This is a genomic window from Ramlibacter henchirensis (genome assembly GCF_004682015.1).
Taxonomy (GTDB): domain Bacteria; phylum Pseudomonadota; class Gammaproteobacteria; order Burkholderiales; family Burkholderiaceae_C; genus Ramlibacter; species Ramlibacter henchirensis.
In genome coordinates this window covers 112,672-222,159 of record NZ_SMLM01000002.1, presented here as the reverse complement: position 1 = coordinate 222,159, position 109,488 = coordinate 112,672, and the positions used below count along the sequence as shown (strand labels likewise).

General features: G+C 69.5%; 109 protein-coding genes and 2 pseudogenes (2 of these 111 cut by a window edge). 40 read left to right on the top strand and 71 right to left on the bottom strand.

Going from position 1 to position 109,488, the window contains the following annotated elements:
* Positions 1 to 178, top strand: partial view of a TOBE domain-containing protein gene (locus tag EZ313_RS13760; protein ID WP_135263860.1) — the 3' portion only. 578 nt of this gene lie to the left of the window's left edge; only the last 178 of its 756 coding nucleotides appear in the window; its start codon lies off the left edge, out of view; the stop codon is at positions 176 to 178.
* A 100-nt stretch (positions 179 to 278) separates the two neighbouring features.
* Here EZ313_RS13760 and EZ313_RS13755 read toward each other — a convergent pair whose 3' ends face one another.
* Complete coding sequence (locus EZ313_RS13755) at positions 279 to 1,379, bottom strand: helix-turn-helix domain-containing protein (RefSeq protein ID WP_135263859.1); 1,101 nt, start codon at positions 1,377 to 1,379, stop codon at positions 279 to 281.
* 169 nt (positions 1,380 to 1,548) lie between these two features.
* Here EZ313_RS13755 and EZ313_RS13750 point away from each other — a divergent pair, with 169 nt between their 5' ends.
* From EZ313_RS13750 to EZ313_RS13710, 9 genes are all read left to right on the top strand, one after another.
* Positions 1,549 to 2,052: a (2Fe-2S)-binding protein gene (locus EZ313_RS13750; RefSeq protein WP_135263858.1), complete on the top strand. Its 504-nt coding sequence runs from the start codon at positions 1,549 to 1,551 to the stop codon at positions 2,050 to 2,052.
* A gap of 18 nt (positions 2,053 to 2,070) precedes the next feature.
* Entirely contained in the window at positions 2,071 to 4,443 is a 2,373-nt protein-coding gene (locus tag EZ313_RS13745) for a xanthine dehydrogenase family protein molybdopterin-binding subunit (RefSeq protein ID WP_135263857.1), read from the top strand.
* Positions 4,444 to 4,459: 16 nt separating this feature from the next.
* A complete protein-coding gene (locus EZ313_RS13740) occupies positions 4,460 to 5,251 on the top strand; it encodes an FAD binding domain-containing protein (RefSeq protein ID WP_135263856.1) in 792 nt (263 codons plus the stop codon).
* Positions 5,252 to 5,294: 43 nt separating this feature from the next.
* Positions 5,295 to 6,185, top strand: coding sequence for an AAA family ATPase (locus EZ313_RS13735; RefSeq protein WP_135263855.1), 891 nt, complete (start codon positions 5,295 to 5,297; stop codon positions 6,183 to 6,185).
* Positions 6,185 to 7,378, top strand: coding sequence for a vWA domain-containing protein (locus EZ313_RS13730; RefSeq protein WP_135263854.1), 1,194 nt, complete (start codon positions 6,185 to 6,187; stop codon positions 7,376 to 7,378). Before EZ313_RS13735 ends, EZ313_RS13730 begins: the two co-directional genes overlap by 1 nt.
* Before the next feature lie 25 nt (positions 7,379 to 7,403).
* Positions 7,404 to 8,012: an SRPBCC family protein gene (locus EZ313_RS13725; protein WP_135263853.1), complete on the top strand. Its 609-nt coding sequence runs from the start codon at positions 7,404 to 7,406 to the stop codon at positions 8,010 to 8,012.
* A 1-nt stretch (position 8,013) separates the two neighbouring features.
* Positions 8,014 to 10,140, top strand: coding sequence for a TonB-dependent receptor family protein (locus EZ313_RS13720; RefSeq protein WP_135263852.1), 2,127 nt, complete (start codon positions 8,014 to 8,016; stop codon positions 10,138 to 10,140).
* Positions 10,141 to 10,158: 18 nt separating this feature from the next.
* Positions 10,159 to 11,223 (top strand): XdhC family protein, encoded by a 1,065-nt coding sequence (locus EZ313_RS13715; protein WP_135263851.1) that lies wholly within the window; start codon positions 10,159 to 10,161, stop codon positions 11,221 to 11,223.
* Positions 11,224 to 11,374: 151 nt separating this feature from the next.
* Entirely contained in the window at positions 11,375 to 11,614 is a 240-nt protein-coding gene (locus EZ313_RS13710; protein WP_135263850.1) for a hypothetical protein, read from the top strand.
* A gap of 82 nt (positions 11,615 to 11,696) precedes the next feature.
* Here EZ313_RS13710 and EZ313_RS23615 read toward each other — a convergent pair whose 3' ends face one another.
* A complete protein-coding gene (locus tag EZ313_RS23615; RefSeq protein WP_240788702.1) occupies positions 11,697 to 11,882 on the bottom strand; it encodes a cupin domain-containing protein in 186 nt (61 codons plus the stop codon).
* Between the two features lie 14 nt (positions 11,883 to 11,896).
* Positions 11,897 to 12,073: pseudogene (locus tag EZ313_RS23610) on the bottom strand (cupin domain-containing protein); the annotation flags it as partial.
* A gap of 131 nt (positions 12,074 to 12,204) precedes the next feature.
* Between EZ313_RS23610 and EZ313_RS13700 the strand changes: the two are divergent.
* On the top strand, positions 12,205 to 13,092 hold the full coding sequence (locus EZ313_RS13700) for a LysR family transcriptional regulator (protein WP_135263849.1): 888 nt from the start codon (positions 12,205 to 12,207) through the stop codon (positions 13,090 to 13,092).
* 80 nt (positions 13,093 to 13,172) lie between these two features.
* A complete protein-coding gene (locus EZ313_RS13695; protein ID WP_135263848.1) occupies positions 13,173 to 13,649 on the top strand; it encodes a DM13 domain-containing protein in 477 nt (158 codons plus the stop codon).
* On the opposite strand, the gene EZ313_RS13690 is transcribed toward EZ313_RS13695, so the two are convergent.
* Genes EZ313_RS13690 through EZ313_RS13670 form a run of 5 tightly spaced genes read right to left on the bottom strand, consistent with a single transcriptional unit; the run spans position 13,627 to position 19,322 of the window.
* A complete protein-coding gene (locus tag EZ313_RS13690; protein WP_135263847.1) occupies positions 13,627 to 14,265 on the bottom strand; it encodes an HD domain-containing protein in 639 nt (212 codons plus the stop codon). The genes EZ313_RS13695 and EZ313_RS13690 overlap by 23 nt on opposite strands.
* Positions 14,262 to 15,347, bottom strand: a complete 1,086-nt coding sequence (mltB, locus tag EZ313_RS13685; RefSeq protein WP_135263846.1) for a lytic murein transglycosylase B — start codon at positions 15,345 to 15,347, stop codon at positions 14,262 to 14,264. The genes EZ313_RS13690 and mltB overlap by 4 nt, the downstream gene beginning before the upstream one ends.
* The gene (locus EZ313_RS13680) at positions 15,344 to 17,356 is read right to left on the bottom strand and encodes a transglutaminase TgpA family protein (protein WP_240788648.1); all 2,013 of its coding nucleotides are present in this window, start codon (positions 17,354 to 17,356) and stop codon (positions 15,344 to 15,346) included. Before EZ313_RS13680 ends, mltB begins: the two co-directional genes overlap by 4 nt.
* Complete coding sequence (locus tag EZ313_RS13675; protein WP_135263845.1) at positions 17,350 to 18,402, bottom strand: DUF58 domain-containing protein; 1,053 nt, start codon at positions 18,400 to 18,402, stop codon at positions 17,350 to 17,352. The genes EZ313_RS13680 and EZ313_RS13675 overlap by 7 nt, the downstream gene beginning before the upstream one ends.
* Positions 18,402 to 19,322 carry an AAA family ATPase gene (locus tag EZ313_RS13670; protein ID WP_135263844.1) on the bottom strand — a complete coding sequence of 307 codons (921 nt, stop codon included), beginning with the start codon at positions 19,320 to 19,322 and terminating at the stop codon, positions 18,402 to 18,404. The genes EZ313_RS13675 and EZ313_RS13670 overlap by 1 nt, the downstream gene beginning before the upstream one ends.
* 38 nt (positions 19,323 to 19,360) lie before the next feature.
* Here EZ313_RS13670 and EZ313_RS13665 point away from each other — a divergent pair, with 38 nt between their 5' ends.
* Genes EZ313_RS13665 through EZ313_RS13655 form a run of 3 tightly spaced genes read left to right on the top strand, consistent with a single transcriptional unit; the run spans position 19,361 to position 22,432 of the window.
* Positions 19,361 to 20,320 carry a histone deacetylase family protein gene (locus tag EZ313_RS13665; protein ID WP_135263843.1) on the top strand — a complete coding sequence of 320 codons (960 nt, stop codon included), beginning with the start codon at positions 19,361 to 19,363 and terminating at the stop codon, positions 20,318 to 20,320.
* A gap of 23 nt (positions 20,321 to 20,343) precedes the next feature.
* Positions 20,344 to 21,126, top strand: coding sequence for an enoyl-CoA hydratase (locus EZ313_RS13660; RefSeq protein ID WP_135263842.1), 783 nt, complete (start codon positions 20,344 to 20,346; stop codon positions 21,124 to 21,126).
* Between the two features lie 40 nt (positions 21,127 to 21,166).
* The gene (locus EZ313_RS13655; protein ID WP_135263841.1) at positions 21,167 to 22,432 is read left to right on the top strand and encodes a mechanosensitive ion channel family protein; all 1,266 of its coding nucleotides are present in this window, start codon (positions 21,167 to 21,169) and stop codon (positions 22,430 to 22,432) included.
* On the opposite strand, the gene EZ313_RS13650 is transcribed toward EZ313_RS13655, so the two are convergent.
* The 3 genes from EZ313_RS13650 to EZ313_RS13640 form a co-directional block, all read right to left on the bottom strand.
* Positions 22,401 to 23,693, bottom strand: a complete 1,293-nt coding sequence (locus EZ313_RS13650; RefSeq protein ID WP_135263840.1) for a TRAP transporter large permease — start codon at positions 23,691 to 23,693, stop codon at positions 22,401 to 22,403. The two genes, EZ313_RS13655 and EZ313_RS13650, sit on opposite strands and share 32 nt — an antisense overlap.
* Positions 23,690 to 24,175 carry a TRAP transporter small permease gene (locus tag EZ313_RS13645; protein WP_135263839.1) on the bottom strand — a complete coding sequence of 162 codons (486 nt, stop codon included), beginning with the start codon at positions 24,173 to 24,175 and terminating at the stop codon, positions 23,690 to 23,692. The genes EZ313_RS13650 and EZ313_RS13645 overlap by 4 nt, the downstream gene beginning before the upstream one ends.
* A 94-nt stretch (positions 24,176 to 24,269) precedes the next feature.
* On the bottom strand, positions 24,270 to 25,286 hold the full coding sequence (locus EZ313_RS13640) for a TRAP transporter substrate-binding protein (RefSeq protein ID WP_135263838.1): 1,017 nt from the start codon (positions 25,284 to 25,286) through the stop codon (positions 24,270 to 24,272).
* Between the two features lie 262 nt (positions 25,287 to 25,548).
* On the opposite strand from EZ313_RS13640, the gene EZ313_RS13635 reads away from it, so the two are divergent.
* The 4 genes from EZ313_RS13635 (at position 25,549) to EZ313_RS13620 (ending at position 30,070) form a co-directional block, all read left to right on the top strand.
* Positions 25,549 to 26,298: an electron transfer flavoprotein subunit beta/FixA family protein gene (locus EZ313_RS13635; protein WP_135263837.1), complete on the top strand. Its 750-nt coding sequence runs from the start codon at positions 25,549 to 25,551 to the stop codon at positions 26,296 to 26,298.
* Between the two features lies 1 nt (position 26,299).
* A complete protein-coding gene (locus EZ313_RS13630; RefSeq protein WP_135263836.1) occupies positions 26,300 to 27,232 on the top strand; it encodes an electron transfer flavoprotein subunit alpha/FixB family protein in 933 nt (310 codons plus the stop codon).
* A 66-nt stretch (positions 27,233 to 27,298) separates the two neighbouring features.
* Positions 27,299 to 29,089, top strand: a complete 1,791-nt coding sequence (locus EZ313_RS13625) for an acyl-CoA dehydrogenase (RefSeq protein ID WP_135263835.1) — start codon at positions 27,299 to 27,301, stop codon at positions 29,087 to 29,089.
* A 21-nt stretch (positions 29,090 to 29,110) separates the two neighbouring features.
* Positions 29,111 to 30,070 carry an NAD(P)H-dependent flavin oxidoreductase gene (locus tag EZ313_RS13620; protein ID WP_135263834.1) on the top strand — a complete coding sequence of 320 codons (960 nt, stop codon included), beginning with the start codon at positions 29,111 to 29,113 and terminating at the stop codon, positions 30,068 to 30,070.
* A gap of 4 nt (positions 30,071 to 30,074) precedes the next feature.
* Here the strand turns inward: EZ313_RS13620 and EZ313_RS13615 are convergent, their stop codons facing one another.
* The 3 genes from EZ313_RS13615 to EZ313_RS13605 are packed head-to-tail and all read right to left on the bottom strand — an operon-like array spanning position 30,075 to position 33,065.
* Positions 30,075 to 31,088: a cytochrome d ubiquinol oxidase subunit II gene (locus EZ313_RS13615; protein WP_135263833.1), complete on the bottom strand. Its 1,014-nt coding sequence runs from the start codon at positions 31,086 to 31,088 to the stop codon at positions 30,075 to 30,077.
* A 13-nt stretch (positions 31,089 to 31,101) separates the two neighbouring features.
* Positions 31,102 to 32,484, bottom strand: coding sequence for a cytochrome ubiquinol oxidase subunit I (locus tag EZ313_RS13610; RefSeq protein ID WP_135263832.1), 1,383 nt, complete (start codon positions 32,482 to 32,484; stop codon positions 31,102 to 31,104).
* Positions 32,485 to 32,489: 5 nt separating this feature from the next.
* Positions 32,490 to 33,065: a GbsR/MarR family transcriptional regulator gene (locus tag EZ313_RS13605; protein WP_135263831.1), complete on the bottom strand. Its 576-nt coding sequence runs from the start codon at positions 33,063 to 33,065 to the stop codon at positions 32,490 to 32,492.
* 101 nt (positions 33,066 to 33,166) lie between these two features.
* Between EZ313_RS13605 and EZ313_RS13600 the strand changes: the two genes are divergently transcribed.
* Positions 33,167 to 34,246 carry a PA0069 family radical SAM protein gene (locus EZ313_RS13600; protein ID WP_135263830.1) on the top strand — a complete coding sequence of 360 codons (1,080 nt, stop codon included), beginning with the start codon at positions 33,167 to 33,169 and terminating at the stop codon, positions 34,244 to 34,246.
* Here the strand turns inward: EZ313_RS13600 and EZ313_RS13595 are convergent, their stop codons facing one another.
* The 4 genes from EZ313_RS13595 to grpE all read right to left on the bottom strand — a co-directional run bounded on the left by EZ313_RS13595 (position 34,247) and on the right by grpE (position 38,790).
* Positions 34,247 to 34,816 carry a hypothetical protein gene (locus EZ313_RS13595; RefSeq protein ID WP_135263829.1) on the bottom strand — a complete coding sequence of 190 codons (570 nt, stop codon included), beginning with the start codon at positions 34,814 to 34,816 and terminating at the stop codon, positions 34,247 to 34,249.
* Between the two features lie 130 nt (positions 34,817 to 34,946).
* On the bottom strand, positions 34,947 to 36,098 hold the full coding sequence (gene dnaJ, locus EZ313_RS13590) for a molecular chaperone DnaJ (protein ID WP_135263828.1): 1,152 nt from the start codon (positions 36,096 to 36,098) through the stop codon (positions 34,947 to 34,949).
* An 82-nt stretch (positions 36,099 to 36,180) separates the two neighbouring features.
* Positions 36,181 to 38,133, bottom strand: a complete 1,953-nt coding sequence (gene dnaK / locus EZ313_RS13585; protein ID WP_135263827.1) for a molecular chaperone DnaK — start codon at positions 38,131 to 38,133, stop codon at positions 36,181 to 36,183.
* 84 nt (positions 38,134 to 38,217) lie between these two features.
* Positions 38,218 to 38,790 carry a nucleotide exchange factor GrpE gene (gene grpE, locus EZ313_RS13580; RefSeq protein ID WP_135263826.1) on the bottom strand — a complete coding sequence of 191 codons (573 nt, stop codon included), beginning with the start codon at positions 38,788 to 38,790 and terminating at the stop codon, positions 38,218 to 38,220.
* Positions 38,791 to 38,985: 195 nt separating this feature from the next.
* Between grpE and EZ313_RS13575 the strand changes: the two genes are divergently transcribed.
* Positions 38,986 to 39,372: a RidA family protein gene (locus tag EZ313_RS13575; RefSeq protein WP_135263825.1), complete on the top strand. Its 387-nt coding sequence runs from the start codon at positions 38,986 to 38,988 to the stop codon at positions 39,370 to 39,372.
* A gap of 4 nt (positions 39,373 to 39,376) precedes the next feature.
* On the opposite strand, the gene EZ313_RS13570 is transcribed toward EZ313_RS13575, so the two are convergent.
* Together EZ313_RS13570 and EZ313_RS13565 are read right to left on the bottom strand one after the other, a co-directional pair.
* Entirely contained in the window at positions 39,377 to 39,727 is a 351-nt protein-coding gene (locus EZ313_RS13570) for an FKBP-type peptidyl-prolyl cis-trans isomerase (RefSeq protein WP_135263824.1), read from the bottom strand.
* Positions 39,728 to 39,840: 113 nt separating this feature from the next.
* Complete coding sequence (locus tag EZ313_RS13565; protein ID WP_135263823.1) at positions 39,841 to 40,167, bottom strand: winged helix-turn-helix transcriptional regulator; 327 nt, start codon at positions 40,165 to 40,167, stop codon at positions 39,841 to 39,843.
* A 120-nt stretch (positions 40,168 to 40,287) separates the two neighbouring features.
* On the opposite strand from EZ313_RS13565, the gene EZ313_RS13560 reads away from it, so the two are divergent.
* Positions 40,288 to 40,995, top strand: a complete 708-nt coding sequence (locus EZ313_RS13560) for an SOS response-associated peptidase (protein ID WP_135263822.1) — start codon at positions 40,288 to 40,290, stop codon at positions 40,993 to 40,995.
* 10 nt (positions 40,996 to 41,005) lie between these two features.
* Here EZ313_RS13560 and EZ313_RS13555 read toward each other — a convergent pair whose 3' ends face one another.
* The 3 genes from EZ313_RS13555 to EZ313_RS13545 form a co-directional block, all read right to left on the bottom strand.
* Positions 41,006 to 42,361 carry an MATE family efflux transporter gene (locus EZ313_RS13555; protein WP_135263821.1) on the bottom strand — a complete coding sequence of 452 codons (1,356 nt, stop codon included), beginning with the start codon at positions 42,359 to 42,361 and terminating at the stop codon, positions 41,006 to 41,008.
* A 67-nt stretch (positions 42,362 to 42,428) separates the two neighbouring features.
* On the bottom strand, positions 42,429 to 43,148 hold the full coding sequence (locus tag EZ313_RS13550) for a hypothetical protein (protein ID WP_135263820.1): 720 nt from the start codon (positions 43,146 to 43,148) through the stop codon (positions 42,429 to 42,431).
* Positions 43,149 to 43,270: 122 nt separating this feature from the next.
* Complete coding sequence (locus EZ313_RS13545) at positions 43,271 to 44,008, bottom strand: B3/B4 domain-containing protein (protein WP_135263819.1); 738 nt, start codon at positions 44,006 to 44,008, stop codon at positions 43,271 to 43,273.
* Between the two features lie 100 nt (positions 44,009 to 44,108).
* Between EZ313_RS13545 and EZ313_RS13540 the strand changes: the two genes are divergently transcribed.
* On the top strand, positions 44,109 to 47,003 hold the full coding sequence (locus EZ313_RS13540) for a PAS domain-containing protein (RefSeq protein WP_135263818.1): 2,895 nt from the start codon (positions 44,109 to 44,111) through the stop codon (positions 47,001 to 47,003).
* Positions 47,004 to 47,036: 33 nt separating this feature from the next.
* Here the strand turns inward: EZ313_RS13540 and EZ313_RS13535 are convergent, their stop codons facing one another.
* The gene (locus tag EZ313_RS13535; RefSeq protein WP_205960393.1) at positions 47,037 to 47,942 is read right to left on the bottom strand and encodes a restriction endonuclease; all 906 of its coding nucleotides are present in this window, start codon (positions 47,940 to 47,942) and stop codon (positions 47,037 to 47,039) included.
* 7 nt (positions 47,943 to 47,949) lie between these two features.
* On the bottom strand, positions 47,950 to 48,348 hold the full coding sequence (locus EZ313_RS13530; RefSeq protein WP_135263817.1) for a response regulator: 399 nt from the start codon (positions 48,346 to 48,348) through the stop codon (positions 47,950 to 47,952).
* Positions 48,349 to 48,623: 275 nt separating this feature from the next.
* On the opposite strand from EZ313_RS13530, the gene EZ313_RS13525 reads away from it, so the two are divergent.
* Positions 48,624 to 48,992 (top strand): hypothetical protein, encoded by a 369-nt coding sequence (locus tag EZ313_RS13525; RefSeq protein WP_135263816.1) that lies wholly within the window; start codon positions 48,624 to 48,626, stop codon positions 48,990 to 48,992.
* Positions 48,993 to 49,004: 12 nt separating this feature from the next.
* Here the strand turns inward: EZ313_RS13525 and EZ313_RS13520 are convergent, their stop codons facing one another.
* Complete coding sequence (locus tag EZ313_RS13520; RefSeq protein WP_135263815.1) at positions 49,005 to 49,373, bottom strand: DsrE family protein; 369 nt, start codon at positions 49,371 to 49,373, stop codon at positions 49,005 to 49,007.
* Positions 49,374 to 49,547: 174 nt separating this feature from the next.
* Between EZ313_RS13520 and EZ313_RS13515 the strand changes: the two genes are divergently transcribed.
* The 3 genes from EZ313_RS13515 (at position 49,548) to EZ313_RS13505 (ending at position 53,654) form a co-directional block, all read left to right on the top strand.
* Positions 49,548 to 49,967 (top strand): VOC family protein, encoded by a 420-nt coding sequence (locus EZ313_RS13515; protein ID WP_135263814.1) that lies wholly within the window; start codon positions 49,548 to 49,550, stop codon positions 49,965 to 49,967.
* Between the two features lie 105 nt (positions 49,968 to 50,072).
* On the top strand, positions 50,073 to 52,331 hold the full coding sequence (locus EZ313_RS13510) for a hybrid sensor histidine kinase/response regulator (RefSeq protein ID WP_135263813.1): 2,259 nt from the start codon (positions 50,073 to 50,075) through the stop codon (positions 52,329 to 52,331).
* 159 nt (positions 52,332 to 52,490) lie between these two features.
* Positions 52,491 to 53,654: a hypothetical protein gene (locus EZ313_RS13505; RefSeq protein WP_135263812.1), complete on the top strand. Its 1,164-nt coding sequence runs from the start codon at positions 52,491 to 52,493 to the stop codon at positions 53,652 to 53,654.
* 16 nt (positions 53,655 to 53,670) lie between these two features.
* Here EZ313_RS13505 and EZ313_RS13500 read toward each other — a convergent pair whose 3' ends face one another.
* On the bottom strand, positions 53,671 to 54,291 hold the full coding sequence (locus EZ313_RS13500; RefSeq protein WP_240788647.1) for a DUF1294 domain-containing protein: 621 nt from the start codon (positions 54,289 to 54,291) through the stop codon (positions 53,671 to 53,673).
* Positions 54,292 to 54,425: 134 nt separating this feature from the next.
* Between EZ313_RS13500 and EZ313_RS13495 the strand changes: the two genes are divergently transcribed.
* Positions 54,426 to 55,268, top strand: a complete 843-nt coding sequence (locus EZ313_RS13495; protein WP_135263811.1) for a restriction endonuclease — start codon at positions 54,426 to 54,428, stop codon at positions 55,266 to 55,268.
* Between the two features lie 134 nt (positions 55,269 to 55,402).
* Here the strand turns inward: EZ313_RS13495 and EZ313_RS13490 are convergent, their stop codons facing one another.
* The 6 genes from EZ313_RS13490 to EZ313_RS13465 are packed head-to-tail and all read right to left on the bottom strand — an operon-like array spanning position 55,403 to position 61,364.
* Positions 55,403 to 56,398: a tripartite tricarboxylate transporter substrate binding protein gene (locus EZ313_RS13490; protein WP_135263810.1), complete on the bottom strand. Its 996-nt coding sequence runs from the start codon at positions 56,396 to 56,398 to the stop codon at positions 55,403 to 55,405.
* A gap of 60 nt (positions 56,399 to 56,458) precedes the next feature.
* Complete coding sequence (locus EZ313_RS13485; protein ID WP_135263809.1) at positions 56,459 to 57,499, bottom strand: hydroxyacid dehydrogenase; 1,041 nt, start codon at positions 57,497 to 57,499, stop codon at positions 56,459 to 56,461.
* 2 nt (positions 57,500 to 57,501) lie between these two features.
* Positions 57,502 to 58,179: an RraA family protein gene (locus EZ313_RS13480; RefSeq protein WP_135263808.1), complete on the bottom strand. Its 678-nt coding sequence runs from the start codon at positions 58,177 to 58,179 to the stop codon at positions 57,502 to 57,504.
* 28 nt (positions 58,180 to 58,207) lie between these two features.
* Positions 58,208 to 59,458, bottom strand: a complete 1,251-nt coding sequence (locus tag EZ313_RS13475; protein ID WP_135263807.1) for an alpha-hydroxy acid oxidase — start codon at positions 59,456 to 59,458, stop codon at positions 58,208 to 58,210.
* A gap of 14 nt (positions 59,459 to 59,472) precedes the next feature.
* Positions 59,473 to 60,399 carry an NAD(P)-dependent oxidoreductase gene (locus tag EZ313_RS13470; RefSeq protein ID WP_135263806.1) on the bottom strand — a complete coding sequence of 309 codons (927 nt, stop codon included), beginning with the start codon at positions 60,397 to 60,399 and terminating at the stop codon, positions 59,473 to 59,475.
* On the bottom strand, positions 60,396 to 61,364 hold the full coding sequence (locus EZ313_RS13465) for a Bug family tripartite tricarboxylate transporter substrate binding protein (RefSeq protein WP_135263805.1): 969 nt from the start codon (positions 61,362 to 61,364) through the stop codon (positions 60,396 to 60,398). Before EZ313_RS13465 ends, EZ313_RS13470 begins: the two co-directional genes overlap by 4 nt.
* 86 nt (positions 61,365 to 61,450) lie before the next feature.
* Here EZ313_RS13465 and EZ313_RS13460 point away from each other — a divergent pair, with 86 nt between their 5' ends.
* Together EZ313_RS13460 and EZ313_RS13455 are read left to right on the top strand one after the other, a co-directional pair.
* Positions 61,451 to 62,350, top strand: a complete 900-nt coding sequence (locus tag EZ313_RS13460; protein WP_135263804.1) for a LysR family transcriptional regulator — start codon at positions 61,451 to 61,453, stop codon at positions 62,348 to 62,350.
* A 100-nt stretch (positions 62,351 to 62,450) separates the two neighbouring features.
* The gene (locus EZ313_RS13455) at positions 62,451 to 62,636 is read left to right on the top strand and encodes a hypothetical protein (protein ID WP_135263803.1); all 186 of its coding nucleotides are present in this window, start codon (positions 62,451 to 62,453) and stop codon (positions 62,634 to 62,636) included.
* Positions 62,637 to 62,639: 3 nt separating this feature from the next.
* Here the strand turns inward: EZ313_RS13455 and EZ313_RS13450 are convergent, their stop codons facing one another.
* From EZ313_RS13450 to EZ313_RS13435, 4 genes are read right to left on the bottom strand one after another with little or no spacing between them, the layout of a single operon-like run.
* Complete coding sequence (locus tag EZ313_RS13450; protein ID WP_167772580.1) at positions 62,640 to 63,044, bottom strand: DUF2894 domain-containing protein; 405 nt, start codon at positions 63,042 to 63,044, stop codon at positions 62,640 to 62,642.
* A 20-nt stretch (positions 63,045 to 63,064) separates the two neighbouring features.
* Positions 63,065 to 63,733, bottom strand: coding sequence for an OmpA family protein (locus tag EZ313_RS13445; protein WP_135263801.1), 669 nt, complete (start codon positions 63,731 to 63,733; stop codon positions 63,065 to 63,067).
* Positions 63,730 to 65,637 carry a coiled-coil domain-containing protein gene (locus tag EZ313_RS13440; RefSeq protein ID WP_135263800.1) on the bottom strand — a complete coding sequence of 636 codons (1,908 nt, stop codon included), beginning with the start codon at positions 65,635 to 65,637 and terminating at the stop codon, positions 63,730 to 63,732. Before EZ313_RS13440 ends, EZ313_RS13445 begins: the two co-directional genes overlap by 4 nt.
* Entirely contained in the window at positions 65,634 to 66,377 is a 744-nt protein-coding gene (locus tag EZ313_RS13435; RefSeq protein WP_167772579.1) for a DUF3348 family protein, read from the bottom strand. The genes EZ313_RS13440 and EZ313_RS13435 overlap by 4 nt, the downstream gene beginning before the upstream one ends.
* Before the next feature lie 317 nt (positions 66,378 to 66,694).
* Here EZ313_RS13435 and EZ313_RS13430 point away from each other — a divergent pair, with 317 nt between their 5' ends.
* On the top strand, positions 66,695 to 67,498 hold the full coding sequence (locus tag EZ313_RS13430) for an alpha/beta fold hydrolase (RefSeq protein WP_135263798.1): 804 nt from the start codon (positions 66,695 to 66,697) through the stop codon (positions 67,496 to 67,498).
* 17 nt (positions 67,499 to 67,515) lie between these two features.
* Here EZ313_RS13430 and EZ313_RS13425 read toward each other — a convergent pair whose 3' ends face one another.
* The 7 genes from EZ313_RS13425 to EZ313_RS13395 form a co-directional block, all read right to left on the bottom strand.
* On the bottom strand, positions 67,516 to 68,607 hold the full coding sequence (locus tag EZ313_RS13425; protein WP_135263797.1) for an alpha/beta fold hydrolase: 1,092 nt from the start codon (positions 68,605 to 68,607) through the stop codon (positions 67,516 to 67,518).
* Positions 68,608 to 68,701: 94 nt separating this feature from the next.
* Positions 68,702 to 69,394, bottom strand: a complete 693-nt coding sequence (locus tag EZ313_RS13420; RefSeq protein ID WP_135263796.1) for an alpha/beta hydrolase — start codon at positions 69,392 to 69,394, stop codon at positions 68,702 to 68,704.
* Between the two features lie 19 nt (positions 69,395 to 69,413).
* Positions 69,414 to 70,109, bottom strand: a complete 696-nt coding sequence (locus EZ313_RS13415; protein ID WP_135263795.1) for a pseudouridine synthase — start codon at positions 70,107 to 70,109, stop codon at positions 69,414 to 69,416.
* 32 nt (positions 70,110 to 70,141) lie between these two features.
* Entirely contained in the window at positions 70,142 to 70,870 is a 729-nt protein-coding gene (locus tag EZ313_RS13410) for a glutathione S-transferase (protein WP_135263794.1), read from the bottom strand.
* Between the two features lie 32 nt (positions 70,871 to 70,902).
* Entirely contained in the window at positions 70,903 to 71,742 is an 840-nt protein-coding gene (locus EZ313_RS13405) for a class I SAM-dependent methyltransferase (protein WP_135263793.1), read from the bottom strand.
* Positions 71,743 to 71,873: 131 nt separating this feature from the next.
* Positions 71,874 to 72,719, bottom strand: coding sequence for a class I SAM-dependent methyltransferase (locus EZ313_RS13400; RefSeq protein WP_135263792.1), 846 nt, complete (start codon positions 72,717 to 72,719; stop codon positions 71,874 to 71,876).
* 166 nt (positions 72,720 to 72,885) lie between these two features.
* Complete coding sequence (locus tag EZ313_RS13395) at positions 72,886 to 74,688, bottom strand: glutamine--tRNA ligase/YqeY domain fusion protein (RefSeq protein ID WP_420849314.1); 1,803 nt, start codon at positions 74,686 to 74,688, stop codon at positions 72,886 to 72,888.
* A gap of 154 nt (positions 74,689 to 74,842) precedes the next feature.
* Here EZ313_RS13395 and EZ313_RS13390 point away from each other — a divergent pair, with 154 nt between their 5' ends.
* Positions 74,843 to 75,259 carry a hypothetical protein gene (locus tag EZ313_RS13390; RefSeq protein WP_135263790.1) on the top strand — a complete coding sequence of 139 codons (417 nt, stop codon included), beginning with the start codon at positions 74,843 to 74,845 and terminating at the stop codon, positions 75,257 to 75,259.
* 90 nt (positions 75,260 to 75,349) lie between these two features.
* On the opposite strand, the gene EZ313_RS13385 is transcribed toward EZ313_RS13390, so the two are convergent.
* Positions 75,350 to 75,637 (bottom strand): hypothetical protein, encoded by a 288-nt coding sequence (locus EZ313_RS13385; RefSeq protein ID WP_135263789.1) that lies wholly within the window; start codon positions 75,635 to 75,637, stop codon positions 75,350 to 75,352.
* Positions 75,638 to 76,156: 519 nt separating this feature from the next.
* On the opposite strand from EZ313_RS13385, the gene EZ313_RS13380 reads away from it, so the two are divergent.
* A complete protein-coding gene (locus EZ313_RS13380) occupies positions 76,157 to 77,941 on the top strand; it encodes a thiamine pyrophosphate-requiring protein (protein ID WP_135263788.1) in 1,785 nt (594 codons plus the stop codon).
* Positions 77,942 to 77,970: 29 nt separating this feature from the next.
* On the opposite strand, the gene EZ313_RS13375 is transcribed toward EZ313_RS13380, so the two are convergent.
* Genes EZ313_RS13375 through EZ313_RS13360 form a run of 4 tightly spaced genes read right to left on the bottom strand, consistent with a single transcriptional unit; the run spans position 77,971 to position 80,647 of the window.
* Positions 77,971 to 78,762, bottom strand: coding sequence for a LytR/AlgR family response regulator transcription factor (locus tag EZ313_RS13375; RefSeq protein WP_135263787.1), 792 nt, complete (start codon positions 78,760 to 78,762; stop codon positions 77,971 to 77,973).
* On the bottom strand, positions 78,759 to 79,880 hold the full coding sequence (locus EZ313_RS13370) for a sensor histidine kinase (RefSeq protein ID WP_135263786.1): 1,122 nt from the start codon (positions 79,878 to 79,880) through the stop codon (positions 78,759 to 78,761). The genes EZ313_RS13375 and EZ313_RS13370 overlap by 4 nt, the downstream gene beginning before the upstream one ends.
* Positions 79,881 to 79,911: 31 nt before the next feature.
* Entirely contained in the window at positions 79,912 to 80,202 is a 291-nt protein-coding gene (locus EZ313_RS13365; RefSeq protein WP_135263785.1) for a 2TM domain-containing protein, read from the bottom strand.
* A 34-nt stretch (positions 80,203 to 80,236) separates the two neighbouring features.
* Positions 80,237 to 80,647, bottom strand: coding sequence for a DUF2306 domain-containing protein (locus EZ313_RS13360; protein WP_135263784.1), 411 nt, complete (start codon positions 80,645 to 80,647; stop codon positions 80,237 to 80,239).
* Between the two features lie 181 nt (positions 80,648 to 80,828).
* Here EZ313_RS13360 and EZ313_RS13355 point away from each other — a divergent pair, with 181 nt between their 5' ends.
* The gene (locus tag EZ313_RS13355; protein ID WP_135263783.1) at positions 80,829 to 81,773 is read left to right on the top strand and encodes an alpha/beta hydrolase; all 945 of its coding nucleotides are present in this window, start codon (positions 80,829 to 80,831) and stop codon (positions 81,771 to 81,773) included.
* 48 nt (positions 81,774 to 81,821) lie between these two features.
* On the opposite strand, the gene EZ313_RS13350 is transcribed toward EZ313_RS13355, so the two are convergent.
* Positions 81,822 to 82,367, bottom strand: coding sequence for a hypothetical protein (locus EZ313_RS13350; protein ID WP_135263782.1), 546 nt, complete (start codon positions 82,365 to 82,367; stop codon positions 81,822 to 81,824).
* Between the two features lie 188 nt (positions 82,368 to 82,555).
* Here EZ313_RS13350 and EZ313_RS13345 point away from each other — a divergent pair, with 188 nt between their 5' ends.
* Complete coding sequence (locus EZ313_RS13345; protein ID WP_135263781.1) at positions 82,556 to 83,380, top strand: undecaprenyl-diphosphate phosphatase; 825 nt, start codon at positions 82,556 to 82,558, stop codon at positions 83,378 to 83,380.
* Positions 83,381 to 83,712: 332 nt separating this feature from the next.
* On the opposite strand, the gene EZ313_RS13340 is transcribed toward EZ313_RS13345, so the two are convergent.
* From EZ313_RS13340 to mutS, 4 genes are all read right to left on the bottom strand, one after another.
* Positions 83,713 to 84,465, bottom strand: a complete 753-nt coding sequence (locus tag EZ313_RS13340) for a lipase family alpha/beta hydrolase (protein ID WP_135263780.1) — start codon at positions 84,463 to 84,465, stop codon at positions 83,713 to 83,715.
* 93 nt (positions 84,466 to 84,558) lie between these two features.
* The gene (locus EZ313_RS13335) at positions 84,559 to 85,368 is read right to left on the bottom strand and encodes an alpha/beta fold hydrolase (RefSeq protein ID WP_135263779.1); all 810 of its coding nucleotides are present in this window, start codon (positions 85,366 to 85,368) and stop codon (positions 84,559 to 84,561) included.
* A gap of 3 nt (positions 85,369 to 85,371) precedes the next feature.
* On the bottom strand, positions 85,372 to 86,199 hold the full coding sequence (locus tag EZ313_RS13330) for a proteasome-type protease (RefSeq protein ID WP_135263778.1): 828 nt from the start codon (positions 86,197 to 86,199) through the stop codon (positions 85,372 to 85,374).
* A complete protein-coding gene (gene mutS, locus EZ313_RS13325; protein ID WP_135264649.1) occupies positions 86,196 to 88,790 on the bottom strand; it encodes a DNA mismatch repair protein MutS in 2,595 nt (864 codons plus the stop codon). The genes EZ313_RS13330 and mutS overlap by 4 nt, the downstream gene beginning before the upstream one ends.
* Before the next feature lie 182 nt (positions 88,791 to 88,972).
* Between mutS and EZ313_RS13320 the strand changes: the two genes are divergently transcribed.
* On the top strand, positions 88,973 to 89,485 hold the full coding sequence (locus EZ313_RS13320) for a GAF domain-containing protein (protein WP_167772577.1): 513 nt from the start codon (positions 88,973 to 88,975) through the stop codon (positions 89,483 to 89,485).
* Positions 89,486 to 89,521: 36 nt separating this feature from the next.
* Here the strand turns inward: EZ313_RS13320 and EZ313_RS13315 are convergent, their stop codons facing one another.
* A complete protein-coding gene (locus EZ313_RS13315) occupies positions 89,522 to 90,976 on the bottom strand; it encodes a WD40/YVTN/BNR-like repeat-containing protein (protein WP_135263776.1) in 1,455 nt (484 codons plus the stop codon).
* Between the two features lie 303 nt (positions 90,977 to 91,279).
* Here EZ313_RS13315 and EZ313_RS13310 point away from each other — a divergent pair, with 303 nt between their 5' ends.
* Positions 91,280 to 91,582, top strand: coding sequence for a hypothetical protein (locus EZ313_RS13310; protein ID WP_135263775.1), 303 nt, complete (start codon positions 91,280 to 91,282; stop codon positions 91,580 to 91,582).
* Between the two features lie 7 nt (positions 91,583 to 91,589).
* Here the strand turns inward: EZ313_RS13310 and EZ313_RS13305 are convergent, their stop codons facing one another.
* Positions 91,590 to 92,681, bottom strand: coding sequence for a mechanosensitive ion channel family protein (locus EZ313_RS13305; RefSeq protein WP_135263774.1), 1,092 nt, complete (start codon positions 92,679 to 92,681; stop codon positions 91,590 to 91,592).
* A 1-nt stretch (position 92,682) separates the two neighbouring features.
* Complete coding sequence (locus EZ313_RS13300) at positions 92,683 to 93,597, bottom strand: inositol monophosphatase family protein (protein ID WP_135263773.1); 915 nt, start codon at positions 93,595 to 93,597, stop codon at positions 92,683 to 92,685.
* Positions 93,598 to 93,728: 131 nt separating this feature from the next.
* On the opposite strand from EZ313_RS13300, the gene EZ313_RS13295 reads away from it, so the two are divergent.
* Entirely contained in the window at positions 93,729 to 94,454 is a 726-nt protein-coding gene (locus tag EZ313_RS13295) for an RNA methyltransferase (protein ID WP_135263772.1), read from the top strand.
* On the opposite strand, the gene EZ313_RS13290 is transcribed toward EZ313_RS13295, so the two are convergent.
* The 3 genes from EZ313_RS13290 to yjgA are packed head-to-tail and all read right to left on the bottom strand — an operon-like array spanning position 94,451 to position 96,877.
* Positions 94,451 to 95,719, bottom strand: a complete 1,269-nt coding sequence (locus tag EZ313_RS13290) for an amidase (RefSeq protein ID WP_240788646.1) — start codon at positions 95,717 to 95,719, stop codon at positions 94,451 to 94,453. The two genes, EZ313_RS13295 and EZ313_RS13290, sit on opposite strands and share 4 nt — an antisense overlap.
* Positions 95,668 to 96,270, bottom strand: coding sequence for a molybdopterin adenylyltransferase (mog, locus tag EZ313_RS13285; protein WP_135263771.1), 603 nt, complete (start codon positions 96,268 to 96,270; stop codon positions 95,668 to 95,670). Before mog ends, EZ313_RS13290 begins: the two co-directional genes overlap by 52 nt.
* Complete coding sequence (yjgA, locus tag EZ313_RS13280; protein WP_135263770.1) at positions 96,263 to 96,877, bottom strand: ribosome biogenesis factor YjgA; 615 nt, start codon at positions 96,875 to 96,877, stop codon at positions 96,263 to 96,265. Before yjgA ends, mog begins: the two co-directional genes overlap by 8 nt.
* Positions 96,878 to 96,942: 65 nt before the next feature.
* Here yjgA and pmbA point away from each other — a divergent pair, with 65 nt between their 5' ends.
* On the top strand, positions 96,943 to 98,316 hold the full coding sequence (gene pmbA / locus EZ313_RS13275) for a metalloprotease PmbA (RefSeq protein ID WP_135263769.1): 1,374 nt from the start codon (positions 96,943 to 96,945) through the stop codon (positions 98,314 to 98,316).
* A 30-nt stretch (positions 98,317 to 98,346) separates the two neighbouring features.
* On the opposite strand, the pseudogene EZ313_RS13270 reads toward pmbA, so the two are convergent.
* The 11 genes and pseudogenes from EZ313_RS13270 to nirB form a co-directional block, all read right to left on the bottom strand.
* Positions 98,347 to 98,487, bottom strand: a pseudogene (locus EZ313_RS13270) (type II toxin-antitoxin system HicA family toxin); the annotation flags it as partial.
* Between the two features lie 72 nt (positions 98,488 to 98,559).
* Positions 98,560 to 98,766, bottom strand: a complete 207-nt coding sequence (locus tag EZ313_RS13265) for a type II toxin-antitoxin system HicB family antitoxin (RefSeq protein ID WP_135263768.1) — start codon at positions 98,764 to 98,766, stop codon at positions 98,560 to 98,562.
* A 21-nt stretch (positions 98,767 to 98,787) separates the two neighbouring features.
* Positions 98,788 to 99,237, bottom strand: coding sequence for a GatB/YqeY domain-containing protein (locus tag EZ313_RS13260; protein ID WP_135263767.1), 450 nt, complete (start codon positions 99,235 to 99,237; stop codon positions 98,788 to 98,790).
* An 87-nt stretch (positions 99,238 to 99,324) separates the two neighbouring features.
* Complete coding sequence (rpsU, locus tag EZ313_RS13255) at positions 99,325 to 99,537, bottom strand: 30S ribosomal protein S21 (protein ID WP_012346814.1); 213 nt, start codon at positions 99,535 to 99,537, stop codon at positions 99,325 to 99,327.
* A 161-nt stretch (positions 99,538 to 99,698) separates the two neighbouring features.
* Positions 99,699 to 100,913 (bottom strand): BaiN/RdsA family NAD(P)/FAD-dependent oxidoreductase, encoded by a 1,215-nt coding sequence (locus tag EZ313_RS13250; protein ID WP_135263766.1) that lies wholly within the window; start codon positions 100,911 to 100,913, stop codon positions 99,699 to 99,701.
* A gap of 6 nt (positions 100,914 to 100,919) precedes the next feature.
* A complete protein-coding gene (locus EZ313_RS13245) occupies positions 100,920 to 101,333 on the bottom strand; it encodes a DUF2784 domain-containing protein (protein ID WP_135263765.1) in 414 nt (137 codons plus the stop codon).
* Between the two features lie 41 nt (positions 101,334 to 101,374).
* Entirely contained in the window at positions 101,375 to 102,148 is a 774-nt protein-coding gene (cobA, locus tag EZ313_RS13240) for a uroporphyrinogen-III C-methyltransferase (RefSeq protein WP_135263764.1), read from the bottom strand.
* 17 nt (positions 102,149 to 102,165) lie between these two features.
* On the bottom strand, positions 102,166 to 103,071 hold the full coding sequence (gene ybiB, locus EZ313_RS13235; protein ID WP_135263763.1) for a DNA-binding protein YbiB: 906 nt from the start codon (positions 103,069 to 103,071) through the stop codon (positions 102,166 to 102,168).
* A gap of 52 nt (positions 103,072 to 103,123) precedes the next feature.
* Positions 103,124 to 106,009 carry a nitrate reductase gene (locus EZ313_RS13230; RefSeq protein WP_135264647.1) on the bottom strand — a complete coding sequence of 962 codons (2,886 nt, stop codon included), beginning with the start codon at positions 106,007 to 106,009 and terminating at the stop codon, positions 103,124 to 103,126.
* A 108-nt stretch (positions 106,010 to 106,117) separates the two neighbouring features.
* Positions 106,118 to 106,537 (bottom strand): nitrite reductase small subunit NirD, encoded by a 420-nt coding sequence (gene nirD / locus EZ313_RS13225; protein ID WP_135263762.1) that lies wholly within the window; start codon positions 106,535 to 106,537, stop codon positions 106,118 to 106,120.
* Positions 106,538 to 106,539: 2 nt separating this feature from the next.
* Positions 106,540 to 108,987: a nitrite reductase large subunit NirB gene (nirB, locus tag EZ313_RS13220; RefSeq protein WP_135263761.1), complete on the bottom strand. Its 2,448-nt coding sequence runs from the start codon at positions 108,985 to 108,987 to the stop codon at positions 106,540 to 106,542.
* Positions 108,988 to 109,058: 71 nt separating this feature from the next.
* Between nirB and EZ313_RS13215 the strand changes: the two genes are divergently transcribed.
* On the top strand, positions 109,059 to 109,488 hold the beginning of the coding sequence (locus EZ313_RS13215; protein WP_135263760.1) for a bifunctional protein-serine/threonine kinase/phosphatase. It continues 1,295 nt past the right edge of the window; only the first 430 of its 1,725 coding nucleotides appear in the window; its start codon is at positions 109,059 to 109,061; its stop codon lies beyond the right edge, outside the window.

Genomic DNA, 109,488 nt, shown 5'->3' with positions numbered 1-109,488 from the left:
GCTCACGGGCCGCGTGACACGAGTGGCACGCGGCGACGCCGGGGATGAAGTCGCGGTGCAACTCTCCGGGGGGCTGGCGATGGTGGGGTTCGCGCCGGCGGGCAGTGGGTTACGCAGTGGGAGCGCGGTGGCAGTGCGGGTGGATGAGTCGGCGGTGGTGGTTGCGTTGGCGGATTGATGGCGGGGTGCGCAGGGGCAAAGAACAAGCCCGGCAAGGAATGCAGGCCGCGCGCGTGCCCTCACCCCAGCCCTCTCCCAGAGGGAGAGGGAGCAGGACACTACCGGCCGCGCTGCCCGAGCTTGCGGTAAACAGTCGCCCGGCTGATCCCCAGCCGCCGCGCCGCGGCCATCACGTTCCCGCGCGCGTCCTGCACCGCCTGCCGGATGAGTTCCGTCTCCAGGTCCTTCAGCGGCAGCCGCGATTCCGTCGCGGGATGCGCCGCGTGCGTATGGCCGGGCAGAGTCGCCAGCACCTGCAAGGTCAACCCCGACCACAGCGGCACCTCCAGCGCGGCGGGCTCCTTGCGCGCGAGATCGAAGAAGCGCTCCCAGGCCGTCGCGAACAGCTCGCTGCAATGCACGGTGCCGCTGCCCGCCAGCCCCAGCATCTCGCGTGCCGCCGGACTCACTCCGGCGACCCAGCCGTCGCGGTCCAGGCAGAGCAGCCCGTCTTCGTCGCCGAAAGCGCGCCCCGGCCAGTTCAGGCGCAGCAGCAGCGCGTGCGGCCGCGCCAGCGTCAGCGCGTTCTCGATGCTGCGGGCCGACTGCACGACGAGATGCTTGAGCTCGGGCCGCTCGGCCGCATCGATGCCGGTGAGGTCGAGCATGCCCACCGCGTTGCCCTTGGGACCGATGAGCGGAGCGCCCGCGCAGCTGTAGCAGCTCGTGTCGTCGAAGAAATGCTCGCCGCGGTGCAGCCACACCGGTTGCAGCTCGGCCAGCGCCGCGCCGATGGCGGTGGTGCCCACCGCGCGTTCCGACAGGTCCACGCCCACGCGGGTGATCAGCTGCGCGCGCCGGTCGCTGCGGTCGATGGCGCCGTCGACGCCGACCACCGTGCCCTGCGCATCCGTCAGCACCGCGAAGTAGCGGCTGCCGGCGATCGCGCGCGCGAGTCGTGACATCACCGGCTTCGCGGCCTCCAGCAGCGAGTGGCTCGCCTCTTCCGTGCGGCGCATCGCCTGCGCGGGGATCACGTCGAACGCCACTCGATGATCGGGACGCATGCCTTGATCGAGGCAGCGGCGCCAGGAGCGCTCGATCCAGCTGCGCTCGAACCAGCGCTCGACCAGCACATCGGTGGCACAGCGGCCTTCGCCGATGACGGCGCGCCGCGCGCGTTCGATGTCCTGCAGCCGAGCTTGGTCCGTGACCGGCATGGGGTGTCTCCGTTGTGTTGAGCCGCGCCTTCGATCATCGCGAGCCCGGATGTTCCATTTTGAGAATTTCAGATGACCTCGTCCCGCTTCTAGGGTTTCGCCTAGGTAGGGGGTCAGGCACGGCTCCAACAATCGTCGCGCCACTCCCAAACCCCTGGAGGAAGACGACATGCAGGTTCAACTGAAAGTCAACGGCAAGGCCGCCAGCCTCGACGTGCCTCCCAATACGTTGCTGGTCACCGCGATCCGCGAACATCTTCGCCTCACGGGCACGCACGTCGGATGCGACACCGCCCAGTGCGGCGCGTGCACGGTGCTGATCAACGGCAAGGCCGTCAAGTCGTGCAACACGCTGGCGCTCCAGCATCCCGGCGCCGAGATCACCACCATCGAAGGCATCGCCGCGGCCGACGGCACGATGCACCCGATGCAGGCCGCGTTCAAGGACTGCCACGGGCTGCAATGCGGCTACTGCACGCCGGGCATGGTGATGAGCGCCATCGACCTGTGCACGCGCCATCCGGGCGCGTCCGAGACCGAGATCCGCGAGCAGCTCGAAGGCAACATGTGCCGCTGCACGGGCTACCAGAACATCGTCAAGGCCGTCCAGCAGGGCGGGGCCGCCATGGCGTCCTCGCAAGGCCAGGCGTCCACCGCCACCGCTTCGGCCTGACCACACGAGGAGACAACCATGGGTGCATCCGATCTTTCCCGGCTGCCGCACATCGGCGAGTCGCTGCGCCGCAAGGAGGACTACCGCTTCCTCACCGGCAGCGGCCAGTACACCGACGACATCCAGCTCGCGAACATGCGCTATGCGGTGTTCGTGCGCTCGCCGCATGCGCATGCGGCCATCAGGTCCGTCGACGTTTCGCGCGCCGAGGGCATGCCCGGCGTCGTGAAGGTGTTCACCGGCAAGGACGTGGAAGGCAAGATGGGCGGGCTGCCCTGCGGCTGGCTGATCACCAGCACCGACGGCACGCCGATGAAGGAGCCGCCGCATCCCATCCTGGCCCAGGGCAAGGTGCGCTACGTCGGCGACCACGTCGCCATGGTCGTGGCCGACACGGTGCAGAACGCGAAAGACGCGGCCGAAGCGGTGGAGGTCGACTACGACGTGCTGCCCGCGGTGGTGGACGTCCGCGAAGCGCAGAAGGGCCCGGGCCTGCATGAAGCTGCGCCCGACAACCACTGCTACAAGTGGGCGATCGGCGACAAGGCGCAGGTCGACGCGGCATTCGCCAGGGCGGCCCACGTCACGACGCTGGACCTCACGAACAACCGGCTCGTGCCCAATGCCATCGAGCCGCGCGCAGCGATCGGTTCATTCGACCGGTCGAAGGACGAGTACACGCTGTACGTGGCCAACCAGAACCCGCACGTCGAGCGGCTGCTGATGACCGCCTTCGTGCTCGGCCTGCCCGAGCACAAGGTGCGCGTGATCGCGCCCGACGTCGGCGGCGGCTTCGGCTCCAAGATCTACCTGTACGCGGAGGACGTGGCGCTGACCTGGGCCGCCAAGCAGCTCAACTGCGCGATCAAGTGGACCTGCGAGCGCAGCGAGGCCTTCCTGTGCGACGCGCACGGCCGCGACCACGTGAGCCATGCCGAGATGGCGCTGGACAAGGACGGCAAGTTCCTGGCGCTGCGCGTGCACACCGATGCCAACCTGGGCGCCTACCTGTCGACGTTCTCGACCGCGGTGCCCACCATCCTTTACGCCACGCTGCTGGCCGGCCAGTACACCACGCCGCTGATCCACGTCGAGGTCGATGCGTGGTTCACCAATACGGCGCCGGTGGACGCGTACCGTGGCGCCGGACGCCCCGAGGCCACCTACCTGCTCGAACGCCTCGTCACCCGCTGCGCGTGGGAGCTGGGCATCCCGCAGGACGAGATCCGCAAGCGCAACTTCATCACACAGTTCCCGTACCAGACGCCGGTGGCGCTGCAGTACGACACGGGCGACTACCACGCGTGCATGGACAAGGCCAAGTCGCTGGCCGAGGTCGGCGGCTTCGAGGCCCGCAAGAAGGCCAGCGAAGCCAAGGGCCTGAAGCGCGGCATCGGCTACAGCAGCTACATCGAAGCCTGCGGCATCGCGCCCTCGAACATTGCGGGTGCACTCGGTGCTCGCGCGGGGCTGTTCGAATGCGGCGAGATCCGCGTGCATCCGACCGGCAGCGTGACGGTGTTCACCGGCTCGCACAGCCACGGCCAGGGCCACGAGACCACGTTCGCGCAGGTCGTGGCCGGGCGGCTGGGCATCCCCGTGGAGAACGTCGACGTGGTGCACGGCGACACTGGCCGCGTGCCGTTCGGCATGGGCACCTACGGCTCGCGCTCGATCAGCGTGGGCGGCGCGGCGATCATGAAGGCGCTGGACAAGATCGAGGCCAAGGCCAAGAAGATCGCGGCGCACCTGATGGAAGCGAGCGACGCCGACATCGAGTTCGAAGGCGGCGAGTTCAAGGTCAAGGGCACGGACAAGAAGATCCCGTTCGGGCAGGTGGCGCTCACGGCCTACGTGCCGCACAACTACCCGCTCGACAAGCTGGAGCCCGGCCTGAACGAGACGGCGTTCTACGACCCGACCAACTTCACCTTCCCGGCCGGCACCTACATCGCCGAGGTGGAGGTCGATCCCGCCACCGGCACGGTCCGCCTGGACCGCTTCACCGCGGTGGACGACTTCGGCACCATCATCAACCCGATGATCGTGGAAGGGCAGGTGCACGGCGGCCTGGCGCAGGGCATCGGCCAGGCGCTGATGGAGAACTGCGTGTACGACCGCGAAAGCGGCCAGCTGCTGACCGGCAGCTTCATGGACTACGCCATGCCGCGCTGCGACGACCTGCCCAGCTTCCGCATCGGCAACCACGTGACGCCCTGCACCCACAACCCGCTGGGCACCAAGGGCTGCGGCGAGGCCGGCGCGATCGGCTCGCCGCCGGCGGTGATCAACGCGGTACTCGACGCGCTCAAGGACCTGGGCGTGAAGGACCTGGACATGCCGGCCAGCGCGCCGCGCGTGTGGCAGGCAATCCAGCAGGCCGCCCACTGAACGCAAGGAGACAAGCATGTATGCATTCACCTTCGAACGCCCGGCCGCGCTGGCCGACGCGGTGCGGCTGGCGGGCGCCGGCGGCAAGCCGCTGGCCGGCGGCCAGACCCTGCTGGCCTCGATGAAGCTGCGGCTGGCCAACCCCGAGCAGCTGGTCGACCTGGGCGCAGTGCGCGAGCTCTCGGGCATCCGCCGCGAGGGCGACAACCTCGTGATCGGCGCGATGGCCCGGCATGCCGAGGTCGCCAGCAGCGACGACGTGCGCAAGGCGATCCCCGCGCTGGCCGACCTGGCGGCCCACATCGGCGACCGGCAGGTGCGCGCGCTGGGCACCATCGGCGGCTCGTTGGCCAACAACGATCCCGCGGCCTGCTACCCGGCCGGCGTGCTGGGCCTGAACGCCACCGTGCAGACGACGCAGCGCAAGATCCCGGCGGATGATTTCTTCACCGGCCTCTTCACGACGGCGCTGGGCGACGGCGAGTTGATCACGGCGGTCTCGTTCCCGATCCCGCAGAAGGCGGCCTACATCAAGTTCAAGCAACCAGCTTCGCGCTTCGCGCTGATCGGCGTGTGCGTCGCGCAGACCGCGTCGGGTGTGCGGGTCGCCGTCACGGGCGGCGGCAACGGCGTGGTCCGCCACAAGGGACTGGAGGAGGCGCTCACGCGCAGCTTCACGCCCGAGTCGGCCGCCGGCGTGCGCATTTCGCCCGAGGGCCTGTCCACCGACCTGCACGCGACGGCGGCCTACCGCGCCAACCTCATCGGCGTGATGGCGCAGCGCGCGGTGGCCAAGGCAAACGGCTAACCTCGGGGGTCCGCGCGACTGCGCGGCCAACGCCGGGAACACCGTGCCTTCGTCCATCGATGCCCTGATCCAGTCCCTGCAGTCGGTCGGCTACTTCGCCGACCGGCGGCTGGCCACCGCCGCGTACCTCGCGCTCAAGCTCCAGCGGCCACTGCTGCTGGAGGGCGAGCCGGGCGTGGGCAAGACCGAGCTGGCCAAGGCCCTGGCCACCGCGCTCGGGCGCGAGTTGCTGCGCCTGCAGTGCTACGACGGGCTGGAGCAGCGCGAGGCGCTCTACGAATGGAACTACGCGGCGCAGCTGCTGCACCTGCGCGCCGCGGAGGGCCACGGCACTGCCGCCGAAGCCGAGCGCGAGGTCTACCAGGCCAAGTACCTCATCCGCCGGCCGCTGCTGCAGGCGCTGCAGCAGCCGGCGCCGGGCGCGGTGCTGCTGGTCGATGAACTTGACCGCGCCGACGAACCGTTCGAGGCCTTCCTGCTCGAGTACCTGGGCGAGTACCAGGTCAGCATCCCCGAGCTGGGCACCGTGAGCGCCGCGGTGGCGCCGGTGACCATCCTCACCAGCAACCGAACGCGCGAGCTGCACGACGCGCTCAAGCGGCGCTGCCTCTATCACTGGCTGGACTACCCCGACCGCGAGCGCGAACTGGCCATCGTGCGGGCCCGCGTGCCGCAGGCCGGCGAGGCGCTGGCCGGGCAGGTGTCGGCCTTCATCTCGCGGCTGCGCAGCCAGCCGTTCGCGAGCGCGTTCCAGCGTGCGCCCGGCATCGCCGAGAGCGTGGAATGGGCCAAGGCGCTGGTCGCCATGGACACGCTGGAGCTGGACCCGGAAGTGGTCACCGACACGGCCGGCATCCTGTTCAAGCAGCGCGAGGACGTGGCCGCGCTCACCCGCGACATGGCGGCCGACCTGCTCAAGCCGCAAGAGGCGTGATGCAGCTCGGCGACGCGCGCACCGGCAAGCTGGCCGACAACATCGCCGGCTTCGGCCGCGCGCTGCGGCGCGCCGGTGTGCGCATCGACAGTGCGCGCATCGCGCTGGCCGCCGAGGCCGCCACGCTGGTCGGCGTGGAGCAGCGCGAGGACCTCGGCGCCGCGCTGGAATCCGTGATGGTCAGCCGCGAACAGGACCGGCTCGTGTTCCGCGAATTGTTCGATGCTTTCTTCCGCGACCCCGGCATGGCGCAGAAGCTGCTGGCGCAGATGCTGCCGCGCGGCGAAGGCAAGGCCGAGCCCGTCAAGCGGCGTCCGCGCGTGCAGGAGGCGCTCGCGCCGCGCAAGGCCGGCCAGGGCCAGCCCGCGCGGCCGGAGCAGGAGGTGCGCTTCGATGCGGCCATGACCGCCAGCGAAGTGCAGCGCCTGCGGCATGCGGACTTCAACGGCCTGAGCGCCGAGGAGTTCCGGCTGGTCGAGCGCATCGCCCGCGATGTCTCGTTGCCTGTGCCGACGGTCGCGGCGCGGCGCACGCGCGCGGGCCTGCGAGGCAACCGGCCGCATTGGCCGGGAGCGATGCATGCCGCCGCGCGCACGGGTGGTGAAGTGGTGACGCTGCCGCAGCGCGAGCGCAGGCGCCAGCCGCTGCCGCTGCTGGTGCTCCTGGACGTGTCCGGATCGATGGAGCGCTACGCGCGCCTGCTGCTGGCTTTCCTGCACGCGGCGACGCGGCACGCCGAAGGCGGCCGCATCGGGCGATGCGACGTGTTCGCGTTCGGCACGCATCTGACCGACCTGAGCACCGCCTTCCGCCACGCCGACACCGACGCGATGCTGGAGGTCGCGAGCGCGGCCATCGACGACTTCGCCGGCGGCACGCGCCTGGGCGAGTCGCTCGCCATGCTGCGCGCGAACCACTCGCGCCGGCTGGTGGGTCGCCGCACGCTGGTGCTGCTGATCACGGATGGGCTGGATACCGGCGACCCCGAGGCGCTCGGCCGCGAGCTCGATTGGCTGCGGCTGCACAGCCGCCGCCTCCTGTGGCTCAATCCGCTGTTGCGCTTTGCGGGCTACGAGCCGCTGGCGCGCGGCGCCATGCAGCTGCACCGGCGCGCGCACGGCATGCTGGCGGTGCACAACATCGAAACCCTGCAACAGCTGGCCGCGAGCATCGCGGCCGTGATGGACCGCTGAACGAAGACACGAAAGAAGACCCCAGATGGACATGCAAGGCAGCCGCCAGCTGGCGGTGGACAGGCAGCAGGCCTGGGAGGCGCTGAACGATCCGCAGGTGCTCGCCGTCTGCATCCCGGGCTGCGACCGCATTGAGGAAACCGGGCCCGGCCAGTACGCGATCGGCATGTCGGTGAAGGTCGGCCCGGTGTCGGCGCGCTTCGCCGGCAAGATCCAGCTGCAGGACGTGCAGCCGCCCACCAGCTACACGCTGAAGTTCGAAGGGCAGGGCGGCGCCGCGGGTTTCGGCAAGGGCCAGGCCCAGGTGCGGCTGGAGCCGCGCGAGCCGGGCTGCGAACTCAACTACACCGCCAGCGCGCAGGTCGGCGGCAAGATCGCGCAGGTCGGCCAGCGCCTGATCGACGGCGTGGCGCGTTCGATGGCCGAGGACTTCTTCAAGCGCTTCGAGCAGGAGCTGCAGCGCCGCTACCCGGCCCCGGCAGCGGCCTCGCAAGAGACAGTCGCGGCCGGGCCTGCGTCGGCTTCGGCGCGCGCGCCCGCCGTGGCCGAGCGCAGCGGCGGCGGCATGCCCGCCTGGATCTGGGTCGTCGGCGCCGTGGTGGTCGCGGGCGTCGTCTACTGGCTGTCGCGCTGAGATGAGAACCGCCGCCATCACTGCCGCAGCGGCTTGCATCGCCGTCCACGCGGCTGCGCAGGTCCCGGCGGAGGGCACCTTGGGGCCGGTCGTGGTCACGCCGCTTCCGGGCGTCGCCCAGTCGGCTTTCGACACGCCGGCCTCGGTCGACGTGATCGGCGGCGACGCGCTGCGCAATTCGCAGCTGGGCATCAACCTCTCGGAATCGCTGGTGCGAGTGCCCGGGCTCACCGCGCTGAACCGCCAGAACTACGCGCAGGACATCCAGATCTCCTCGCGCGGCTACGGCGCCCGCGCCACCTTCGGCGTGCGAGGCCTGCGCCTGTACACCGACGGCATCCCGGCCACCGCCCCGGACGGGCAGAGCCAGGTCTCGCACTTCGACCTGCTCTCGGCCGACCGCATCGAAGTGCTGCGCGGGCCGTTCTCGGCGCTGTACGGCAATTCCTCCGGCGGCGTGATCAGCATCTTCACCGCCGACGGCGGGCCGGACACGGTGGCCGAGGCCGCGACCGCATTCGGCAGCTTCGGCACGCGCCGGCACAACGTGAAGCTGTCGGGGCAGGAGGGCGTCGTCCAGTACAACCTGAGCGCCACCCGCTTCGACACCGACGGCTTCCGCGAACACAGCGCCGCGCGCCGCACGGGCTTGAACGGCAAGGTCCGCTATAACGTGAGCGAGGACACGCGCGTCAGCCTCATCCTCAACGCGGTCGACATGCCGGACACGCAGGACCCGCTGGGCCTCACGCGCGCGGAGTTCGATGCCGATCCGCGCCAGGCCAGCCCGGCGGCGCTGCTCTTCAACACGCGCAAGTCGGTCGACCAGAAGCAGGCCGGCGTGATCCTCGAGCACCGGCTCGATGCCGTGCATTCGTTCAAGCTGACCGGGTGGACCGGCAACCGTGCTACCGAGCAGTTCCAGGCCATACCCGTCGCGACGCAGGCACCGATCACCCAGCCCGGTGGCGTGATCGACCTGGAGCGCCGCTACCACGGGGCGGACGCGCAGTGGGTGGTGCGCACGCGCGCCTTCGACTCGCCGCTGGCGATCACCTTCGGGCTGACGGCGGATCGACTATCCGAGGAGCGCCGCGGATTCCAGAACTTCGTCGGGACCGGCGCGACGCAGGTGCTGGGCGTGCTCGGCGCGCTGCGGCGCGACGAGGACAACCGGGTGCGCAGCTTCGACCAGTACGTGCAGGGCGTGTGGTCGTCGCAGCGCTGGTCGCTCACGGCCGGGCTGCGGCATTCGCAGGTGCGCTTCGCTTCCGAGGACCGCTTCATCGCGGGCGCCAATGGCGATGACAGCGGTTCGGCGCGGTTCTCGGCCACGACGCCGGTGTTGGGCGTGGTGTGGCACGCGGCCGAGTCGCTCAACCTCTATGCGTCGGCGGGGCGCGGCTTCGAGACGCCGACCTTCAATGAACTCGCCAACCGCCCGGGCGGGCCCGGGCTGAACTTCGACCTGCGCAGCGCCGAAAGCCGGCAGTGGGAGATCGGCGCGAAGGCGGCGCTGTCGCAGGACTGGAACCTCAACGCGGCGCTGTTCCAGGCCCGCACCACCGACGAGCTGGTGGTGCTCACCAACAGCGGCGGGCGCAGCACCTTCCAGAACGCCGGCCGCACCGAGCGGCGCGGCTTCGAGGCGCTGCTCGCCGGCCGTTTCGGCCAGGGCTGGTCGGCGACGCTGGCCGCCACGCTGCTGCGGGCGCAATACGACAGCACCTTCACGACTTGCGGGGCGCCGCCCTGCACGGTGCCAACGGTCGTCGTGGCGGCAGGCAACCGCATCCCGGGCATCCCGCGCGCCATGCTGTTCGGCGAAGTCGCCTGGGAGCACCGGCCCTGGGGCCTGCAGACCGCGCTGGAGCTTCGGCACACCGGCCGCATCGCGGTCAACGACACCAACACCGACTTCGCGCCCGCCGCGACCACGCTGGCCGTGCGGGCTTCGCTGCAGCAGGTGCTGGGCCGCTGGACCGTGCGGGAATTCGTGCGCGTGGACAATCTCACCGACCGCCGCTACGCCGGCTCGGTGATCGTCAACGAGGGCAACGGCCGCTTCTTCGAGCCCGCGCCCGGACGCCACTGGCTCGCCGGCGTGAACGCGGCCTACACCTTCTGACCTGCGGGAAGCCACTCCATGGAAAACCTCGACGTGCTGGTGCTGAGGACGCTGCGCGACTGGCGCATAGCGGGCCGGCGCGCGCTGCTGGCCACCGTTGTGCGCACCTGGGGCTCCTCGCCCCGCCCGGTGGGCTCGATCATGGCGCTGGCGCAAGATGGCTCCGTGGTCGGTTCCGTCTCCGGCGGCTGCATCGAGGACGACCTGATCTACCGCTTCACGCAGGCCTACGCCGGTCGCGGCGAGGAGAAGGCGATCCCTTCCGGGCCGCCTTCGTTCGTGAAGTACGGCGTCACCGCCGACGAGGCGCATCGCTTCGGCCTGCCCTGCGGCGGGACGCTGGAGCTGCTGCTGGAGTACGACCCCGATCCGCAGGGACTGGCTGAGCTGGTCACGTCGCTTGAGCAGGGGAAGCTGGTGCGCCGCACGGTCCGGCTGTCCGATGGCGCCGCCACGATCGAGCCGGCCGACACGCCGTCGGATCTCGCGGTCGACGGTGAGCGCATGGCCAACACCTTCGGGCCCGAGTACCGGATGCTGCTGATCGGCGCGGGCCAGCTCACCGAGTACCTGGCCACCATGGCGCTGTTCAGCGGGTTCGCCGTCACCGTCTGCGACCCGCGCGAGGAGTACAGCGGCGCCTTCCACGTGCCGGGCGCGAAGCTGGTCCACGAGATGCCCGACGACGTGGTGCTCTCGTTCCGCCCCGACCGGCGCAGCTGCGTCGTGGCGCTGACGCATGATCCCAAGCTGGACGACCTGGCGCTGCTGGAGGCGTTGCAGACGGAGGCGTTCTACGTCGGCGCGATCGGCAGCCGCCGCAACAACGATGCGCGCCGCGAGCGCATGGTCGAGCACTTCGACCAGACCGAGGCTTCGCTGGCCCGGCTGCGCGGCCCGATCGGCATCTACATCGGCAGCAAGACGCCGCCCGAGATCGCCGTGAGCGTCATGGCCGAGATCCTGGCGGTGAAGAACGGCGTGCCGCTGCCGCGCGACATGGACGTGGCCCAGGCCAAGAACAGCCTGGACGTGCAGCCCAACGATCCCGGCACGCTGGTCTGCGGCGTGCCCGAGCGGTAGTCCAGCTGCCTTTCTCCCTCTCCCTTGGGAGAGGGCTGGGGTGAGGGCACGCACGCCGCCTGAACTGCCGCGCAGCCTAGGGTTTCCTCCCAAGTCCCATGCCCGCGGCTGCGATAGCTTGACGGCCTCTCCCAACTCCAAGGAACTCCCCATGCGCAAACTAATTGCCGCCGTCGCCGGCCTGGTCCTCGCGGGCGCCGCCTGGGCGCACAACTGCCCGAACGAGGTCAAGGCGATCGATGCCAAGCTGCAATCAAGTCCGCAGCTGTCCAAGGAGACCGTCGACAAGGTCACCAAGTTGCGCAACGAGGGCGACGCGCACCACAAGGCCGGCCGGCACGGCGAGTCGATGGCGGCGCTGGGCGAGGCCAAGAAGCTGCTGGGCATCTGAGGCGGCATTGCGCCGCATCGCGGCGTCGGCAGCGCAAAAGCCGGGACGGTCGTCCCGGCTTTTTGTTTCTGCTGCGAGCGTTTCAGGTGCGCCAGGGCAGCTCGAGTGCCGAGCCGTCGGGCAGGGCGACGGGCACCGGCGTGGCGGCGAACACCGCAGTGGTCTCCAGTGGCTGGTCGCCCGTGTTGAAGATCTGGTGCGGCACGCCGGCCGGCAGCACGATGGTCTGGTCGGGGCCGAAGCAGTGGACCTTGCCGTCGATGTGCACTTCGCCGTGCCCGCCGTGCACATCACGATCTCGTCGCAGCTGTGCGAGTGCGGCGGCGTCGCGCCGCCGGGGTCGGTCGACTGGCGCCAGAGGCTCAGCGAGCTCAGGCCTTCGGAAGCGCCGGCCCAGGTGGCGTGGTGCACCCCGGGGATGGGCGTGGGGGTGGGGGCGGGCTGGTCGAGGACGTACATGCGGAACTCCTTTTGGATGAAGCGGATGTCGAGGGGGTGCGCGGCGCGGAGCGAAGTTTCCGGCCGCCAGCAGGAGCGAACAAGATGCGCGATTGCCGTAACATTGCCGACAGAACGTCCTCAATCCCGCGATGAACAGCCTGCAGCAGATCGCCGCCTTCGCCGATACCGCCAAGCACGGCAGCTTCGCCGCCGCTGCACGCGAGACCGGCAGCGCGCCCTCGACGCTGGCCAAGGCCGTCGCCCGCCTGGAGCAGCGGCTGGGCGTGAAACTGTTCCACCGCACCACGCGTCAGGTCAGCCTCACGGCCGACGGCGAGCGCCTGTTCCACCGCTGCCAGCGGCTGCTGGTCGAAGTCGACGAGCTGCAGGCCGACGCCGCGGGCGTTCGTGCATCGCCGAGCGGCACGCTGCGCATCGACATGCCCATCGTGCTGGGCCGCCGCCTCGTGATGCCGCTGCTGGCGCAACTGGCGCGCGAGCATCCGGAGCTGGCGCTCGACGTGCGGCTGCAGGACGGCTACGTGGACCTCGTGAAGGAAGGCATCGACGTCGCGATCCGCGTGGGCGAGCTGTCGGATTCGACGCTGGTGTCGCGGCGGATCGGCTCGCAATCGATGGTGCTGGTGGGCAGCCCGGCGTATCTCACCGGACGGGGCGTGCCGAGGCGGCTGGAGCAGCTCGCCCTGCATGACGCGCTCATCTTCCGCATGCCGTCGACGGGAAAGGACCGGCCCTGGAGGTTCCGCCGAAAGGGCGAGGACGTCGAACTGCGGCCCGAGTCGCGCGTTCGCGTGAACGATGGCGAAGGCCTCGTGCACGCCGCGCTGCTCGGGCAGGGACTGGCGCAACTGCCCGACTACTTCGTGCGAGAGGAGCTGGCGCGCGGGCAACTGGTCGAGGTGCTGCCCGGACTGCGGCCGCCGCCGATTCCGGTGTCGGTGGTCTACCCCGGCGCGAGACTGGTGCCGCAGCGGGTGCGGGTGTTTGTGGATGCGCTGGTGGGGCTGGAGGTCTGAGGCCGCCTGCCGCGCGGGCGCGATGCCGAGCATTCGAAAGTCAGAAAATCGGAATCTGACCCCAAATACGAGGTCCTGCCATGAAACTGCGCCGAATCCTTCTCCTGCTCGTCTCGCACGCCGTAGTGGCGGTCGCAGGTTTCGCGGCCGGCATCTACACGCTGCCGCTGCTCATCGCGCCCGAGGGGCCGACGGCGGCGCAGGTGAAGTCGGCGGGGGAGCGGGCCCGCCACACCGGCCAGTTCCGGCGCGACCTCAAGGGCAGCGACGCGCTGCACTGGGGGGAAGGGCGCGTGACGGTGGGTCCGGACGTGGTGGCGCTGCTCGGCGAAGTCGCGCCGGGCCCGGACTACAAGCTGTACCTGTCGCCGCGCTTCGTGGAGACCGAGGCCGAGGTCGAGGCCCTGAAGGCGCAGATGCTGCGCGTGGGCGACGTCAAGACGTTCAGCAACTTCATCGTCCCGCTGCCGGCGGACGTGGACCTGGAGAAGTACGACACTGTGCTGGTGTGGTGCGAGACCTTCAGCCAGTTCATCACGGCGGCGAAGTACCGGTGAGCCGTTCCAGCGAACGCGCGAGGTTCTCGCGGGCGCGCGCCTCCAGCGCATCACGGAACGCGTCCGTCGCGTAGATCCGCGGGCGATCCAGGAAGGACCGCAGGACCCTCGCGCGGCCGGTGCGCCAATCGGCGTCCACAACATGCGCGTACTCCATCCGCACTTGCCGCTCGTATTCGTCGAACCGCGCGGGCGCCGCTCCCAGGATCGCGAGGTCGATGTCCACCAGCAGGCGCGTGTCCGGGTCGTCGACTGCCGCGGTGTGCGAGCGCGTCGCCATGACGAGGGCGTGAACGCGATCGTCGATGGCGGCATCGCAGCCCGCGGCCCGCACGCTGGCGCGCGCCCAGTCGGCGCTCCGCTCTTCGTTGTCATCGCGGCTCGGGTCGTACACCGCGTCGTGGAACCAGATCGCCAGTTCCACCTCGGCCGGCCGGCGGGCCAGCATGGACGCGGCCTCGAAGTGCGCGAGGCATTCGCGCAGGTGCTGCAGCGTGTGGTAGCGCCGGTGGTTCTCGCCCCAGGCGGCGACCAGCTGGTTCATCAGGCCGCCGTTGGCGGTGGCCGCGCCCAGCTCGCCCCACAGGCGCTGCCAGCCGGCGAGCGTGAGGTTCACGAACCGCCCCGGGGCATCGCGTCTTTCACCTCGCGCCCGAGTTCGATCACCGCCATCGCGTAGTAGCTGGACCAGTTGTAGCGCGTGATCACGTAGAAGTTCTCGGTGCCGGCGACGTAGCTGGGCGGCTCGGCGCCGTTCTGCAGCTCGATCAGCGCGAGCGGCCCCGTGTGCTGCGCCGCCGCTTCGTCGAGCACCGCGCCCTTGGCGAGGAAGCTCGGCACGCTGAAGGTGGGCAGGATGTCGGGCGCGAGCAGCGTCTCCTTGTCGAGGCGCTGCTCATCGAACGCCACCGGGAAGTGCGTCGGCATGCCCGGATGCCAGCCGAAGGCCTTGAAGTAGTGGGCCACCGAGCCGATCGCATCGGTGGCGCTGCGCCACAAGTCGATGCGCCCGTCGCCGTCGAAGTCCACCGCCCAGCGCGACCAGCTGCCCGGCATGAACTGCGGCATGCCCATCGCGCCGGCGTAGCTGCCCAGCGGCTTGGCCGGGTCCACGCCGAGCTGGTGCTGCAGGGCCAGGAACTGCTCCAGCTCGTTGCGGAAGAACTTGGCTCGTTCCGCCGCGCGCGGGTGCGCCTGCGGGAAGTCGAAGGAGAGCGTGGCCAGCGCGTCGAGCACGCGGAAGGTGCCCATCTGCTGCCCGTAGATCGTCTCCACGCCGATGATGCCCACCACGATCTCGGGCGGCACGCCGTATTCCTGCTGGGCGCGCTCCAGCGCCGCGCGGTTCTCCTGCCAGAACCGCACGCCGGCCTGGATGCGCACCGGGTCGATGAAGCGGCTGCGGTACACGGCCCAGTTCTTCGGCGTGCCCGCGGGCGCGGGCTGCATCAGGCGCACGACCACGGGCAGCATGCGCGCTTCACGCAGCGCCGCGCGGGTCCACTGCGGATCGAGGCACTGACGCTCGGCGACTTCGTCCGCGAAGGCCATGACGTCCTCGCGCCCGGCGTAGGGCGTGCCCTGGCGGGCCGGGGCCGACACCTTGATCTTCTTGGGCGGCGCGGGTTTGGTGGGCGCCGCGGTGGCGGCAATGGCGAAGGCCGCCAGGGCGGCGGCAAGGGATACGGCGCGGATCATCGGAAGGCGGGCCAGGGAAGTCGGTTCAGTTCACGCTGAAGGGTGGGCAGGGGCGCGTTCGCGCTGCGGGAATAGCGCTGCGCTTCGAGGCGCAGCAGCCAGTCTGCCAGCGGACGGCCTTCGTTGCCGAAACGCTTGGTGACGGCATCGGCCATCTGGCGCGGGCCGCAGGCGGGCGCGAGCGGCACGCCGGCGGCGGACAGCCGCTGCCGCACGCGCGCCAGCAGCCGCAGCCACGGGTCCTGCCGGCGGCGCTCCCAGCGGGCCCAGGCGGCGCCGGCAAGCGACACCGCCACCACGACGCCGACCAGCATGTAGAACAGGTCCTCCCAGTCCGGCGAGCGGAAGCCCAGCTGGCGCAGCAGGTCGAGCTGCTTGCTCTGGGTGTAGTTCAGGACCCATTGGTTCCAGCCGTTGTTCACGGCCTCCCAGGCCTGCCGCAGGTTGACCAGCATGCCGGGGCTGACGCTGCCCAGCGCGCTGGCGAACGCGCTCTGGGGCGGACGCAGCCGCTGCAGCGAGCCGATGCGGCCGGGCGCGACCATGGACGTCGGATCGACGCGCACCCAGCCGCGGCCGGCCAGCCACACCTCGGCCCACGCGTGGGCGTCGCTGTGGCGCAGCACCCAGTAGCCGTCGACCCCATTGAGTTCGCCGCCCTGGTAGCCGGTGACGATGCGAGCGGGGATGTCCATGCCCCGCATCAGCACCACGAACGCCGAGGCGATGTGCTCGCAGAAGCCCTGCTTGCGGTCGAACCAGAACTCGTCGGCCGTGTGCTCGCCGTACAGGCCCGGTTCCAGCGTGTAGACGTAGCCGCCGGTGCGCAGCCGCTCCAACGCGGCCTGCACCAGCGCCGGCTTGTTGGCGGCGCCGCCCGGCACCGAAGCCATCAGCTGCGTGGCCAGTTGCAAGGTGCGCGGGTTGTACGAGGCGGGCAGTTCGCGGTACTGCGGCGGCAAGGCGGCCAGGCGGGCCTGGCCGGCCGCGCGGTAATCGATGTAGCTCTCGGCCGTGTAGCGCACCAGGTCGGTCGTCGGCCGGGTGGACATCCACTGCAGCTCGCCGCCGCTCAGGGCCGTGACGCCGGGCGCGTCGGGCGCCTTGATCGCCGCATCGAGCACCAGCAGCCAGGGGCGGTTGCTCGGCTCCAGTGTCACCGTGTAGCGCACCGGCGCGCCGAAGCCTTCCACCTGGAGCGGCGGCATCCAGGCGGCGGTGGACTCGTTGACGCGCCGGATCAGCGGGCGCCATTCGCGGCCGTCGAACTGGGTCAGGACCGGGCCGCGGAAATACAGCTCGTAGGAGGGCGGCACCTGCCCCTCGAACTTCACCCGCATCGCGATGCCTTCTTCCAGCGCAAGCTGGGCCACGTTGCCCACCTGCATGGTGGACGACAGGCCGGTGCGGCCGGTCATGCCGTCGCTCGGGAGGCCCCACAACGGCGCAAGCCGCGGGAACAGCATGAAGAGCAGCACCATCACGGGCGCGCCCAGCAGGGCCATCGTGGCAGCGGTTTTTGCAGCATGCGCGAGCGGCGGCCGGCCGACCGGCATGTGCGCGTTGACCAGCGCCGTGAGCAGTCCCAGCAGGCCGACCAGCATCGCCCCCGCCGTCAGCAGCGACTGCGAGAAGAAGAAGTTGGTGAGCAGGGTGAAGAAGCCGAGGAAGAACACGACGAAGGCGTCGCGCCGCGCGCGCAGTTCCAGCGTCTTGAGCGCCAGCAGCACCACGATCAGCGTCACGCCGGCGTCGCGACCGAGCAGGGTCCGGTGGCTCGAAAACGTGGCCGCCACCGCAACGACCAGGAGCCCGAGCACCCAGGGCGTGCCGGGCAGCGGCGCGCCTCGCACCGCCAGCACGCCGCGCCAGCACAGGATGCCGGCCGTCATCGCGGTGCACCACCACGGCACGCGAGCGGCCTGCGGCATCAGCACCCAGGCGATGACGGCCAGCAGGAACAGCGTGTCGCGCGCCTCCCGCGGCAGTGCGTTGAGGCGGTTCAGCACAGCGCCAGCGCCTCCAGGCAGCGCCGGCGGTGCGCTTCGCCCGCATCGGCCGCGATCTCCAGGCCCGGCAGCCGCAGGCCGTAGTCCACGCCCAGCTTGTCGGCCTGCAGCACCCAGGCGGCCAGGCGCGCCAGCCGCGTCTCTGTGTCGGCGGCGCCGGACTGGGCGAAGTCGAGCCAGAGTTCGCGCCGCTGCGCCTGCTGCGTGTCGCGGCTCACCAGTTCGTCGGCCTTGGCGGCCTTCTTCCAGACCACCAGCTTCATCGGATCGCCGCGGCGGTAGGCGCGCACGCCGTCGAATTCACCGGAGCTCTGGACCCGCGCGGGGCCCGCCGTCCCCGCGCGCGGTTCGCCCTCGGGCAGCGGCGGTGGCAAGGCCTCGGGCGCCGGATAGACCAGCACCTGCGCGGCCGGCCGCCAGACGCTCCACACGCGGAACGTGCCGAGCGGAAAGCGCGTTTCCGCCGTAAGCGGCGGCACGGGATGCAGGCCGCGGCGCTGCGGCTGGAAGGCGACCGAAACCGAGGCGCTTCCCAGTGCCGGGACGTCGCTCCAGGCCCAGCGGTCCTCGCGGCTTTCGTCCAGCACTGCGAGGCCGATGCCGTAGCGCGGCGACTTGCGCTCGTTCGTCAGCACGATGCGAAGCGGCGCATTGCTGCCCGCGAACACCGGCTCCGGCGGGGTCAGCGTCAGCCGAAGTCCGCGCAGCGTGGCATGGCAGACGTGCATGCCCGCGACCGCGCTGCCGGCCAGCAGGAAGGTGAGCAGGTAGCCGAGGTTCAGCTGGTAGTTGATCGACGCGATCAGCAGCACCAGCAGCGTGGCAGCGAGCATCAGCCCGGGCCGCGTGGGCAGGATGTAGACGTTGCGCTGCGTCAGCAGCAGCGTGTCGGACAGCGGCAGCCGGGCCTGCAGCCAAGCGCGGAACTGGCGCCGCACAACGGCAACAGGATTCCACGCGCGCCCCACCGTGGAGCCGGCTTCGCCGGGCCACGGTTGACGCCCTGCCAACGGGGAGGCGCCGACAGCGCTTGGGGGGTGGGCCATTACGGCAAGGGCACCGCGTCCAGCATCGCCCGGACCTGTTCGACCGGGCCCCGGCCCGCGTCGCCGACCGGCACCAGGCGGTGCGCGATGGTCTGGGGCAGGATGGCCTGCACGTCGTCGGGCGCCACGTAGTCGCGACCGCTGATCAGCGCCTGCGCCTTGGCCGCGCGCACCAGCGCGATGCCCGCGCGGGGCGACAGGCCCTGCAGGAACCAGCGGCCGGAACGCGTCGCGGCGATGAGGTCCTGCACGTAATTGAGCAGCGGATCGGCCGTGTGCACCGCCAGCACTTGGCGCTGAAGCCAGTCCAGGTCGATCGGCGTGAGCGAGCTCCTCATGCCGGTGACCATGTCGCGACGGTCGGCGCCCGCCAGCAGCTGCCGCTCGGCCGAGCGGTCCGGGTAGCCGAGCGAGATGCGCATCAGGAAGCGGTCCAGCTGCGATTCCGGCAGCGCAAAGGTGCCCAGCTGGTCGTGCGGGTTCTGCGTGGCGATGACGAAGAAGGGCGCCGGCAGCGCGCGCGTCTCGCCTTCGATCGTCACCTGCTTTTCTTCCATCGCCTCGAGCAGCGCGCTTTGCGTCTTGGGACTGGCGCGGTTGATCTCGTCCGCGAGCAGCACCTGGGCGAAGATGGGGCCGGGGTGGAACACGAAGGCTTCCTTGCCCCTTTCGTAGATCGACACGCCCGACAGGTCGCTGGGCATCAGGTCGGAGGTGAACTGCACGCGCGAGAAATGCAGCCCGAACGAGCGCGCCAGCGCGTGGGCGAGGGTGGTCTTGCCGACACCGGGCACGTCCTCGATCAGCAGGTGGCCGCCCGCCAACAGGCAGGCCACGCAGTCGCGCACCTGGTCGCGCTTGCCGACAATCACCGTGTTAAGCTGGTCCAGCAGCGCCTTGAGCTTTTGTTGTGCTTCCATCGAGGCCCGACGTTATCCGAATTTTCCGGCGTCAACCCATGAGTGCGAACAAGACCGGGTATTTCAGCCATCCAGCGTGTCGCAAACACGAGATGGGCCCGGGCCACCCGGAATGTCCGGAACGCCTCGACGCCATCGACGATCGCCTGCTCGTCACCGGTGTGGCCGACGCACTCGACCGCCGGCAGGCGCCGCAAGCCTCCCTCGCCGACCTCGAACTCGCGCACGACCGGCTGCATGTGGCGGCCCTGAGGGGCCTGCGCGAGGAGTTGCAGGAAAGCATCGCCGCCGGCGGGCCCGCCTACGCCGCGATCGATCCGGACACCGCGATCAACTCCCACACCTGGGACGCGGCGCTGCATGCGGCCGGCGCGGCGCTCGCCGCCACCGACGCGATCATGGCCGGCGAACTGGAGAACGCCTTCTGCTGCGTGCGGCCGCCGGGCCATCACGCCTGCCGCAACCGCGCGATGGGCTTCTGCTTCTTCAACAACGTGGCCGTGGCCGCACGCTACGCGCTGGAGCGGCATCGCCTGAAGCGGGTCGCGGTGGTCGACTTCGACGTGCACCACGGCAACGGCACCGAGGACATCCTGGCCGGCGACCCGCGCGTGCTGATGGTGGGGTTCTTCCAGCACCCTTTCTATCCGTACTCGGGCGATCGGCCCGCCGCGGACAACATGCTCAACCTGCCGGTGCCCGCGTACACGCGCGGCATGGAGATCCGCGAGCTGATCGAGTCCCACTGGATCCCGCGGCTGGAGGCTTTCAAGCCGGAGATGGTCTTCATCAGCGCGGGCTTCGACGCGCACCGCGACGACGACCTGGGCCAGCTCGGGCTGACCGAGCAGGACTACGCCTGGATCACCGGCCGCATCAAGGACATCGCCCGCCGGCATGCGCGCGGGCGCATCGTCTCGAGCCTGGAAGGCGGCTACAACCTCGACGCGCTGGGGCGCAGCGTGGAGGCGCACGTGCGCGTGCTGGCCGACCTGTGACGAGCCGCCCGCAGGAGAACGCGATGAGCGAATCGACCGAACCCGTCCTCCACAGCCGCGACGCGCGCGGCGTGGTCACGCTGACGATGAACCGGCCCGGCAACTTCAATGCGCTGAGCGAGGAGATGCTCGCCGCGCTGCAGTCGGCGCTGGACCGGGTGGCCGACGATGCGTCGGCGCGGGTGGTGGTCATCGCGGCGGCCGGCAAGGCCTTCTGCCCCGGCCACAACCTCAAGGAAATGATCGCCCGGCCCGAGCTGGCCTACTACCAGCAGCTGTTCTCCCAATGCAGCCGGATGATGCTGACGATCCAGAAGCTGCCGCTGCCCGTGATCGCCCGCGTGCAGGGCATCGCCACCGCGGCGGGCTGCCAGCTCGTCGCCCAATGCGATCTGGCGGTGGCGTCCACCGAAGCGAAGTTCGCGGTCAGCGGCGTCAACTTCGGCCTGTTCTGCTCCACGCCCAGCGTGCCGCTGCTGCGCAACATGGCGCCCAAGCAGGCGATGGAGATGCTGGTCACCGGCGACTTCATCGATGCCGAGCAGGCGCGCCAGCGCGGGCTGGTGAACCGCGTCGCCCCGCCGGAGCGGCTGGACGAGGAGATCGAATCCCTGGTCGCCAGCATCCTGGCCAAGCCGCGACAGGCGCTGGCCATGGGCAAGGAACTGTTCTACCGCCAGCGCGAGCTGGGCATCGAGGCGGCCTACCAGCTCGCCTCGCAGACCATGGCGGTGAACATGATGGAGGGCTGTGCGCAAGAGGGCGTGACCGCGTTCACGGAGAAGCGCAAGCCGAAGTGGAATTGATCCCAACGACGCAGCCGCAAGCGTGGCGGCGATAAGAACGATGAGTCCATTGGAAAGACTGGTCCAGGAGCTGGACCACCCGGGCATGCCCGCGGAAATCGGCATCCTGCTGGCCTGTCTGGCCGTCGCGTTCGGCATCTGCTGGGCCGCGGGGCGGCGCAGGGGCTCCGAGTCGGTCTGGCTCGGCCGCATCGTCGTCGACGGCCTGCTGTTCCCGCTGATCGCCCTGGCGCTCGTCTACGCGTCGTACAAGCTGATGCAGGGCCGCCAGACGGTCGCCCTGCTGCGGCTGGCGATTCCCATCCTGATGTCGCTGGCCGGCATCCGGTTCATCGCGCGCGTGTTCACCGTGGCCTTCCCCACGTCGCGGCTGGCCCGGCGGGTCGAGCGTTCGTTCTCCTGGGTCGCGTGGTTCGTGACGGTGCTGTGGGTGGTCGGCGTGCTGCCGGCCCTGCGCGCCGAGATGGACAGCATCCGGTTCCTGCTGGGCAAGTCGCGCATCAGCCTGCTGACCATCGTGGAAGGCACGCTCTCGGCGGGCCTCGTGCTCGTGGCCGCGCTGTGGATCTCGGCCGTGCTGGAACGCCAGGTGCTGCGGCAGGCCGTGCACGACCTGTCGCTGCGCAAGGTGGCGGCCAACGTCATCCGCGCGGCGCTGCTGGTGGTCGGCTTCCTGTTCGCGCTGTCTGCCGTGGGCGTGGACCTCACGGCCTTGTCGGTGCTCGGGGGCGCGCTGGGCGTGGGCATCGGTTTCGGCCTGCAGAAGCTGGCCGCCAACTACGTCAGCGGCTTCGTCATCCTGTTCGAGCGCAGCCTGCGCATCGGCGACATGGTGCGCGTAGACGGCTTCGAGGGCGAGGTGCTGGACATCAAGACGCGCTACACGCTGATCCGGGCCGCGAACGGCCGCGAGTCGATCGTGCCGAACGAGAAGCTGATCACCGAGCGCATCGAGAACCTCTCGCTGGCCGATCCCAAGATGCTGCTGACGACGGACGTGGCCGTGGCCTACGACGCCGACGTCGACCAGGTGCAGCGGCTCCTGGTGGCCGCCGCCGCGGGCACGAGCCGCGTGCTGAAGGATCCAGCCCCCTCGGCGCGGCTGGTGAAGTTCGGCGCCGACGGCCTGGAGTTCAGCCTGCTGTTCTGGATCGCCGACCCGGGCAACGGGCAGCTGAACGTGAAGTCGGACGTGAACCTGGCCGTGCTGCGCAGCCTGCGCGCGGCGGGGATCGACATCCCCTATCCGCAGCGGGTGGTGCACCTGCAGCAGGTCACCGAACGAACGAAGGAAGCCATAAGCTGATCTGCGGGAAGGCGATCAGCACGCCCAGCATCACCACCATCACGAGCACGAACGGCCAGCACCCCCGGAAGATGCTGCCCAGCCCGACGCTGGGCAGGAGCGAGTTCAGGACGAACAGGTTCATGCCCACCGGGGGCGAGATGAGCCCGATCTGGACGATCATCACGATCAGCACGCCGAACCAGACCGGATCGAAGCCGAGGCTGGTGACGATGGGGAAGAACAGCGGGATGGTCAGCAGCACCATCGTCAGCTCCTCCATCACCGTGCCCAGCACCACGTAGATCGCCATCATCGAGACCACCACCATGGTGGGCGACAGGCCCATCTGCGTGATCCAGTCCTTCAGGTCCCCCGGCAGCGTCGTGAAGTTCACGAAGTTGGCGAAGATGGTCGCGGCGATCAGCAGCGTGAAGAGCATCGCCGTGGTGCGGGCCGACTCCACCAGCACCTGGAACAACACCGCCCAGGTGAGGCGGCCGCGCAGCAGCGCGAAGAGGAAGGCGCCGAACGCGCCGAAGCCGGCACCCTCGGTGGCCGTGAAGAAGCCGCCGTAGATGCCGCCGAGCACCACCACCACCAGCACCGCGACGCCCCAGATGCCGCGCAGCGCGCTCCAGCGTTGCGACCAGGTCGCGCGCTCTCCCGGGGGCGCGTGCTCGGGGTCGCGCGAGGTGATGAAGGCGATCGCGCCCATCAGCAGCAGCGCGGTGAGGAGGCCGGGCAGGATGCCGGCCGCGAACAGCTTGCCGATGTTGGTCTGCGTGATGATCCCGTAGATCACCATGATGGTCGACGGCGGGATCATGATGCCCAGCGTGCCGCCCGCCGCCATGACGCCGGTGGACAGCTCGTCGCTGTAGCCCAGCTTGCGCATCGACGGATAGGCGACGCGGCTCATGGTGGCCGCCGTCGCGATGGAAGAGCCGCAGATCGCGCCGAAACCGGCGCAGGCCGCCACGGTGGCATGCGCCAGCCCCCCGCGCACGTGGCCGATGAAGGCGTAGGCGGCCTGGAACAGCTCGTGCGCCAGGCCCGCGCGCGCCACGAAGTTGCCCATCAGGATGAAGAGCGGGATCACCGAGAGCGTGTAGGCGAAACCCGTCTCGTAGACGACCTGGGACGCGCTGGCCAGGGCCGGCTGCCAGCCACGCGTGACGCCCATGCCGATGAAGCCGACCAGGCCCATCGCGAACGCCAGCGGCACCCGGATGATCGCCAGCGCGAAGATGGCGGCGAAGCCGAGCAGCGCTTCCGTCACAGCGCGACCCCTTCGCCTTCGGCGCGCTCGGACGGCACCTTGCCCATCATGAACAGGTGCACGATGCCCGTGGCCGCGCACAGCACGGCCATGCCGTAGATGAAGGGCGCCTTCAGGATCAGCAGCTGCGCGGTGGTCTCGCCCGTCTCGAGGAACTGGCTGCCGGTGCGCCACATCAGCCAGCCCAGGGCCAGCAGCACGGCCCCGCACAGCAGGTGCACGACGAACGCCTGCACGCGGCGCACTCCCCAGGGCAGGTACGGGTCGAGCGAATCGAATTCGACGTGCTCGCCGCGCTCGGACACCAGCGGCAGTGCCCCGAAGATCACCACCACCATCAGCAGTTCGGTGATCTCCAGAGAGCCGGGGATGGAATTGGAGAGGAACTTGCGGCCCAGCACGTCGAAGAACGTGAGGGCCATGATCGCGAACAGCGCGCCGCCGGACAGCAGCCCGCACAGCAGCTCGAGGGTTCTTTTCATCTTGTGTTCCTTCGGGCGCGCCGGCGGCCTGGCACCTGCACAAAACGAGAGCGGCACCTGGGGAAGGTGCCGCCTTCGGGAGCGCAGCGCCGGCTTACTTGGACGCCTTCTCGATCTCGGAGCGGAACTCGGCCAGCACCTTGGCGGGGTCCTTCAGGCCCTTGGCCTGCGCGTCCTTGGCCCACTTCTCCTCGAGCGCCGAAGTGCGCTTCTTGATGTCGGCGACGAACTTGGCATCCGCCTTGACGACCTGCACGTTGTTGGCCTGCATCAGGCCGAAGGCGCGGCGGTCCACCTTGTCCCAGTGGCGGCCGATGATGCGCGCTGCCACCTCGCCGGAAGCGGCGTCGACCGCCTTCTTCTCGTCGGCCGACAGCTTGTTGTACTTGTCCTGGTTCATCATGAAGACGAAGCTGGTGTTGTACAGGCCGCCCGGGAAGGTGGTGGCGTGCTTGATCACCTTGTCGATGCGGAACGACTCGATCGACTCGGCGGGGAACAGCGTGCCGTCCATCACGCCGCCGGTGAGCAGCTCGTAGGACTCCGGCGCGGGCTTGAGCGTGACGTTCATGTCCAGCGTCTTGGCGATCTCGTTGACCATGCCGCCGCCCACGCGCCACTTCAGGCCTTGCAGGTCCTCCATCCTGGTCACCGGCCGCTTGGTGTTGAACACGATGCCGGGGCCGTGGGTGAAGTAGGCCAGGACCTTGATGCCCTTGTGCTCGTCGGCGAAGGCGGGGTGCCTGGAAGCGACCTTGTTGAACGCCACCGACATCACCTCGGCCGAATCGCCCAGGAAGGGGAACTCGGCCAACTGGGTCACGACGAACCGGCCCGGTGTGTAGCCGTGCACGGTGAAGGACACGTCGGCCAGGCCGTTGCGCACCGCGTCCAGCGTGCCGGGCGGCGCGGCGACGGCGCGCGGCAGCACGTTGCAGCGGATCTTTCCGTTGGCGTTCTTGGCGACCAGCTCGCACCATTCCACCTGCGCCATGCTCAGCGCATGCGTGGGCGGCACCCAGGTGGAGAGCGTGAGCACGGTCTGCGCGGCCGCGGGCGCGCAAGCGAAGGCGGTGGCGAGGGCGGCGGCCGGGAACAGGATGCGTTTCATGGGAGGGACTCCTTCTTTGGCTGGAGGCCAATGTAAGCGTCGCGGGACAGCGCAACGGTCCTGACTTTCCCCGAGTCCATGCCGTACGCCGCCTTCAACTGTCGCGGCACCGACAGTCTCCCGGTCAGCGCTTCGAGAAACGGTCTCCCTCTTACCTATAATCCAAAATCGAACGATCGTTCTTTTTTGGTCGAGTTCAGCGCCGGACCCCGGCCTAGAATCTTCGGCTTTACGTAAACGTCAATTCCCTTAGGAGCCCCTGATGAAGGTTCTCGTCCCGGTCAAGCGGGTGGTGGACTACAACGTGAAGGTCCGCGTGAAGTCGGACAACACGGGCGTGGACATCGCCAACGTCAAGATGAGCATGAACCCGTTCGACGAGATCGCGGTCGAGGAGGCGGTCCGGCTCAAGGAGAAGGGGGTGGCCACCGAGGTGATCGCCGTCTCCTGCGGCGTGCAGCAGTGCCAGGAGACCCTGCGCACGGCCATGGCCATCGGCGCCGACCGCGCCATCCTGGTCCAGACCGACGAAGAGCTGCAGCCGCTGGCCGTGGCCAAGCTGCTCAAGGCGCTGGTCGACAAGGAGCAGCCCGGCCTGGTGATCCTGGGCAAGCAGGCGATCGACGACGACGCCAACCAGACCGGCCAGATGCTGGCCGCGCTGGCCGACCTGCCGCAGGCCACCTTCGCCTCCAAGGTCGAGGTCGAGGGGGGCAAGGCCAAGGTGACTCGCGAGGTCGACGGCGGCCTGGAAACCATCTCCATCACGCTGCCCGCGGTGGTCACCACCGACCTGCGCCTGAACGAGCCGCGCTACGTGACGCTGCCCAACATCATGAAGGCCAAGAAGAAGCAGCTGGACATCGTCAAGCCCGAGGACCTGGGCGTGGACGTCAAGCCGCGGCTGAAGACCCTGAAGGTCACCGAGCCGCCCAAGCGCAGCGCCGGCGTGAAGGTGCCGGACGTGGCCACGCTCGTGCAGAAACTCAAGACTGAAGCGAAGGTGATCTGACATGACGGCTCTGGTAATCGCCGAACACGACAACGCGCACATCAGGGGCGCGACGCTCAACACCGTCACCGCGGCCGCGGCCTGCGGCGGCGACGTCCACGTGCTGGTGGCGGGCCACAACGCCGCCGAAGCGGCCAAACAGGCTGCGCAGATCGCCGGCGTCAGCAAGGTGCTGCACGCCGAGGGCGAGCACTTCGCCCACGGCCTGGCCGAGAACATGGCCGCCCAGGTGCTGGCCATCGCCACGAACTACAGCCACATCCTGTTCCCCGCCACCGCCAGCGGCAAGAACATCGCCCCGCGTGTCGCCGCCAAGCTGGACGTCGCGCAGATCAGCGACATCAGCAAGGTCGACAGCCCCGACACCTTCGAGCGCCCCATCTACGCCGGCAACGCCATCGCCATCGTGCAGAGCGCGGACAAGGTGAAGGTGATCACGGTCCGCACCACCGGCTTCGATCCCGCGGCAGGCACCGGCGGCAGCGCGGCGGTCGAGACCGTCACGGCCGTCGGCGACAGCGGCAAGAGCAGCTTCGTCGGCCAGGAGATCGCCAAGAGCGACCGCCCCGAGCTCACCGCCGCGAAGGTGATCGTCTCGGGCGGCCGCGCGCTGGGTTCGGCGGAGAAGTTCAACGAGGTGATGACGCCGCTGGCCGACAAGCTGGGCGCCGCGCTCGGCGCCAGCCGCGCCGCCGTCGATGCGGGCTACGCCCCCAACGACTGGCAGGTGGGCCAGACCGGCAAGATCGTCGCGCCGCAGCTGTATGTCGCCTGCGGCATCTCGGGCGCCATCCAGCACCTGGCGGGCATGAAGGACTCCAAGGTGATCGTCGCGATCAACAAGGATCCCGAGGCGCCGATCTTCAGCGTCGCCGACTACGGGCTCGAGGCGGACCTGTTCACGGCGGTGCCGGAGCTCGTCAAAGCTCTGTAAGCGCTTCGCTCCAGAAGAAAACAAGGCGCCCTGCGGGTGCCTTGTCCTTGGTTGAAGGAGACTCCCGTGACGTACCGCGCCCCCGTCAAAGACATGCTCTTCGACATCCGCCACCTGGCTGGCATCGACGAGATCGCGAAGCTGCCCGGCTTCGAGGAAGCGGGCTTCGACACCGCGCAGGCGGTGCTCGAAGAATGTGCGCGGTTCAACGAGGAGGTGGTCGCGCCGCTCAACGTGCCCGGCGACAGGAACCCCTCGAGCTGGAACAACGGCGAGGTTTCGACCACGCCCGGCTTCAAGGAGGCCTACCGCCAGTACATCGAGGGCGGCTGGCAGGGCCTGCAGCACCCCGGCCCGTTCGGCGGCCAGGGGTTGCCCAAGACCATCGGCGCCGCGTGCGGCGAGATGCTGAATTCGGCGAACCTCAGCTTCGCGCTCTGTCCGCTGCTGACCGACGGTGCGATCGAAGCGCTGCTGACCGCGGGCTCCGATGAACTCAAGGCCACCTACCTCGAGAAACTGGTGAGCGGCGAGTGGACCGGCACCATGAACCTCACCGAGCCGCAGGCCGGCAGCGACCTGGCCCTGGTGCGCACCCGCGCCGAGCCGCAGCCCGACGGCAGCTACAAGATCTTCGGCACCAAGATCTTCATCACGTACGGCGAGCACGACATGGCCGGCAACATCGTGCACCTCGTGCTCGCACGCGTGACCGGCGCGCCGGAGGGCGTGAAGGGCATCAGCCTGTTCGTCGTGCCCAAGTTCCTGGTCGGCAAGGACGGTTCGCTGGGCGCGCGCAACGACGTGCACTGCGTGAGCATCGAGCACAAGCTGGGCATCAAGGCCTCGCCGACGGCGGTGCTCCAGTACGGCGACCGAGGCGGCGCCGTCGGTTACCTCGTCGGCCAGGAGAACCGCGGCCTCGAGTACATGTTCATCATGATGAACGCAGCCCGCTACGCCGTCGGTGTGCAGGGCATCGCGATCGCCGAGCGCGCGTACCAGAAGGCCGTGACGTACGCGAAGGAGCGAGTCCAGTCGCGGCCGGTGGACGGCTCGATGAACAGCAGCGCGCCCATCATCCACCACCCCGACGTCAAGCGCATGCTGATGACGATGCGCGCGTTCACCGAAGGCTGCCGCGCGATGGCCACGGTGGCCGCCGCCGCCTACGACGCCTCCCACCACCATCCCGATGCGCAGGTGCGCAAGCAGAACCAGGCCTTCTACGAGTTCATGGTGCCGCTGGTGAAGGGCTACAGCACCGAGATGAGCCTGGAGGTGACCTCGCTGGGCGTGCAGGTGCACGGCGGCATGGGCTTCATCGAGGAGACCGGCGCGGCGCAGTACTACCGCGACGCCAAGATCCTGACCATCTACGAAGGCACGACGGCCATCCAGGCGAATGACCTGGTCGGCCGCAAGACGGCGCGCGACGGCGGCCAGACCGCCCGGGCCGTCGCCGCGCAGATCGAGAAGACCGAAGGCGAGCTTGCCCGTCGCGACACGGTGGCGGCCCGCGCGGTGCTGCGGCGCCTGAGCGCTGCTCGCAAGGCTTTCCTGGACGTGGTGGACTTCATAGCCTCTCAGACGAAGGCCAGCCCGAACGCGGCCTTCGCGGGCTCCGTGCCCTACCTGATGCTGGCCGGCAACCTGGTGGCGGGCTGGCAGCTAGCGCGCTCGCTGCTCGCGGCGGAGGACCTGGCCGCCAAGGGCGAGGACACCGCCTTCATGCAGGCCAAGATCACGACCGCGCGCTTCTACGCCGACCACATCCTGGCGCGCGCGCCGGGCATCCGCGACAGCATCGTCGAAGGCGCGGAGAGCGTCACCAGCCTCGCGATCGAAGCGTTCTGAAAACAAAAAAGGAACCTTTTCTTGTCCAAGCTTCCGCCCGCCCTTCGCAACCTCGAGCTACCGGTCATCGGCTCGCCGCTGTTCATCGTCAGCAATCCCCGGCTCGTGATCGAGCAGTGCAAGGCCGGCATCGTCGGCTCGATGCCGGCGCTCAATGCGCGGCCCGCGTCGCAGCTGGACGAATGGCTGGCCGAGATCACCGAGACGCTCGCCGCGTACAACCGCGCCAACCCCGAGCGGCCCGCGGCGCCTTTTGCCATCAACCAGATCGTCCACCGCAGCAACGACCGGCTGGATCACGACATGGAGATGGTGGTCAAGTACCAGGTGCCGGTGATCATCACCTCCCTGGGCGCGCGGACCGACGTCAACGACGCGATCCATTCCTACGGCGGGATCGTGCTGCACGACATCATCAACAACACCTTCGCGCGCAAGGCGATCGACAAGGGCGCCGATGGCTTGATCGCGGTCGCCGCGGGCGCCGGCGGGCACGCGGGCATCAAGAGCCCGTTCGCGCTGGTGCAGGAGATCCGCGAGTGGTTCGACGGCCCGCTGGCGCTCTCGGGTGCGATCGCCAACGGCGGCGCGGTGCTGGCGGCGCAGGCCATGGGCGCCGACTTCGCCTACATCGGGTCGGCCTTCATCGCGACCCACGAGGCCCGCGCATCCGATGCCTACAAGCAGGCCATCGTCGAGGGCACGAGCGACGACATCGTGTACTCCAACCTGTTCACGGGCGTGCACGGCAACTACCTCAAGCCCTCGATCCGCAACGCCGGGCTCGACCCGGACAACCTGCCGGAGAGCGACCCCACCAAGATGAACTTCGGCGGCGGCGAGAGCGCCAAGAAGGCCTGGAAGGACATCTGGGGCTGCGGCCAGGGCATCGCCGCGGTCCAGGACGTGAGCAGCGCGGCGGAGTTCGTCGAGAAGCTCAAGCGCGAGTACCACGACGCCCGGCGGCGCCTCGGCCTCTGAAGGCTTATTTCGCGGCGCCGTAACTCAACTCGCTAGCCCGCCCCCAGAACACCCGGTACATGAAGATCGTGTAGACCACGATCGCAGGCAGCGTGATCGCCACGCCGACGAAGATCACCACCAGGGAATCGTGCGCGCTCGCCGCCTCCCACACCGTCATGCGATCGATCACGATGTACGGGTAGATGCTGTAGGCGAGGCCGAGGAAGGCCATCACGAACAGCAGCACGGTGGAGGCGAAGATCACCCAGCCGTAGCCCGCCGCCACCACGTTCGGCTTGCGTGACACGTGCCACGCGGCGTAGAAGGCGGCGGCGCAAGCCACGGGGATCGGCAGCAGGCCGATCAGCTCCGGCATCGAGAACCACTTGTCGAACACCGTGCGGCTGACAAGGGGTGTAGCCAGCGAGATGCCCACGAGCGCGAGTCCCATCGGCCAGAGCACCCGGCGCGCCCAGCGAACGGCCTTGGCCTGCAGCTCGTCCCAGGTCTTCATGATCAGCCAGCCCGCGCCCAGCATCGCGTAAGCGGTCGGCAGCGTCAGCGCGATCATGAGCGAGAAGGCGAGCGACAGCGGCGCGCGGTCAAAGCCGGTGAGATAACTGCCCAGCATCCAGCCCTGGGCCGTGGCGGCCATCAGCGAGCCCGCCGCGAACAGCGCGTTCCACATGCCCTTGCGCGCCGCGCGCGCCTTCACCCGGAAGTCGAACGACACGCCGCGCAGGATCAATCCGACCAGCATCACGGCGACGGGCAGGTACAGGTTGGTCAGCACCAGGCTGTGCGCGCGGGGAAAGGCGACCAGCAGCACGCCGACGCCCAGCACGAGCCACGTCTCGTTCGCATCCCAGAATGGCCCGATGCTGGACACCATGATGTCCTTCTCGGCGTCGGTCGCGAAAGGCAGCAGGATGCCGACGCCGAGGTCGTAGCCGTCCAGCACCACGTAGGCGAGCAGTGACAGGCCCATCACGGCCATGAACACGAGGGGCAGGAGCGAGGTCCAGTTCAGATCCATGGTTCTTTTCTCCTCAGGCGGGCCCGCCGATCGCCATGCCGGGCTTGGGGCTTTGCGGTGCGTCGGGCGTGGGCATCGCGGGGTGGCGGCTCATGTACATCAGCACCAGCACATAGGCCGCGAGCAGGAACGCATACACCGCGAGGTAGCTCACGAGCGTGATCAGCACCAGGCCCGGCGGATGGTCCGCCACCATATCCGCGGTGCGCAGCACGCCATAGACGATGAAGGGCTGGCGGCCGATCTCGGTGACGTACCAGCCCGCCAGCGTCGCGATCCAGCCCGAGAAGGTCATGCCGGCCAGCACGCGCAGCTGCATCCGCGAAAACGGTTGCCGGTCCTGGAACGCGCGGCCGCGCCACTGCGTCCAGAACGCCCACCACGAGGCAAGGAGCATCAGCACGCCCATGCCGACCATCACGCGGAAGCTCCAGAAGACCGGCGCGACCGGCGGGTGCCGGCCCTCGAACTGGTCCAGGCCCTTGAGCTCCGCGTTCCAGTCGTGCGCCAGGATCAGGCTGGCGAAGCCGGGCAGCTTGATGGCGTAGTCCGTGCGGCGTTCGGCTTCGTTGGGGATTCCGAACAGCGTGAGCGGCGCGCTTTTCTCGGTCTTCCACAGTCCTTCGAGGGCGGCGATCTTGGCCGGCTGGTGCTCCAGCGTGTTCAGGCCATGGAGGTCGCCGGCGACGATCTGCAGCGGCACGGCGACGGCGGCCACCGTGATCGCGGTGCGCATCGCCTTGAGCGATCCGCCGTTGTTCGCCTTGGTCAGGTACTGGTACGCGGATAACCCGGCGATGAGGAACGACGCGGTGATCGTGGAGGCCAGCAGCTTGTGCGCGAGCCGGTACGGGAACGAGGGATTGAAGACGATCTGCAGCCAGCTGTCGGCGTACATCACGCCGTCTTCGATGCGGTAGCCAACCGGCGTCTGCATCCACGAGTTCAGGCTCAGGATCCAGAACGCCGAGAGCGTGGTGCCGGCCGCCACCATCAGGGAAGCGAACAGGTGCACCCGGTCCGACACGCGGCTGCGGCCGAACAGCATGATCCCGAGGAAGGTGGCCTCCAAGAAGAAGGCGGTGAGCACCTCGTAACCGAGCAGCGGCCCGGCGATGTTGCCGGCCTTCTCCATGAAGCCGGGCCAGTTGGTGCCGAACTGGAAGCTCATGGTGATGCCCGACACGACGCCCAGCGCGAAGCTCAGGGCGAAAACCTTGGTCCAGAGGTAGTAGGCCTCCTCCCAGTACCGTGCATCCTGGTGGCCGCGCGCCAGGTTGCCGCGCAGGCGGAAGTAGACGAGGAACCAGCCCAGCGCGATGTTGATGGTGGGAAAGAGGATGTGGAAGCTGATGTTCGCGGCGAACTGGATGCGCGAGAGCACGAGGGCGTCCATCGTTGTCATTCCTTTCGCGACGAGGCGGCCTTGCCCGTCATCCGGTCCTTGAATTCGAGCACCCGGGTCACCCTGGCGCCCATCCCCATGAGCTGCAGCGCCGTCTCGGGCGCGAGCTTCTGCACGTCGTCGAACCAGGTCATCAACCGGTCGATCAGCTCGTGCATCTGGCGCATGCGCTCCTGCGCATAGCGGTCGGCGTCGTTCACCGGCTGCTGCATCAGCGCGGCGCGCAGCATCGAAAGCGTCGGTTCGATCTCGCGCCGGCGGCGCTCCTCGGCCAGCACGCGGAAGATCTCCCAGACATCGCCCGGCGCCTCGAAGTACTCGCGCCGGTCGCCCGGCTGGTGCTTCAGCCGCACCAGGCGCCAGGACTGGAGTTCCTTCAAACCCATGCTGACGTTGGAGCGTGAGAACTCCAGCGCTTCTGCGATCTCGTCGGCGTTCAGCGCACGCTGCGAAATGAAGATCAGCGCGTAGATCTGCCCGACGGTGCGGTTGATGCCCCAGCGGCTGCCCATCTCACCGAAGTGGGAGACGAACTCGCGCGAGAGCGGCGGGAGGTGGTCTTGCAGCGGCATGGCTCCATTGTGCCGCGTACTGCTTGAATTTTCAGTAATTACTGAAATTCCAGCAACGGCGAGGGGTCGACGCCCGCAAAGTACTGGATGAAAATACAGCCATGAGCAGTACGAGCATCCCCATCGAGGCGATCAAGGGCCGCGGCACCGCGACGCGCTTTCCGCACCGGTTCGAGCGCGACGCGCGCGAGGCGTTCGACGACGGCTGGGAAGGCGAACCGGCGGATGCCGCATGGCCGCCCAGGACCGAGGTGATCTGGGAAGACCCGCGCAGCGTGATCGGCGACGTGGACTCACCCGACGTGTACTTCGAACGGTCTCTGAACCCCTACCGCGGCTGCGAGCACGGCTGCATCTACTGCTACGCGCGGCCGACGCACAGCTACCTGAACATGTCGCCGGGGCTCGACTTCGAGACGCGGATCATCGCGAAGCGGGGCGTGGCCGACGTGCTGCGGCGTGAAATCTCGCGGCGCAACTACGAGCCGAAGATGATCGCCATCGGCACCGCGACCGATTGCTACCAGCCGGTCGAGCGCGAGCTGCGCCTGACGCGGTCGGTCATCGAAGTGCTGCACGAAACGGACCACGCTTTCTCGCTGGTCACCAAGTCCGCCGGCGTGGAGCGCGACCTCGACCTGATCGCGCCCATGGCCCACAAGAAACTGGCGGCGATCTACGTGACGATCACCACGCTGGACCCCGAGCTCACGCGCAAGCTGGAGCCGCGCGCCGCAGCGCCGCACCGGCGGCTTCGCCTGCTGCGCACGCTGGCGGAAGCGGGCGTGCCGTGCGGCGTGAGCCTGGCGCCGCAGATCCCGTTCCTGACGGAGGACATGGAGCAGGTGCTGGAGGCGGCCTGGGAGGCGGGCGCGCGCAGCGCCTTCTATCACGTGCTCCGGCTGCCCTGGGAGGTGAGCCCGCTGTTCCGGCAATGGCTGCAGATGCACTTCCCGCAGCGGGCCGATCGCGTCATGGCCCGTGTGCAGGACATGCGCGGCGGCAAGGACTACGACGCCGACTTCGCCACGCGCATGAAGGGCAGCGGCCCCTGGGCGGAGCTGATCGGACAGCGATTCCGCAAGGCGGCGACGAGGCTGGGGTTCAACCGGGAGAGGGTGGAGATGGACACGACGCTGTTCCGCCCGCCATCACCCGCCGGCCAGGGCCGGCTGTTCTGATCAGGCGCCGGGCGCCAGGCGGGCCAGCAGCGAAAAGCCGACCGACGCCACGAAGAACCAGAGGAAGACGCCCGCCAGGTTCGACCGCAGCTGGGCGGGCCCGGACAGGCGGCGCAGCTGCGTGTTCCACAGCCACAGGACGGGCAGCACGCCCAGGAGCACCAGCAGCGTCGGCACCTGCCAGCGGAACAGGGAAGCCCAGGCCGGGAGCAGGGCGGACAGGCGGGTGCTGTCGTCCACCAGCGAAGACGGAGGGATGCCCTGGGTCCACACGCCGGCCGAAAGGAGCGCGCACCCCAGAAGAGCCAGAGTCGCGGCGGGCTTGAAGGTACGCCGCCAGCCGAACACGCTGAGGAAGAAACCCACCGCGCCGGCGATACCGATGGTGGCCGCCACGGCGGCCACGAAGGGCCCGGAGCCGATCAGCGCCTGCCACAGCCACGCGTTGCACGCAACGCCCGCCCAGCCGGCGACCATGGCCACCGCCCAGCCCGGGTGAAGCGCGAGGCGCGCCTCCCCCGGGGTGAGGATGGAATGGAAGCCCGTCGAGCGAAACAGCTTGAGCGACATTGACGCAATTGTGGATTGACAACTGCGCCAAGCCAATTGAACTGTCGCGTTGCGCGCACAGCCCGCAACAAAACGTTGCCGGGCGCCCACGGCGCACCGGCAACTTAGCGCTTTCGCCTGCCTGGGCCGGTCAGGCGCTGAAGAAGTTCTTCAATTTGTCGGACCAGCTTTCCTCGCTGGGCGAGTGCTTGGGCCCGCCCTTGCGAAGGGCTTCGTCCAGCTCCTTGAGCAGCTTGCGCTGGTGCTCCGTCAGCTTGACCGGCGTCTCGACGCTGATGTGGCAGTAGAGGTCGCCGGGGTAGCTGGAACGCACGCCCTTGATGCCCTTGCCGCGCAGGCGGAACTGCTTGCCGGCCTGGGTGCCCTCGGGGATGTCGATGGCCGCCTTGCCCTGCAGCGTTGGCACCTCGATCTCGCCGCCGAGGGCCGCCCGGGTGAACGAGATCGGCACCACGCAGTGCAGGTCGTCGCCGTCGCGCTCGAAGATCGGGTGCTTCTTCAGCCGGATCTCGATGTACAGGTCGCCCGGCGGGCCGCCGTTGTGGCCCGGCTCGCCGTTGCCCGCGCTTCGGATGCGCATGCCGTCGTCGATGCCGGCGGGGATCTTCACTTCCAGCGTCTTCTGCTTCTTCACCTTGCCCTGGCCGTGGCAGGTGGGGCAGGGCTCGGGAATGATCTTGCCCTGGCCGCGGCAGGTGGGGCAGGTCTGCTGCACCGAAAAGAAGCCCTGGCGCATCTGCACCACGCCCGCGCCGTGGCAGGTGCCGCAGGCCTTGGCCTGGGTGCCGGGCTTGGCGCCGCTGCCGTGGCAGGTGTCGCACGGGTCCCAGGTCGGGATGCGGATCTGCGCTTCCTTGCCGCTGGCCGCTTCCTCCAGCGAAACCTCCATCGCGTACGACAGGTCGTTGCCGCGATAGACCTGGCGGCCGCCGCGCGCGCCGCCGGCTCCGGCGCGGCCCTGGCCGAAGATGTCGCCGAAGATGTCGCCGAACGCCTCGGCGAAACCGCCGAAGCCCTCCGGGCCGGCGCCCGCGCCGCGCATGTTGGGATCGACCCCCGCATGGCCGTACTGGTCGTACGCAGTGCGCTTGTCGGCGTCCGAGAGCATCTCGTACGCCTCCTTGGCCTCCTTGAACTTGGCCTCCGCCTCCCGGGCCGCATCCCCCTGGTTGCGGTCGGGGTGGTACTTCATCGCGAGCTTGCGATAAGCCTTCTTGATCTCGTCCTCGGAGGCGTTCTTGGGCACCCCCAGGACGTCGTAGTAGTCGCGTTTCGTGGCCATCGTCTCTCGTGTTTTTTTCAGCGCGAACGCCGCGTTGGCTCTTCACCAACGCGGCGCACGCTCGTCGGGCTCGGCGCCGCGATCAGCCCTTCTTCACCTCTTTGACTTCCGCGTCGACGACGTTGTCGTCGTTGGCCGGCTTGGCCGCGCCGGCTTCGGGTTCACCGCCGCCGGGGGCCGCGCCGCCCGCCGCCTGCGCAGCCTGGGACGCCTGCATGTCGGCGTACATCTTCTCGCCCAGCTTCTGGCTGGCGGTCATCAGCGCGTTGGTCTTTTCCTCGATGCGCGCCTTGTCCTCGCCCTTGAGCGCTTCCTCGACTTCCTTCATCGCGGCTTCGATCTTTTCCTTCTCGCCGCCTTCGAGCTTGTCGCCGTATTCGCCCAGGCTCTTGCGCACCGAGTGCACCAGCGCCTCGCCCTGGTTGCGCGCCTGCACCAGCTCGAGCTTCTTCTTGTCCTCGGCGGCGTTCAGCTCGGCGTCCTTCACCATCTTCTGGATCTCGTCCTCGGACAGGCCCGAGTTCGCCTTGATGGTGATCTTGTTCTCCTTGCCGGTGCCCTTGTCGCGGGCGCTCACGTGCAGGATGCCGTTGGCGTCGATGTCGAAGGTGACCTCGATCTGCGGCAGGCCGCGCGGCGCCGGCGGGATGCCTTCGAGGTTGAACTCGCCCAGCAGCTTGTTGCCGACGGCCATCTCGCGCTCGCCCTGGTAGACCTTGATCGTCACCGCCGGCTGGTTGTCGTCGGCGGTGGAGAAGGTCTGCGCGAACTTGGTCGGGATGGTCGTGTTCTTGGCGATCATCTTGGTCATCACGCCGCCCAGGGTCTCGATGCCCAGCGACAGCGGGGTGACGTCCAGCAGCAGCACGTCCTTGCGGTCGCCGCCCAGCACCTGGCCCTGGATGGCCGCGCCCACGGCGACGGCTTCATCGGGGTTGACGTCCTTGCGCGGCTCCTTGCCGAACAGCTCCTTCACCTTCTCCTGCACCTTGGGCATGCGCGTCATGCCGCCGACCAGGATCACGTCGTGGATGTCGCCGATCGCCACGCCGGCGTCCTTGATCGCCGTGCGGCAGGGCGCGATGGTGCGCTCGATCAGCTCCTCCACCAGGCTTTCCAGCTTGGCGCGGGTGAGCTTGATGTTCAGGTGCTTGGGACCGCTGGCGTCGGCCGTGATGTACGGCAGGTTGATGTCGGTCTGCGAGCTGTTGGACAGCTCGATCTTGGCCTTCTCGGCCGCTTCCTTCAGGCGCTGCAGCGCGAGGACGTCCTTGGACAGGTCGACGCCCTGCTCCTTTTTGAACTCCGCGATGATGTAGTCGATGATGCGCTGGTCGAAGTCCTCGCCGCCCAGGAACGTGTCGCCGTTGGTGGACAGCACCTCGAACTGCTTCTCGCCCTCGACGTCGGCGATCTCGATGATGGAGATGTCGAACGTGCCGCCGCCCAGGTCGTACACGGCGATCTTGCGGTCGCCCTTTTCCTGCTTGTCCAGGCCGAACGCGAGCGCAGCCGCCGTCGGCTCGTTGATGATCCGCTTGACTTCCAGGCCGGCGATGCGGCCGGCGTCCTTGGTGGCCTGGCGCTGGGCGTCGTTGAAGTACGCGGGCACCGTGATCACGGCTTCCGTGACCGGCTCGCCCAGGTAGTCCTCGGCCGTCTTCTTCATCTTGCGCAGCACCTCGGCGCTGACCTGGGGCGGGGCCAGCTTCTTGCCGCGCACTTCCACCCAGGCGTCGCCGTTGTCGGCGCGCGTGATCTGGTAGGGCATGAGGTGGATGTCCTTCTGGACTTCCTTCTCCTCGAACTTGCGGCCGATCAGCCGCTTGACCGCGTACAGCGTGTTCTTCGGGTTGGTGACCGCCTGGCGCTTGGCCGAGGCGCCCACGAGGATCTCGCCGTCCTCTTGGTAGGCCACGATGGAAGGCGTGGTGCGCGCGCCTTCGCTGTTCTCGATCACTTTGGGCGTGTTGCCCTCCATGATGGACACGCACGAGTTGGTGGTGCCCAGGTCGATGCCGATGATCTTGCCCATTTCTCTTCTCTCCTGTCTTGTCGCCCGGACGGTCCGCCCGGTTCACTGTGCTGACTTGTGGATAACTCTCGCCGTTTCAAGGGCTCACTGCGGCGCGGCCACGGTCACCAGCGCGGGGCGAAGCACGCGCTCGGCAATCAGGTAGCCCTTCTGCAGGACGGCGACCACGGTGTTCGCCTCCTGGCCCGGCGCCGGCACCATCGAGATCGCCTGGTGCTGGTGGGGGTCGAATTTCGTGCCGGCGGCCGGATTGATCTCCAGCACCTTGTTGCGCTCCAGCGCGGACTTGAGCTGGCGCAGCGTGGCTTCGGCGCCTTCGCGGATCTGCTCGGGCGTGCCCTCCTTGATGGCCAGCCCGGCCTCCAGGCTGTCGGCCACCGGCAGCAGGCTTTCTGCGAAGCTCTCGACGGCGAACTTGCGCGCCTTGGCCATCTCGTCGTCGGCGCGGCGGCGGGTGTTCTGCACCTCGGCCTGGGCGCGCAGGTACTGCTCGGTCAGCTCGGCGTTCTTGTTGCGCAGGCTCTCCAGTTCGGAGAGGGAGGCGGCCAGGTCGGCCTCGTTGGCCGCCGCGGCGGCCTCGGATTCCTCGGGCGAGATGTCGGCGGGGCCGGGAGCGCCGTCCAGCGTGGGTTCGATCTTGGTGTCGTCTGCGTTCATCACTTTTCTGTTCGAAGCGGCTTGTAAAGCTGCGGTGCACCTTGGGGCAGCGTAGTGGTTTTCAAGGCGGCAAAAGGGCGATCCGGCCCGAAAAAATGCTGAGCTAGTCCTAAGGGGCTACCTCGGCAGCGCGACGGTGTTACCGGATGGCCGCGGCCGAGGTCGTACAGTCCGCGGGCATTCCCAGGAGGCGCCATGACCAGACGGCTGATCAGCTCAGGATCGACCTACGAGGCCGAGATCGGCTACTCGCGCGCCGTGGTGGACGGCGAATGGGTGTTCGTCTCCGGCACCACCGGCTTCGACTACGCGAGCATGACGATCGTGGACGACGTGGCCGGCCAGTGCGAGCAGTGCCTGCGCAACATCTCGGCCGCGCTGGAGGAGGCCGGCGCGAGCCTGGCTGACGTCGTCCGCGTCAACTACGTGCTGCCGGTGGCGAGCGACTTCAAGGCGTGCTGGCCGGTGCTGAAGAAGTACTTCGGCGACGTCCGGCCGGCCGCGATGATGATCCAGGCGGGGCTGCTCGATTCGCGCATGAAGATCGAGATCGAGGTCACCGCGCGCAGGCGCACGGCCTGAAGGTTCAGTGGGCGTCGAGCAGCTCGACGTCGAACTTCAGCGTCGCGTTTGGCGGGATCACGCCGCCGGCGCCGCGCGCGCCATAGCCCAGTTGCGGCGGAATGATCAGCGTGCGCCTGCCGCCGATCTTCATGCCGGCCACGCCTTCGTCCCAGCCGCGGATGACCATGCCCGCGCCCAGCGAGAACTCGAACGGATCGTTGCGGTCGCGGCTCGAGTCGAACTTGGCGCCCTGCTGCCCGTTGTCGTACAGCCAGCCGGTGTAGTGCACGTGCACGTGCTGGCCCGGCTTCGCTTCGGCGCCGGTGCCCGGCGTGGTGTCTTCGTACTGCAGGCCGGAGGGGGTGGTGATCATGGTGGGGTGTCCTTCAGGTGGCGCGCAATCGGCCAGTGTACCCAGCACGGGATGGGGACCGTGACGAGGTCCCCCGAAGGCGGATGCCGGGCCGCAGGGTGGAGGTGAGGGCGTCAGGTCCCGGTCTGCTGTTGTCTGCGGCGGCCCTGTCCCGCGACCCACTTCGCCGCGAACGCGGGCAGGTCCGACAGCCGCTTGAGGAGGTCGGCGCCCGCGGGCGTGACGCAGTAGCCCTCGGGGCCATGGCCGATCAGGCCGGCTTCGCGCATCTCCTTGATGCGCGTGTTCAGGGTGTTGGGCGTGATGCCGCCGACGCTGTCCTGCAGCAAGCGGAAAGTCTGGGGATGGCCGTCGCGAAGGGCCCAGAGCACGCGCATGGCGTAGCGCGCTTCCAGCAGCGCGAGCAGCTGGTGGATGGCGGCGTTGTCCTTCGATGTCATGCTTTTTTCTTCTCCCCTGCGCCGGGCGGCCCGTTCGGCGGGAGGGCAGTGTACGCAGCCTCCGCTACACAAACAATAGCGGGCAAACCCGGCGGCTTGCGGCTCCGCTACCATCGGCCGATGTGCTCGAATTACGTGCCGGTGAGCCGGCGCGAGAGGCTGCTGACCTTCTTCGGCGTCGAAAGCGACCGCGACGATCCGCAGGACGACGCGTGGCCGCTGGGCCTCGCGCCCTTCATCCGCCTAGCTAAAGACGGCTCCGGCTTCGAACGCGTGGTGGACCACGGCATCTTCGGGCTGCTGCCCGATTTCGCCACCGAGATCGCCTTCGGCCGCCGCACGTACAACGCGCGCAGCGAAACGGTGGCGCGCCTGCCCAGCTTCCGCGAGTCCTGGGCGAACGGCTGGCGCTGCATCATCCCGTGCGAGGCGATCTACGAACCCAACTGGGAAACGGGCGAGTGCGTGCGCTGGGCGATCTACCAGGAAGGCTTCGTTCCCTTCGGCGTGGCCGGCATCTGGCGCAAGTGGCGCCATCCCGATGGCCGCGACGTGTTCAGCTTCGCCATGCTCACCGTCAACGCCGACGAGCATCCGCTGATGCGGCGCTTCCACCGGCCCGGGGACGAGAAGCGCATGGTGGTGATCCTCGACCCGGAGGACTACGGCAACTGGCTCACCTGCCGCGTGCAGGAGGCGCGCAACTACCTGCGCATGTGGGACAAGCCGCTGGTGGCCGAAGCGTCGCCGCTGCCGCCGCGCGCGCCGAAGGCATCCAGCGTGCGCACTTCGCGCCCGCCGCCTCCGCAGAGCGGCAGCCTGTTCTGATCCCGGTCGATCACACCAGGCTGCGGATCGGCCTGCGCTTCCACACGAAGTGGAAGTAAGCCGCCTGCAGCAGCAGCCCGGTGCCGTACGTGGCGGGATACGCCAGCCAGATCCAGCGCAGGCCCAGCGTGCTGTCGAACAGCCACCCGAGCGGGAACACCAGCAGCGCGAGGCAGCCGAGCGAGATCAGCGTCGGCATGCGCACGGTGCCGGCGGCGCGCATGATCCCGCTGAGCACGCTGGCCATGCCGAACAGCACGCTGCTCACGACCATGATGTGCAGCACCGAAGCCGCCAGGTTCACGACGGCGGCATCGGTGACGAACAGGCCGGCCGCCTTGCGCGCCAGCAGGGCCACGATGAGGGCGAGTCCGCCCGTGAGCACCACGTTCATGGCCAGTCCGAGGCGCGTGACCTGGGCGAGCTGCGCGAGCCGGCCGCCACCGATCGCCTGCGCCGCGAACACCGACGAAGCGATGGCGATCGAGATCGCCGGGAACTGCACGTAGGCCATCACCTGGTTCACCGCACCCCAGGCCGCGGTCGCGCGCACGCCGTGCGCGTTCACCAGCGACAGCAGCGCGATGTCCGCGAGCGAGCCCACGGTGAAGAACAGCCCGGTGGGGATGCCCAGGCGCACCACCTGCCGCAGCAGCAGCCCTTCGAAGCGAAGGTTCGGCGCCAGCGTCGACCAGGCCAGCACGTGGTGGCGTCGCGAGAGGTGCCACACCAGCCAGGCGAGGCCCGCCACGTTGCCGGCCAGCACGGCCCACGCCGCGCTGGCCACGCCGAAACCGCCGCGGATCAGCAGCGGCGTCAGCACCATCGCGAACAGCGTCGTGATCACCAGCATGCGAAGCGGCGTGACCGAGTCGCCCACGCCGCGCAACAGCGACTGCGCGACGATCGAGACGAAGATCGCCGGCAGCGCGAGCAGCATCACGTGAGCGTACGCAACCGCTTGCGGCAGCACGGCGGCCGGCGTGCGAAGCGCGACGAGCATCGGGCCGATGCCCAGGAAGCCGAGCACCATGATCGCCACCCCGAGCACGATCGCGGCCGCGAGCGACGTGCCCGCGACGCGCCGGACGAGGTCGTGCTTGTTGGCGCCCCAGGCCTGGCCCGCCAGGATGGAGCTGCCCGTCCCCAGCCCGATCACCAGCGCGACGAGAAACATCAGCAGCGGAAAGAACGCCACGGCCGCGGCCAGCGCGTTCGTGCCGAGCATGCGGCCGAGATAGATGTTGTTCAGGGTGCCCGAGAGCGCCTGCAGCACGTTGGTGAGGACCAGCGGCGCGAGGAAGGCGAGGAAGCGGGACCAGAGCGGCGCCGCCGGTGCGGCGATGGCATCGGCGGGAGGGCTCATCGCCGCCGATGGTAAGCGCTGGCCGCAAGCGGCCGGCTGACGCGTCGCCGGGTGCAGGCCGCGGCCTTCAGCCGCCGGAGGTCGGCCGCCGCGCGGGTTGGCCCGGCTCGGTCTTCTGCAGCGTGGCAGGGGCCGTCTTCTCGAAGCCCATGGGCTGCGTCTTGCCGAACTCCGAGCCGTCGGACTCCTGGCGTTTGAAGTCGGCGTCGCGCTCGCTCAGGATGCGCTCGAGCGCCTTGCGCTTGTCCTCGCCCGCGTGCTGGATGCGCGTGGGCCCGGTGATCACGTCGGCGCCGGGCTGCGGCTGCGCCTTCGCAGCAGGCTCGGCCTTCTTCACGGCGGCGGGCGAAGCGGTCCAGCTGCCCGGGTGGGGCAGGGGAGGGCAGCTGGAGACGTCTTCCAGGTCGAACTGCCAGGACAGCCCCATCAACCACCTCTCCGCCAGCGGGTCCAGCGAGACGATCCGCTTCTGCACGTGTTCCTGCAGGGCGACCGCGTGCTGCATCAGCCGCTCGTCCCAGTGCTGCACCACCAGCCGCACGTGCACGCCGACGTCGCGCCCGGGCGCCGAGGTGGTGAGCGGCTCCGCGCGCAGCCACGTGGCGGGGATGCCGTTGTGCAGCAGCGTGTCGCGAACCGAGACCCGCACCAGCTCCTTGCGAATCGCCTGCGGCGAGTTGGCCCCGCGCGTGGAGGGGCCGACGCTCGGCTGCGCGCTGGACGGCCCGGCGCGCTGCGCGGACGACGCAGCCGGCGTCCTGCCGAACAGGCGGTCCATCAGTCCCATCGAGAGTCCTCCGTGCAAGGCGCCGCTGCGGCGCGCGTTTTTCGTTGTGGCCCGCGAGTATGCGTCTCGGTGCGCGATACGGCAAAAGCGCTGTCGTTTTCCTTCGACGGCGAACCGCGCGATCAGCGTCCGTGTACTGAGAAAGTGAACATCGGCTGCGCCGCGGTGAGCACGGCGGACTGCGCCTCGAAGCCCCAGACCTCGCGCAACGATTCCTTCAAGGCCTGCACGAGCACCGGCATGTCCTGGGCCGCGGTCGCATGCAGGGCCTCGGACACGATCAGCACCTCGCGCGTTTCGTCGCGCACCGCGGACCAGCCGCTCTGGCGATGTGTCCAGCGCCGCGCATGCGCGCGCCCGGCGGCGTCGACGAAGCTCACCTCGCCGGCATCGGGATGCTCGGTCTCGCCCGAGAACGCCTCGTAGCGCTCGCTCCCCTGTGCGAGGCGCACCTGCAGCGGCCAGTCCACCCGCTCCACGTCCAGCACCGCCACCGGCACGGCGAAGGCGATCGACACGGCGTTGCCCAAGTCGATCAGCGGATGGATCCGCGGCAGCTCGCCCTCCTTGCGAAAGCGCCGCAGCAGCGACTCCGAGGCGCACCGATACTGGGTCGGTTTGAGTCCGAGCTTCGAGAAAGCGCGGCGCCAGGCCTGGATCTCGGGCAGCTCCGACTCCGACCCCGCCTCTTTCAGCCGGTCGCGCGCCTGCGCGTTGAAGCGCGCCAGCTGCTCGTCGATCGCCACGCGAGCATGCAGGCCGCTTGCGTGAAGCACGCCGGGCACGAGTTCGGGAAAGCGCGTCCAGAGTTCGGGGTGGTGGCTGAACTGCAACGCGGAGGAGGTCGAGGGCGCGCTCATGTCACGAAGACCTTAGCAGACGTTGCCCCAACGCCATCGCCTGCATTGCAGGGCCTTCCGCGCTCAAGCATGATCCCGGCCCAACAATGACAAGTCAGGGATGAGGAATACGCCGCCCACGAACTCGGATTTCGGGCCCACGGTGCTGTCGCTGTCGGTGCCCGGCGCGGCTCCGCCACGGCGCCGCGTGCTTGGATGGCTGGCGCTGTTTGCAGCGGTTTCCGGGGTGCTGCTCGCCACCGCGCTGTGGCTGCTGCGCGGCGAGGCGGTGCGCTGGGGCGAGCAGATCACGACGGCGTTGGCGCGCGTCATCACCGAGCAGACCGTCCGCAGCATCCAGGCGGTCGACCAGCGCCTGCAATCCGCCGAACACCGGTTGCACGATGCCGCCGAGGAAGGCCGGCTCGAGGGCAGTGGCGGCGACACCCTGCTGCGCACCGAACTCAAGGACCTGCCGTATGTGCGCGCGCTCTGGGTGACCGATGCCGAAGGCAGCGTGATCCACCACAGCGAAGGCGCATCGGGCAAGCCCACCGGACGCGATCGCGAATACTTTCTCGCTCCCAGGGCGGCCAGCGGGCTGCCCACCGCCTACGTCAGTGCGACGATTCGCAGCCGCGCCACCGGCCGCCTGCAGATGACGGTTTCGCGCGCGCTGCGCGACGAAGCGGGCCGCTTCCAGGGCGTCATCGTCGCGGCCATCGAGCCGACCTACTTCCAGTCGGTGTGGAGCGGGCTGGACGTCGGCAGCGGCGGCGTCGTGAGCCTGCTGCACCGAAATGGCCAGCTGCTGATGCGCAGTCCGCCGGACGAATCCATGCTCGGCCGCGACTTCTCGCACGCGCCGCTGTTCACCGAGTGGCTGCCGGCCGCGCCCGAAGGGCTGTTCCATCGCCCCAGCCCCATCGACGACACTGATCGCCTGGTGGCCTACCGGACGGCGCCGGCGTATCCGCAGCTGGTCGTGATGGTGGGATCCTCCTACGCCAACCTGCTGGCGCCCTGGCGGCGTTTCGCCGTGCTCACGGGCGGCATCTGGCTGCTGTCGGTGCTCGCGGCCACGGCGCTGGCGCTGCAGCTGCAGCGGCAAGCCGCGCGCCGCCATCACCTGGAACAGCGCTTCGGCGAGCTGGCGCAGGCCATGCCGCAGATCGTGTTCATCACCAACTCCGACGGCGTGGTGGAGTTCGTCAACCAGTGCTGGTCCGACGTGACGGGGCGCGAAACGGAGGAAGCGTGCGGCGTGCGCTGGCCTCAGCTCGTCCACCCGGAAGACGCTGTTCGCGCCGAAGCGGAGATGGCATTCGGCCTCGCGTCCGGCGAGCCCGTGCAGGCGGAAGTGCGGCTGCGTTACGGCGACGGCACCGACCACTGGCAGCTGGTTCGCGCGCGCCCCAACCGCAACTCGGCCGGCGAGATCGTGTCCTGGTACGGCACCTCCACCGACATCCACGAACTCAAGATGGCGCAGGAGCAGCTGCAGGGCCAGGCCGACATGATGCGGCTGGCCGGGCAGCTCGCGCGCCTGGGCAGCTGGGAGCTGGACCCGGGCAGCGGCCGGATCTTCCTCTCGGACATCGCAGCCGCGATGCTCGACCTGCCGCCCGGCGCCTCGCTGACGCTCAGCGAGGTCAATGGCTTCATCCACCCCGCCGGCCGCGCCAATGCGCAACGTGCGTTCCAGCGTTGCATGGAGGAGGGCGAGCCCTTCGACATGGAAGGCCGCGTCCGCACGGCGACCGGCCGTGAAGCCTGGATCCGCTCCATCGGCCAGCCGGTGCGTGATGCCACCGGCCGCGTCGTGCGGCTGCAGGGCGCGCAGCAGGACGTCACCCAGCGCGTGCGCATGCTGGCGGAGATCCGCGAGCTCAACGCCACGCTGGAGGAGCGCATCACGCAGCGCACGCGCGAGCTGCAGCGGCAGGAGGCGCTGTTCCGCACATTGGCCGAACAGGCTCCGCTGCCGATCTGGACCGTCGACCCGCGCGGCCGCGCCATGTTCTTCAGTCCGGCCTGGTACGAGCTGGTGGGCGGCGAGCCCCCGCGATGGACAGGCTGGGAATGGCGGGAAGTGCTGCACCCGGACGACCTGCCGGTGGTCAGCGCCAACTGGGCCCGCTGCCGCGACGACGGCAGCGTGTTCCAGGGCACGCGGCGCATCCGCGCGCGCGATGGCACGTTCCACACGACGTCGTACCGCGCGACGCCGGTGCGCGGCGAGGACGGGCGTATCGCGTTCTGGGTGGGCATCGACGCCGACATCACCGACCTGATGGCCAACGAGGCCGCGCTGCGGCTGGCCAACGAGCAACTGCGCTCCTTCTCCTACTCGGTCTCGCACGACCTGCAGTCGCCGCTGCAGCGCATCGGCTCGTTCGCCCAGTTGCTGGAGCGCGAGCTCGGGCCGCTGCCCTCGGGCTCGAAGGCCGAGCACTTCCTGCAGCGCATCCAGGCGAACGCCGAAGAGATGGTGCAACTGGTGCAGGGCCTGCTGTCGCTGGCGGAGGTGTCGCAGGCGGAGGTCGTGCGCGGCCGGGTCGACCTGAGCGCCATCGCCACCGAGATCCTCGAGGGCCTGCAAGCCGGATCGCCCGGGCGCCAGCTTCGCTGGAGGGTCGAGCCCGGACTGGTGGTGCTGGGCGACGTGCGCCTGATGCGCTCGGTGATGGAGAACCTGCTGGGCAACGCCTGGAAGTTCACCGCCTGCCGGGAGCGACCGGAGATCGTCGTCGGCGGCTCGGTGGCGCGCGGCGAGTTCTACGTGCGGGACAACGGCGCCGGCTTCGAGATGGAGCACGCCGACAAGCTGTTCGGCACCTTCCAGCGCCTGCACCGGCAGGACGAGTTCCCCGGCACGGGCATCGGCCTGGCGACGGTGGCGCGCGCGATCCAGCGCCAGGGCGGGGCGGTGCGCGGCGAGGGCGAGCCGGGCCGGGGCGCCACGTTCCGGTTCACGATGCCGGTGCCCGCGGCGGCGGCTTCCGTTCCCGCATAAGCGCGGCGCGGGCAGCCGCGATGAGCGCCGCCGTCAGGCCTGCGGCACCACCGGCAGCGTGAAGCGGCAGCGCGGCAGGTCGGCGCAGCCCCAGAAGCCCGCGCCGCCCGTGCGCGGGCTGACCTCGACCATCTTCAACCCGCAGCTGCCGCAGGTGGGCCGCCAGTACTCGCCTTCGTAGGCGTGCGCCAGCAGGGATTGCTGCTGCTCGGACGAGCGCTGCGCGATCAGCTGCAGCAGCCCCTCGCCATCCAGCGTGTCGATGCCGCGCTCGCGGGCGAACCGCAGGGCATCGGCGGTGAAGGTCGACGTGGTGATGTAGGTGCCGCGCGCCAGGTTGTGCGAGGCCATCAGCGACACGAACTCGCGCAACTGCTGCACGCCCACCGGCCGCACGCGCCAGTGCTTGCACTGCACCACACCGATCGGCCCTTGCGCGCTGCGCGAATGCAGCCAGATGTCGACGCCGCCCTCGGGACCATGCGACTGCGGTCGGACGTCGAACCCGGCCTGCGTGAAGAGCCTGGAGCACAGCGATTCGAAGCGCCGCCACTCGATGTCCTGGAACACCTGCGCGCCCCAGGCCCGCGGCGGCTGCCGCTCGCCCCGGTGCGGCGGCGCCTCCTCGAACTCGGCCGGCGGCGTCATGGTGCCGATGAAGTCGGTCGAATCGGCCGGGAAGAACGTGGGCTCCGCGGCCCGGCGCGCGAGGCTCGCACGCGGCTTGAGCGCGAAACCCACGGCCCCGAGCACCAGGCCGGCCAGCAGCACCACCGGGGCGGGCGCCGACACGCCCTTGATGACGGCCTGCAGCATCTCGCTGGAAGAGTCGCCCAGCATCGAGCGGATCAGAAGCAGCAGGATGCCCAGGCCGAACAGCGTGACGGCCGTGCCCAGCAGGGTGTCGGAGAAGTGCCGGCCGCGAGACTTCCTGGCCATGCGGGGATCAGCGGCGGGAGTCGTCGGCGGTGCACGCCAGGGCCAGGGAAAGCTGGCGCACCAGTTCGCCGAAGTCGATCGGCTTGATCCAGACCTCATCCACCGGCACCGCGGCAGCGCAGGCGCGGTCCTGCGGCGTGAACCAGGTGCCGGTGAGCACGATGCGCGTGCGGTCGAACCGGGGATTGGCTCGCAGCACGCGGGCCACGTCCAGCCCGCAACCGCCGAGCAGGTGGGTGTCGACCAGGATGGCGCGCGGCGTGCGGTCGCGCAGCCAGACCAGCGCTTCATGGCTCGTGGCGGCGGTGCACACGGTGTAGCCGCAGAACTCCAGCGCCATGGCCAGCGTCTCGCGGCAATCCGCGTGGCCGTCGACGACCAGCAGCGTTTCGTTGAGGTGAGCCATGCGGCACAGTCTCGCGCAGGCGGCGGCCGCTGGCAACGGTTCGGTGATCGAGGAATCTCCTGAAGCAAGATAGTGCAGGTCTGCGGGTAAGACCCGATGCGCTCCGCGGCACGACGCGGGGAACCACCTGAAGAGTTGCCTCGGTGCGACGTACGGCAGAGCCTCGTTACATTCCTCACCAATTTCTTTCGCCTTCCACGATGCGTTGCACTTGCCGGACCTTTGGAGCTGGCGCTGTTGGCAGGATCAAGCTCAGCCGTTTTCCGGGAGTTGCCATGCCGAACCTTCGCCTCACCCTCTTGTCCGCTGCGTTCCTGCTCCCCGCCGGGTCCGTGCTGGCCCAGGAAGGCTGGCAGCAGCCGGTCTACAAGTGCAACGACCACACCTACTCGCACGCGCCCTGCGCGGCGGCGCCGATGGGCTCGCGCCGCGTGTCCAAGACGTACGAAGCGCCCGTGCCGCAGGACCGGGCGAAGGCGATGAACCGCGCGCAGCTGCCGCCCGAGGCGCGCCGGAAATGCGCCGAGCTGGAAAGCTCCATCCGCCGCGAAGAGGCGCGGCTGAAGTCCAAGCCCGCTCCGACCCAGGAGGAGCTCGGCGACGTCGCGATCCAGCGCGTGAAGTACCGGGAGATGCGCTGCTGATCCGCGCCGGACTCAGAAGCTCAGGCTCGCCGCGCCGGCCTTGAACTTCTCGTGGATCACGCTGGCGCCGGCGATCTGCACGCCCTCGATGAAGTCCTCCTGCACGTAGCCGCGCGCCTTCACGCACGGCGGGCAGGCGACCAGCGTGCCGCCGCGCGAGACGAAGTCCTGCACCAGCTGCCGCAGAGGATCCATCGGCTGCACGTGCGTCGTGTCCACCGCCTTCTTGCGCACCAGGTCCACGGCCGAGCTCGTCAGGAACGCCGTCACCTTCAGCCCGGCGGTGATGCCGCCGCACGCGATCGTGAAAGCGACCGACGACAGTTCGTGGTCGGTGCCTCGTGTCATCAGCACGACGAGTTCACGGGTGTCCTGGTTCATGGGGAGACTCCTTGAAGGAAGTGGGGCGCGGATCATCCGGCCGGCCCCCCGAAGCCGCAAGCGGCCGCCACCGGGCCGCATGTCGATTTCCGGGGTCCTCGTTCGTCGTTCATGCGCAGAGGAGCCGAGGCGCGAGCCCGGCTGCTCTTCCATCCCAACGCACAGGAGAACGCCATGCCCACCCTCGACAGCTATCTCTTCTTCGACGGCGACTGCGCCGAAGCGATGCGCTTCTATGAACGCACGCTCGGCGGGAAGATGGAAATGATGATGAGCTACGCGCAGTCGCCCGAGCCGGGATCCTGCCCGCCGGGCGACCCCAACCGGGTGATGCACGCCTGCGTGGTGCTGCCCGATGGCCGCATGCTGATGGCGTCGGACTCGCCCGAAGGCATGCACAAGCCGATGTCGGGTTTCGCGCTGGCCCTCAACTACCCGACAGCCGCCGAAGCGCGCCGGGTGTTCGACACGCTCGCCAACGGCGGCACGGTGACGATGCCCATGGGCAAGACCTTCTGGGCCGAAGCCTTCGGCATGCTCACCGACCGCTTCGGCACGCCCTGGATGGTCGGCGGCGGGCAGCAGGGCGTCTGAGCCCGTCGTCCCAACGCGACGGCGGCGCCGTCCTACGACGGCGCCGCGCAGCTTCGGTAGATTGGCCGGGTCGCCGCGCGCCTTGCGCGCGGCGCACGCGCCGCCATGCCCCCTTCCCGCCCCCGTACCCTCAACCAGACCCTCTGGCGGCTGCTCGCCGCCGTGCTCGCGCCCCTGCTGGTGGGCACGCTGGTGCTGCTGATCCTGCAGACCGTGCAGGAGAACCGCCTCGCGCAGACGCGCCTCTCGGCCCTGGCCCAGACGCTGGCGCAGGCGACCGACGCGGAGTTCGACCGCGCCCGCGCGCAGCTCGAAGTGCTGGCCGCCTCGCCGCTGCTCGATGAGGGCGACTGGCAGCACATGCGCGAATTCGCGTCCGAAGTCACGACCAACATCCCCGGCAGCCTGATCGTGCTGGTCGGGCCCGACGGCCAGGTGCTGTTCAACACCGCCGTCGAGCGTGGCCAGCCGCTGCCCAACCTGTGGACGCTGGGCGCGCAGAGCAAGGAGGCGCTGTGGGAAGGGCGGCCGCTGCCGCTGAGTTCGGGCAACCTCTCGCGGCAGGCGTTCGAAACCGGCCGCGCGGTGTACAGCGATCTCTACTACGGCGTGCAGATCCAGCGGCCCGCGCTGTCGGTGTCCATCCCCGTGCGCCGCAGCGGCGTGTCGCACTATTCGTTGATCTTCTCGTTCCCGCCGGCGTTGCTGCAGGAGCGCCTGCAGGCTGCCGTGCGCGCGCCGGACATCCGCGCGGTGCTGGTCGACCGCCGCGGCGCGGTGGTCGCGGCCAACGAGGCTGCGGCGGCGCGGACCGCCGACCTGTCCTCGCCCATCAAGATGGAGCCCGGCGCCACCAGCGGCTTCTACCGCACGACGGCGCGCGACGGCGTCCGGCTCACCGGGGCCTACGCGGTGTCGCCGGTGGGCTTCACGGTCCGCGTCGCGCAGCCGCATGCCGGCGACCTGTTCCCCACGCGGTGGACGTCGCTCGCGCTGGTGGTGCTGCTGCTGACGGCGGTGGTGGTCAGCGCGCTGCTGGCCGGCGTGCTCAGCCGCAAGCTGGCGCGACCCCTGCGCGAACTCGGGGACGACGTGCTGGCCGGCCGCTCGCCCCCGCCTGGACGCGACACCGGCATCGCCGAGATCGACCTGCTCGCGCAGGCGCTGCGCGACGGCGTCCTGGCCGAACACCGGCGCGCCGAGGAGCAGACCCGCCGCCGCGTCGCCGAGCACCAGGAGTCGATGCTGCGCCAGGCCGACCGGCAGAAGGACGAATTCCTCGCCACGCTGGCGCACGAGCTGCGCAATCCGCTGGCGCCGATCCGCAATGCGGCCGAACTGATCCGCCTGCGCGGACCGGCAGACCCCGTGGTCGAGCGCGCCCGCGCCGCGATCGAGCGGCAGACCCTGCACATGTCGCACCTGGTCGACGACCTGCTGGACGTCTCGCGCATCACGCTGGGCCGCATCCAGCTGCGCCACGAGCCGGTGAACCTGGGCGAAGTGGCGGCGACCGCCGTCGACTCGATCACGCCCGCGGCCACGCGCGCCGGCCTTTCGGTCGAGCGCGACATCGACAGCCCCGCGCCCTTCGTGCGGGGAGACGTCACGCGCCTGACGCAGTGCGTGGTGAACCTGTTGAACAACGCCGTGAAGTTCACTGCCGGCGGCGGCCGCATCTCGGTGCACGTGCGCCGTCACGGCGAGCGGGCGATCGTCGAAGTGCAGGACAACGGCGTGGGCATCGCGCCGGAAAACCTGGAGCGCATCTTCGACCTGTTCGTGCAGGAGCGGCACAGCGGCCACGGCGGCAACACCGGCCTGGGCATCGGCCTGGCGCTGGTCAAGCGGCTGGTGGAACTGCATGGCGGCACCATCCGCGCGCACAGCCATGGCCTGGGGCAGGGCAGCTGCTTTCGCATCGAGCTGGCGGCGATCGAGGCACCGGTCGATTCGATCGAGCCGCAGGCCGCGCCCGGCCGCGCGCAGGAGAACGGCGCGCGCGTTCTGGTCGTCGACGACAACCGCGATGCCGCCGAAACGCTGGGCGAACTGCTCGGCATGAGCGGCTACCGCGTCTCGCTCGCGCACGACGGCGAATCGGCCGTGCGCGCCGCGCTGGACCAGGCGCCCGACGTCGCGTTGCTCGACATCGGCCTGCCCGACATCGACGGCTACGAAGCCTGCAGGAGGATCCGCGCGCAGGCGGACCAGGATCGCCAGCCCTTGCTGGTGGCCGTCACGGGGTGGGGCCAGCAAAGCGACCAGCAGGCCGCGAAGGCGGCGGGGTTCGACGCGCACCTGACCAAGCCGGTCGCGCCCGAGGAGTTGATGGCGCTGCTGGAGGATCGTCTCGCGCGGTAAGCCGAGCACTTTCGCCTTACCTGTCCTTCCTTATTGCGCGCCCGCAACAGGCCGCGGGACCTCGCCGTGCTCTATGCCACGGTTGCCGCGGAGCAGGCCGCAAGGCTTTGTCACAGACGAGCAGGCCGCAACGGCAGGCCTAGCATGGGACGGACTGCCATGCCGCGATCGATCTGGTCCCCTTGCCGTCCGCTGTGCGCCGCCCTGGCCGCGGTGCTTTCGGGCATGGCACAGGCCGAAACGCCGCCCCCGCCCGAATCGGCGAGCGGCTCGCTCGAGACGCCCGACGTGCAACTGCGCTACGAGCTGGTGCCGCCGCGCGAAGGACAGCAGGGCCGGCTGTTGCTGCAAGGCGAAGTCGAAGCCGGACCGACCCGCCTGCGCACGCAGGTGCGCATCGCCCCAGGGACGCTGGACCAACCCGTCGGCGGCGTCGATGCGAGTTGGGACATGCCTGCGCCCGGCCCGCTGGGCCGCATGGTCGTGGGCGACGGCTACACCGGCGGCGCCGGCTGGAGTCCGCCCGCGCGCATCACCGGCCTGCGTTTCGGCCGCGCCGTGACCTTGCGTGAGCCGCTGCGTGCGGACCCGGTGCCCGTCGCCGCGCCCGCGTTCCTGGGCCTGCACCCGAGCGTCGGCTGGGAAGAGCGCTGGCGCGCCGAAGCGCGGCGTCTCATGCCTACGGGCGGCGGCCCCTCCGCACCGACTCCTGGCGACCCGCAGCCCTTGCGAGCGGGCGCCACCGACTACGAAGTGCAGATCGGGCGCTTGCGCGAAGGCTGGGACACGACCGACCGGCGCTATGGACAGGGGTTCGGCGCCGCCGCCTACCGTGCAGGGCTGTTCGAGGGCCTCACGGCGGAAGCGCGCGCCGAGTGGACGTCGACGCAAAGCGCGCAGGGATTCGAACTCCTGCAGCAGCTTGGCGGCGGCACCGCGCTGCAGGCGTTGACCGCGCAATCGACCGCGCCCGAAGGCAGCGGCCAGCGCTGGGGCATCGGCCTCGTCAGCCCCGGCGAGCGGCTGCGCTGGCGCCTGTCCTATGCGGCGGCCGACCGCGAATTCCGCTCGCCCACCGGCGGCGCGGAGGCGCGCGAAGGCGTGCGGCTGGACACGCGCGTGCAACTCACGCGCCGTGCCAGCGCCGAAGCCAGCCTGGCCCGCCGCATGGCGTGGGACGCCGTCGCGCCGGAGTCCACTCTGGCGCTCGGCAGCGAGCTGGACCTCACGCGGCAGGTGCGCATGCGCATGGACCTTTCGCGGCGCGTCGGGGTCGATCCTGCCTGGCGGGCGGGGGTGTCGATGTCGTTGCCGCTGGAGTGAGCGAACGGCGCAGCGTTCAGCGCACCCATTGCAGCCACGCGCCGAGCGCGGCGCAGTGCGCGACGACGGTGAACCCGTAGACCTGCAGGAACGACGTCTTGCGGGACTTGTGCCGAAGCACCTGCTGCGCCAGCCACGCGCCGCCCCAGCCGCCTGCCAGGCTCCAGAGGTGCAGCAATTTTTCTGACGTGCGCCATCGGCCCTTTTCGGCTGCGTGCTTGTCCTGCCAGTAAGCGAAGAATGCGAGCAGGTTGATGAGAGGCGAAGCCGCGAAGATCCACCACGCGAGCTTCTGGTGCCAGACACCCCAGCCCAGCACGGCTGCATACGCGGCCATCAGAGGCAGCACCAGCCATGCGCCGCTGGATGGACCCGCGGAGGAGGACCGAGGGTTGGCTCGATGCGCTTTGGCGGACGGTGCAGGCTTTGTCGCAGCTTGCACGGAAGCGCCGGCCGGCTGCACGGCCACGGCGCGCGGTCCTTTCCCGCCGACCTGGATCTGTTCGAAAGCGACGTCGAGCCCGATGCGGGGTGCATGGCCCGACGCCGTCCGGAAGTCGCGGACGTGGAAGAAAATGTCCTGGCCTCCCTGGGTGCCCCGGATGAAGCCGAAGCCTCGTGCGTCGTCCCAGCGCACGACCGTTCCTTGTGATCGCATGCACGGGATTGTGCTGCCACGTGTGTGGCGCAGATCCATCGGCCAGAGGCTCGCCCTTCCGGCCAGGTCCTCGCGCCGCTACCATGCCCGCGCGTTCACTCGGGAGGAGAAAAATGGGCAGGAGAAGACGCAGCCAAAGCGTTGCGGACGATTTCGTGGAAGTGGTGGCGTTGTTGCCTTGGTGGGGCGGTGTCGTGTTGGCGCTGGTCTTCTACCTTTTGCTGCACCGAATGGCGATGTCTCCCAGTGCCGTCGCTTCACCCGGACAGGTCGGCCAGCTGGTGACGCAAACCTTGCTGGCGACTTTTGCCTCAGTCGGCCAGTACTTCGTCCCGTTTCTCTGCCTCGTGGCGGCGTTGATTTCCTTCATCGGCCGCCGCAGGCGCGAAGACCTGGTGATCGGAGTGGCCGCGCAGTCGGTCGAAGCGCTCAACGGCATCAGCTGGAAAGAGTTCGAGTTGCTGGTTGGTGAAGCATTCCGCCTGCAGGGCTATTCCGTGCTGGAGACCGGAGCTGCAGGGCCGGATGGAGGTGTCGATCTCGTTCTACGGAAAGGAACGGAGACGTCGCTGGTGCAGTGCAAGCAATGGAAGGCCACGCAGGTCGGCGTGCAGGTAGTGCGGGAGTTGTTCGGCGTCATGGCGGCGCGCGGGGCCACGGCGGGTTTCGTTGTCACGTCCGGTCGATTCAGTTCCGACGCGCGCGCGTTCGCCGAAGGGAGAAACATCAGGCTCGTCGACGGCCCGAAGCTGTTCGGCTTGATTGAGCAGGCGCGGCGGTCGCTTGCCGAAGCCCGTCCTGCAGCTGTCGGTGCGCCCCGCGAGATGTCGGGCGGTGCGCCTCAGTGTCCGAAGTGCAATGCTGCGATGGTGCGTCGCACCGCGCGAACTGGACCGCACGCCGGTTCGCAGTTCTGGGGCTGCTCCACGTTTCCCAAGTGTCGGGCAACCCGGTGATCGACACTTCCTTGCATCAATGGATGAAGACGGCGCGGACGCTCAGGCCCGGTGTGAAGAAGGCCGAGGCCGATCTCCACATCCGAACCTTCGACGGGCTGCCCGCGATCCTGGACCGCGGCGCCTAAAAAGCCTTACTTGTCGCCCCAGGGCAACTCTTTCCACAGCTGCCGGAAGCCGACCTCGGCCTCGCGCAGTTCCGTCTCGTAGCGCGCCGGCGGCAGGTAGCGCAGGGGCGCGAAGTAACCGGCCGCCTGGGCCTGGAACTGCGGGTCGTTGGAGGCTCGCTCGATCGCGCGCACCAGCTGCTCGCGGATCGGCGCGGGCAGGCCCTTGGGCGCCGCGATACCGCGCAGCGAAGCGAGCACGATGTCGAAGCCCTGCTCCTTGAAGGTGGGCAGGTTGGGCGCGAGGTTCGTGCGCGAAGTGCTCATCTGGCCCAGGTTGCGCAGGGGCGTTCCGCCCTTGGCGTACTGCAGCGCCTCGCCGACGTTCATCGCGGCGACGGTGATCTCCTTGCTGGCGATCGAGCGATGCACCTCGGCCGCGCCCTTGAAGGGCACGTGCGTCAGCTTCACGCCGGCGGCACGCTCGAACATCAGCATGGCCAGGTGATCGTCAGAGCCGATGCCGGTGGTGCCCACCGTCACCGAGCCGGGGTTGGCCTTCGCCTGCGCGACCAGGTCGGCGAGTGATTTCACCGGGCTGTCCGCGTGCACCGAGAAGTTGCCCGGATCGTCGATCACGTTGCCCAGCAGGTCGAAGCCCTGCCAGCTGAAGTTGGACTTGCGTTCGATCGGGATGGTCAGCACGTTGGGCGTGTTGATGAAGCCGATCGTGTAGCCGTCGGGCGCGGCAGACGCCAGCTGCTGGAAGCCGATGGCGCCGCCCGCGCCCGCGCGGTTGTGCACCACGATCTTCGCGTTGTTGCCCAGGTACTTCTCGATGTAGGGCGCGATCACGCGGGCGATGATGTCCGTGCCGCCTCCGGCGCCGTAGGCCACGATCATGTTGATCGGCTGCTCGGGGTACGCGGCCCGGGCGAGGCTCGGCGCCAGCGCGGAGAAGAGGGCGGTCGCCGACACCAGGACGGCGGGAAGCGTGCGCTTGAGGAAGGATTTGCGGTTCATGTGTCTGCCTCTCGGGGGATGGACTGATGGGCCCGGGCGGGCCGGCTCGGAAACGGCGGTCTACGACGACCGCTCTTGGAATGCTTCTGCGCGGCGCGCGGCGAACCGCGGCCACACATCGGGGTTGACCAGGCGCGGCGGACGCTCGCCTCGAAGCACACCGGCGATCTGCTCCGCGGAGATCAGCGCCAGGTTGCGACGGGCCTCGTGGGTCACGCCGGCCGTGTGGTACGTCGCGAACACGTTGGGCATCCGCAGCAGCGGGTGGTCCAGCGGCGGGGGTTCCTGGTCCCACACGTCGATGCCTGCGCCGTCAAGATGCCCGGAGCGCAGCGCCTCGACCAGCGCGGCCTCGTCATGGATGCCGCCGCGCGCGGTGGTGACGAAGATCGCGCCGCGCTTCATGCGGGCAAAGGCCGCGGCGTCGATCATGCGCAGCGTCGAAGCGTCGCGCGGGCAATGCAGGGACACGAAGTCGGCCTCCGCCAGCAGCTGGGCCAGCGGCACGCGTTTCGCACCGCGGCGAGCGACCTCGTCGTCGGCCACGAACGGATCGGTCGCGATCACCTCCATGCCGAAGGCCCGGGCCAGGGCCGCCACGCGCGAGCCGATGTGGCCGATGCCGACCAGCCCCAGCGTCTTGCCGCGGATTTCGCGGCCCATGACTTCCTCGCGGGGAAAGCCGCGTTCGACCCGCATGCGGCGATCGCATTCGGCCATCCGCCGCGAGACGCCCAGCATCAGTGCCAGCGTGTGCTCGGCCACCGATGCCGCGTTGCCGCCGGCCTGGTTGACGACCGCCACGCCCGCTTCGGTGCAGGCGGCGACGTCGATGGTGTCGTAGCCTGCCCCGGTGGACGAGACGCACAGCAGCCGCGGGCAGCGCGCCAGCAGTTCACGTGACGCCCACCACTCGCGCGGCAGTTCGTCCTTGGCCGCGGAGACCTGGTACACATGGGCCGGCTCGAGCGCTCGCCAGGCTGCCGCGGGATCACCGCGGACTGGGAAGACGGCGACCGAGACACCGGGCTCCGCCGAGAGCCGCTGGTCGAACACGGCATCGAGCCAGAGGTCGGTGCGTGCGACGCGCTTGGCGGTCATGGTCAGCGGGGGTTCGGGTCGCAGCCGATGCGCTTCAAGGCGGCATCGATCCACGAGGTGTCGAGCTTGCCGGCCGCGATGTCCTGCAATGTCCTGGCCTCGGCCTCGCCCTTCTTGATGGCGGCGGCCATGATGCCTTCGGCCTCGTCGATCGGGACGCACAGCAGGCCGTCGGCATCGCCGATCACCAGGTCGCCCGGATGGATGACCATGCCGTCGATGGCGACCGGCACGTTGATCTCGCCGGGACCATCCTTGTACGGGCCGCGGTGGGTCACGCCCGCCGCGTACACAGGGAAGCTGCCCGCGCCGATCATGTCCACGTCGCGGATCGCTCCGTTCATGACGAAGCCGCCGAGCTTGCGGCTCATCGCGTACGTCACCATCAGCTCGCCGATGAGCGCGTTGGTCAGGTCGCCGCCGGCGTCCACCACGATCACGTCGCCGGGCTCGGCGAGCTCCAGCGCCTTGTGGATCATCAGGTTGTCGCCGGGCCGGCATTTCACCGTGAGCGCGGGGCCGCCGAGGCGGCCGGATCTGTGCATGGGGCGCAGGCGCGAGCCGCCCGCGGTCATGCGCGACATGCAGTCGCTGACGTTCGCCACCGGCAGCGTGGCGAAGGCTTGCACGTAGCGCTCGGCGATGCGCCGCTGGCGCTTGAGGATCTGGAGACCGACCATGGGGGACCTTTGTTGAAATCGGCGCCGCTCACGCCTCGGGCGTGGTGCGGACGAGGAAACTTTCGTCGAGCTGCTCCAGCGACGTGATGCCCAGGAGCGCCATGTTGCGCGACACCTCCTGCCGGAGCAACTCGACGGCCTTGAGCACGCCGGCCTCGCCGGCCACGGCGGCCGCGAAGCTGAACGGACGGCCGACGAACACGAACTTCGCGCCCAGCGCCATCGCCTTGAGCACGTCGCTGCCGCGGCGCAGACCGCTGTCGAGCATCACCGGCACGTCGGGACAGGCCTCGACGATGCGGGGCAGCACGCGCAGCGGAGCCACGGCTCCGTCGAGCTGCCGCCCACCGTGGTTGGACACGATGATCCCGTCCGCACCCGCCTGGGCCGCGGACGCGGCGTCCACCGGGCTGAGCACGCCCTTGATCACCAGCGCGCCGGGCCAGAGCTTGCGGATCATGGCGAAGTGCCGCCAGTCCAGGTGGCCGCGGTCGGAGAAGTCGCGCTCCACGTTCGGCGACAGGATCGGCGCGCCGCGCGTGGCGTAGTTGTTCTCGAAGTGCGGCATCCCGTGCAGCGCCAGCGTGCGCAGGAAGGTGCCGATCAGCCAGCGCGGGTGCGAGAGGCCCTGCCACGCGAGGCGCAGCGAAGGCCGCATCGGAATCGAGAAGCCCGCGCGGACGTTGTTCTCGCGATTGGCGCCGACGGCGGTGTCGACCGTCACCACCAGGGTGCGGTACCCCGCCGCCTGCACGCGCTCTAGCAGCGCGCGGATGGCGCCGTCCTCGCCCGGCAGGTACGCCTGGAACCAGGCGTCGGGATTCACCCGGACGACGTCCTCCAGCCGGATCAGCGAGGAGCCGCTCATGACGAACGGGACGTTCTCGCGCGCGGCCGCCTGCGCCAGCACCAGGTCGCCGCGGTAGGCGGACAGCGCGGCCAGGCCCATCGGCGCGACGCCGAACGGCGCGTCGTACCGCTTGCCCATGAGCGTCGTTGCGGTCGTGCGCTGGCTGATGTCCACCAGCACCCGCGTGATGAATGCGTAATGCTGGAAGACCTCGCGGTTCTCGCGGAAGGACTGGTTGGTCTCGGCCGCGCCGGCGACGTACGCGAACACCGGCTCGGGCAGGTGGCGCCGCGCGGCGGCCTCGAAGTCGTCCAGCGACAGGATGCCGCGATGGCGCGCCGGCAGCGCGGGCCGCGCGGTGTTCTCGCGTGGCTGCGGCGGCGATTCGGGCGCGCGGTCCGCGATGGCCGTGTGGCTCCGGGCTTGCATGGTCGAACCCGCGGTCAGGTCGATTCCTGCGAATCGGGCACCGGCAGCCCGCTGCGCTGCTGCACGACGAGGGCCAGTGCCGACCAGTCCCAGTCGGCCCGGCCGCCTTCGCACAGCTCGTCCAGCAGGCGCTCGGCCAGTTCGGTCGCGGGCAGCGCCGCGCCCGCGGCGCGAGCGCCATCCAGGGCGAGGCGCAGGTCCTTGCGCATCAGCCGCGCACGGAAGCCCGGCGTGTACGAGCCGTCGATGATGCGCGGGCCGTGCTTCTCCAGCGAGAAGCTGCGCGCCGAACCGCCCATCAGCACCTCGCGCATCTGCGCGAGGTCGACGCCTTCCTTGCGTGCCAGCGCCATCGCATCGGCCACGCCCATCAGCGCGCCGGCCACGGCCACCTGGTTGCAGGCCTTGACGGCCTGCCCCGCGCCGAGCTCGCCCACGTGCGTGAGCGTCTTGCAGAAGGCACCCATCACCTCGCGGCAGGCTTCCACCGCTTCCGCGGGGCCGCCGATCATGCAGCCCAGCGTGCCGGACTCGGCGCCCTGCTGGCCGCCGCTGACGGGCGCATCCAGAAACGCCACGTCGCGTTTGGCCAGGCGAGCGCCGATGTCACGCGCCGAGCTCGCGGCGATCGTGCTGGTGTCGACGACGCAGGCGCCCGGCTTCAGCGCCGCGGCCAGGCCGTTGGCGCCGAACAGCACTTCTTCGACGGCCGCGGCATCGGGCAGGCTGAGGAAGACCAGGTCGCAATCGCCGAGCGCGGCGGGGTCGGCGGCCACCTTCGCGCCCGCCTGTTCGAAGGCCTGCGCGACCTGAATCCGGCGCGCATGCACCTGGAGCCGATAGCCCTTGCGCAGCAGGCAACGCGCCATGCCGCTGCCCATCACGCCCAGGCCGACGAAGCCGATGCGGCTGCCCGCACCAATAGGACCGCGCAACTTCATTTCGCGACCGCCTTGCCGATCGTGTCGTAGGCCTCCACGATCTCCTTCTGCCAGGTGGCGCCGTCGGCGTACGACTCCGTCAGGCCGGACTTGGCGACCCAGTCCTTCCACTCCTGCGTCTGCGTGGCCTTGCGGAAGTTGTCGTGCAGGTAGCGCACCACCGGCGCCGGCATGCCGGCCGGGCCCATCAGGCCCTTCATGTTGTCCAGCGCGACGGGAACGCCCAGCTCGGTCATGGTGGGCACGTTGGGCAGGGCGGGGAGTCGGCTGCGCGAGAACAGGGCCAGCGGGCGCACCCGGCCGGCGTCGATCATCGCCTTCATCTCTTCGTAGGCGCCGAAAGCGCAATCGACCTGGCCGCCCAGCAGCGCGTTCATGGAATCGGCCGCGCCCTTGTACGGCACGTGCAGCAGCTTGACGTTGCCCTGCTTCTCCCACACCAGCCCGGTGGCATGGAAGATGCCCCCTTCGCCGGTGGACCCGTACGACACCTTTTCGGCGCCTTGCCTGGCCTCGGCGAGCAGCGCCTTCATGTCGGCAAATCGCGAGTCGGCCTTCACCGCCAGGATGCTGGGCGCGCGGGAGATCTTGATGACCGGCGTGAACGACTTGCGCGGGTCGTAGTTGAGCTTGTTGAAGTGCGCCACCGATGTGGTCTCGCTGCCGCCGCCCACGAACAGCGTGTAGCCGTCGGGCTTTGCATCGGCCGTGGCCTGCGCGGCGATCGCGCCGGCCGCACCCGTGCGGTTGACGACGACCACCGGCACGGGGAACACGTTCTTCGCGGCGAACGACAGCTGGCGGGCGATCTGGTCGGCCGAGCCGCCGGGCGCGAAGCCCACGAGGATCGTGATGGGCTGCGTGGGGGTCCACTCCTGCTGCTGCGCCCAGGTGGGCAGTGCGAGCGACGAGAGGCCGAGCACGCCGAGCTGGCGGCGGTTCAGTTTCAGGGAAAGCTGGTTCATGGATGTCTCCTCGCGTCGATTGTCTCGGCCGGGTCCATCAAGGAAAAGTGATAAAAAGCGAAGCAGCTTCTTCACTTTTCCGAACCATGACGCTCAAGCAGCTGGAGGCTTTCTACTGGGCCGCCAGCGCCGCCAGCTTCGGGGTGGCCGCCGAGCGGCTGCACGTCTCGCAGTCGACGCTGTCCAAGCGCATCGCCGAGCTCGAAGCCCAGCTGCGCAAGGACCTGTTCGACCGCAGCGGGCACCGCGCCATGCTCACCGAAGCGGGCGAGCAGCTGCTTCCGCTGGCGCGCCGCATGCTGGGGCTGGCCGACGAGATGCGAACGCTGGTCGCCGAAGGCGGTGGCGTGCGAGGCCACTGCCGCTTCGGCGTGGGGGAGCTGGCCGCGCTCACCTGGCTGCCCGACTTCGTCGCGTTCGTGCGCGCGACCTACCCGGACCTGGTGCTCGAGCCGCAAGTCGACCTGGGCGCTGCGCTGGAGCAGCGTCTCGAAAGCGGCGAACTCGATTTCGCCGTGGTGGCGGGCTACTCCTCGCGCAGCGCCATCGCCAGCGAAGCCATCGCCGAAGTGCGGTTCTCCTGGGCCGCATCGCCGGCGCTGGTCGGCGCCCAGCGCGTCATCACCGCCAAGCTGTTGCAGGACACGGCGCTGATCACGATGCCCGCCGCTGCCGGACCGACGCGCATGCTGGAGCACTGGCTCGCGGTCAACAACCTCGAAGCCGGCCGGCGGCTGACCTGCAACAACCTGGCCGCCATCGCCGGCCTGATCGCCGCGGGTGTGGGCATCGGACTCTTCCCCAACGGCTGGCTGAAGCAGATGGCCGAGCGCGGCTCGGTGGTGGAACTCCGGAGCCGTCCCGCGCTGCCGGCGCTGGAGTACACCATCCAATGGCGGCGCGACGACAGCCGGCCGCTGCTGCAGAAGATCCGTGAGGCGGTGCGCGAGACGGTGGACTTCAGCAAGCCCAGCCCGTTGTGGTGAGCAGCGTCCGCTGTCGGACACACCGCACAGCCGTTGACGGAGCGCTGCACGCTCGCTGCGGAGCCCTGCGGCGCATCATCGAATGGCAAGGAAACTGCCCATGGAACGATGGATCCCGATCTTCCTGCTGCTCACGGCCCTGGCCGGCTGCGGCTGGTTCGAACGCAAGGTGACGGCGAACGTCACCGGTCACGCCATTGCCTGCATCGACGGCGTGCGCTACCTGCAATTCCCCAGCGGGGTGACGGTGCAGTACGACCGCGAAGGCCGCGTGAGAACCTGCTGACCGCTACTTGCGCCGGCGCGCCTTGGCGGCCGGCTTGCCGCCGCGGGCCTGTTCGCGCGGGTATTTTTCGCGCGCCTTCTCCAGCCACTGCAAGGTCTCGACCTGCACGAGGAACCGGCGCAGGTAATCGGTCGACAGGTCGCGCATCAGGTCGAGCGAGCGCAGCACCAGCGCGTGCGAGTTGAGCGGGCCGGCGTTGGCCGGCGTCCGCGCGAGAGCCTGTTGCAGGCGATCTAGCGTGCGGCCGCTTTCCCACGCCTTGCGGAAGCGGCGCGCGTTGGGCAGTTCGTCGGGATTCGCGGGCTCGCCATCGTCTTCAGTCGCGCTGCGCTGCGCGACCACCTCGCGCAGGTACGCGTTCAGCTCGGCGAGCGGGGCGCAGCCGGCCGCCCGCTGAATTTGTTGCACGCGTCGCGACGACTCCGTGTTCATCGAGCCGCCGCTGTCGTGGCCGGACTCTTCGCTGCCGGAGCCCGCGGCACCGGCGCCATCTCCACCCGCCGGTTCAGCGCACGGCCTTGCTCGGTCGCGTTCGATGCCACCGGCTGCTCCGGTCCGAACGCGGCCGCGAACACCTGCGACGAGGGCATGCCTTCCTCGACCAGCGCGCGTGTCACCTTCAACGCGCGCTGCGCCGACAGCTCCAGGTTGTCGTCGAAGCGGCGATTGCCGTCGGACACGGGCTTGTCGTCGGTGAAGCCGCTGACCATCAGCAGCTCGTTGCGCTCGCCCAGGTAGACGCGCAGCGGATGCACCAGGCTCTTGAGCAGCTGCCGGCCCTCGGGACGCAGCTGGTCGGAGTTGACGGCGAACAGCACGCTGCCGCTGATGCCGATGCGGCCGTTGTCCACGGTGATGCGGCCGGCGGCGAGCGGAACCGCCAGCGCCTTCTCCAGCGCGATGCGGCGCTGCTCCTCGATGCGGCGCTTCTCGATCTCCGACTGCAGTGTCGCCACCAGATCCATCTGGCCCACCAGCACGCCCACCAGCACCAGCACGAAGGCGCCGACCAGGCCGGCCATCAGGTCGGCGAAGACGGTCCAGACCGGCGCGACGTCCTGCGCCGCGGCGTCACCGTCGTCCAGCTGCTCGATCATGCGAGGCTTTCCGCCACCGGCTGCTGCGGCCGCGCCTTGCCCTGTTGCAATTGGCGCAGGCTCTCGATCACGCCCTGCTGCGAAGCGATGCTCAGGTCGATGACCTCGCGCGCCTGCGCCACGTAGTACGCGAGCTGCTCGTCGCTGCGAGCCGTCGAGCGGTTCAGCGAAGTCTCCACGCGCTGCAGCGTCTCGGTGAGCTTGTCGTGGCTGGCCTGGAAGTGCCGCACGCTCTCGCCGAACGACTCGGCCAGCCCGGTCAGCTCGGTCGCGCTGCCGCTGACGCGCGAAGCCATGTCGGTCGCCTGGGCGGCCTGCGAATCGAGCGCCTGAGCGAAACGCGCGTGGGCCTGCTCCAGCACCGACGTGGCGGAACCGACCATGCTTTCGACGGCCGCGCGCTGCTCGCCCGACGCCTGTTCCACCGACTGCACCAGCGCGCCCAGGCGCTCGAGCAGCACGGTGCGCTCCTGCAGCGCGAGGTTGTCTCGTTCGGCCACGCGGCTCATCTCCTCGCGCAGTTGCCCGATCACGCCGGCCGCGGCCTGCGGCACTTCGGCCGCGGTGTTCAGCAGGCGCGTGATGGGCACTTCCAGCGCGGCGCCCAGCGTGGCGAGGTGCTGCGCGACGGCCGCCTCCAGGTCCGACAGGCGCTGCACCGCGGCCTCGCCCCGCTGGCTCTCTTCCTGCCGCAGCGCGCCGAGTTCCGTGCGCCACAGCTGCGCAAGCTTGTCCATGCGCTCGCCATGCTGCTGCAGCCAGCGCGATTCCACTTCGGCGCGCGACTCGACCAGCTGCCGCGACTGCTCCAGCAATCGCGACACCTGCTCCAGCGCCTGCAGCGACTGCGCGCCGGCGCGATCCGTGACCTGCTGCGCGCGGCGTTCCAGCGCGTCGGTCCAGGCCTGCAGCCGCTGCTGCTCCGCCGCGGTGAACTGTCTGGTGAGCGAATCCACCTGCGACTGCGCCACGTCGCCCAGGCGTCGATGCAGCCGCTGCGATTCATCCACGATTTTCGCCATGGCCTTCTCGACGATCGGCTGCACCGTCTCGCCCGTGGTCTTCGCATTCGCCGCCAGGCTCTCCTGCAGCGAAGCGCCGACGTTGCGCGCGAGCTCCGAGTACGCCAGCGTGACTTCGCGCTGCAGCTGCGCCTGCCGGTCCAGCAGTTGCGCATCCAGCTGCTCGCTGCGGCGCTCGATGCGCTCCATCACCTTGTGCAGCGCGTCGACCACCTCGGGCAGCGATCGCGCCTGCGCCTGCAGCGCGCGAACCGTTTCCTGCCGGTGGTGCGTCAGCGAGAACGGCTGCAGCACGGTGGCCACGCGTGTATCGAGCAGCCGCCCGGCTTCGAGCCGCTCGCGCCGGCTGATCGCGGACATCAGGCCCAGCATGGCGGAAGCGGCCACGCCGGCCACCGAGGTGCCGAACGAAAGCCCGAGCCCGCGGATCGGTTCGGCCAGCGCCGAGCGGATGGCCTGCAGGTCAGTCGAGCCTTCCAGCGCGAACACCGCGCCCTTGAACGTGATCACCATGCCGAGGAAGGTGCCCAGCATGCCGAGCATGACCAGCAGTCCCACGAGGTAGGGCGTGAGCGCCGGGCCGGGCAGGCCGCCGCGCTCGCCTTCGATGCGCGAACGGACGACCGGGCGCAGCGGAGAAGGCACGCGCTCCAGCCAGTCGGGCAGCGTCGCGGGTGTTTCGTTCAAACCTTCCAGCGCATTGCGCAGGCCCGCAGTCGTCGCGCGGAACTGCCGCAGCTCGAAGGCGCCCAGCAGGTACACCGCGGCGATCACCACGGTCATCACCAGGGCCAGCCAGCTGGTCCCCACGAAGCTGAAGCCCACCCACGCAAGCGCGAGCAGGCCGATGCAGAAGGCGAGGGCGAAGGAGCGGTGGTTCATGCTTTCTGGATTCCGGATTCGTGGCGCAGCGCGTCGACCAGGCCCGCGACGGGTTCGAGGCGCAGCTCCAGCTCGGCGAGCAGTGCCTGGCGCCAGTCCTGTTCGAAGGTGTGGAGCCAGCCGCCGGGCTGGCGCCACTGGGCGGGATCGTCCGGCTCGCCGGCGGCGTCCTGCTCCTGGCGGTATGTCGAACGCAGTTGATGGAAGCGGCGCTCCAGCAGGGACGCAGTCGTGGGCAAGAGGGCCTGCTCGCGCTCGGCGAGCAGCTCCTCGAATGCCGCGTCGAGAACGGCGAGCTGCCGCAGTTGTGGAGAGATGCGCGAGACGGCCTGCCGCACGTGGTCACGCAACGCGCCGAGCATCTGGCCCATCTGGCGCTGCAGCTCGAGGTGGCGTTGCTGATAGGACGCGTAGCCGAAGCCCTCATCGGCGGGCTTGAGGTTGGCCAGCGCCAGCGGGTCCTGCGAGATCGCTTTCGACAGCACAGCGCGCACCCGCTGCACGTCCTGCGCGACGGCATCCACTTGCTTGCCGCTCGTTTTCGCGCGCCGCGTGTCGCCGGCCGGACCCGCGCGCAGGGCCTGGTGCACGGCCTGCAGCCGGATCGCATCGAGCGGGCCGAACCACGTGCTCATTCGCTCGGCGACGTCGGGCCCGCCCGCATCCGCATCCACGGGCGACCATGCGCCCAGCAGGCGGACCAGCTTCGAAGCGCCGATGGAAGAAGAGATGCCGTGCAACAAACGATCCTTCGCACCCGCGGGGTGCCGTTGCTCTTTCCTGTGGTGCCAGCGTGGGCGGGGAGGCGGCCTTGGCCGGCCTCGGAGGAGGGCGATAAGCCCGGGAGCGGGCGTATTAGAAACGATCCGCAGAGCTTGGCGCCGCGCGGCCGAGCTGCGATTGCATCCGTGCGAAACAGCCGCCGAGGGCGCCGTTGCAGGGCGCCGCCTGCGACGTGCAGTTTTCCGCGACATGCGCCGAAAGATCAGCTGTGCGAACGCGTTGACGCCTGGCGCATGCGGGCTGATAGTGGCGCGCCGCCCACGCCGGAGCCTCCATGCCCACTGCACCGTTCTTCCGCGAAGCCGGCGCCGGCCCCACGGTGCTGTGCCTGCATTCCAACGCAGCGCACTCGGGCCAATGGCGCCCGCTGATGGAGATGCTGGCCGACCGGTTTCGTGTCGTGACGGTGGACTCCTGGGGCTCGGGCAAGTCGCCGGAGTGGCCCTCGGACCGCGAGATACGTCTCGCCGACGAAGTCGCCCTGATCGAGCCGCTGATCGCCTCCGCGCGCGGCGGCGTGCACCTGGTCGGCCATTCCTACGGCGCGTGCATCGCGCTGAAGGCTGCGCTGATGCATCCCGCGCAGGTGCGCAGCCTGTCCGTCTACGAGCCCACGATCTTCGCGCTGGTGGACCGCGACACGCCGCGGCCGAACCGCACGGAAGGCATCCAGCAGGCGGTGCGCGCCAGCGCGGCGTGCCTTGACCGCGGCGACGGCGAGGGTGCGGCCCGCGCCTTCATCGACTTCTGGATGGGCGAGGGCAGCTTCGACCGCACGCCGGCCGAGCGCCGCCCGCCCATCGTGGATTCGGTGCGCAACATCCGCCGCTGGGCGCACGCGTTGCTCACCGAGCCCGCGACGCTGGAAGATCTGGGCCGACTGCGCATCCCCGTGCTGTACATGGTCGGCGGCCGCTCGCCGGACTCGTCGCACTGCGTGGCCGAGCGGCTCGTGCCCGTGCTGGCGAACGCGCGCCGCGTGGACTTCCCGCAGCTGGGGCACATGGGACCGGTGACGCAGCCGGAGCCGGTCAACCGGGCGATCGCCGGATTCCTCGACGAAGTGGCGCGCGCCTGAACGCGCGCGTTTGCGGGTTACGGCGAACGATCGACCGCCGCCTCGGGCAGCGGCGCCTTGGCTTCATCCCGGCTGCGTTGCTCGTGGGCCGCGATGATCGGGCGCACGGTGGGCGGCACGTGTGGATCGAAGGATGCGATCGTCCCCGTCCTCTTCGCACCGAACGCCTCGTCGATGGCCCGCTCGATCTGCTCGTGCGCGTGGTAGTGGGCCATGTGGCCCACGCCCGCGAGCATGTGCACCCGCGCCTGCGGCAGCCTGGACTGCAGGCGCAGCGTCTGCCGCGGCGTCACGATGCGGTCCTTGGCGCCCGCGATCAGCGTGACGGGCACGCGCAGGTTGCCGTACTGCTTCGCGAGCGCGCGGGCCTGCGGCACCATGTCGCTGCCGTCCTCGAGCGTCGCCCGCTGCTGCAAGGGGCGCAGCAGCATCTCGCGCGGCAGCAGCTCGATGAAGCGGGCCGGCACCGGGTTGGGGTGGAACATGGACCGCACCGCCTGGCCGAGCGACGCCCGCGCCGTCCAGGCCTCGGTCGTGTAGCGAAGCAGGTCGCCCAGCAAGGGCAGGGCCGCCGGCATCGCCATCCACCGGTCCAGCCGGAAGCTCGGCCAGTAATAGCCGCTCACGAGCACCAGACCGGCCACGCTCGAGGGCTCCTGCAGGGCCATGCACAGCGCCACCTGCGTGCCCAGCGAATGGCCGACGACGACAGGCCGGTCCAGGCCGAGCACCGAAGCCGCGTGGTGCAGCAAGCGCGCCTGCCGCGCGGGCGTCCACACCTGGTCGCGTGGCCGGTCGCTGTGGCCGAAGCCGGGCCGGTCGATCACCAGCACCTGGTGCTTGCGCGCCAGCCGCTCCAGCAGCCCGCTGGCCTCGAAGTCCGCTCCATGCACGAGGTTGCCGTGCACCAGCATCACGGGCGGGCCTTCGCCCACCAGCTGGTAGTGCAGCCGCGTGCCGTTGATGTAGACGAGGTGGTTGTGCGCCTGGTAGCGCCGTTCGGCCGCGCGGGCGCGCTGCTCGACCCAGAACGCGCTGGCCGCTGCGGCCACGGCCGCCAGGGCACCGATGGAAGTGGCGCGTGCCGCGCCGGAGCTCATCATGTTCATCCGCGGAGCATCGCGTGATCGCAAGCTTGGGCGCTGTCGGGCGCGGCTGACGAAGGGCGTAGTTCTTGGCTGGCGCAGGCCTGCCGAGCCGCCCTCAGCCGTCGAGCATCCAGCGGCAGGCCCGCTCGGCAATTCGCGGCGGGATCACGTGGCCTCCCTCGAACTCTTCGTAGGTGACGTAGTAGTCCTCTTCGCGCAGGACCTGCACGATGCGGCGGCTGCAGCGATCGATGGGCAGCACGGTGTCGTGGGTCCCGTGCGAGACGAAGACCCGCGAGCCTGCGACGACCGGCTGCACGCCCGGGATGAAGCCCGGCGACAGGGCGACCGTGGCCCCGAACACGTCGCCATTGGCCAGGCCCAGCGCGAGCGCGTACGAGGCGCCGTCGGAAAAGCCCGCCACCGCGATGCGCTGCGGGTGGATGAGGAAGCGGTCGAAGGCCCAGTGCAGCGCGTGGTTCACCGCCTCGATGTCGGGGCCGCGGCGTCCGAGGATCGCGTCCCAGGTGTAGTCGCGTGAAGCGGGGGCGACCAGCAGCACGCCGGCATCGGAGGCGAAGGGCTCCAGGTAGTCGAGCGCGTGAGCGGGCTCGCCGCCGGAGCCGTGGAGCATCAAGGCCAGCGGGATCGGCTGGCCGGGTTCGGCCTGGCGTGGTGGCACGCGCACCAACGCTTCGCGGAGTCCATGCGGCCCGGGCGCGATGCGGTGCACGCCGGGCTCGGCCGAGCCGGCGAGGGCGGGATGCTTGGACGACCGTACGGCCAGGCGCAAGGGGACGTTTCTCATCGATGCGTTCGCGGCGGGCTCATCGCTCCGCCTCGGAATCAAACAGCGAAGTCCACTCCGGTCCGGCCGGAGCGTCAATCCGCATCCCACCCGGTAACCCAATGCTGGCCGCGTGCAACCACAGCCGGTTCACTCCCAACCACTGCGCCACCGCGCGGTTGTGCGCACCCTTGCCATGCGTCGTGTCCCCGACCAGCGGATGCGCGATGTGCTTGAAGTGCCGCCGGATCTGGTGGCGGCGGCCGGTGAGTGACTCGACCTCCATCAGCGCGTAGCGGCTCGTGCCGTGCCGGCCGTCCGCATTGAACGGCCATTCGAAGCAACGCAAGCGGCGGTAGCGCGTGACAGCGGGGACGCGGGGCTGGCCGGCCGAGGGGAGTTCGGGATCGCGTGCGAGCGGGTAGTCGATCTGGCCGCTTTCCGCGGGCCAGCCGCGGACCAGCGCGATGTACTGCTTCGCCACGGCGCCGCTTTCGAAAACCTGCCCCCATTCGCGGGCGACTGCAGCCGATCGCGCGAACAGCAACACGCCGCTGGTCGCCTTGTCCAGTCGGTGCAGGGGGAACAGGCGCTCGCCGAGCTGCTGCTGCAGCAAGCCCAGCGCGGTGCGCTCCTCGCCCGCATCGAGCGCACTCGGATGCACCAACAGGCCCCGTGGCTTGTCGATGGCGACCAGCTCGGGATCGAGGTGCAGGATTGAAAGCGAGTCACCCACGTGCGCAGCTTGCGTTCGACCGCCGCGTCGAATCAGCCGTCCAGCTCCGGATAGCGCCGGAAGATCCCCTGCTGGTTGAACGCGATGCGGCGCTCGCTGGCCAAGTACTTGCCCAGCCGCCGGTGCGCGGCCACCCCCGAGTGCAGGGTGGCCACGAGCGGTGCGCGCTTCAGCACACGGCGCGCGGCCTTCGGGAAGGCGTACTGCAGCCCCTCGACCACCTGGAACAGCGACAGGTCCGCATAACTGAGCCGGCTGCCGACCAGGTGCGGCGCAGCACCGCCCGCGTTGCGCGGATTGCGTTCGAGCACCGCCTCGAACCAGCCCATGAACTTGGGCAGCCGCGACTGGCGGAAGTCGGCCGCACGCCGCTGCGCCTCGGCCTGCTGCTCCTCGTAGTAGAGCCCGCTCGCGATGGGGTGGTGCGTGTCGTGCACCTCGGTCACGAAGTCGGCGATGGTCAGCTGCAGCTGGTGCGTCCACAGTGCGTCGGCTTCGCTCTTGCCCACCAGCCCGAGCCGCGGCCCCAGGTACATCAGGATGGCCGCGGTCTGCGCCACCACGATGCGGCCGTCCACGAGGAAGGGCGGTGCGAACGGCGGCCGGCGCACGTCGGCGGACGAGAGATAGTGTTCCATCGCCTCCATCCCACCTTCCTCGCGGGCGACGTCGCTGTACGGCGCGCCCGCGGCTTCGAGCGCAAGCCGGACGAATTCGCCGCGGCCCTGGATCGTGGGCCAGTAGTGGAGTTCGTACGGCATGGACGCGGGCGCAGACGGTGGTCCGTCCGCGCTCACGACCGCGTCGCCGTGAACCGCCTGGGCTGCGCTCCGGCGGTGGCCACCATGCCGTCCATGCGCCCGCCGTTGTCGGCCGTGCCCTCGAAGCGCATCGTCCCCCCGGGGCCGCCCCGGACGTCGAAGCGGATGGCCGGTCCGCGCAGGCGAGGCAGTTCCAGTGCGAACCGCTCGCCGCCGACCAGCGCATCGCCCTCCAGCTGCTGGAACTGCTGCCGCAGCTCCACCTGCAGCGGGGGCTCGCCTTCCACGCGCACTGTCCAGGTGCCGCCCACCTTCGCGGGCACGATCCACAGGTGCGCGTCGCGGCCGGACACGTCGTCGGTGCGGTCGGGCGTCCAGGGACCCATGGTGAACTGATGTGACGTGACGCGCGTACCGGGCTTCATGTCCAGCAGGATCGGGCGCAGCTTCTCATTGAGGTTGGGCAGCAGGTACAGCGTGACCACGTCCGCGTCCGAGAAGTCGGCCTGGAAGATGTCGCCCTGCGCGAAATCGACCTCCACGCCCGCCTCCCGCGCGTTGCGGCGGGACAGGGCCACCATGTCCGGATTGAACTCGATGCCCCGAGCTCGGGCGCCGCGCTTGGCGGCCGCGATGGCGATCTTGCCGTCGCCCGAGCCCAGGTCCACGACGCGTTCGCCGCGCTTCACCTCGGCCATGTCGAGCATCCGCTCCACCACCGCGTCAGGCGTCGGCACCCAGATGACGTCCTTGCCGGCCTGGCCGACGACGGGCTTGAAGTCTTCGCGCGGTGGGGTTGCGCATCCGGGCAGCAGGGGCAGGAGCAGCGAAGCTGAACCGGCGGCAATGAGTTGGCGACGGAGGAGTTGCATGGACGTTCCTGGAGTGATCGCGGAAGGCGGCGCAGGCAGGGCGGAGTGCCATGCGCACCGCCGGGAATCCTGCCAGCAATCCTTGCAGTCGTGGGGTGGCCGTTACTTGCACGAGCACCCCAGCAGCAGGCTCACGCCCGCGTGGCGGTGAACGGCCTGGGATGCGCTCCGGCCGTGAGCACCGTGCCGTTAATGCGGCCGCCGTTGTCGGCCGTGCCCTCGAAGCGCATCGTCCCGGCGGGACCACCCCGGACGTCGAAGCGAATGGCCGGCCCGCGCAGGCGAGGGAGTGCCAGTTCGAACCGCTCGCCGGCGACCAGCGCGTCACCCTCCAGCTTCTGGAAGTTCTGCCGAAGCTCCACTTGCAGCGGCGGCTCCCCGTCCACCCGGGCCGTCCAGGTGCCGCCGACCTTGGCGGGCACGATCCACAGGTGCGCGAAGCGGCCCGCCACTTCGTCCGTGCGGTCCGGCGGCCAGTGGCCGATGCCGAATTGGTGCGAGGCGACGCGCGTGCCGGGCTTCATGTCCAGCAGGGTCGGAAGCAGCCGCTCGTTCATTTCGGGCATCAGGTACAGCGTGACCACGTCGGCGTCGGAGAAGTCGGACTGGAAGATGTCGCCCTGCACGAAATCGGCCTGCACGCCCGCTTGCCGCGCATTGCGGCGGGACAGGGCCACCAGGTTCGCGTCGTATTCGATGCCCCGGGCGCGCGCGCCTCGCCTTGCCGCCGCAATGACGATCGTGCCGTCGCCCGACCCCAGGTCCACCACCCGGTCGCCGCGCTTCACCTCGGCCATGTCCAGCATCCGCTCCACCACCGCGTCCGGCGTCGGCACCCACATCGCGTCCTTGCCGTCCTGGCCGACGATGGGGGAGTAGACGTCGCGGGGGCGGGGTTGGGCGCAGCTGGAGAGGAGGGGGGGGAGGAGGAGGGAGGCGGAGGCGGCGGCGAGGAGGTGGCGGCGGATGGGGTGCATGGGGTTCTCCCGAGGCTATCGCGCAGTGCGCAGAGAAACGGCTTCGTGCAACGTGCCGCGTGCCGGATGGTGCCAGCATCGGCGGCCGTGAGCGGCTCGCTGCTTGAGCCACACCACAGCCGCAGCTTCACGAGAACGAGACGTGCTCGAACACTGTCGCATCCGACTACTTGGTCCAACTGTCTTTGAGGCCCGTGATGCGGTTGAACACTGATCGACCGACCACTGGCCCATGCTCCACCCGATCCGCCACAAAATAACCATGCCTCTCAAACTGAAACTTCTCATCCCCCTTCGCTGACCCCAGCGACGGCTCCAGGTACGCCGTTACCACCTTCAACGACTCCGGGTTCAGTTCTTCGAGGAAGTCCTTCTCCCCCGTATCCGGCTGCGGCACCGAGAACAGGCGGTCGTACAACTGCACTTCCGCCTTCAGTCCATCGGCCACGCCCACCCAGGTGATGTTGCCCTTCACCTTCACCGCGTCCGCGCCCGGCGTGCCGCTCTTGGTGTCGGGGATCAGCTTCGCGCGCACGCGCACCACGTTGCCACTCGCGTCCTTGTCCGCACCGATGCACTCGACGACGTGCCCGTACTTCAGGCGCACCTTGTTGCCGGGGAACAGCCGGAAGAAGCCCTTGGGCGGCGTCTCCTCGTAGTCGCTGCGCTCGATCCACAGCTCGCGGCCGAACATGAACTTGCGGCGGCCGCGGCTTTCGTCGTGGGGGTGCACCGGCGCGCTGCATTCGTCCAGCGCGTCGTCGCCGCCCATCAGGTCGCCCCAGTTCTCGATGACCAGCTTCACCGGGTCCAGCACCGCCATCGCTCGGGCGGCCTTGGGGTCGAGGTCGTCGCGCAGGGCGGCTTCCAGGATGCTGAAGTCGATCCAGCCGTTGGCCTTGCTCACGCCGATGCGCTCGCTGAAAAGCTGCAGGCTCTCGGGCGTGTAGCCGCGCCGGCGCAGGCCGACGATGGTGGGCATGCGCGGGTCGTCCCAGCCGCTCACGTGGCCTTCGTCCACCAGCTGCTTCAGCTTGCGCTTGCTGGTGATCACGTACGTGAGGTTCAGGCGCGCGAACTCGTACTGGCGCGGTTGCGGCGGGTTGATCAGGCCGCCTTCGCGCAGCCGGTCCATCAGCCAGTCGTAGAACGGCCGCTGGTCCTCGAACTCCAGCGTGCAGATGCTGTGGGTGATGTTCTCCAGCGCGTCCTCGATCGGGTGCGCGTAGGTGTACATCGGATAGATGCACCACTTGTCGCCGGTGTTGTGGTGCTCGGCGTGCTTGATGCGGTACAGGGCCGGGTCCCGCATGTTGATGTTGGGACTGGCCATGTCGATCTTCGCGCGCAGCACCGCGGCGCCGTCGGCCAGCTTGCCGTCGCGCATCTCGCGGAAGCGCTTCAGGTTCTCCTCGATGCTGCGGCTGCGGTAGGGGCTGTCCACGCCGGGGCGGGAGAAGTCGCCGCGGTTGGCGCGCATCTCCTCGGGCGACTGTTCGTCCACGTAGGCCAGGCCCGCCTCGATCAGGTACTCGGCGGCGCGGTACATGAAATCGAAGTAGTCGCTGGCGTGGTACAGGTGGCTGGTGCCGTGCGCGTCCCAGCTGAACCCGAGCCAGCGCACCGCGTCCTTGATGCCCTCGACGTATTCGATTTCCTCCTTCTCGGGGTTGGTGTCGTCGAAGCGCATGTGGCACACGCCGCCGTAGTCGCGCGCCAGGCCGAAATTGAGGCAGATGCTCTTGGCGTGGCCGACGTGCAGGTAGCCGTTGGGTTCGGGCGGGAAGCGGGTGCGGATGCGGGCCGGATCGGGCTCGCCGGCCTGGTGGGTGGCGGCGTCGGCGGGGCGGCCGGCCCAGCGCCGGTGTGCGAAATTTCCCTGCTCCAGGTCGCGTTCGATGATCTGGCGAAGGAAATTGCTGGGTTTTGCGGTGTCTTTCTCTGCGGGAGACGTCATATTGAAGGGCATTCTAGGTGGCGCCCCGTGCTGGCCTGCGAAACGGATGGGTTACGTCTGGCAACGGTCTTGACCGTGCAGCCGTAGTCCGCACCCCCTGCCCAGCGTTAAATACGCACAGAGGCCGTGCAGTTCGCGCCTCTGCAAACGTTGCAGGAGATTTCATATGCTGTTCCGCTCCCTGTTCCACAAGGCCCTCGCGGTTGCCGCGCTCGGCCTGGCCGCCGCCGGCGGCGCGCAGGCAAGGGACGTCTACTGGTCGGTGGGCATCGATGCGGCCCCCGGCGTCTCGGTCGGGGTGGGCAACCATCGCCCGGTCGTCGTTCAGCCGGTGCCCGTGTACACGGCGCCGCCAGTGATCTACACGCAGCCCCCGGTGGTGTACGCGCCCGCGCCGGTGCTCTATCCCAACGGCTACCTGGCGCCGGTTGTGGTGCACCAGCCGGTATACCGCAGCTTTTACGGCCACCACCATGGCCACCACTTCCGCGGCCACGGCCACGGGCATGGCGGCCACCACTGGCGCAGCCACGACCGCGGCCATGGCGGCAAGCACGGCAGAGGGCACGGCCGTCACGGATGATTCGATGAGTGATCGCTGAAGAGCGAACCCCTTCTTTTCGGTTCTCTCCAAGGCTGCCCCCGCAAGCGCATTGGCGCCGCGGGGGTTTTTTTATGGCTGGCCCTTGCGAGTGCCGTCGAGGTGCGGGTCGAAGTAGTCCTCGTCCTCGGGCGGGAACGTCGGGCGCAGGAGCTTCTGCTGTTCAAGCTGGGCGCGCAGGTAGGGGCGGATGCTCTCCATGCCGTAGCCGCTGCGGCCGCGCCGTGGGGCTCCCCACGCGGCGGCTGTCGCGCGCTCACGCTCGCGCTCGCGCTGCGCGTTGCGTGCGCTGGGTCCGGAGTTTCTGCTGCGCTTGCTCTCGGGATCCCGGGGGGAATCGGTGTCGTCGCGTGCGGCCATGGGTTGTGTCTTCCCGCCGGTCCCTTCCTCTGTTTCCGGCGTGTGAAGACACCGTATCGCGACGTACGGACGCCGGATGCCCGAACCCTTCAAGTGCCATGGTAGGAGGGACCTTACCTGTGTGCGTCCTCCTACACAGCCCTGCAATGAACTCGTACAAATGCAGTTTTGTCGAGGCAAAAAAAGAGCCCCCAGGCTTTGGGCCTGGGGGCAACATGCCAGTCGCGGGACGGAGGGCCGGACCAGCTCACCCCGGAGGAGGAGGGGACTCAGAGGAGTCGGGGTGATTTCCATCGAGGGGTGGGCAGCCTTTCACAGCGACCCGCCCCTGCTAACCGTTGGTTTAGTAAACCGCATGCCTTCAAACTAGTTTGTAGGACATGACCGCAATTCCTGTCGGAGGACTGCGAGTCCGCGGCAGCGCTTCCGCACGACAGCAGCACGACGCGCGAGAGCGCCTACCGCGCCGCGTGCGCTGCTCCGACGCCGCGCTGCGACTCGCGTTCTTAGTCTGCGCCGATGGGCAAGACAGTGGGCGACCAGATCCTCGAGCGCCTGCACGCGTGGGGCGTGCGGCGTGTGTTCGGCTATCCCGGTGATGGCATCAACGGCTTGATCGGCGCCTTCGGCCGCATGGGCGATCGCATGCAGTTCGTGCAGGCGCGCCATGAGGAGCTCGCCGCATTCGAAGCGTGCGCGCATGCCAAGTTCACCGGCGAAGTCGGCGTGTGCCTGGCCACCTCGGGCCCCGGCGCGATCCATCTGCTCAATGGCTTGTACGACGCGAAGGCCGATCACCAGCCGGTGGTGGCGATCGTCGGCCAGCAGGCCCGCACCGCGATGGGTGGGGACTACCAGCAGGAGGTGGACCTCGCGGCGCTGTTCAAGGACGTGGCGCACGAGTACGTGCAGACCGCGATGGCGCCCGGCCAGGTGCGGCACCTGATCGATCGCGCGATGCGCATCGCGCGCGACCAGCGCACCGTGACATGCGTGATCGTGCCGCACGACCTGCAGGAGGAAGCCGCGGTGGAGACGCCGCCGCGCGAGCACGGCACGGTGCACACCGGCATCGGCATGACGGGCGAGGCGCAGGTGCCCTCGCAGGCGGCGCTGCAGGCCGCGGCCGACGTGCTCAATGCGGGTCAGCGTGTCGCGATCCTCGTTGGCGCGGGTGCGCTGCACGCGGGCGAGGAGGTGCTGGAAGCCGCCAACTGCCTCGGCGCCGGCATCGCCAAGGCGCTGCTCGGGAAGGCGGCCGTGCCCGACGACCTGCCGTATGTCACCGGATCGATCGGCCTGCTCGGCACGCAACCGAGCTGGGAGTTGATGGAAGGCTGCGACACGCTGCTGATGGTGGGATCGAGCTTCCCGTATTCGGAGTTCCTGCCCAAGGAGGGCGCCGCTCGCGGCGTGCAGATCGACCTGGACAGCCGGCGGCTGGGCCTTCGCTATCCGATGGAGGTGAACCTCGTCGGCGACGCCAAGCTCACGTTGCGCGCGCTGCTGCCGTTGATCGAACCCAAGCAGGACCGCAGCTGGCGCGAGCAGGTCGAGGCCGGCGTGGCGCGCTGGTGGAAGGTGATGGAAGAGCGCGCGATGAGCGACGCGCGCCCCATCAATCCGCAACGCGTGTTCTGGGAGCTGTCGTCGCGGTTGCCGGATGAGGCCATCGTCACGTGCGATTCGGGCACGGTCGCGGGCTGGTACGCGCGCGACCTGAAGTTCCGCGTGGGGATGATGGGCTCGGTATCCGGAGGACTCGCGTCGATGGGTTGCGCGATGCCGTACGCGCTGGCGGCGAAGCTCGCTTATCCCAAGCGGCCGGTGTTCGCGCTGCTGGGTGACGGCGCGATGCAGATGATCGGCCTCAATGCGCTCATCACGGTGGCGGATCGCTGGAAGCAGTGGGACGACCCGCGCCTGATCGTCATGGTGCTCAACAACGGTGACCTCAACATGGTCACCTGGGAGCAGCGCGCCACCGCCGGCGACCCGCGCTTCGACGCGTCGCAGTTGCTGCCTGCGTTCCCCTATGCCGAATACGCGAAGATGCTGGGCCTGCGCGGCATCCGGGTCGACCGGCCGGAGCAGGTCGGCCTGGCCTGGGAAGAGGCCGTGGCGTCCGACCGGCCGGTGCTGCTGGACATGGTGACCGATCCCAACGTGATGCCGATCCCGCCGCATGTGACGGCGAAGCAGACGAAGTCGTATCTGTCGGCGCTGTGGAAGGGGGATGCGGAGGCGGTGGCCACGTTGAAGGCGACGGCGCGGGAGTGGTGGGCGTCGGTGACGACGCGGTAGGTTCCGGGGTGAGCGGCGCTGCCCGCCGCTCACATCGCCTTGAACAGATGCGCGTACAGCCGGCTCACCGGCAGCTTCTCCCGCCGGCCGCGCAGCGTGAGGTGCAGCTTGCCCGCCTCATCGCGGGTGACCGATTCGATCGCCGAAGCCCGCACCACGGTGCCGCGGTGCACTTGCCAGAACTCGTGGGGATCGAGCTGCGGCAGCAGGTCCTTCAGCGGCGTGCGGATGAGGTATTCCTGGGCCGCGGTCAGCACCCGCACGTACTTGTCGGCGGCCTCGAAGACGATCACCTCGCTCACCGGAACCATGCGGATGCCCTGTCCGACGCCGGCCTGGATCACCTTCAGCGGAGCAGCGGGCGTGGGCGGCGCGGTGAGCAGGTGCCGCAAGCGCTCCACGGCCGCGTCCAGGCCCTGGTCGTCACCCTGCCGGCGCGCGAGCTGATCCTTCAGTCGCGCCACCGTGCGGGCGAGACGCTCCGGTTGCACCGGCTTGAGCACGTAGTCGACCGCCTGCGCCTCGAAGGCCTGCACCGCGTACTGGTCGTAGGCGGTGACGAACACCAGCGCCGGGAAGGCCTCGCCGGCGGGCCAGTCGTCCGCGAGCTGCGCGGCGGCTTCGAGCCCGCCCATGCCCGGCATGCGGATGTCGAAGAACAGCACGTCGGGTTTTCGTCCGAGGGCCTCGCGCACGGCCGATACGCCGTCGCCGACGGTCGCGACAACCTGGAGCTGCGGCCAGGCGCGCGAGAGTTCGGACTGCAACGCCTGCGCCAGCAGCGGTTCGTCTTCGGCGATGACGGCGGTGGGGGAAGTCATTGGGTGCGAAGAGGCAGCCGGATGGTGACCTGGGCCCCGTGCGTGTCCCCACCCCAGCCTTCCCCCGGTGCGGAAGGGAGCGGGTCGAGGGAGAGGCGCGCCGCGGGGCCGTACAGGGTAGTGAGCCGCTCTCGCACCTGCGTGAGTCCGAAGCCATGGCCTTGCGCCACCGGGCCGGACAGGCCCACGCCCGTGTCGCTGACCACGACCACCAGTTCGCCGCCGTCGGAACGCGCCTGCACCGTGAGCCGGCCGCCTTCGACCTTCGGCTCCAGTCCGTGCTGGATCGCGTTCTCCACCAGCGGCTGCAGCAGCAGCGTGGGCACCGGGTGCTGCGCAAGCTCCTGCGGCAGATCGAGCTCGTACGACAGACGCGGACCCATGCGGATGGCCATCAGCTCCAGGTAGTCGCGCACGCGGTCGAACTCCACCTGCAGCGGATGCGTGGTGGCACGCGAGGCGTCCAGCGTGGCGCGCAGGTACGCGATCATGTGGTCCAGCATGCGCTGCGCGCGCGGCGGGTCGACCGCGATCAGCGCGCGCAGGTTGGCCAGCGTGTTGAACAGCATGTGTGGTTCGAGCTGCGTCTCCAGCAGCTTCAGGCGCGCCTCGTCGGCGTGGCGGCGCGCTTCGGCCATCTGTCGTTCGAGGTAGTGGCCGCGGCTGACGCTGTAGAAGTAGTAGCTGGCGACGATGCCCGCCATCGTGGTGATGAGCAGCGCCGAGCGGCGGTCGGTCGCGCTGTGCACCGGTGCGACTTCGCCGTACCAGCCGAAGGTGCGGCACAGCGCATCGCCGAGCGACGTGCCGCCCAGATAGCCCGCCGCGATCCCCGCCAGCACCAGCACCAAGCCGGGCAGCCGGTCGGGCCAGCCGGTCTCGCGAGAGGAGGGAAAGAAGTGCCTTCCCAGGTCCACCACCGCCCAGCTGAAGCTGCCGATCGAGACCGAGAACGCCAGGTTCGGCAGGAAGGGCTTGTTCGGCTCGAAGGCGTACTGCAGCACCGCGATGGCGATGCAGAACAGCCAGGTCTGCAGCAGGTGCCGCAGCTTCGCCCGCGGATCGATGCGGACGACCGGGAACAGCGGCAGCGGGCGGTCGGCGGGCGGGGCGGACATCAGCGGGTCATTCTAGGCAGGGCTCAGGCACTCACCACGGGTCGCGCTGCATCGACAGGCGCTCGCGCTCCTGCTGCACCAGGCGCTCGTAGACGCCGCGTCCGTCCGTAAGGAAGAACACGACCAGGCCGTGGATGACCACGCCCGCGCCCCAACCCAGCGCCGGGTACACGGCCCATCCCTTGCCGCCCATCGCGGACAGCAGGCCCAGTGCCGTGGTGATCACCACGTACACGCCGGCGTGGATGTACCAGCCGAGGCGGGCGCCCGCGCTGCGGCGCGCCATGCGTTCGATGTCGCGATCGCTCAGTCTCTTTTCCATGATGTGCTCCTTTGGACGGGGGTGGAGAAAGGGTTCAGATCAGGCCGACGCTGCTCCAGACCAGCTGGCCCAGGTAGCGGTTGGGAAGCAGGGTGAACGCGCCGGCTACGACGCACGCACCGAAGTACAGGTTGCGCATCACCATCCGGTGGCCGGCGATGTTGCCGTGGGCCAGCTTGTAGAAGGCGCCGAACAGGCTGATCAGCGTCACCGGCACCAGCAGGTGGATCGGCGTGTAGCCGGCGATGTTGGGCAGCTCGAAGTCGCGGATGAACAGCGCCGAGATCGCGGTGACCAGCATCAGCGTGACCCAGGCGTAGCCGAAGGCGCGGTGCAGCCGGGGCCTCTGCGCGCCCGCGCGGCGGGCCCACAGCGCGACGGGTCCGGTGGCGACCGCCAGCAGCGCGGACGTCATGTGGACGGCGATGAGGGGGGTGAGTTCCATGGCGGGGCTCCTGGTCGTCTGTCGATGGCTGCAATGTGCTCGCAGGCCCGCCCGGTTTCGAGGCCCGCGCGACGAACCGCCGCAGGCCCGCGACGAAACGCCGCCGGCCGGGAGTCAATTGCGGCCGGTGCAGGGGCCTGTGTCAGACTGCGGCGCTCAACCGCCCGCCCAGGAGAGTTCGATGCTGCACCCCCAGGCCCAGGCGCTGCTGCGCCTGATCGAGGAAAAGGGCATCCCGCCCACCCACACGCTCACCCCGGAGAAGGCGCGCGAGTACTACCTCGTGCGCCGCGCCGTGACCCAGCCCGACCCGCCCGAGGTGGCGCTGGCTCGCGACCTGGCCGCGCCGGGCGCGGCCGGCGACATCCCGCTGCGGCTCTACAGGCCGCTGGGCGCCGCGCCGTCGAAGGTGCTGCCGGTGCTGGTGTACTACCACGGCGGCGGCTGGGTGATCGGCAACCGCGACTCGCATGACGTGCTGTGCCGGCAGCTGGCCAATGGATCGGGCTGCGCGGTCGTGTCGGTCGACTACCGCATGGGCCCGGAGAACCGTTTTCCGGCGGCGGTGGACGATTCGATCGCAGCGACGCGCTGGGTGCACGAGCACGCCGCGGAGCTGAAGCTCGATCCCGCCCGACTGGCCGTCGGCGGCGACAGCGCGGGCGGCAACCTGGCGGCCGTCGTCGCGCTGGACGCACGCGACCGCGGCGGCTTGCCCATCGTGTTCCAGCTCCTGATCTACCCGGCGACCGACCAGCGCCGCGGCTGGCCTTCGCATCAGACGAACGGACAGGGCTACCTGCTCACGCGGGACACGATCACGTACTTCCACGACCACTACATCGACGATCCGAAGAAGGACCTGGACTGGCGCGCGTCACCGCTGCTGCATGCGGACCATTCGCGGCTGCCGCCCGCCTTCGTGCTGATCGCGGGCTACGACCCGCTGCGCGATGAAGGCCTGGCCTACGCGCAGAAGCTCACCGAGGCGGGCAACCGGTCGGCGCTGGTCAACTTCGAGCGGCAGATCCACGGCTTCATCACCATGGGCCGCGTCATCGACGAGGCCCATGTCGCCGTGCAGTTGTGCGCGGCGCAGCTGCGCGAGGCACTGCGCCCGGAGTGAGCGGACGATTTGGCAAGCTGACGGGCTGGCGCCCGTCAGCCCTCGGACTCAGGGATTGTCCGCGTCAGCGTCGCGCGGCAGGTTGCGCGAAGCCAACGTCCGCGCACGGTCCCACGCGTCGCGCGAGGCGGGCCGGGCGTGCTCCCACTCCAGCCGCGATTCGCCGCGGTAACCGCTCCAGCCGGTGGAGAGGTCGCTCTCCAGTTCGTCGAAATGGCGGTCCGGGTAGCGGTTGTACGTCTCCACGCCGTAACGGTACGCCGGGCTGTAGTCCTGGTCGTAGGTGAAGCCGCCGTCGATGTACTTGCGGTCGCTCCAGTTCTTGCGCCAGAACTCGTCTTCCATCTTCGGGTCGACGGCGTCGGCCACCAGGGCACCGGCCATGCCGCCCGCCGCCGCACCGATGGCGCCGCCCACGGCCGCACCGATCGGTCCGGCCACGCTGCCGACCGCGGCACCGGCCGCGACCGCGCCGGCCAGGCCGCCGGCTGCCGTGCCCACCGGGTGCGGCCCCAGGGCCATCTTGTCGCTGTCGTGATCACCGCCTTCGAGCGAGGTGGGCGTGCCGTGGTCCGCGGGTTTGTCTCGTCCCATGTTCGGCTCCTTGGAAGATGAAGGTGATTCCATTTGAGCCTGTGCTTGCCAACCCGGCATTAGGTGGACCGCGCCTCGGCGCGTAGGCGCGGTCCGATGCATCTTCTCGTGAGCCGATCGGGCCATCGGCTCGAAAACCACTGCTGAGCAATCGATAATCCGCGTTTGAAGTACGAGGGGAATTTCGAGTGGAAGCAGTCCTGCTGGCCAAGGCCGCGATCATGGGTGTGGTGGAGGGGCTCACCGAGTTCCTGCCGATCTCCAGCACCGGCCACCTGATCCTGGCGGGCGCGCTGCTCGGTTTCGACGACGAGAAGGCCAAGGTCTTCGACATCGCGATCCAGACCGGCGCCATCCTTGCGGTCATCATCGTCTACTGGCAGAAGATCAGCACGACGGTGGCGGCGCTGCCCACCCAGGACCAGGCGCGGCGCTTCTCGCTGAACGTGTTGATCGCCTTCGTGCCGGCCGTGCTGCTGGGCCTGGTGCTCGGCAAGGCGATCAAGGAAAACCTGTTCACGCCCGCGGTGGTCGCCAGCACCTTCATCCTGGGCGGGCTGGTGATCCTGTGGGCCGAGCGCCGCCAGCAGGCTTCCGTGCGCATCGCGGACGTCGACCAGATGAGCGCACTGGACGCCATCAAGGTCGGCCTGGTGCAGTGCGTGGCCATGATCCCGGGCACCAGCCGCAGCGGCGCCACCATCATCGGCGGCATGCTGCTGGGCTTGTCGCGCAAGGCGGCGACGGACTTCTCGTTCTATCTCGCCATCCCCACGCTCATCGGCGCGGGCGCGTACAGCCTCTACAAGGACCGCGGCCTGCTCTCGGCGCAGGACCTGCCGATGTTCAGCGTCGGGCTGGTGTTCTCTTTCGTGAGCGCCTGGGCGTGCGTGCGCTGGCTCCTGCGCTACATCTCCAGCCACAGCTTCACGCCCTTCGCCTGGTACCGCATCGCCTTCGGCATCGTGGTGCTGCTGACCTCGGGCATGGGCTGGGTCGAGTGGCATGCGTGACTCTGCGGTCAACCCGACCGTGCGCGTTCAGTCCTACTTGCGCCGCCGGGGAGCGTCCGACAAGGCTGCTGTCGGGCAGCCATCATCATGGCGGCCAGAGGCTGCCCCATGCCGGCGGCCGGCAGGGTAGCCAGATGGATCAGCAGGAAAGAGGCCCCGACTCGTCGCAGGGCGACGAGAAGGAGCCAGGTCAGCGAGAGGCGGATGCAGGCGACAGCACCTGGGGCCTGGGCTCCGCGAGCGCGCTGGAGAACCTTCGCCGCCACGGCTTCCGTGCCCGGCGCAGCAAGTCGCCGGACCCTGAGGAAAAGCCGCGGTCGGACTGAGAGGATTCAAGCCAGCCGCTTGCGCCTCCACGGCCGCCACTGCCCCTCGGGCTGCGCGAGGCGATCCGCGACGATCCGCAGCACCTCCGGGTGCGTCGCCATTCCCAGGTGGCTCGCCTCCACCTCCACGCTCTCCGACAGCGCCGACTTGCGCTCGATGCAGCCGCGCCAGCACACCACGCCGTCGGTCTTGCTGTAGACCGAGGTGGTGGGCACGGGCGGACATTCGCGCAGCCTCGCGTCCAGGGCCGGGGTGAGCTGCGCCACGTCGCCATGCAGGAATTTGTAGAGCGTCTCCGCATGCGTGCTGCCGCGCAGTGACGCGAACGGCGTGCCGAGCGTGATGACCTGCCGCACGCTTTCGGGGCAGCGCTTGGCCAGTTCGCGGGCGTAGATGCCGCCCAGGCTCCAGCCGACCAGGCTCACCTTGCGGCCGCTCTGCGCATGCCAGCGGCGCACGTCGGCTTCCAGCCCGTCCAGCCAGTCGTCGAAGTCGCCCTCCGGTCCGGTGTTCACGCCACGTCCCCAGCAATGTGCGGTGAAGCCGCAGCCGGACAGGAAACTGCGCAGGTGCGAGGTGGTGAACGGCGCGCCGCCCAGCCCGGGGAAGACGACGACGGGATGCCCGTCACCAATCTGCTGCGCGGGAGCGAAAGCAAGTCTGGAGGCCGCGAAGTCGAACATGGCGCGCAGCGGTTCCATGGCGAGCAGCGCGAGGGGAGGGGCCTGGTGCGCAGTGCGCAGCGAAACTGTTGGCATGCCTCCACTGTGAAGCCTCGAACCCATCGGGGCCTGTGGGGCCCTGCGGCACGCGCTTGTAGGACGCAGGCGACCTTGCGATGCGAGCCCTCTTTAGGGAGAACTCTCCAAAGAACGCAGCGAGGCCTCGATGGCCGCCGCCGTGGCGAGCGGCTTCTCCATCGGGAACAGGTGGCTGCCGTCCAGCATCGTCATCCGGCCCTGCGTGACCTGCGTGGTCATCGCCAGCCCGACCTGCCGCAGCTCCTGCGACTGCAGCCCGCCGATGAAGGCGGCGGGGCAGCGCAGCGGATGACGCCTGAGCACGCCTTCCAGGTGGTGCGGCAGCGTGTTGTAGATGGCCGTCTCGATGTCGCGGTCGAAGCCGAGGACGCGCTCGCCGTCCTGCTCGTGCGTGCAGTGGTGCACGTAGTCGTGCAGCACCTGCTCGTCCCAGCGGGCGAAGGCCTTCTTGTGGCGGAAGTGCTCGAGCGCGTCTTCGGCGCTCGGCCAGCGGTTGCGGCGCTTGCGGCTGATGCGGCCGGGCGAGATCGAGCCCACCAGCTGCGTCGACTTGGCCGCGCCCAGCGCCTTGGCCTTCCAGCCGCCGATCGCCGGCGAATCCAGCAGGAGCACGCCGCGCGCGAGCTGGGGATGCCGGGCCGCGCACATCAGGCTCAGGATGCCGCCCAGCGAGTGGCCGACCAGGAAGGCCGGTTCGCCCGCCTTCGCCACCTCGCGCTCGGCGAAGTCGTGCAGCTGCTGCACCAGGTGCGGCCAGTTGTCGGTGACCGGGTAGCGTTCGTCATGGCCGAACTTATCGACGGCCCTGACGGTGAATCCGCGCGAGCGAAGCTGCCTGAAGAGGACGCCGTACGTCGCGGCGGGAAAGCTGTTGGCGTGGGAGAAGACGACGAGGGCCAAGACTCAGATCAGTTTCTCTTCGGGCCGCGTGATCTTCTTCAGCGGCTTGTTCTGCGAATCCGCCACCTTCAGCGGCGTATCGGTGTGCGCATCGTCCCAGACCGGGTCCTCCAGGCTGTCGAACACCTCGCGCAGCTTCTGGCCCCAGCTGGAGTGCAGCATCCGGTAGTACGGGTTGGACATGTCGATGCACACCAGCCTGTCGGTCTGGTAGCGGTTGGCTTCGTAGACCACCAGGTCCAGCGGCGGCCCGACGGACAGGTTGGACTTCATGGTGGAGTCCATCGACACCAGCGCGCACTTGGCCGCCTCGTCCAGCGGCGTGTCGGGCGTGAGCACGCGGTCGAGCACCGGCTTGCCGTACTTGGATTCGCCGATCTGGAAGTACGGCGTCTCCGGCGTGGCCTCGATGAAGTTGCCCGCCGAATACACCGAGAAGAGGCGCATGCCCTCGCCCTTGATCTGGCCGCCGAAGATCATCGAGATGTTGAACTCAACGCCGGCGTGCTTGAGCGCCGCGGCGTCGCGGTCGTACACGCGGCGCACCGCCTGGCCCAGCACGCGGGCGGCGTCGAACATGCTGCGGGCGTTCCAGATCGTGATCGGCTCGCCGCCTTCCGGGTCCTTGAGCTGCTCGACCTGCAGGATCTCGCGCACCGACTGCGAGATCGACAGGTTGCCTGCCGTCAGCAGCACCATGAAGCGGTCGTTGGCCCGCTCGTACACGATCATCTTGCGGAAGGTGCTGATGTGGTCCACGCCCGCGTTGGTGCGCGAGTCGGACAGGAACACCAGTCCCGCATTGAGTTTGATGCCGACGCAGTAGGTCATTTCGAGTCCAGTTTCTTCCGCAGCGCGTAGAGCGCGTCCAGCGCTTCCCGCGGGCTCATGGTATCCGGGTCCAGCGACGACAGCGCGGCCTCGACGGGGCTCGGGCCCTGCCGCACCGGCTCCGGCGGCGGCGCGAACAGGTCGACCTGCTCGCGCGCAGCCTCCTGCTGCTGCTCCAGCGCGGCGAGGGCATGGCGCGCGTGATTGACCACCGCCGCAGGCATCCCCGCCAGGCGCGCCACCTGGATGCCGTAGCTGCGGCTGGCGGGCCCGGGCTGGATCTCGTGCAGGAACACGATGTCGCTGCCCGACTCGGTGGCGCTGACGTGCACGTTCACCGCGCAGTGGTGCTTCGCGGAGAACTCGGTCAGCTCGAAATAGTGCGTCGCGAAGAGCGTGAAGGCCTGCGTCTTGTCGTGCAGGTGGGCCGCGATGCCCGAGGCCAGCGCCAGGCCGTCGAAGGTCGACGTGCCGCGGCCGATCTCGTCCATCAGCACCAGGCTCTGCGGGCTGGCCGAATGCAGGATCTGCGCTGCTTCGGTCATCTCCAGCATGAAGGTGGATTGGGCGTTGGCCAGGTCGTCGGCCGCGCCGATGCGGGTGTGGATCGCGTCCATCGGCCCGAGGCGGCACGCCGATGCGGGCACGTACGAGCCCATCGCGGCCAGCAGGCAGATCAGCGCGACCTGCCGCATGTAGGTGCTCTTGCCGCCCATGTTGGGGCCGGTGATCACCTGCATGCGCTGCTTGGGCCCGAGCCGCGTGTCGTTGGCGATGAACGCGCCGCCGGAAGTTTCTGCCAGGCGCGCCTCCACCACCGGATGGCGGCCACGGGTGATCTCGATGCCCGGCTCCTTCATGAACTGCGGTCGGCACCAGCCCAGAGTCAACGAGCGTTCGGCCAGCGCGCACAGCGCATCCACCGACGCCAGCGCGCGAGCGAGGCGGCTGAGCGCCGGGATATGCGGTTGCAAGGCGTCGAGCAGTTGCTCGTAGAGAAACTTCTCGCGGGCGAGCGCGCGTTCCTGCGCCGACAGCGCCTTGTCCTCGAAGGTCTTGAGCTCCGGCGTGATGAAGCGCTCGGCGTTCTTCAGCGTCTGGCGCCGGCGGTAGTCGGCGGGCACCTTGTCCAGCTGGCCCTGGCTCACCTCGATGTAGAAGCCGTGCACGCGGTTGAACTGCACCTTGAGGTTGGCGATGCCGCTGCGTTCGCGCTCGCGGCGCTCGAGTTCGAGCAGGAAGCCGTCGGCGTTCTCCTGGATGGCGCGCAGCTCGTCGAGGTCTGCGTCGTGACCGGTGGCGATCACGCCGCCGTCGCGCACCAGCGCGGCGGGCTCTTCCATGATCGCGGCCTGCAGCAGTTGCGCGCAGCCGGGCGGCGGCACGAGGTCATTGCGCAGGCGCGCCAGCAGCTCGGTGCCGCCTTCGAGGGCCCCGGCGAGTTGCCGTGCTTTTTCGAGCGACTGTCGCAGGCCGACCAGCTCGCGGGGCCGGACCTGGCGCAGCGCGATCCGGGCGGTGATGCGCTCGACGTCGCTGGTGCCTTTGAGCTCAGTGCGCAGCCGCTGCCAGGCGCCGCCGCGCAGCAGGTCGAGCGCATCGAGCCGCTCCTGCGCCTGCGTGCGGTCGCGGCGCGGCTCCAGCAGCCAGCACTTGAGCAGGCGGCTGCCCATGCCGGTCATGCAGGTGTCCAGCAGCGAGAAGAGCGTGGGCGAGTCCTCGCCGCGCAGCGTCTGCACCAGCTCCAGGTTTCGGCGCGTGGTGATCGGCAGGTCGATCAGCTCGTCGTCGCGCTGCACCTGCAGGCTTTGCACGTGCGACAGCGCGCGCCCTTGCGTGTGCTCGGCGTAGCTGAGCAGGGCGGCGGCGGCGGCGTGCGCGTGCGTGAGTTCGTCCGCGCCCCAAGCAGCCAGCGTTGCCGCATTCAGTTGTTCCAGCAGCTTGCGCAGGCCCAGCCCGGCTTCGAACTGGAATGCTGGGCGCTCGGTCAGGGAGACGCCGGTCGAAAAGCGCAGCGCGTTGAGGCGCTGCGTGAAGGCGGGCGTGACATCGGCGCTGAACAGCAGCTCGCTGGGGGCTATTCGCGCCACCCAGGTCTCGACCTCGTCGCCGGCGCATTCGGCCAGCTGCAATGCGCCTTGCGTCACCGACAACCAGGCGAGCCCGCACCGGTGGCGCGAGCCCTGGTGCACGGCCAGCAGCACGGCCTCCGACTTGTCCGAGAGCAGCTCGGTGTCGGTCAGCGTGCCGGGCGTGACCACGCGCACGACCTTGCGCTCCACCGGCCCCTTGCTCGCGCCGACGTCGCCCACCTGTTCGCAGATGGCCACCGACTCGCCGAGCTTGATCAGTCGCGCGAGGTAGCCCTCGACCGAATGGAAAGGCACGCCGGCCATCGCCACCGGCTGGCCGGCCGACATGCCGCGGCGCGTGAGGGTGATGTCCAGCAGCCGCGCCGCCTTTTCCGCATCGGCGAAGAAGAGTTCGTAGAAATCGCCCATCCGGTAGAAGACCAGCGTCTTCGGATGCTGGGCCTTGATGGCGAGGTACTGGGCCATCATGGGCGTGTGCCCGTCGGCCTTGATGGCCATCTCTTCCGTGCTCAGGGGACTCTCCTCCGTGCTGCGCGGCATCGCCGCGTGCCCGAAACGCGACGGGTGCGGTCCCCGTCGGTTTCCTTGCTGTCTGGGTCCCGATTATCCGGCCTCACGAAGAGCCTCCGCCCGGGCGCCTGTAGACTGAGCGGATGAATCCGGAGCTGGACGAGAACCCCATGCATGAGCTTGTGGCACGGGCCAGGAGCCGTGTATCGGAGCTCCTGGCACGCGGTTCTTCGCTGCGCGAAGCGCTGTCGCAGCTGACGTCGGCCGTCGAGCAGTTCGCGGGCGGCCGCACCGTGGCTTCGATCCTGGTGCTCGACCGCGAAGGCCTGCTGCGCAACGGCGCTTCGCCGAACCTGCCCGCCGACTACCTGGACCGCATCGACCGCCTGCGTCCCCATCCCGGCCTGGGCACTTGCGCGTCGGCCGCCGCGACGGGCGAGATCACCATCACGCCGAGTTTCCAGGAAGACAGCAAGTGGGCCGAACTGCGGCACCTGCCGCTGTCGATCGGTTTCCGCAGCGCGTGGAGCATGCCGATCAAGAGCAGCGAAGGCTCGGTGCTCGGCACCTTCGGCACCTACTTCCGCGAAACGCGCCAGCCCACCGGGCCGGAGAGGCGGCTGGTCGCGGAACTGGCCCCGCTGGCGGCGCAGGTCATCGAGACCTGCGCTCGCGGCCGCTGAGGCCGGCGCACCGGCGCGGCGCGCCCGGTGGCCCGGTCACCTCACGGTGAAGTTTCCGCTCGACGAGCGCACGCTCCAGCGCGCAGCCGCGTCGGACGATCCCTCGAACACCAGTTCCACCGAGGAGCCCTGTCCGCCGCCCAGGCTTCCGGCCCCGTAGCTCGTCCGGTTGCCGACCGAGGTGTAGAGCTGGCCGGTGGCGCCCGTGAACGTGCCGGCGGCGACGGTCATCGCATTGCCGTCATCCGACAGCGCCACGGCGCGCCAGTTGGTGTCCGCCCCGGGCATCTGCAGTGCGGCGAACGTCTGGCCGCCGTCGCGCGAGACCTGCACGCTGCCCGCGGCGGCTCCGCCCGCCGAAGCGTTGGTGATCGTCGCGGCGATCACGCTGCCGTCGCCGTTGATCGACAGGGCCGTGTAGTCGCCGGCCGGGGTGTTCGCCCGCGTCCAGGTCAGGCCCTGGTCGCGCGAGAGGTACAGGCCGGAGTTGAACCGGCCCGCCAGCGCCATCACGCGGCCGTCGGGGGAGATGGCGGTCCGGTACCAGGAGTCGTTGAGGATCGTGCCGTTCACCACCACGGGCCGGGCCACCCAGCCGGCGGCGAGGTCGGTGGAGACGTAGACGTCGCCGTCCTGCGACGCCGCGAGCGCCACGCCGGTCTGCGACAGCGCGACGCCGCGCCAGCCTCGCGCAAGCGGTTGGCCGGTGCTTTGCAGGACGGTCGGCAGCCACGTGGCCGTCGCCGAGAGGCGGTGGTAGATCGGCGCGTTCAGCATCGCGACGATGGCGCGGCCGTTGTCGATCGCCGAGACGGATTCCCAATCGCGCCCGGCGAAGGAGACGCCCGGGATCCCCGACTGCACGGCGGTCCATCCGTTCGGACCCGTCTCGTAGAGCCCGCCGCCGAAGCCGGCCGCAAGCACGTTGACGTTCACGAGTCCATTGGCATCGCCCGCAGCGGGCGAGTGGTAGACGCTGGCCGACACCCAGTTCTCGACGGGGCTGTTCATCGGATCCCAGGTCTGCCCGGCGTCGCGCGACAGGTGGATCTGTCCGGGGTTGTCCATGGCCACCAGCACGCGGCCGAGCCGGTCGGAGGCCACCCAGTGCCACTGCATGGGCCCGAGCCGCGCCGTCCAGCTTTGCCCCGGCGGCGGGTTGCCCGCGAGGTTGCGCGTGTCGATCACGATGGGGGTCTCGGAGAGGTTGGCGGCACCCCGCGGAGCCCAGCCGGTGGTCAGCCGCCATGGCGCGGCGCCGATGCCGGTCACGCGGACGGTGTTGCCGGGCTGCGCGTTGGGCATGGCCAGCGAGATGTCGACCGCTCCGCCGCCGTTCGCGACGACCTCGTAAGTCTTGTTCGGCTCGGCGGTGATGCTCGAGCTGAGCTGCACGGCGGTGGCGCCCGATCCGGACGCCGGCGCGGCCGCGGCAGGGGGTCCGCCGTCTCCGCCACCGCCGCCGCACGCAGCCAGGAACAGGGTCGCCACCGTGGCGAGCACCGCTGACCTTGGCCGCGATGCGTGGATTCTTTCGATCACTAATCAGTCCTCCCGGCGCAACTGCACGCCGCGCTCGGGATGCTCGGCGGTATGAGGGGGTGCGGCCTTGCTCGGCAGGCGCTACGACGCGTAGGCTCGCGCGCCCTCTGTTCGTCGGACCACATTGATCCGCGAGGTAACCGGGTGTTTGCCACGAACCCACATGCGGCGTCGTGCGCGTCCTACAGGTGCGCCGCCGGCCGCTTGCCAGCATGATTCATCCATACGGAAGCCGCAGGGAGGGCGTTCCAGATGCCGGCCAGGAGATCCGAATTCGTGGTGGTGCCGCAGCACCAGCTGGGCTACCTCAAGGTGGTCTGCTCGGCGGCGAGCCGCGCCGCCGCCAAGGCGCAGCAATCCGCCACCGCGGCGCGCGCCGAACTCGCCGACGCCGTGGCCACCGGCGTCAAGCCGGCCCAGCTGCAGCACGTGTGGCGGCTGCACCGCGAGGCGGTGCAGAAGATGAACATCGTGCTGTTCTTCGGCCAGCTGTACGTGTCGGCGTTCCGGCGGCATCCGCCGCAAGGGCCGACGATGGCCTGGGACGGGCAGTAGCCTTTTTCTAGGCCTCGGCGGTGCGCGAAGTGCCGCCGGGCGATTCGGCTTCGGCCGGTGCGTTGCGGACCTGAGGCAGGCAATCGGGGTGCTCGCGCGCGATCCACGCGATCAATCCTTCCCGCACCTTGCACCGCAGGTCGAACGCCTTGCCCGAGTCGGCCGCCGACACCAGCACCCGGACCTGCATGGTGCGTTCGGTCGCGTCCGTGACCTGCACCGCGAAGACCCGGCGGTCCCATTCCGCCGACTGCTCCACGAGGCGCTGGGCCTCAGCGCGCAGCCGCTCCATCGGCAGCGCGTAGTCCACGTTCAGGAAGACCGTTCCCAAGAGGTGGGCGTTGGTGCGGGTCCAGTTCTCGAACGGGTTCTCGATGAACCACTGAAGCGGGACGATGAGCCGCCGCTCGTCCCAGATCCTCAGCACCACGTAGCTGCCCGTGATCTCCTCGACGCGTCCCCACTCGCCCTTGACGATCAGCACGTCGTCGAGCCGGATCGGCTGCGCCAGCGCCAGCTGGAGCCCGGCGATCAGGTTGCTGAACACCGGCCGCGCGGCCAGGCCCGCGACGAGGCCGATCACACCGGCCGAAGCGAGCAGGCTCGCGCCGACCTGGCGTGCGCCGGGAAACGTCATGAGCGCCATCGCCGTGCCGGCGATCAGCACGATCACCATCGCCGTGCGCGACAGCACGCGCGCCTGCGTATGGATCCGGCGCGCCTGGATGTTGTCCTCCACGTCCACCGGATGCTGCGCGATCACTCCGTCCGCGAGGCCGCGGATGGCGGCACTCGCCAGCCAGGTCAGGGCAGCGATCAGGAGCAGTCCGTTGAAATGCCTGACGTTGCCGATCAGCGGCAGGTCGTTGGGCGCAAGCTGCCAGACCGCCTGCAGCGCGATCAGCGGCAGCGCCGCGCCCGCGGGCTGCTCCACGCCGACCAGCACCTGGTGCACGATGGGCGCGCCGCGCGTGGCCCGGCGCAGCAGTGCGCCGACGACCCAGTGCACGATGAGCGCGGCCACCACGGCCGCGACGGCCAGCAGGCCGGTGGCGGTCCAGGGATCCTGGCGGAAGAACTCGGCGAGCGGCCCCGTCATCTCACTCGGGGGACCGGTCGTCGGGCGCGTCGCTGGCGTGCGTCGTGGGCGCGGTTTCGGGGGCCACAAGGTTCGCGGCCTGCCGCACCTGCGCCTTTTCTCCCGCCGTGGCGAACTTGCTGTACTTCGAGAGCAGGCCGACCAGCTGGCCGTACACGCGCGGATTGCCCGCCACGCATTCCTTCTGGTCGATGAAGTCGGATTCGCCGGTGAAGTTGCCGATCAGGCCACCCGCTTCGGTGACCAGCAGCGAGCCGGCGGCCACGTCCCAGGGCGAGAGGCCGGTCTCGAAGAAGCCGTCGGTGTAGCCCGCCGCGACGTAGGCGAGGTCCAGCGCCGCCGCGCCGGGACGTCGCAGGCCGGCGGTGCGCTGCATCACCTCGGCCATCATGCGCAGGTAGTTGTTGAAGTTGTCGCCGGGGCGGAACGGGAAGCCGGTGGAGATCAGGCAACGCGACAGCTCGGTGCGCTTGGAGACGCGGATGCGCCGCTCGTTCAGGTACGCGCCGCGGCCGCGCGTGGCGGTGAACAGGTCGTTGCGAGTCGGGTCGTAGATCACGGCCTGCTCGATGCGGTCGCCCACGCGCAGCGCGATGCTGACGCAGTAGACCGGGAATCCGTGGATGAAGTTGGTGGTGCCGTCCAGCGGATCGATGATCCAGACGAATTCGGAGCCCTGGCGGCCATGTTTCTGGCCGGACTCCTCGGCCATGATGGCGTGGTCGGGGTAGGCGGTGAGCAGCGTTTCGATGATCGCGTTCTCGCTCGCGTGGTCGACCTCGGTCACGAAGTCGTTGACCTGTTTCTGCGAGACGCGCACCGCCTCGACGTCGAGGGCGGCGCGGTTGATGATGGCGCCGGCGGCGCGTGCGGCCTTGATGGCCACGTTGAGCATGGGGTGCAGGTTGGACGGCATGGATTGTTAAGGGCCGGACGGATCCAGTGGGTTCCGTGCGCGGCAGGTCAGGAGCAGCACCTTGGGTGCGGGAACGCGCCCGACGATGCGGGCAGCGACAATGCACGCGATTTTACCGGGCCTCGCACCTCTTGAAGACGCGCTTCATCCTGATCCAGACCAGCCACGCGGGCAATGTGGGTGCGGTCGCGCGGGCGATGAAGGTGATGGGCTTCGACGACCTGGTGCTGGTGGCGCCGCGCTGGGCCGACGTGCTGTCGCGTCCCGAAGCCGTCGAGCGCGCCAGCGGCGCCACCGGCGTGCTCGAGAAGGCCCGCGTGGTCGCCACGCTCGACGATGCGCTCGACGGCGTCGACACGCTCTGCGCCACCGCCATGACGCCGCGCGACTTCGGCCCGCCCACGGCGACTCCGCGCGAACACCTGCCGCTGCTGCCGCAGCGCTCGCAGGGAGTCGCGTTCCTCTTCGGTTCCGAGCGTTACGGCATGCGCAACGAGGACGTGTACCGCTGCCACGTCGCGCTGACGATTCCCACCGCGCCCGATTACGGCTCGCTCAATCTCGCCGCGGCGGTGCAGCTGATCGCGTACGAGTGGCGTCAGGCGCTGGGCGGCTTCGGCGTGGCGCCGTCGGCCTCGCAACCGGAGGCGGCCGATGCGCAGGCGCTGGCCGGCATGCTGGAGCACTGGGAGCAGGCGCTGGTGGACATCGGCTTCCTCGACCCCGCCGCGCCGAAGAAGCTGATGCCGCGGCTGAACCGGCTGTTCAACCGCGCGCAGCCGACGCCGGAGGAGATCCACATCCTGCGCGGTGTGGCCAAGGCGATGCAGCAGGTGGCCGCAAAGGCGAAGCCTTAGCCGCGCTGTCGCAGCGCGTTTTGCAGAACACGCCCCGCGCGCAGGCACAGCGCCTCTTCGCGAATCGGCGCGATCACCTGCACGCCCATCGGCAGCCCGTTCACTCCCTGCAGCCCCGGAACATTGAGGCAGGGCACGTGCAGCAGCGTCCACGCGCGATTCCAGGTCGATGCGCCGGTGGAGCCGTAGCCTTGCGGCGGCTCGTCGGGCGCGCCCGGCGTGAGCAGCACGTCGATGCCGTCGAACAGCGTGGACAGGTTCTGCCGTCCTGCGGCCGCGTCGGCCAGGCCGGCCTCGTAGCGCGCGTCGTCCACACGGCGCGCCTGCGTCAGGTAGTCGCGCAGGATCGGCGAGAGCGCATCGGCATGGAATTCGTATTCGTCGGCCAGCGCGCGCGAAGCTTCCCATCCCTGCACCGCATCGTGGGCCTGGAACACGGGCCCGAGCCATTCGGGCAGGTGCACGTCGCGCACGGTCGCGCCGGATTCGCGCAGCGCCGCGGCCGCCGCTTCGAGCGCCTTGCGTCCGCTGGCGGAGAGCGGCTCCCACGGATAAGCCCACGCGATGCCGAACACCGGGGTTCCGCCGCCGCCCGGACGCGACCAGTCCTGCCCGGCGATCGCGCTCGCGCAAGCCGCCATCTCGTCGACGGTTCGCGTGAAAAGGCCCACCGTATCGAGCGACCACGAGAACGGCTTGAGGCCCGGCGTCGGCAGCACGCCGTAGGTCGGCTTGAAACCGACGACGCCGCAGTACGAAGCGGGCCGGATCACCGAGCCGCCGGTCTGCGTGCCCACAGCCAGCGGCACCAGGCCGGCGGCGACCGAAGCGGCCGATCCCGCCGACGATCCGCCCGGCGTGCGGCCCGGCGCATTCGGATTGCGCGTATCCGTCGGATTCAGGAAAGCGAACTCGGTCGTGCTGGTCTTGCCGACCACGACGCCGCCCGCGCGCCGGATCGCCTGCACGATGGCCGCGTCGCTGCGCGGCTGGTGGCCGCTGTACAGGGCGGAGCCGTAGCGGGTGGGCAGCGCCGCCGTGTCGAAGATGTCCTTGACGCCGACCGGCAGGCCTTGCAGAGCGCCGCCGCTGCTCGACGCGCGCTGCAGCTCGCGCGCGGCGCCGGCCTCGTCATGCACCGCCACGAAGGAGCGCAGCTCGCCGTCACGCGCCCCGATGTCCGCGAGCGTGTGCCGCACCCGCTCCTGCGCATTCATGCCGCGCGCGGCGGCCGCACCGCCGACTTCGGCCGGAACGCCTTGCACACCTCGTCGTTCGTCTCGAGGTAGGGCCCGCCGATCAGGTCGATGCAATAGGGCACGGCCGCGAAGATGCCGGGCACCACGGCCTTGCCCGCCTCGTCCTTCAGGCCTTCGAGCGTCTCCTGGATCGACTTGGGCTGGCCCGGAAGGTTGATGACAAGCGCTTCGCCGCGGATCACCGCGACCTGGCGCGAGAGGATGGCCGTCGGCACGAACCTCAGGCTGATCTGCCGCATCTGCTCGCCGAAGCCGGGCATCTCCTTGTCGGCGACCGCCAGCGTGGCTTCGGGCGTGACGTCGCGCCGCGCCGGGCCGGTGCCGCCGGTGGTGAGCACCAGGTGACAGCCGACCTGGTCCACGAGGTCCACCAGGGCGGCGCTGATGCGGTCCTTCTCGTCGGGTATCAGGCGCGGCTCGAAGGTGATCGGGTTCCTGAGCGCGCGCGTGAGCCAGTCGCGCAGCGCGGGCAGGCCCTTGTCTTCATACACGCCGCTGGAGGCGCGGTCGCTCACCGACACGATGCCGATGCGAACGGGGTCGTACGTCTCACTCATGCTGCAGCTGCTCCTTCACCATCTGGAAGATCTCGCGGTACGCGCGCCCGTGGCGCGGCACGAGCCCGCGCGAGATCTCGTCCTGGTTCGGCTGGCGGTCCTTGCGGGCCTGGCGGATCAACGCGCGCAGCTGCTGGCTGTCGGTGCCGGGATGCTGGTCCAGCCACCGCTGCAGGGCGTCGTCCCGCTCGATCAGGTCGTCTCGCCACTGCTCCGCCTCGTGCAGCGCCAGGCTCTCGCGAGCCGATCCCTGGTGCTGGTCGTCGAGCGCGTCCCGCACGGCGGTGAGCGTCTCTTCGTCCAGGCCGCGCATCAGCTTGCCGATGAACTGCATCTGGCGCCGCTTGCCTTCGAAGTTGGTGATCCGGCGCGCTTCCTCGAGCGCGTCGAGCAGCTTGTCGGGCAACTGCAGGCGCTCCACGAGCTCCGCGCGCAGCGTGAGCAGCGATTCGCCGAGCTTCTGCAGCTCCGTGCTCTCACGCTTGAGCTCGGTCTTGCTGTTCTCCTGGAAATGCTTCTGTTCGGCCTTCAGCTGCAGGTCGAGTTCGCTGCCTTCGGCAACGAACTGGCCGCGCACGAAGTAGCCCTTTTTCGGTTTGCGTGACATGGCGGGAAGTGGGCGGCGCGAGGGCCGGTGAGGCCGCGAAGGCCGCAAGTATCATAGCCCCCGCCATGACAGAACCCTCCCGTGCATCGAGCGGCTTTTCGTACAGCCGCGCCACCTTCGAACAACTCGTCGACACCGCGCTGGCCCATGCGAAGAAACTGGGCGCCACGGATGCGGCGGCGGAGGCTTCCGAAGGCTGCGGCCTCTCGGTCTCGGTGCGCAAGGGCGAACTGGAGAACGTCGAGCGCAACCGCGACAAGTCGCTCGGCGTGACCGTCTACATCGGCCAGCGCCGCGGCAACGCCAGCACCTCCGATTTCTCCGGCGCCGCGATCGAGCAGACGGTGCAGGCCGCCTACGACATCGCACGCTTCACGGCCGAAGACCCGGTGGCCGGCCTGCCCGATGCCGGCGACATTGCCGGTCCGCGCGAGCAGCCCGATCTGGACCTGTTCCATCCCTGGAGCATCGACAGCGAGGAAGCCGCCCGCATCGCGCTGCGGTGCGAGGCCGCGGCCTTCGCGACCGACAAGCGCATCACCAACAGCGAGGGCGCCGGTGTTTCGGCGCAGCAGAGCCATTTCTTCAGCGCACACACGCGGGGCTTCCGCGGCGGTTACGCCAGCTCTCGCCATTCGGTCTCGGTTGCGCCGATCGCCGGCAAGGGCGACGACATGCAGCGCGACGCCTGGTATTCGTCGATGCGCGCGCCGGGCGAACTGGCGGATCCGGAAGCCGTCGGGCGCTATGCGGCCGAGCGCGCCCTGGCGCGCCTGAAGTCGCGCAAGATCGCCACGCGCGAATGCCCGGTGCTGTTCGAGTCGCCCCTGGCCGCGGGCCTGCTGGGCGCGTTCGTGCAGGCGGTCAGCGGTGGATCGCTGTACAGGCGCAGCAGCTTCCTGGTCGATTCGCTCGGCAAGCAGGTCTTCGCGCCGCACGTCGACGTGCTGGAGGATCCTCACCAGAAGCGCGGCAAGGGCAGCGCGCCGTTCGACGAGGAAGGCGTGCGCACGGCGCCGCGCAAGGTGGTCGACGGCGGGCGCGTGGAAGGCTATTTCCTCTCCAGCTATTCGGCCCGCAAGCTGGGCATGAAGACCACCGGCAACGCCGGCGGCTCGCACAACCTGTCGCTCGTCTCGCGCCGCACGCAGCCCGGGGACGACCTGGTCGAGATGCTGCGCAAGCTGGGCACCGGCCTCTTCGTCATCGAGCTGATGGGGCAGGGCGTCAACTACGTGACGGGCGACTATTCGCGCGGCGCCAGCGGTTTCTGGGTGGAGAACGGCGAGATCGTGTTCCCGGTGCAGGAGATCACCATCGCCGGGAACCTGAAGGACATGTTCCAGGGCATCGAGGCCGTGGGTTCGGACACGTACAACTACGGCGCGAAGACCGTGGGGTCGGTGCTGGTGAACAGGATGAAGGTGGCGGGGTCGTGACCGCCTTTGGCCGGTGCTCGCCCCGGCCGCTCAGTTTTTCAGGCTGGCGACGAAGTCCTCGGCGCTCACGCCGGCCTGCTTCAACAACCCCGACAAGGTGCCGACCTTGACTTCCCGGTGATCGGGCACGACGCAACCGGTGGCACCTCGCCGCATCATCACGTGACTACCCGTTGGCGTACGCGCACGAAGCCCAGCCGCTCGAGAGCCCGGATGATCTCTGCACCTGACAGGCGGGGCAGGCTAGGCACGCGCCTGCAGGTCGAAGGTCGTCACGATCGGGTGGCCACCCGTGACGCCTGGGAACTCCTCGAGATAGAGCGCCGTCGCTTCCTGCAGATTGCTGAGTGCTTCCTGGATGGTCTCACCCTCGGTTGTGGTGCCGGTTTCCGGATTGAGCGCGGTGTAGCCGCCTTCCGGGGCGGGCATCAGAACGGCGGTCAGCTGCATACGTGTCCTCCGGTGGGTCCGTCAGCCGCCGGATAGTACCGCCTTCACCGCCGCCGACACCTGCCCCATCTCCGCCTTTCCGGCCAGGCGCTGCTTCGCGGTCCCCATCACCTTGCCCATGTCGCCCGGTCCCTTGGCACCGAGTTCCGCCACGATGGCCCGGACCTCGGCTGCGATCTCGTCGGACGAGAGGCGGGCGGGCAGGTAGGCCTGCAGCACCTGCACCTCGGCCGCTTCCTTGTCGGCCAGGTCCTGGCGGCCGGCCGTCTGGAAGGCGTCGATGCTGTCCTTGCGCTGCTTGATGAGCTTGTCGACGATGCCGACCACGGCCCCGTCGTCCAGCTCGATGCGCTCGTCGACTTCCTTCTGCTTCATGGCGGCTGTCAGCAGGCGGATGGTGCCCAGGCGCTCGGTGTCCTTGGCGCGCATGGCGGCCTTCATGTCCTCGGTGATGCGTTCCTTCAGGCTCATCGGTCTTCCTTCAAGGTGAAATGAAAAAAGCCTGCGCGAGCGTCCCCGGGCAGGCTTTGCGGGCAGCCGCGGCGCGGCGCCTTCCGTTCAGTACAGCTTCTTGGGCAGCTGCATGCTGCGCACGCGCTTGTAGTGGCGCTTCACGGCTGCGGCCTTCTTGCGCTTGCGCTCGGCGGTGGGCTTTTCGTAGAACTCGCGGGCGCGCAGTTCCGTCAGCAGGCCGAGCTTTTCGATGGTGCGCTTGAAGCGGCGCAGGGCCACGTCGAAGGGCTCGTTTTCCTTAACACGAATGGTCGTCATGAATCCATGGATCTCGAAGGTGCCGCAAGAAGATCGGGCTTGCGGCGGGGGTTCCCCGACTACAACTGTGATCTGGCCGTCGGGGTATGCCGGCAAAGCCTGCGATTATAACCACCCGAGCCCGGCGGGCAATCCGGGCCGGCCCGGCGCAGCAGCAGGCCTCAGCCGCGCGCGGCGGCGAGCGCCTGTCCGCAAGCCCAGCCGCTGGACCAGGCCCACTGGAAGTTGTAGCCGCCGAGCCAGCCGGTGACATCGACCACTTCGCCGATGAAGTACAGGCCCGGCTGGCGCGATTCCAGCGTCTGCGACGACAGCTCGCGCGTGTCCACGCCGCCGGCGGTGACCTCCGCCTTGCGATAGCCCTCGGAGCCGCTGGGCACCAGCTCCCAGTTCGCCAGGGCCTCGGCCAAGGACGCCAGCGCCTTGTCGGCGGCTTCGTTCACCGGGCGCTGCCAGGCCGGGTCGCGCTGCACCCAGGCGTCCGCCAGGCGGGCGGGCACCCACGCGGCGAGCTCGTTGGCCAGCAGCTTGCGCGATCGACCCTTGGCCTGTTGCAGCGCCGAGGGCAGCTGCGCGCCCGGTGCGAGGTCGATCCGGATCGGCGTGCCCGGCTGCCAGTAGCTGGAGATCTGCAGCACGGCGGGGCCGGACAGGCCGCGGTGCGTGAAGAGCAGGTCCTCGTCGAACGCCATCGCCGCCTTCTTCGCGCCGGTGGCGATGCGCACCGGCAGCGACAGTCCGGCCAAGCCGGAATAGGGCGCCCAGTCCTCGCCCTCGAAGGTCAGCGGCACCAGCGCCGGACGCGGTTCGATGATGCGCACGCCGAACTGCCGGGCGATGCGGTAGCCGAAATCGGTGGCCCCGATCTTGGGGATCGACAGGCCACCGGTGGCGATCACCACGCGTGGCGCACGCACCGGCCCGCGATCCGTGTCCAGCTCGTAGCCCTCGGCGCCGTGCCGCACCGCGGCCACGCGGCACGGCTGCCAGCGCGTCACGCCGCCGGCGTCGCACTCGGCGATCAGCATGCGGATGAAGTCCTCCGAGCTGCGGTCGCCGAACAGCTGGCCCTTGTGCTTCTCGTGGAAGGCGATGCCGTGCCGCCGCACCAGGTCGATGAAGTCGGTGGCGGTGTAGCGCGAGAGTGCGCTGCGGCAGAAGTTCGGGTTCTCGCCCAGGAAGTGCTTGTGCGGCGCGCGCGGGTCGAGGTCGCGGTTGGTGAAGTTGCAGCGGCCGCCGCCGGAGATGCGGATCTTCTCGGCGATGCGCTCGCTGTGGTCCAGCAGCAGCACCTTCACGCCGAGCTGGCCCGCGACCGACGCGCAGAACAGGCCCGCGGCGCCGGCCCCGATCACCACCGCATCGAAACGCTCCACCGCCCGTCAGCCTCCGCGCAGGCGAGGACCGCGCCGCGGCGGAAAGGCGATCCACACGGCTGCGACCGCGAGGCCGAAGGCGGTGTAGACGAGGGTGAAGACCCAGCCCGGCGCATCGTAGAAGAGGAGCCACTGCACCCAGTGCTCGACGAAGCCGCCGGCGTAGCCGCTCTCGCCGGCTTGCGTTCGCAACCAGTTTTCCAGCGTGGTGAGGGGACAGACCGCGCCGAGCCACTGCTGCGCCACGACGTAGACGATGGCGGCGAGATGCGCGAACCGGAAGGCCGGCGCATTGACCCAGGACCAGCGCAGTGCATTGCCGGCGACGATCAGCACGAGGCCGCCGACCACGAACAGCACGATGCCCAGGTGCAGCAGCAGCACGAGGTCGGCGAGAAGGCGCAGGCTGCTGGACGGCATGGGCCGCCATTGTGCCGCGCGTGCGCCGCACGGTGCGGCGGTCAGGCCGCGCGAACCCTGGGCTCTTCCTGCCGGACCGCGGCCACGCCGCGGATCACGTCGCCCACGACGATCACGGCGGGACTGGTCATCTGCTCGCGCGCGATCGTCGCGGCCAGCTCGCCCAGCGTGGTGATGGCCTCGCGCTGGTCGGGCATCGTCGCGCGCTGCACGACCGCGGCGGGCGTGCGCGCGGGCAGGCCGGCCAGCAGCTGGTCCTGGATCTGCTGCGCGCCGCTCACGCCCATGTAGATGACGAGTGTCAGGCGCGCCTGGTGCGCGGCCTCGGCCAGCGCGCGCCAGTCCGGCGGCTCGCCGCCGCGCTGCGCATGCCCGGTGACGAACACGACGCCTTGCGCGTGCTCGCGATGGGTGAGGGGAACGCCCAGCGCGGTCACCGCCGCCAGGCCCGATGTGATGCCGTTGACGACCTCGACGTGCACGCCGGCCTCGCGCAGGTGCTCCACCTCCTCGCCGCCCCGGCCGAAGATGAACGGGTCGCCGCCCTTGAGGCGCACGACGTTCTCGCCCTCGCGCGCCGCCATCACCATCAGGCGTTCGATGAAGGCCTGCGGCGTGCTCTTGCAGCCGCCGCGCTTGCCCACGTGCACGATGCGCGCGCCCTGGGGCGCGAGCGCGACGATGTCGGGACTCACCAGGTCGTCCACCAGCACGACGGTCGCGGCGCGCAGCGCCTTCACGGCCTTGAGGGTGAGCAGCTCCGGATCGCCGGGCCCGGCGCCGACGAGCGTGACCTTGCCTTGTGAATCGTTCATGGTCTTCGTCTCCCTGATCATGATGCCGACGCGAGATGCAAGATGTGTTCCACCTGCAATTCGATCGATGCGGGCAGCCGCTGCTTCTCGTTCAGCACCTCGCGGATGTACGCGGCGGTGGCCGCGGCATCCGTGCCGGAAGGCCAGCCGGGCAGATCCGTCAGCGTGCCGGGTCGGCGTTCCTCCAGCAGGACGCGGCGGCCCTGGATGAAGCCTTCCATCTGCGGCATGCGGCGCGCGTCGGCCACCGCTTCACCTTCGGTGCCTCGCAGCAGCAAGGCGGTCGAGCCCATGAGCTCGAACACCGCCCCCATCGACGCCGCGTATTCCGGATGCGTGTAGCTGCCCACCAGCACCGACGGGCCGGCGCACGGGTCCATCAGCTTCACCAGGCTGTGCGAGGAGTTGCGCAGGCCGACCACGCGCCGCACGTCGAGCAATCGCTTGAGGCCCGGGTGCAGCAGTTCGGTGGGCGCGAACGCCGCCTCACCGCGCCGAAGTGGCCGCAGCGTGTCGAGCACCGGGATGCCGAGCGCGCCGAGCACTTCGGTGATGAACACGCGGCTGCTTTCGGTCGATGTGCCGTGCACCAGCACGGGCAGGCCGCGCTGCGCAAGAAGGAGCGCGAGCAGCGGCGTGAGCACCGGAAGGCGGCGCGCGCCGTTGTAGCTCGGCAGCACGACGACGGTCGATTCGCCACGCGGCAGCAGGTTCATGCGTGAGCGCGTCGCATCGAGGAAGCCCGCCATCTCCTCGGGCGTCTCGCCCTTGATGCGCATGGCCAGGCAGAAGGCGCCGACCTCCAGGTCCGTCACCGTTCCATCGAGCAGCTGGCCGAAGAGGTCGGCCGCCTGCGCGCGGTCCAGCGGGCGTGCGCCCTGCTTGCCGCGGCCGATCTCCTTGATGTAATGGCTGATGCCCACGGCGCGATTGTCCCAAAGCGCTTAGCACCGCCGGCTATATGTGGAATGACGCTCAGGCAGCGCGTTTCATCGCTGGCGTGGCGCGGACCAGGCGCTTGAGCTCCGGCACGCAGGAGCCGCAATTCGTGCCGCAGCGCAGGCGCCCTTGCAGTTGCGCGAGCCGCGCGTCTTCGGCCCCCTCGCAGCCGGCGAGCGCTCCGGCGATCTCCGGTTCGGTCACGTTGAAGCAGGTGCAGACCTGCCGGCCGCGCGACACCACCGCCACTGGCGCCTTCGCTCCCGGCGCCAGCAACAAGCGGCCGTAGGCCTGGGCGGGCCGCTCCTCCTGCAGGAGCGTGCGGATCCATGATTCGGCGCGCGTGTCGCCGGCGAGCAGGAAGGCCTCGAGCTTGGTGTCGTCGCCGGCGCGGATCAGGCGCGCGAGCCGCCGCTGCCCGCGGCGCGCGTCCGCATACCGCAGCACCTGCGCTCCGTCGAGACGGAGCGCCGCTTCGACCTGCTGCAGCCGCTCATCGGGCGGCGGCTCGTACGCTGCCGCGCGGAAGAGCACGCCGGCGCGCTCGCGCCCGAACGGCACGCAGGTGGCGAAGGGGAACGACGCCATGAGCCGCCGCAGCGTCTCACGCGCGAGCAGGGCGCCGTCGTCCGGCAGCCAGCCCATCGCCAGCAGCGACCAGCCGAGCTCGGCCTTGATGATCTTCACGGCTGCATGCTTGAGCTCGGGCTGCTTCGACTGCGGGCAGTACGCCGAGGTGGTGATCGCGTTCACACCGGCCAGGCGGGTGCCCGTGCTGGAACAGCCCGACAGGAACTCCTCGCCCCAGTGCATGGCCATGAAGGCCTGGCTGAGCCCGATGTCGCTGCTGGCCTGCACCGGCACGACGATCGATCCGCGCTTGGAGGTCAGGTGCACCAGGTCGCCATCCTTGAGCTGGCGGCGCTCCATGTCCTGCGGGTGCATCTGCACGCTCGGTTCGGCGACGTGGCCGAAGAGGCGCGGCAAGGTGCCGGTGCGGCTCATGCCGTGCCACTGGTCGCGCAGGCGGCCGGTGGTGAGGGAGAACGGGTAGCGCGATTCGCGGGGTTCGGCGACGGGCTTGTACTTGGTGGCGACGAAGCGGGCCTTGCCGTCGGGGGTGGGGAACACCGCGTCTTCGTAGAGGCGCGGTTTGCCTTGCGAGGCGCCGGCGGGGAAGGGCCACTGCTGGGGGGATTGCTCGAGGAGGGGGTAGGTCAGGCCGGTGATGTCGAGGTCGCGGCCGCGGGTGGAGTCGCGGTGTTCGAGCCAGATGGATTCGGGGGTGGGGTAGGGAAAGAGGGTTGGGCCACGCGCGGCATTCGGGTCGGGTGCGTGCCCCCACCCCGACCCTCCCCCAGGGGGGGAGGGTGGAAGAGCCACGTCGTCGACGGTATTGCTCCCTCCCCCTCTGGGGGAGGGCTGGGGTGGGGGCACGCGCGCTTCCAACCTCCTCGCAAAGTCCACCACGATCGCCCAGTCATGCCGCGCTTCCCCCGGCGCACGCACCGCCGGCCGAACACGGCTGATCCGCCGCTCGCTGTTCGTGACGGTCCCATCCTTCTCGCCCCACGTCGTCGCCGGCAGCAGCAGGTCGGCCCACTCGCAGGTCGCCGTGGTCGCGAACGCCTCCTGAACGACGACGAATTCGGCGCGTTGCAGTGCGCGCCGCACTGTCGCCTGGTCGGGCATCGACTGCGCCGGGTTCGTGCACGCGATCCACAGCGCGCGGATCTCACCATCCGCCGCAGCCTGGAACATCTCCACCGCCGTCTTCCCCGGCTTCTCGGGCACCGAAGGCACTCCCCACAACGCGGCCACTTCGGCGCGATGCTGCGGATTGGCCAGGTCCCGATGCGCCGACAGCAGGTTCGCCAGGCCGCCCACCTCGCGCCCGCCCATCGCATTCGGCTGCCCGGTCAGCGAGAACGGGCCTGCGCCGGGCCGCCCGATCTGGCCTGTTGCAAGGTGCAGGTTGATCAGGGCCGCGTTCTTCGCCGTGCCGCTGGTCGACTGGTTCAGCCCCTGGCAATACAGGCTCAGCGTGGCCTCCGACGTCGCGAACCACTTCGCTGCGGTGAACAGGTCCTCCTTGGCCAAGCCGCAAACCTGCGCGACGACCTCGGGCGTGCATTCGCGCACCAGCGCCTTGAGCTCGTCGAATCCTGTCGTGTGCCGCGAAATCCAGTCCGGCCGCGTCCAGCCTTCCCACAGCATGATGTGCAGCAGGCCGTTGAACAGCATCACGTCGGTGCCGGGCTGCAGCGGCAGCACCAGGTCGGCCAGTTCCGCCGTGTCGGTGCGGCGCGGGTCGCACACGATCACCTTCATGTCCGGCCGCCGCGCCTTGGCTTCCTCGACGCGGCGGAACAGCACCGGATGCGCCCAGGCCGCATTGCTGCCGGCGATGAACAGGCAGCTCGCGTGGTCCACGTCCTCGTAGCAGCTGGGCGGAGCGTCGGCGCCGAGCGTGAGCTTGTAGCCGGCCACCGCGCTGCTCATGCACAGGCGCGAATTCGTGTCGATGTTGTTGGTGCCGATCAGGCCCTTGGCCAGCTTGTTGAAGACGTAGTAGTCCTCGGTGAGCAGCTGGCCGGAGACGTAGAAGCCCACGCTGTCGGGGCCGTGGTCGCGGATCACCTGGGCAAACGTCTCCGTGGCGAAGTCGAGGGCCTGGTCCCACGACACGGGCCGCGGCTTCTCGCCGCGGTGTTCGCGCCGCATCGGCTGGAGCAGGCGCGCCTGCCGCGTGATGGCGGGCGCCGCGGTCAAGTGCAGGGTCGAGCCCTTGGTGCACAGGCGGCCGAAGTTGGCGGGATGGTCCGGGTCGCCGCGCACGCCGGTGACCTGGCCGCCGCGTGATTCGATGATTACGCCGCAGCCCACGCCGCAATAAGCGCAGGTCGATCTGGTTTCTCGCACGTTCATTCCCGGATTCCTTCAAGTGCCACCGCGGAACCGGCTTCGCCGGGCTGCTGGTGGCGCCCCCTCGAGGGGGAGGCGCCGCAGGCGCTTCGGGCTTGGGTCATCTCATCCGTGCGGCGCCTGCACGTCGTGCGAGGCGTCGCCCAGCGCGCCGCCGCCCGCGCAGGGGCCGGCCCGCGGCGGCTCGACGTCGGTCGCGAGCGTCGCGAGTTCCACCGGGTCGAGTAGCACCTGCCCGTCCTGCACCTTGCAGGCGAAGCGCGTCGTGCACCCTTCGTCCGGCCCCTTCGCGCAGCCGTCGTCCAGCCCGATCGTCCAGTTGTGCAGCGGGCAGGCCACGCTGGTGCCGAACACGATGCCCTGCGACAGCGGGCCGCCCTTGTGCGGGCAGCGGTCGAGCAGGGCGAACACCTGGTCCTGGTCGTTGCGGAACACCGCGACGTCCATGCCGCGCGGACGGGCGACGCGGCGGGCGCCCAGCACCGGGATGTCTTCCACCCGGCAGATCACTTTCCAGTCGTTCATCTTCATGCTTCCTGCCCCTCCGCCTGCAGCCTGCCGAACTGCCTGGTGTCGACCTGCGCCTTGCCGTGCTCGAACCAGGGATCGGGCTCGCCGTCCAGCGCGAACTGCAGCCGCTCCCACAGCGCCTTGCGGCCCTCGTGGTCGTCCAGGATCTTCTTCTTCACGTAGTCGAGTCCGACGCGGTTCACGTAGTGGACGGTGCGCTCCAGGTACCAGCCTTCCTCGCGATACAGCTGCAGGAAGGCGCCGCTGTACTCCAGCACCTCCTCGCGCGTCTTCAGCTTGCAGAAGAACTGGCCGGCTTCGGTCTTGATGCCGCCGTTGCCCGCGACGTAGATCTCCCAGCCCGAGTCGACGCCGATCACGCCGACGTCCTTGATGCCGGATTCGGCGCAGTTGCGCGGGCAGCCGGACACGGCGAGCTTCACCTTGTGCGGCGCGTACATGCGCCAGAGCGCCTTCTCCAGGTCCTTGCCCATCTGCGTCGAGTCCTGCGTGCCGAAGCGACACCACTCGCTGCCCACGCAGGTCTTCACCGTGCGAAGCGCCTTGGCATACGCGTGGCCCGAGGGCATGCCGATGTCCTTCCACACGTTGGGCAGGTCCTCCTTTTTCACGCCCAGCAGGTCGATGCGCTGGCCGCCCGTGACCTTGACGGTGGGGATCTGGTACTTGTCCACCACGTCGGCGATGCGGCGCAGTTCCGCCGCCGTGGTCTCGCCGCCCCACATCCGCGGGATCACCGAGTAGGTGCCGTCTTTCTGGATGTTGGCGTGGCTGCGCTCGTTGATGTAGCGCGACTGGGGATCGTCCTTCGCCTCCTTGGGCCAGGTGGAGATCAGGTAGTAGTTGAGGGCCGGGCGGCAGGTGGCGCAGCCGTTCGGCGTGCGCCACTCCATGAACTTCATGGTGCCGGCGATGGTGATCAGCCGGTTGGCGCGGATGGCGTCGCGCACCTCCTGGTGGCTGTGGTCGGTGCAGCCGCACACCGCCTTCTTCTTGGGCGCGGACGAGTAGTCGCCGCCCGCGGTGAACATGATGATCTGCTCCACCAGCCCGGTGCAGGAGCCGCAGGACGCGCTGGCCTTGGTGTGCTTGCGCACCTCGTCCAGCGTGAACAGGCCCTTTTCCTTGATCGCCTTGCAGATGGAGCCCTTGTTCACGCCGTTGCAGCCGCACACCTCGTCGGTGTCGGCCATCGCCGCGGCCTTGCTCTGCCCCTGGTGGCCGGCGTCGCCGAGGTTCGACTCGCCGAACATCAGCTTGTCGCGGATGTCGCTGACCTTGCGGCCCTCGCGCAGCAGCTTGAAGTACCAACTGCCGTCCACCGTGTCGCCGTACAGGCACGCGCCCACCAGCTTGTCGTCCTTGATCACCAGCTTCTTGTAGACGCCGCCGAACGGATCGCTCATCACGATCTGCTCGCTGCCTTCGCCGCCCATGAACTCGCCGGCGGAGAACAGGTCGATGCCCGTCACCTTCAGCTTGGTGGAGGTGAGCGAGCCGGTGTAGCGGCCGATGCCGAACTGCGCCAGGTGGTTGGCCGCCACCTTGGCCTGCTCGAACAGCGGCGCGACCAGTCCGTAGGCGATGCCGCGGTGCGCCGCGCATTCGCCCACCGAGTAGATGCGCGCATCGGTCACCGTCTGCATGGTGTCGGTGACCACGATGCCGCGGTTGCAGTGCAGCCGCGCCTTTTCGGCCAGCTCGGTGTTGGGCCGGATGCCGACGGCCATGACGACCAGCTCGGCTTCGCTCTCGGTGCCGTCCTTGAAGCGCACGGCCTTGACACGGCCGCCCTCGGCGCCGACCAGCTCCTGCGTCTGCGCGCCCATGCGGAATTTCAGGCCGCGCTCTTCCAGCGACTTCTGCAGCAGCTTGCCCGCGACTTCATCGAGCTGGCGTTCCATCAGCCACGGCATCACGTGCACGACGGTCACGTCCATGCCGCGCTTCATCAGGCCGTTGGCGGCCTCCAGTCCGAGCAGGCCGCCGCCGATCACCACCGCCTTCTTGTAGCGGCTGGCTGCCTCGATCATCGCGTTGGTGTCGGCGATGTCGCGGTAAGCGATCACGCCTTCGAGGTCCTTGCCGGGCACCGGCAGCATAAAGGGGTTGGAGCCGGTGCACAGCAGCAACCGGTCGTAGGGCTCCTCGGTGCCGTCGTCGGCGCGCACGACGCGGCGCACGCGGTCGATCTCCACCACCTTCTTGCCCGCATGCAGCCGGATGCTGTTCTGCTGGTACCACTCCCAGGAGTTCAGCACGATCTCGTCGAGCGTCTGCTCGCCGGCGAGCACCGGCGACAGCAGGATGCGGTTGTAGTTCGGGTGCGGCTCGGCGCCGAACACGGTGATCTCGTACAGGTCGGGCGAGATCTTCAGCAGTTCCTCGATCGTGCGGACGCCGGCCATGCCGTTGCCGACCATCACGAGCTTCATCTTCTTCATCGGGGGACTCCTGTCTTCAAGAAACGATCCGGGGATGCGGGGATTCGGGGGCGCGCCGCTACCATCGGCGCATGGCGCTGCGGGTGGACATCGGCTGGCACAGCGAACGCGGGGCGCGCGAAGGCAACGAGGATTTCGCCGCCGCCCTGCGGCCGCAGCCGTATGAAGCCGGACACGGCCTGGTGGCGGCCATCGCGGATGGCGTCTCCACCGGCGGCGGCGGCCGCGAGGCGGCGCAGACCACCGTGGTGACGGTGCTGCAGGACTACTTCGGCACGCCGCCCACCTGGGAGACCAGCGTGGCGCTCGACCGCCTGATCGGCGCGCAGAACGCCTGGCTGGCCGCGGCCAACCGGCGCGCGGGGGGCGCAGCGATGACGACGCTCACCGCGCTCGTGCTGCGCGGCCACAGCTACACCCTGGCCCACGTCGGCGACACCCGCGCCTGGCTCCTGCGCGAGGGCCGCTGCGAGCAGCTCACGGCGGACCATGCCTTCGAGC

What these genes read in the sequence shown, in the direction of transcription:
- pmbA (WP_135263769.1), top strand. Translation starts at nt 96,943, where the DNA reads ATGACAGAACCCTCCCGTGCATCGAGCGGCTTTTCGTACAGCCGCGCC.
- EZ313_RS13440 (WP_135263800.1), bottom strand. Translation starts at nt 65,637, where the DNA reads ATGAACCACCGCTCCTTCGCCCTCGCCTTCTGCATCGGCCTGCTCGCG.
- EZ313_RS13260 (WP_135263767.1), bottom strand. Translation starts at nt 99,237, where the DNA reads ATGAGCCTGAAGGAACGCATCACCGAGGACATGAAGGCCGCCATGCGC.
- mog (WP_135263771.1), bottom strand. Translation starts at nt 96,270, where the DNA reads ATGAGTGAGACGTACGACCCCGTTCGCATCGGCATCGTGTCGGTGAGC.
- EZ313_RS13600 (WP_135263830.1), top strand. Translation starts at nt 33,167, where the DNA reads ATGAGCAGTACGAGCATCCCCATCGAGGCGATCAAGGGCCGCGGCACC.
- EZ313_RS13445 (WP_135263801.1), bottom strand. Translation starts at nt 63,733, where the DNA reads ATGATCGAGCAGCTGGACGACGGTGACGCCGCGGCGCAGGACGTCGCG.
- EZ313_RS13420 (WP_135263796.1), bottom strand. Translation starts at nt 69,394, where the DNA reads ATGAGAAACGTCCCCTTGCGCCTGGCCGTACGGTCGTCCAAGCATCCC.
- EZ313_RS13745 (WP_135263857.1), top strand. Translation starts at nt 2,071, where the DNA reads ATGGGTGCATCCGATCTTTCCCGGCTGCCGCACATCGGCGAGTCGCTG.
- EZ313_RS13455 (WP_135263803.1), top strand. Translation starts at nt 62,451, where the DNA reads ATGGAACGATGGATCCCGATCTTCCTGCTGCTCACGGCCCTGGCCGGC.
- EZ313_RS13475 (WP_135263807.1), bottom strand. Translation starts at nt 59,458, where the DNA reads ATGCAAGCCCGGAGCCACACGGCCATCGCGGACCGCGCGCCCGAATCG.
- EZ313_RS13715 (WP_135263851.1), top strand. Translation starts at nt 10,159, where the DNA reads ATGGAAAACCTCGACGTGCTGGTGCTGAGGACGCTGCGCGACTGGCGC.
- EZ313_RS13655 (WP_135263841.1), top strand. Translation starts at nt 21,167, where the DNA reads ATGAGTCCATTGGAAAGACTGGTCCAGGAGCTGGACCACCCGGGCATG.
- EZ313_RS13410 (WP_135263794.1), bottom strand. Translation starts at nt 70,870, where the DNA reads ATGCCGTACGAACTCCACTACTGGCCCACGATCCAGGGCCGCGGCGAA.
- EZ313_RS13525 (WP_135263816.1), top strand. Translation starts at nt 48,624, where the DNA reads ATGCCGAACCTTCGCCTCACCCTCTTGTCCGCTGCGTTCCTGCTCCCC.
- EZ313_RS13740 (WP_135263856.1), top strand. Translation starts at nt 4,460, where the DNA reads ATGTATGCATTCACCTTCGAACGCCCGGCCGCGCTGGCCGACGCGGTG.
- EZ313_RS13635 (WP_135263837.1), top strand. Translation starts at nt 25,549, where the DNA reads ATGAAGGTTCTCGTCCCGGTCAAGCGGGTGGTGGACTACAACGTGAAG.
- EZ313_RS13430 (WP_135263798.1), top strand. Translation starts at nt 66,695, where the DNA reads ATGCCCACTGCACCGTTCTTCCGCGAAGCCGGCGCCGGCCCCACGGTG.
- EZ313_RS13700 (WP_135263849.1), top strand. Translation starts at nt 12,205, where the DNA reads ATGAACAGCCTGCAGCAGATCGCCGCCTTCGCCGATACCGCCAAGCAC.
- EZ313_RS13730 (WP_135263854.1), top strand. Translation starts at nt 6,185, where the DNA reads ATGCAGCTCGGCGACGCGCGCACCGGCAAGCTGGCCGACAACATCGCC.
- EZ313_RS13385 (WP_135263789.1), bottom strand. Translation starts at nt 75,637, where the DNA reads ATGGCCGCACGCGACGACACCGATTCCCCCCGGGATCCCGAGAGCAAG.
- EZ313_RS13530 (WP_135263817.1), bottom strand. Translation starts at nt 48,348, where the DNA reads ATGGCTCACCTCAACGAAACGCTGCTGGTCGTCGACGGCCACGCGGAT.
- EZ313_RS13725 (WP_135263853.1), top strand. Translation starts at nt 7,404, where the DNA reads ATGGACATGCAAGGCAGCCGCCAGCTGGCGGTGGACAGGCAGCAGGCC.
- EZ313_RS13470 (WP_135263806.1), bottom strand. Translation starts at nt 60,399, where the DNA reads ATGAAGTTGCGCGGTCCTATTGGTGCGGGCAGCCGCATCGGCTTCGTC.
- yjgA (WP_135263770.1), bottom strand. Translation starts at nt 96,877, where the DNA reads ATGTCACGCAAACCGAAAAAGGGCTACTTCGTGCGCGGCCAGTTCGTT.
- EZ313_RS13310 (WP_135263775.1), top strand. Translation starts at nt 91,280, where the DNA reads ATGCCGGCCAGGAGATCCGAATTCGTGGTGGTGCCGCAGCACCAGCTG.
- EZ313_RS13305 (WP_135263774.1), bottom strand. Translation starts at nt 92,681, where the DNA reads ATGACGGGGCCGCTCGCCGAGTTCTTCCGCCAGGATCCCTGGACCGCC.
- EZ313_RS13645 (WP_135263839.1), bottom strand. Translation starts at nt 24,175, where the DNA reads ATGAAAAGAACCCTCGAGCTGCTGTGCGGGCTGCTGTCCGGCGGCGCG.
- EZ313_RS13495 (WP_135263811.1), top strand. Translation starts at nt 54,426, where the DNA reads ATGGGCAGGAGAAGACGCAGCCAAAGCGTTGCGGACGATTTCGTGGAA.
- mltB (WP_135263846.1), bottom strand. Translation starts at nt 15,347, where the DNA reads ATGATCCGCGCCGTATCCCTTGCCGCCGCCCTGGCGGCCTTCGCCATT.
- grpE (WP_135263826.1), bottom strand. Translation starts at nt 38,790, where the DNA reads ATGAACGCAGACGACACCAAGATCGAACCCACGCTGGACGGCGCTCCC.
- EZ313_RS13505 (WP_135263812.1), top strand. Translation starts at nt 52,491, where the DNA reads ATGCCGCGATCGATCTGGTCCCCTTGCCGTCCGCTGTGCGCCGCCCTG.
- EZ313_RS13485 (WP_135263809.1), bottom strand. Translation starts at nt 57,499, where the DNA reads ATGACCGCCAAGCGCGTCGCACGCACCGACCTCTGGCTCGATGCCGTG.
- rpsU (WP_012346814.1), bottom strand. Translation starts at nt 99,537, where the DNA reads ATGACGACCATTCGTGTTAAGGAAAACGAGCCCTTCGACGTGGCCCTG.
- EZ313_RS13675 (WP_135263845.1), bottom strand. Translation starts at nt 18,402, where the DNA reads ATGGCCCACCCCCCAAGCGCTGTCGGCGCCTCCCCGTTGGCAGGGCGT.
- EZ313_RS13320 (WP_167772577.1), top strand. Translation starts at nt 88,973, where the DNA reads ATGCATGAGCTTGTGGCACGGGCCAGGAGCCGTGTATCGGAGCTCCTG.
- EZ313_RS13710 (WP_135263850.1), top strand. Translation starts at nt 11,375, where the DNA reads ATGCGCAAACTAATTGCCGCCGTCGCCGGCCTGGTCCTCGCGGGCGCC.
- EZ313_RS13720 (WP_135263852.1), top strand. Translation starts at nt 8,014, where the DNA reads ATGAGAACCGCCGCCATCACTGCCGCAGCGGCTTGCATCGCCGTCCAC.
- EZ313_RS13550 (WP_135263820.1), bottom strand. Translation starts at nt 43,148, where the DNA reads ATGGGACTGATGGACCGCCTGTTCGGCAGGACGCCGGCTGCGTCGTCC.
- EZ313_RS13670 (WP_135263844.1), bottom strand. Translation starts at nt 19,322, where the DNA reads ATGGAAGCACAACAAAAGCTCAAGGCGCTGCTGGACCAGCTTAACACG.
- EZ313_RS13300 (WP_135263773.1), bottom strand. Translation starts at nt 93,597, where the DNA reads ATGCCGTCCAACCTGCACCCCATGCTCAACGTGGCCATCAAGGCCGCA.
- EZ313_RS13615 (WP_135263833.1), bottom strand. Translation starts at nt 31,088, where the DNA reads ATGGATCTGAACTGGACCTCGCTCCTGCCCCTCGTGTTCATGGCCGTG.
- dnaK (WP_135263827.1), bottom strand. Translation starts at nt 38,133, where the DNA reads ATGGGCAAGATCATCGGCATCGACCTGGGCACCACCAACTCGTGCGTG.
- EZ313_RS13575 (WP_135263825.1), top strand. Translation starts at nt 38,986, where the DNA reads ATGACCAGACGGCTGATCAGCTCAGGATCGACCTACGAGGCCGAGATC.
- EZ313_RS13375 (WP_135263787.1), bottom strand. Translation starts at nt 78,762, where the DNA reads ATGACTTCCCCCACCGCCGTCATCGCCGAAGACGAACCGCTGCTGGCG.
- EZ313_RS13750 (WP_135263858.1), top strand. Translation starts at nt 1,549, where the DNA reads ATGCAGGTTCAACTGAAAGTCAACGGCAAGGCCGCCAGCCTCGACGTG.
- EZ313_RS13245 (WP_135263765.1), bottom strand. Translation starts at nt 101,333, where the DNA reads ATGCCGTCCAGCAGCCTGCGCCTTCTCGCCGACCTCGTGCTGCTGCTG.
- EZ313_RS13350 (WP_135263782.1), bottom strand. Translation starts at nt 82,367, where the DNA reads ATGGGACGAGACAAACCCGCGGACCACGGCACGCCCACCTCGCTCGAA.
- EZ313_RS13395 (WP_420849314.1), bottom strand. Translation starts at nt 74,688, where the DNA reads ATGCCCTTCAATATGACGTCTCCCGCAGAGAAAGACACCGCAAAACCC.
- EZ313_RS13540 (WP_135263818.1), top strand. Translation starts at nt 44,109, where the DNA reads ATGAGGAATACGCCGCCCACGAACTCGGATTTCGGGCCCACGGTGCTG.
- EZ313_RS13555 (WP_135263821.1), bottom strand. Translation starts at nt 42,361, where the DNA reads ATGAGCCCTCCCGCCGATGCCATCGCCGCACCGGCGGCGCCGCTCTGG.
- EZ313_RS13360 (WP_135263784.1), bottom strand. Translation starts at nt 80,647, where the DNA reads ATGGAACTCACCCCCCTCATCGCCGTCCACATGACGTCCGCGCTGCTG.
- EZ313_RS13340 (WP_135263780.1), bottom strand. Translation starts at nt 84,465, where the DNA reads ATGCCAACAGTTTCGCTGCGCACTGCGCACCAGGCCCCTCCCCTCGCG.
- EZ313_RS13570 (WP_135263824.1), bottom strand. Translation starts at nt 39,727, where the DNA reads ATGATCACCACCCCCTCCGGCCTGCAGTACGAAGACACCACGCCGGGC.
- nirB (WP_135263761.1), bottom strand. Translation starts at nt 108,987, where the DNA reads ATGAAGAAGATGAAGCTCGTGATGGTCGGCAACGGCATGGCCGGCGTC.
- EZ313_RS13355 (WP_135263783.1), top strand. Translation starts at nt 80,829, where the DNA reads ATGCTGCACCCCCAGGCCCAGGCGCTGCTGCGCCTGATCGAGGAAAAG.
- nirD (WP_135263762.1), bottom strand. Translation starts at nt 106,537, where the DNA reads ATGAACGACTGGAAAGTGATCTGCCGGGTGGAAGACATCCCGGTGCTG.
- EZ313_RS13695 (WP_135263848.1), top strand. Translation starts at nt 13,173, where the DNA reads ATGAAACTGCGCCGAATCCTTCTCCTGCTCGTCTCGCACGCCGTAGTG.
- EZ313_RS13755 (WP_135263859.1), bottom strand. Translation starts at nt 1,379, where the DNA reads ATGCCGGTCACGGACCAAGCTCGGCTGCAGGACATCGAACGCGCGCGG.
- cobA (WP_135263764.1), bottom strand. Translation starts at nt 102,148, where the DNA reads ATGAACGATTCACAAGGCAAGGTCACGCTCGTCGGCGCCGGGCCCGGC.
- EZ313_RS13565 (WP_135263823.1), bottom strand. Translation starts at nt 40,167, where the DNA reads ATGACATCGAAGGACAACGCCGCCATCCACCAGCTGCTCGCGCTGCTG.
- EZ313_RS13400 (WP_135263792.1), bottom strand. Translation starts at nt 72,719, where the DNA reads ATGCACCCCATCCGCCGCCACCTCCTCGCCGCCGCCTCCGCCTCCCTC.
- EZ313_RS13330 (WP_135263778.1), bottom strand. Translation starts at nt 86,199, where the DNA reads ATGACCTACTGCGTCGGCATCAAACTCAATGCGGGACTGGTGTTCCTG.
- mutS (WP_135264649.1), bottom strand. Translation starts at nt 88,790, where the DNA reads ATGGCCATCAAGGCCGACGGGCACACGCCCATGATGGCCCAGTACCTC.
- EZ313_RS13425 (WP_135263797.1), bottom strand. Translation starts at nt 68,607, where the DNA reads ATGAACATGATGAGCTCCGGCGCGGCACGCGCCACTTCCATCGGTGCC.
- EZ313_RS13610 (WP_135263832.1), bottom strand. Translation starts at nt 32,484, where the DNA reads ATGGACGCCCTCGTGCTCTCGCGCATCCAGTTCGCCGCGAACATCAGC.
- EZ313_RS13545 (WP_135263819.1), bottom strand. Translation starts at nt 44,008, where the DNA reads ATGAGCGCGCCCTCGACCTCCTCCGCGTTGCAGTTCAGCCACCACCCC.
- EZ313_RS13390 (WP_135263790.1), top strand. Translation starts at nt 74,843, where the DNA reads ATGCTGTTCCGCTCCCTGTTCCACAAGGCCCTCGCGGTTGCCGCGCTC.
- EZ313_RS13520 (WP_135263815.1), bottom strand. Translation starts at nt 49,373, where the DNA reads ATGAACCAGGACACCCGTGAACTCGTCGTGCTGATGACACGAGGCACC.
- EZ313_RS13480 (WP_135263808.1), bottom strand. Translation starts at nt 58,179, where the DNA reads ATGGTCGGTCTCCAGATCCTCAAGCGCCAGCGGCGCATCGCCGAGCGC.
- EZ313_RS13660 (WP_135263842.1), top strand. Translation starts at nt 20,344, where the DNA reads ATGAGCGAATCGACCGAACCCGTCCTCCACAGCCGCGACGCGCGCGGC.
- EZ313_RS13365 (WP_135263785.1), bottom strand. Translation starts at nt 80,202, where the DNA reads ATGGAAAAGAGACTGAGCGATCGCGACATCGAACGCATGGCGCGCCGC.
- EZ313_RS13370 (WP_135263786.1), bottom strand. Translation starts at nt 79,880, where the DNA reads ATGTCCGCCCCGCCCGCCGACCGCCCGCTGCCGCTGTTCCCGGTCGTC.
- EZ313_RS13535 (WP_205960393.1), bottom strand. Translation starts at nt 47,942, where the DNA reads ATGGCCAGGAAGTCTCGCGGCCGGCACTTCTCCGACACCCTGCTGGGC.
- EZ313_RS13640 (WP_135263838.1), bottom strand. Translation starts at nt 25,286, where the DNA reads ATGAAACGCATCCTGTTCCCGGCCGCCGCCCTCGCCACCGCCTTCGCT.
- EZ313_RS13380 (WP_135263788.1), top strand. Translation starts at nt 76,157, where the DNA reads ATGGGCAAGACAGTGGGCGACCAGATCCTCGAGCGCCTGCACGCGTGG.
- dnaJ (WP_135263828.1), bottom strand. Translation starts at nt 36,098, where the DNA reads ATGGCCACGAAACGCGACTACTACGACGTCCTGGGGGTGCCCAAGAAC.
- EZ313_RS13465 (WP_135263805.1), bottom strand. Translation starts at nt 61,364, where the DNA reads ATGAACCAGCTTTCCCTGAAACTGAACCGCCGCCAGCTCGGCGTGCTC.
- EZ313_RS13605 (WP_135263831.1), bottom strand. Translation starts at nt 33,065, where the DNA reads ATGCCGCTGCAAGACCACCTCCCGCCGCTCTCGCGCGAGTTCGTCTCC.
- EZ313_RS13265 (WP_135263768.1), bottom strand. Translation starts at nt 98,766, where the DNA reads ATGCAGCTGACCGCCGTTCTGATGCCCGCCCCGGAAGGCGGCTACACC.
- EZ313_RS13490 (WP_135263810.1), bottom strand. Translation starts at nt 56,398, where the DNA reads ATGAACCGCAAATCCTTCCTCAAGCGCACGCTTCCCGCCGTCCTGGTG.
- EZ313_RS13515 (WP_135263814.1), top strand. Translation starts at nt 49,548, where the DNA reads ATGCCCACCCTCGACAGCTATCTCTTCTTCGACGGCGACTGCGCCGAA.
- EZ313_RS13460 (WP_135263804.1), top strand. Translation starts at nt 61,451, where the DNA reads ATGACGCTCAAGCAGCTGGAGGCTTTCTACTGGGCCGCCAGCGCCGCC.
- EZ313_RS13595 (WP_135263829.1), bottom strand. Translation starts at nt 34,816, where the DNA reads ATGTCGCTCAAGCTGTTTCGCTCGACGGGCTTCCATTCCATCCTCACC.
- EZ313_RS13560 (WP_135263822.1), top strand. Translation starts at nt 40,288, where the DNA reads ATGTGCTCGAATTACGTGCCGGTGAGCCGGCGCGAGAGGCTGCTGACC.
- EZ313_RS13630 (WP_135263836.1), top strand. Translation starts at nt 26,300, where the DNA reads ATGACGGCTCTGGTAATCGCCGAACACGACAACGCGCACATCAGGGGC.
- EZ313_RS13665 (WP_135263843.1), top strand. Translation starts at nt 19,361, where the DNA reads ATGAGTGCGAACAAGACCGGGTATTTCAGCCATCCAGCGTGTCGCAAA.
- EZ313_RS13405 (WP_135263793.1), bottom strand. Translation starts at nt 71,742, where the DNA reads ATGCAACTCCTCCGTCGCCAACTCATTGCCGCCGGTTCAGCTTCGCTG.
- EZ313_RS13510 (WP_135263813.1), top strand. Translation starts at nt 50,073, where the DNA reads ATGCCCCCTTCCCGCCCCCGTACCCTCAACCAGACCCTCTGGCGGCTG.